This window comes from Phaeodactylibacter luteus (assembly GCF_007993045.1).
Lineage (GTDB): Bacteria > Bacteroidota > Bacteroidia > Chitinophagales > Saprospiraceae > Phaeodactylibacter > Phaeodactylibacter luteus.
In genome coordinates this window covers 1-115,343 of the sequence record NZ_VOOR01000004.1, presented here as the reverse complement: position 1 = coordinate 115,343, position 115,343 = coordinate 1, and the positions used below count along the sequence as shown (strand labels likewise).

84 protein-coding genes (1 of these 84 running past the window's edge) are annotated in these 115,343 nt (G+C 52.9%); 69 read left to right on the top strand and 15 right to left on the bottom strand.

Features of this window, described 5'->3' with window-relative positions; translation table 11 throughout:
* From FRY97_RS02975 to FRY97_RS02945, 8 genes are all read left to right on the top strand, one after another.
* On the top strand, positions 1-6,440 hold the 3' portion of the coding sequence (locus tag FRY97_RS02975; RefSeq protein WP_147165937.1) for a hypothetical protein. Its footprint begins 193 nt before the window's first position; the window shows 6,440 of its 6,633 coding nt (coding positions 194-6,633); the start codon falls outside the window, past its left edge; it ends in the stop codon at positions 6,438-6,440.
* Positions 6,441-6,443: 3 nt separating this feature from the next.
* Positions 6,444-8,525, top strand: a complete 2,082-nt coding sequence (locus FRY97_RS02970; protein WP_147165936.1) for a fibronectin type III domain-containing protein — start codon at positions 6,444-6,446, stop codon at positions 8,523-8,525.
* 13 nt (positions 8,526-8,538) lie between these two features.
* Positions 8,539-8,739 (top strand): hypothetical protein, encoded by a 201-nt coding sequence (locus tag FRY97_RS22275; RefSeq protein ID WP_170254476.1) that lies wholly within the window; start codon positions 8,539-8,541, stop codon positions 8,737-8,739.
* A 28-nt stretch (positions 8,740-8,767) separates the two neighbouring features.
* Positions 8,768-10,552, top strand: coding sequence for a sensor histidine kinase (locus FRY97_RS02965; protein WP_170254475.1), 1,785 nt, complete (start codon positions 8,768-8,770; stop codon positions 10,550-10,552).
* 6 nt (positions 10,553-10,558) lie between these two features.
* Positions 10,559-11,146, top strand: coding sequence for a response regulator transcription factor (locus FRY97_RS02960; protein ID WP_147165934.1), 588 nt, complete (start codon positions 10,559-10,561; stop codon positions 11,144-11,146).
* Positions 11,147-11,840: 694 nt separating this feature from the next.
* On the top strand, positions 11,841-12,305 hold the full coding sequence (tnpA, locus tag FRY97_RS02955; RefSeq protein WP_147165933.1) for an IS200/IS605 family transposase: 465 nt from the start codon (positions 11,841-11,843) through the stop codon (positions 12,303-12,305).
* 637 nt (positions 12,306-12,942) lie between these two features.
* Complete coding sequence (locus tag FRY97_RS02950; RefSeq protein WP_147165932.1) at positions 12,943-13,212, top strand: hypothetical protein; 270 nt, start codon at positions 12,943-12,945, stop codon at positions 13,210-13,212.
* A 91-nt stretch (positions 13,213-13,303) separates the two neighbouring features.
* Positions 13,304-13,540: a hypothetical protein gene (locus FRY97_RS02945; RefSeq protein ID WP_147165931.1), complete on the top strand. Its 237-nt coding sequence runs from the start codon at positions 13,304-13,306 to the stop codon at positions 13,538-13,540.
* 329 nt (positions 13,541-13,869) lie between these two features.
* Here FRY97_RS02945 and FRY97_RS02940 read toward each other — a convergent pair whose 3' ends face one another.
* Positions 13,870-14,073, bottom strand: coding sequence for a helix-turn-helix transcriptional regulator (locus FRY97_RS02940; RefSeq protein ID WP_147165930.1), 204 nt, complete (start codon positions 14,071-14,073; stop codon positions 13,870-13,872).
* Positions 14,074-14,147: 74 nt separating this feature from the next.
* Between FRY97_RS02940 and FRY97_RS02935 the strand changes: the two genes are divergently transcribed.
* Genes FRY97_RS02935 through FRY97_RS02925 form a run of 3 tightly spaced genes read left to right on the top strand, consistent with a single transcriptional unit; the run spans position 14,148 to position 15,640 of the window.
* Entirely contained in the window at positions 14,148-14,801 is a 654-nt protein-coding gene (locus FRY97_RS02935) for a hypothetical protein (protein WP_147165929.1), read from the top strand.
* 3 nt (positions 14,802-14,804) lie between these two features.
* Positions 14,805-15,296, top strand: a complete 492-nt coding sequence (locus FRY97_RS02930; protein WP_147165928.1) for a hypothetical protein — start codon at positions 14,805-14,807, stop codon at positions 15,294-15,296.
* On the top strand, positions 15,296-15,640 hold the full coding sequence (locus FRY97_RS02925) for a hypothetical protein (RefSeq protein ID WP_147165927.1): 345 nt from the start codon (positions 15,296-15,298) through the stop codon (positions 15,638-15,640). Before FRY97_RS02930 ends, FRY97_RS02925 begins: the two co-directional genes overlap by 1 nt.
* On the opposite strand, the gene FRY97_RS02920 is transcribed toward FRY97_RS02925, so the two are convergent.
* The gene (locus FRY97_RS02920) at positions 15,631-17,070 is read right to left on the bottom strand and encodes a sigma 54-interacting transcriptional regulator (protein WP_147165926.1); all 1,440 of its coding nucleotides are present in this window, start codon (positions 17,068-17,070) and stop codon (positions 15,631-15,633) included. The two genes, FRY97_RS02925 and FRY97_RS02920, sit on opposite strands and share 10 nt — an antisense overlap.
* Before the next feature lie 125 nt (positions 17,071-17,195).
* Between FRY97_RS02920 and FRY97_RS02915 the strand changes: the two genes are divergently transcribed.
* The 10 genes from FRY97_RS02915 (at position 17,196) to FRY97_RS02870 (ending at position 34,287) form a co-directional block, all read left to right on the top strand.
* Entirely contained in the window at positions 17,196-20,630 is a 3,435-nt protein-coding gene (locus tag FRY97_RS02915) for a hypothetical protein (RefSeq protein WP_147165925.1), read from the top strand.
* A complete protein-coding gene (locus tag FRY97_RS02910) occupies positions 20,627-22,786 on the top strand; it encodes a hypothetical protein (RefSeq protein WP_147165924.1) in 2,160 nt (719 codons plus the stop codon). Before FRY97_RS02915 ends, FRY97_RS02910 begins: the two co-directional genes overlap by 4 nt.
* Positions 22,787-22,826: 40 nt before the next feature.
* A complete protein-coding gene (locus tag FRY97_RS02905; protein ID WP_147165923.1) occupies positions 22,827-23,459 on the top strand; it encodes a DUF1819 family protein in 633 nt (210 codons plus the stop codon).
* Complete coding sequence (locus FRY97_RS02900) at positions 23,459-24,055, top strand: DUF1788 domain-containing protein (RefSeq protein ID WP_147165922.1); 597 nt, start codon at positions 23,459-23,461, stop codon at positions 24,053-24,055. Before FRY97_RS02905 ends, FRY97_RS02900 begins: the two co-directional genes overlap by 1 nt.
* A gap of 26 nt (positions 24,056-24,081) precedes the next feature.
* Positions 24,082-27,642, top strand: coding sequence for a BREX system P-loop protein BrxC (gene brxC, locus FRY97_RS02895; protein ID WP_147165921.1), 3,561 nt, complete (start codon positions 24,082-24,084; stop codon positions 27,640-27,642).
* 54 nt (positions 27,643-27,696) lie between these two features.
* Entirely contained in the window at positions 27,697-31,311 is a 3,615-nt protein-coding gene (pglX, locus tag FRY97_RS02890; RefSeq protein ID WP_147165920.1) for a BREX-1 system adenine-specific DNA-methyltransferase PglX, read from the top strand.
* A gap of 33 nt (positions 31,312-31,344) precedes the next feature.
* A complete protein-coding gene (locus tag FRY97_RS02885; RefSeq protein ID WP_147165919.1) occupies positions 31,345-32,766 on the top strand; it encodes a PD-(D/E)XK nuclease family protein in 1,422 nt (473 codons plus the stop codon).
* Between the two features lie 143 nt (positions 32,767-32,909).
* A complete protein-coding gene (locus FRY97_RS02880; protein WP_147165918.1) occupies positions 32,910-33,404 on the top strand; it encodes an uS9 family ribosomal protein in 495 nt (164 codons plus the stop codon).
* Positions 33,401-33,829: a helix-turn-helix domain-containing protein gene (locus FRY97_RS02875; RefSeq protein WP_052456593.1), complete on the top strand. Its 429-nt coding sequence runs from the start codon at positions 33,401-33,403 to the stop codon at positions 33,827-33,829. The genes FRY97_RS02880 and FRY97_RS02875 overlap by 4 nt, the downstream gene beginning before the upstream one ends.
* Entirely contained in the window at positions 33,826-34,287 is a 462-nt protein-coding gene (locus FRY97_RS02870) for a hypothetical protein (RefSeq protein ID WP_147165917.1), read from the top strand. The genes FRY97_RS02875 and FRY97_RS02870 overlap by 4 nt, the downstream gene beginning before the upstream one ends.
* A gap of 275 nt (positions 34,288-34,562) precedes the next feature.
* Here the strand turns inward: FRY97_RS02870 and FRY97_RS02865 are convergent, their stop codons facing one another.
* Entirely contained in the window at positions 34,563-34,931 is a 369-nt protein-coding gene (locus FRY97_RS02865; protein WP_147165916.1) for a putative toxin-antitoxin system toxin component, PIN family, read from the bottom strand.
* Positions 34,932-34,933: 2 nt separating this feature from the next.
* Positions 34,934-35,155, bottom strand: coding sequence for a hypothetical protein (locus FRY97_RS02860; RefSeq protein WP_147165915.1), 222 nt, complete (start codon positions 35,153-35,155; stop codon positions 34,934-34,936).
* Between the two features lie 311 nt (positions 35,156-35,466).
* Here FRY97_RS02860 and FRY97_RS02855 point away from each other — a divergent pair, with 311 nt between their 5' ends.
* Positions 35,467-35,727, top strand: a complete 261-nt coding sequence (locus FRY97_RS02855; protein ID WP_147165914.1) for a hypothetical protein — start codon at positions 35,467-35,469, stop codon at positions 35,725-35,727.
* Between the two features lie 380 nt (positions 35,728-36,107).
* Entirely contained in the window at positions 36,108-36,377 is a 270-nt protein-coding gene (locus FRY97_RS02850; protein ID WP_147165913.1) for a hypothetical protein, read from the top strand.
* 45 nt (positions 36,378-36,422) lie between these two features.
* Here FRY97_RS02850 and FRY97_RS02845 read toward each other — a convergent pair whose 3' ends face one another.
* From FRY97_RS02845 to FRY97_RS02835, 3 genes are read right to left on the bottom strand one after another with little or no spacing between them, the layout of a single operon-like run.
* Entirely contained in the window at positions 36,423-37,304 is an 882-nt protein-coding gene (locus tag FRY97_RS02845) for a DUF3226 domain-containing protein (protein ID WP_147165912.1), read from the bottom strand.
* A complete protein-coding gene (locus tag FRY97_RS02840; RefSeq protein WP_147165911.1) occupies positions 37,304-39,433 on the bottom strand; it encodes an AAA family ATPase in 2,130 nt (709 codons plus the stop codon). Before FRY97_RS02840 ends, FRY97_RS02845 begins: the two co-directional genes overlap by 1 nt.
* 23 nt (positions 39,434-39,456) lie before the next feature.
* Entirely contained in the window at positions 39,457-40,008 is a 552-nt protein-coding gene (locus FRY97_RS02835) for a hypothetical protein (protein ID WP_147165910.1), read from the bottom strand.
* A gap of 213 nt (positions 40,009-40,221) precedes the next feature.
* Here FRY97_RS02835 and pglZ point away from each other — a divergent pair, with 213 nt between their 5' ends.
* From pglZ to FRY97_RS23295, 3 genes are all read left to right on the top strand, one after another.
* Entirely contained in the window at positions 40,222-42,720 is a 2,499-nt protein-coding gene (gene pglZ / locus FRY97_RS02830; RefSeq protein ID WP_147165909.1) for a BREX-1 system phosphatase PglZ type A, read from the top strand.
* On the top strand, positions 42,720-44,753 hold the full coding sequence (gene brxL / locus FRY97_RS02825) for a BREX system Lon protease-like protein BrxL (RefSeq protein ID WP_147165999.1): 2,034 nt from the start codon (positions 42,720-42,722) through the stop codon (positions 44,751-44,753). The genes pglZ and brxL overlap by 1 nt, the downstream gene beginning before the upstream one ends.
* A gap of 586 nt (positions 44,754-45,339) precedes the next feature.
* Complete coding sequence (locus tag FRY97_RS23295; RefSeq protein ID WP_394349348.1) at positions 45,340-45,501, top strand: Fic family protein; 162 nt, start codon at positions 45,340-45,342, stop codon at positions 45,499-45,501.
* Positions 45,502-45,549: 48 nt separating this feature from the next.
* Here the strand turns inward: FRY97_RS23295 and FRY97_RS02820 are convergent, their stop codons facing one another.
* Entirely contained in the window at positions 45,550-46,707 is a 1,158-nt protein-coding gene (locus tag FRY97_RS02820; protein ID WP_147165908.1) for an RNA-binding domain-containing protein, read from the bottom strand.
* 98 nt (positions 46,708-46,805) lie between these two features.
* On the opposite strand from FRY97_RS02820, the gene FRY97_RS23290 reads away from it, so the two are divergent.
* The gene (locus FRY97_RS23290) at positions 46,806-46,907 is read left to right on the top strand and encodes a Fic family protein (protein ID WP_394349347.1); all 102 of its coding nucleotides are present in this window, start codon (positions 46,806-46,808) and stop codon (positions 46,905-46,907) included.
* Between the two features lie 337 nt (positions 46,908-47,244).
* Here the strand turns inward: FRY97_RS23290 and mnmE are convergent, their stop codons facing one another.
* Together mnmE and FRY97_RS02810 are read right to left on the bottom strand one after the other, a co-directional pair.
* The gene (gene mnmE, locus FRY97_RS02815; RefSeq protein WP_147165907.1) at positions 47,245-48,633 is read right to left on the bottom strand and encodes a tRNA uridine-5-carboxymethylaminomethyl(34) synthesis GTPase MnmE; all 1,389 of its coding nucleotides are present in this window, start codon (positions 48,631-48,633) and stop codon (positions 47,245-47,247) included.
* A gap of 594 nt (positions 48,634-49,227) precedes the next feature.
* On the bottom strand, positions 49,228-50,523 hold the full coding sequence (locus tag FRY97_RS02810) for a pyridoxal phosphate-dependent aminotransferase (protein WP_147165906.1): 1,296 nt from the start codon (positions 50,521-50,523) through the stop codon (positions 49,228-49,230).
* Positions 50,524-50,911: 388 nt separating this feature from the next.
* Here FRY97_RS02810 and FRY97_RS02805 point away from each other — a divergent pair, with 388 nt between their 5' ends.
* Entirely contained in the window at positions 50,912-51,421 is a 510-nt protein-coding gene (locus tag FRY97_RS02805; RefSeq protein ID WP_170254474.1) for an RNA polymerase sigma factor, read from the top strand.
* A 7-nt stretch (positions 51,422-51,428) separates the two neighbouring features.
* Positions 51,429-52,088: a hypothetical protein gene (locus FRY97_RS02800; RefSeq protein WP_147165904.1), complete on the top strand. Its 660-nt coding sequence runs from the start codon at positions 51,429-51,431 to the stop codon at positions 52,086-52,088.
* Between the two features lie 368 nt (positions 52,089-52,456).
* On the opposite strand, the gene FRY97_RS02795 is transcribed toward FRY97_RS02800, so the two are convergent.
* Together FRY97_RS02795 and FRY97_RS22910 are read right to left on the bottom strand one after the other, a co-directional pair.
* Entirely contained in the window at positions 52,457-53,818 is a 1,362-nt protein-coding gene (locus tag FRY97_RS02795) for a KamA family radical SAM protein (protein ID WP_147165903.1), read from the bottom strand.
* A 740-nt stretch (positions 53,819-54,558) separates the two neighbouring features.
* The gene (locus tag FRY97_RS22910; protein ID WP_211356795.1) at positions 54,559-55,251 is read right to left on the bottom strand and encodes a TraR/DksA family transcriptional regulator; all 693 of its coding nucleotides are present in this window, start codon (positions 55,249-55,251) and stop codon (positions 54,559-54,561) included.
* 359 nt (positions 55,252-55,610) lie between these two features.
* Here FRY97_RS22910 and FRY97_RS02785 point away from each other — a divergent pair, with 359 nt between their 5' ends.
* The 30 genes from FRY97_RS02785 to FRY97_RS02640 all read left to right on the top strand — a co-directional run bounded on the left by FRY97_RS02785 (position 55,611) and on the right by FRY97_RS02640 (position 94,824).
* The gene (locus FRY97_RS02785) at positions 55,611-56,213 is read left to right on the top strand and encodes a class II aldolase/adducin family protein (RefSeq protein WP_147165902.1); all 603 of its coding nucleotides are present in this window, start codon (positions 55,611-55,613) and stop codon (positions 56,211-56,213) included.
* Between the two features lie 133 nt (positions 56,214-56,346).
* Positions 56,347-56,928 carry a MarC family protein gene (locus FRY97_RS02780; protein ID WP_147165901.1) on the top strand — a complete coding sequence of 194 codons (582 nt, stop codon included), beginning with the start codon at positions 56,347-56,349 and terminating at the stop codon, positions 56,926-56,928.
* Positions 56,929-57,173: 245 nt separating this feature from the next.
* Positions 57,174-57,818, top strand: coding sequence for an O-methyltransferase (locus tag FRY97_RS02775; protein WP_147165900.1), 645 nt, complete (start codon positions 57,174-57,176; stop codon positions 57,816-57,818).
* Between the two features lie 21 nt (positions 57,819-57,839).
* Complete coding sequence (gene uvrB, locus FRY97_RS02770; protein ID WP_147165899.1) at positions 57,840-59,861, top strand: excinuclease ABC subunit UvrB; 2,022 nt, start codon at positions 57,840-57,842, stop codon at positions 59,859-59,861.
* Between the two features lie 35 nt (positions 59,862-59,896).
* Positions 59,897-60,589, top strand: a complete 693-nt coding sequence (locus FRY97_RS02765; RefSeq protein ID WP_147165898.1) for an SGNH/GDSL hydrolase family protein — start codon at positions 59,897-59,899, stop codon at positions 60,587-60,589.
* A 3-nt stretch (positions 60,590-60,592) separates the two neighbouring features.
* The gene (locus FRY97_RS02760; RefSeq protein WP_147165897.1) at positions 60,593-61,168 is read left to right on the top strand and encodes a hypothetical protein; all 576 of its coding nucleotides are present in this window, start codon (positions 60,593-60,595) and stop codon (positions 61,166-61,168) included.
* Positions 61,169-62,166: 998 nt separating this feature from the next.
* Complete coding sequence (locus FRY97_RS02755; protein ID WP_147165896.1) at positions 62,167-63,759, top strand: FHA domain-containing serine/threonine-protein kinase; 1,593 nt, start codon at positions 62,167-62,169, stop codon at positions 63,757-63,759.
* A gap of 11 nt (positions 63,760-63,770) precedes the next feature.
* The gene (locus FRY97_RS02750; protein WP_147165895.1) at positions 63,771-65,348 is read left to right on the top strand and encodes a protein kinase domain-containing protein; all 1,578 of its coding nucleotides are present in this window, start codon (positions 63,771-63,773) and stop codon (positions 65,346-65,348) included.
* 2 nt (positions 65,349-65,350) lie between these two features.
* Positions 65,351-66,961, top strand: coding sequence for a trypsin-like peptidase domain-containing protein (locus tag FRY97_RS02745; RefSeq protein ID WP_147165894.1), 1,611 nt, complete (start codon positions 65,351-65,353; stop codon positions 66,959-66,961).
* A gap of 20 nt (positions 66,962-66,981) precedes the next feature.
* Positions 66,982-67,770 carry a hypothetical protein gene (locus FRY97_RS02740; protein WP_147165893.1) on the top strand — a complete coding sequence of 263 codons (789 nt, stop codon included), beginning with the start codon at positions 66,982-66,984 and terminating at the stop codon, positions 67,768-67,770.
* A gap of 43 nt (positions 67,771-67,813) precedes the next feature.
* Positions 67,814-68,782 carry a hypothetical protein gene (locus tag FRY97_RS02735; RefSeq protein ID WP_147165892.1) on the top strand — a complete coding sequence of 323 codons (969 nt, stop codon included), beginning with the start codon at positions 67,814-67,816 and terminating at the stop codon, positions 68,780-68,782.
* A 62-nt stretch (positions 68,783-68,844) separates the two neighbouring features.
* Entirely contained in the window at positions 68,845-70,674 is a 1,830-nt protein-coding gene (locus FRY97_RS02730; protein ID WP_147165891.1) for a PP2C family protein-serine/threonine phosphatase, read from the top strand.
* A gap of 11 nt (positions 70,675-70,685) precedes the next feature.
* Positions 70,686-71,759: a hypothetical protein gene (locus tag FRY97_RS02725; protein ID WP_147165890.1), complete on the top strand. Its 1,074-nt coding sequence runs from the start codon at positions 70,686-70,688 to the stop codon at positions 71,757-71,759.
* Positions 71,760-71,772: 13 nt separating this feature from the next.
* On the top strand, positions 71,773-76,656 hold the full coding sequence (locus tag FRY97_RS02720) for a hypothetical protein (RefSeq protein ID WP_147165889.1): 4,884 nt from the start codon (positions 71,773-71,775) through the stop codon (positions 76,654-76,656).
* A 6-nt stretch (positions 76,657-76,662) separates the two neighbouring features.
* On the top strand, positions 76,663-78,174 hold the full coding sequence (locus FRY97_RS02715; protein WP_147165888.1) for a hypothetical protein: 1,512 nt from the start codon (positions 76,663-76,665) through the stop codon (positions 78,172-78,174).
* Between the two features lie 178 nt (positions 78,175-78,352).
* Positions 78,353-80,767: a type VI secretion system protein TssR domain-containing protein gene (gene tssR, locus FRY97_RS02710; RefSeq protein ID WP_147165887.1), complete on the top strand. Its 2,415-nt coding sequence runs from the start codon at positions 78,353-78,355 to the stop codon at positions 80,765-80,767.
* Positions 80,768-80,770: 3 nt separating this feature from the next.
* Positions 80,771-81,610 (top strand): ABC transporter ATP-binding protein, encoded by an 840-nt coding sequence (locus FRY97_RS02705; RefSeq protein WP_147165886.1) that lies wholly within the window; start codon positions 80,771-80,773, stop codon positions 81,608-81,610.
* 11 nt (positions 81,611-81,621) lie between these two features.
* Complete coding sequence (locus FRY97_RS02700) at positions 81,622-83,184, top strand: ABC transporter permease family protein (protein ID WP_147165885.1); 1,563 nt, start codon at positions 81,622-81,624, stop codon at positions 83,182-83,184.
* A gap of 12 nt (positions 83,185-83,196) precedes the next feature.
* Complete coding sequence (locus FRY97_RS02695; protein ID WP_147165883.1) at positions 83,197-83,661, top strand: hypothetical protein; 465 nt, start codon at positions 83,197-83,199, stop codon at positions 83,659-83,661.
* A gap of 57 nt (positions 83,662-83,718) precedes the next feature.
* On the top strand, positions 83,719-84,969 hold the full coding sequence (locus FRY97_RS02690; protein WP_147165882.1) for an alkaline phosphatase family protein: 1,251 nt from the start codon (positions 83,719-83,721) through the stop codon (positions 84,967-84,969).
* Between the two features lie 51 nt (positions 84,970-85,020).
* Positions 85,021-85,617, top strand: coding sequence for a nitroreductase family protein (locus FRY97_RS02685; protein ID WP_211356794.1), 597 nt, complete (start codon positions 85,021-85,023; stop codon positions 85,615-85,617).
* On the top strand, positions 85,614-86,456 hold the full coding sequence (locus tag FRY97_RS02680; protein ID WP_246141525.1) for a pirin family protein: 843 nt from the start codon (positions 85,614-85,616) through the stop codon (positions 86,454-86,456). The genes FRY97_RS02685 and FRY97_RS02680 overlap by 4 nt, the downstream gene beginning before the upstream one ends.
* Positions 86,457-86,459: 3 nt before the next feature.
* On the top strand, positions 86,460-87,083 hold the full coding sequence (locus tag FRY97_RS02675; RefSeq protein ID WP_147165881.1) for a HupE/UreJ family protein: 624 nt from the start codon (positions 86,460-86,462) through the stop codon (positions 87,081-87,083).
* A complete protein-coding gene (locus tag FRY97_RS02670; RefSeq protein ID WP_147165880.1) occupies positions 87,080-87,589 on the top strand; it encodes a DUF6702 family protein in 510 nt (169 codons plus the stop codon). Before FRY97_RS02675 ends, FRY97_RS02670 begins: the two co-directional genes overlap by 4 nt.
* A 1-nt stretch (position 87,590) precedes the next feature.
* Entirely contained in the window at positions 87,591-87,899 is a 309-nt protein-coding gene (locus FRY97_RS02665) for a GNAT family N-acetyltransferase (protein ID WP_170254473.1), read from the top strand.
* A gap of 526 nt (positions 87,900-88,425) precedes the next feature.
* Complete coding sequence (pheS, locus tag FRY97_RS02660; protein WP_147165877.1) at positions 88,426-89,463, top strand: phenylalanine--tRNA ligase subunit alpha; 1,038 nt, start codon at positions 88,426-88,428, stop codon at positions 89,461-89,463.
* A 22-nt stretch (positions 89,464-89,485) separates the two neighbouring features.
* The gene (hisS, locus tag FRY97_RS02655; RefSeq protein WP_147165876.1) at positions 89,486-90,856 is read left to right on the top strand and encodes a histidine--tRNA ligase; all 1,371 of its coding nucleotides are present in this window, start codon (positions 89,486-89,488) and stop codon (positions 90,854-90,856) included.
* A 2-nt stretch (positions 90,857-90,858) separates the two neighbouring features.
* Positions 90,859-91,542 (top strand): hypothetical protein, encoded by a 684-nt coding sequence (locus tag FRY97_RS02650; RefSeq protein WP_147165875.1) that lies wholly within the window; start codon positions 90,859-90,861, stop codon positions 91,540-91,542.
* 6 nt (positions 91,543-91,548) lie between these two features.
* The gene (gatA, locus tag FRY97_RS02645; RefSeq protein ID WP_147165874.1) at positions 91,549-92,976 is read left to right on the top strand and encodes an Asp-tRNA(Asn)/Glu-tRNA(Gln) amidotransferase subunit GatA; all 1,428 of its coding nucleotides are present in this window, start codon (positions 91,549-91,551) and stop codon (positions 92,974-92,976) included.
* Positions 92,977-93,012: 36 nt separating this feature from the next.
* The gene (locus FRY97_RS02640) at positions 93,013-94,824 is read left to right on the top strand and encodes a MutS family DNA mismatch repair protein (protein WP_147165872.1); all 1,812 of its coding nucleotides are present in this window, start codon (positions 93,013-93,015) and stop codon (positions 94,822-94,824) included.
* A 187-nt stretch (positions 94,825-95,011) separates the two neighbouring features.
* On the opposite strand, the gene FRY97_RS02635 is transcribed toward FRY97_RS02640, so the two are convergent.
* The 3 genes from FRY97_RS02635 to FRY97_RS02625 all read right to left on the bottom strand — a co-directional run bounded on the left by FRY97_RS02635 (position 95,012) and on the right by FRY97_RS02625 (position 99,006).
* Positions 95,012-97,669: a TonB-dependent receptor gene (locus tag FRY97_RS02635; RefSeq protein WP_147165871.1), complete on the bottom strand. Its 2,658-nt coding sequence runs from the start codon at positions 97,667-97,669 to the stop codon at positions 95,012-95,014.
* Positions 97,670-97,678: 9 nt separating this feature from the next.
* Positions 97,679-98,407: a GLPGLI family protein gene (locus FRY97_RS02630; RefSeq protein ID WP_170254472.1), complete on the bottom strand. Its 729-nt coding sequence runs from the start codon at positions 98,405-98,407 to the stop codon at positions 97,679-97,681.
* A 398-nt stretch (positions 98,408-98,805) separates the two neighbouring features.
* Complete coding sequence (locus FRY97_RS02625) at positions 98,806-99,006, bottom strand: hypothetical protein (RefSeq protein WP_147165869.1); 201 nt, start codon at positions 99,004-99,006, stop codon at positions 98,806-98,808.
* A 669-nt stretch (positions 99,007-99,675) separates the two neighbouring features.
* Between FRY97_RS02625 and FRY97_RS02620 the strand changes: the two genes are divergently transcribed.
* From FRY97_RS02620 to FRY97_RS02575, 10 genes are all read left to right on the top strand, one after another.
* A complete protein-coding gene (locus FRY97_RS02620; RefSeq protein ID WP_147165868.1) occupies positions 99,676-100,329 on the top strand; it encodes a peroxiredoxin in 654 nt (217 codons plus the stop codon).
* A 346-nt stretch (positions 100,330-100,675) separates the two neighbouring features.
* Positions 100,676-101,536: a formate dehydrogenase accessory sulfurtransferase FdhD gene (gene fdhD, locus FRY97_RS02615; RefSeq protein ID WP_147165867.1), complete on the top strand. Its 861-nt coding sequence runs from the start codon at positions 100,676-100,678 to the stop codon at positions 101,534-101,536.
* Positions 101,537-101,777: 241 nt separating this feature from the next.
* On the top strand, positions 101,778-104,723 hold the full coding sequence (dnaB, locus tag FRY97_RS02610) for a replicative DNA helicase (RefSeq protein WP_147165866.1): 2,946 nt from the start codon (positions 101,778-101,780) through the stop codon (positions 104,721-104,723).
* A 350-nt stretch (positions 104,724-105,073) separates the two neighbouring features.
* Entirely contained in the window at positions 105,074-105,895 is an 822-nt protein-coding gene (locus tag FRY97_RS02605; RefSeq protein ID WP_147165865.1) for a pseudouridine synthase, read from the top strand.
* Positions 105,895-108,039: an NAD-dependent DNA ligase LigA gene (ligA, locus tag FRY97_RS02600; RefSeq protein WP_211356793.1), complete on the top strand. Its 2,145-nt coding sequence runs from the start codon at positions 105,895-105,897 to the stop codon at positions 108,037-108,039. Before FRY97_RS02605 ends, ligA begins: the two co-directional genes overlap by 1 nt.
* Before the next feature lie 146 nt (positions 108,040-108,185).
* Positions 108,186-108,443, top strand: coding sequence for a GlsB/YeaQ/YmgE family stress response membrane protein (locus FRY97_RS02595; RefSeq protein ID WP_147165864.1), 258 nt, complete (start codon positions 108,186-108,188; stop codon positions 108,441-108,443).
* A gap of 98 nt (positions 108,444-108,541) precedes the next feature.
* Positions 108,542-111,604, top strand: a complete 3,063-nt coding sequence (locus FRY97_RS02590) for a sensor histidine kinase (RefSeq protein ID WP_170254471.1) — start codon at positions 108,542-108,544, stop codon at positions 111,602-111,604.
* Positions 111,605-111,621: 17 nt separating this feature from the next.
* The gene (locus FRY97_RS02585) at positions 111,622-112,368 is read left to right on the top strand and encodes a LytR/AlgR family response regulator transcription factor (protein ID WP_170254470.1); all 747 of its coding nucleotides are present in this window, start codon (positions 111,622-111,624) and stop codon (positions 112,366-112,368) included.
* Positions 112,369-112,738: 370 nt separating this feature from the next.
* Positions 112,739-113,893 (top strand): hypothetical protein, encoded by a 1,155-nt coding sequence (locus tag FRY97_RS02580; protein WP_147165861.1) that lies wholly within the window; start codon positions 112,739-112,741, stop codon positions 113,891-113,893.
* Between the two features lie 218 nt (positions 113,894-114,111).
* A complete protein-coding gene (locus FRY97_RS02575; RefSeq protein WP_147165860.1) occupies positions 114,112-114,786 on the top strand; it encodes a hypothetical protein in 675 nt (224 codons plus the stop codon).
* Positions 114,787-115,343 lie beyond the last annotated feature (557 nt).

Here is a 115,343-nt window from a genome sequence, read left to right as displayed (position 1 = left end):
AGGACCAAGAGTTTTACCTGCATTCCAGCATCGTGGGCGACAACGGGCTTACGGCCATGACCAACAGTGGCTACCGGCCTGCTCAGCCCCTTGTGCTCCCGGCTATGCAATCTCTTACCCTTACCGGGCAGGACCTGGCGGACACCGACCTCGGTTTCAATAGTATAGGCCAAATCGACCTGAGCGCCATCAGCCAAGAGCAGCTGGATTATATCAACTTCAACCGTGCCTTGCCAGAGGGCAACTATCAGGTGTGTATAGAGGCCAAAGACTGGGCCACTGGGGCTTCCCTTGGCTTCAGCTGCTCTGCACCGTTTGCGGTTTTTTATGGAGACATGCCGGTCATTTACCTGCCTGCCGATGGGAGCGATGTAGCCCCCAACCCCATGAGCCATGTGACCATTGCATGGGAGCCTCCGTTTACCCTTGCCCCAACACCGGGCGGCTTCCTTTACGACCTCAAGATGCTAGACGTCACCGGGCAGCCATTTGATGACCTGGAAATCCTGATGAACGACCCCGGGCAGTTCCCCCTTCTTGATGTCAGGGCTATTCCCGACCTGCTCTACAACTACGATTTCCCACCCGAGATCGAGCTGGAGGCAGGGCATCAGTATGCCCTGCGGGTCAGGGCGGTAGACCCCACCGGGCAGACCCCGGTCACCAACAATGGTTATAGCCAGATTACCACTTTCTGGTACCGGGATGGGAGCTCTGCTGTGTCAACAGCTGCTCCGCCGCCTACTGGGAGTGCAGCTCAGCAGACCGATTGCGGGTCGGAGTGCGAGTACAGCCTGGCCAGCTCCAGGCAGCCGGTGAGCGATGCCGGGAGCTTTTCAGCCCTGCAGATCGGCTACTTTGCCATAGAGGAGCTGAGCTTTACGCAAACAGCTGGGGCCGCCGCTTCCGGTACAGGCACCATACTGCTGCCCTTCCTCGATAGTGTGCGGGTAGGCGTCAGCTTTGAAGAAGTGCAAGTTGACCAGGATGGTCGCATTTTCGAAGGCCAGGCCACCGCTGTAAAGGACTACACCTACGACCCGGGGACGGACAATCCGGTGGACATTTCCACCATGGATCAAATTTTACGCACAGAGCGCCTCATCAGCACGGCCCTCGGCGGGCGGGGACGCACCCTCAATTTGCCCCTTGGCATTGTATGGGACGTACAGGGCGAGCACCTCATGCTAGGTTTTAACGATATGGCCTTTACTCCCGAACGGGCATATGGCCAGGTCATGTACAATATGCACTACCCCTCTTGGGGCGACTTTTGGGCATCCCTTTCTGCTTCTAACATTTGCTTGTTGCCCTCGGGGTTTGGCGAAGAATTCCTGCTCCACCCGGCAGTAGACATCCCTCTGCCTGTAGGGGGGAGCGTAGCCCTTTCCCTACCTGGCACTACTTCCGCCATTGCGGAAAACATACGCGAAGAGGCCGCTTACCTGGAAGTGGATTGCCACGGTATAAAAGCCCTGGGCCTGGCCCTGGATGCGGTGTTCCCAAGGTCAGCCCTCCTGCCTGACAGCGAGGACGGCACGCCTGGGCCGGGAGAAGTTGCCGGCCGGATCACCTCTACCTGGGCCCGCGCTGCCGATGAGGCTGTGATCGGCAGTGCCGAGCAGCCGCTCAAAGGGTACCTCGGCTCTTTAGAGATGGGCCCCTTCCAAATCCCCGGGCTGCCAGGTCTGGGTTTCACCCTGGAGGAAGGTTGGGCAGACGCTTCCGACCTGCTCAACCCTCCGGGTTTAGTGCTGCCAGATAACTATGAGAGCCCTGATGTGACAACCGCTGCTTCGGGCCAGCCCACCCTGAGCCCGCTTTGGGAAGGCTTCTACCTAAAACAGCTGGAAGTGCGCTCTGCTGAAGGCTGGCTTTTTGAAGGGGAGCGCCTCAACTTCTCCGTCGCCAATATGATTATAGACGAACTGGTCACCCTGCGCGCACAGGTGGCCAATATCGCTGATGGGTACGCAGGCGACTGGTACTTATCCATCGATACCCTCTACTTAGACCTCGTGCAGTGGAGCACTGCTGAAACAGGGACCTGGAGCGCGGGCCTTTCCGGAAAGGTGGGCCTGCCCATTTCCGGAGCAGGGGAATACCTGGAGTACAGCGCGCTGCTGCTGCCGCAGGACGAGGGGGGTGCCCCAGATATGGAATTCCTGGTGCAGCCAGATGAAAATGGGCTAAGCTTCCCTTTCATGCAGGCGGCATCAGCCAACATCTGCCCCAATTCATTCGTGCGCATGGTACGGGAAAGCGGGCAGGCTGTGTTTGATGCGCAACTGGCAGGCAATATGAGCGTCACCTTTACAGACCCTGTGGCCCTGACCATCCCTTGGGTGGACTTCCAGTTTGGTTACCATTCTGTGGATGGCTTCAGCAATCAAGCCTTTTCCATTCTCGGGCAAGCCGTGAGCGGGCAGGAAGTCAGCTGCAGCAATTTGCCGCCTGTTTCTTCCTCTTCAAGCGGCAGCAGCAATAGTGCCCTGCCGGCCCCGGCTGCAGCCAATAGCCCGGTCGAAGCCAATAGCTTTCCTATATCGCTGGAGGAGCTCCGCATTGTACAGCAAGGCATTGGGCAAGTCGATTTCCGCATTGACCCCCGGGTAGAGCTTGGCGGCGGCGGAGTGAACGGGCTTTCGGCGGATGCCGCCCTCGCGGTGAGGTCGCAGATGGACCCCTCTAGCCGTAAGCTGGCTTTTGACGGGATAGCGCTTGGCGCCCTCTCCATCGACATAGACGAGGTTTTTGGGCTGTCCCTCGAAGGGGAAGTCGAATTTTATCAGGAAGAAGACGACCGGGGCGCAAGGGGCAGCTTGGACATCAGCATGCCCTTGGGCTTTAGTACAGCGTTGAATGCCGACTTCGGTGTGCGTGCTGTCAGGACAGATGTAGCATTTGGAAGTACCGCTGATTACTTTGGGTACTGGTATGTGGATGGCATGATCGGTTTCCCGGGCATTCCGCTAGGCCCAGGGGTCAACCTGCATGGGCTGGGCGGGGGTGTTTACGTCAATATGCAGCGCACCGATGGTTTTGACAACAACAGTGCTGGCACAGAAGCTATGGTCGAGGACATCTTGAGCCAGCTGCCGGGGCAAGCCGGGGAGCTGCAGGAAACCCCTTCCTCTCTAAAGCCCGTGCCAGCGTTTGGCACCTATGGCCTAAAATTGGCGACCCGCCTGGCTGCGCCCACTCCACAGGCCCTCAATATGGATGTCAGCATTGCCGGCTCCTTTGCGCAAAACATTGGCATCAATAGCTTAAACATAGACGGGGAGGCCTTCCTGATGTGCCCGCTTGATCAGCGGGAAACCGGTGCCAACTTTTGGGCTTCAGCTGGATTGGGCTGGGAAAAGAGCGGCATGGACCATACCTTCAGCGGCTACATCAATTTGTACGCCAATGTAGCGGGCGGTATGATCCGGGGCACCGGGCCGGGCGACCTCGTTGCCGGGGTGAGCTTCCTGGCAGAGACGGCGTCCAACAAATGGTACTTCCATGCTGGCAGCCCCAGCGAGCGGGCAGGGCTGGAAGTAGACCTTGGCATCGTCCGCCAAGAAGTGGGCGGCTATTTTATGGTAGGCCACGGCCTGCCTGCAACCCTTCCCGTGCCTGCTAAGGTCAACAGCCTGATCGGGAACAGCAGCGGCAGTGGCAGCAACAAGCTCAACAACCCCAATCCGGTCTCCGGGGCACTGCAAAGGGAAGAAGGCGATGCCTACTATGGCCAGGCACAAGGCATTGCATTCGGGCTGGAATCTGAAGTCAGTGTAGAAGTAAGGGCCTGGGCTTTGTATGCCAGTTTGGAGACTGTGCTTGGGTTTGACATCAACCTGACGCAGCTCAATGGGGCCACCTGCTACATCCCCGGCTCAGGGCAGATCGCCCCCGGCATCAACGACTGGTACGCCACGGGGCAGGTTTATGCAGGCATGGAAGGCGCAGTTGGGCTGAAAGGCAAATTCTTGGGCAAAGAGCGGGAGTTCGAGCTGTTTCAGATGGGCGCTGCCATGCTCATCAGCGGGGGCGGGCCTAACCCGGCTTGGGCGGAGGGCCGGGCGGGCGCTTCCTACCGGGTCCTCAACGGCCTGATCAAGGGGAGCATCAATTTTGATGTGCGCGTAGGGGATCGGTGCGAGCCCGCTCCTGAAGACGAAGAGATCATCCCCGTGATTTATGAGCTCAGTCCGGAAGACGAAGCAGAGGACGTCAGCGTGTTCGCTTCAGACGACTTGCTCGCGGCTTTTTATCTGCCGGTAGGCGAACGCATAGAAGTGCCCATCCTTTGGGAGCCTGTGCCTGGAGTCCGGCAGGCTATCATGGCCGACCTGGAGATTTACGTAGACGAGTTTTCGCTCAAAAACCACGCAACCAACGTTACCGTCAACGGTGCCCAAACCTTCAGCACCGACCACAAAGCCCTGACTATGGATACCGGGCAAAAGTTGGACAGCGAAACGGACTACACCCTCAAGCTCAGGGTCAAAGCTACCGACTACACCTTCAGCAGTCAGGGGGTGCCCTTTAAGGAAGGGAATGCCGATTGGAAAGAGGAGCGGGAGCATACTTTTACGACGGGCACTACCCCTTTCCCTATCCCGGACGACGAGGTGCTCAAGACCCTCCCTATCCGCAATCAGCGTTACTTCCTGCAAGATGAGATCAACATGCTCTACCGCCTGGAGTCCCCGACCCTTCTTTTTACCATGAATATGGGCGGGGAAGACTACTTCCCGGCCAGCACCACCGCTACCGAGTACGAATACTTCTTCCGCTGGGCCAGTTACGACGGGCAGCCTCCCATCATCAAGGATGTCAGCCATTTGGCCGGCAAGCAGGAAGTGGAGCTCATCCTCAGCGATCTGCCCAGGCTGCAGAACGACACCTACTACTCCTGCCAGCTGGTGCGCAAAGCGACCGCCTACCGGGTGGTGAACGGGGTAAGGCTTGGCCCGGTGATGGATGGGCTTGCCATACGGGAAGACATCATCCGCCAAAGTGGCAGCGGGCACGCAGCGCAAGAGCTGTCGAGGGAAGATACCCTTTCTGTAGACATACAGATAGACCCCGGCCAGTACGCAGCGCCCAATGAAGAGATCATTTACCAGTTCAATTTCAAAACCAGCCGGTACAATACCCTGAGCGCCAAGCTGGCCGGGGTCAGTATTGCGGTAGAAGAGCGCACGGACGGGCTTACCCGTTATCCTGCGCTGCAGTTCAGTATGGATGAGAACTTTGATGTCTTCGATATTGAAGGGGAATACAACGAGGCTTATGGAGGCTATGTTTCTCTTCCCCGCTTGGAGTTTTCATCAACCATCAATGGGGTGGCCCCTGTATTTTACGAGGGCACCGGTTTTGACATCAATGGGGATGTGGGCATAGGCTACGATGCATGGATGCAAGACCCTTATGAGCACCAAAGCCATCAGGGGGAAGCCGGTTATGCCCAATTTCTGGCCCACAGCATTGGCGGCTTTGTCGCCCTTTACGAGCAGGAACAGCCCCTGAGCCACGATATCACGCTGACCGTCGGCAGTGAGTCCCGTACCGTTACCCGGGAGCTGCCGGAGCTCGATTGGCTGCTGGCCACCAATGGGGAGTTCCTCCGTGGGCAGTACGGCGGGCAATCGCTGACCTATTTCCTAAGAGACCGCAGGGCTAGCGGCTACGATGGCCCGCTCACCGCTGGAGAAATCAGCGGGGCATGGGACAGTTTTTTGGATGGGCAAGTGCAGCTCGGCCCCGGGGGATATGTCAACTTTTCTGAATTGACTGGCAGCGGCATGGCACAGCTCGGCTTAGCGCTGGATGAAGGGCCGGTGTTCACCCTGGAATATTATGCCCCTGTATGGACTGCCCAGGACATTATGGCCATCAGCCAAGCCGGGGCCACCCTGCTCAGCCAAACCTACCTCTGGGATGCGGGCAGTGTGGGTAATGTCGGCACGAGCCCCGGCAACAACCAAGGAGGGCTCTCCGGAGGCGGTGGCATCACAACCGGCACAGGCGGCGGTATTGTTCAGGTACAATCGGCAGACGGAGGCCTGGGGGCAGACGGCTCCTCGGGCATGATCACGGGTGGAGGCGGCTTCGGCGGAGGCGGTACAGACGCCCCGTTCGAGCCCCCGACCACCGTCAACTTCTACGCAGATTATATCGCCCGGCATTATCCCGCCCTGCTGGTGCAGCTCGACAATATGAACGCCGGGCAGCAATATTACCGGCTCGAAAAGCACAAGGGCACATACGACTTTGCGGTACAGCCCGACCGCGGCTTCCTGATCGAACAGATGCTGCCCGGGCCCAAGGCTTCCCGCACCTTCCAATACGGGGTTGTGGGCGGGGTGCACGCGGCAGGGCAGGCCCACATTATTGCGTCTGATGGCAGCTTGCTCAACTATCAAGGCCCAATTCTCTCATTCCAATAGCCTATGAAACAGTTCATTTCTTTTTGCATCGGTTTGGCGCTTTGCGCCCCGCTTTACGGGCAGCCCAGTTTGGCAGACAGCACCGGGCAGCCCCCCTCTTTGCAGCTTATTTTGCGGCGGCAAGGCAGCGATATGCTGCTGCGCTGGGCGCCAACTACTCCAGCGGCCTGGCTGAAAGGGCTCAACGGTTTTGCCCAGATCGAGCGGACGGCCTTTGACGCCTTCCAAAACTTCCCTGCAGCAAGTACAGATACCCTGGGCGGGAAAATCCGGGCGTGGAGCCTTGCCGATTTTGAGGAGGCCATAGCGCAAGCGCCCGAGAACCGCTACCTCATCATGGCCGGGCAGAGCGTGCACGGGGAGTGGGAGACCCTGCAGGCCGGGGAGCCACTGAGCATGGGCGGCATCATCAACAGGCACGAAGAGCTCCGCCACAAGTACAGCACAGCCCTGTTCATTGCCGATATGGACCCCCTTTCTGCCGAGGCGATGGGCCTGTTTTACAGGGACGAAAACGTGCCCGAGGGCAAATACCTGAACTACAGGGTGACGCTGTTCACCCCCACCGGAGAGCTGTACACGGCCACCGCTCTTTACAACCCCAACTTCGACCTGCTCGCCACCCCGCGCATAGCCGAAGCAGAAGGGCTAGACGGCTATGTCCGCCTCAGCTGGGACCGGGAAGGGCATGAAAAGTATTTCACGGCTTACTACATCGAACGCTCCCTTGACGGCGAGCGCTTTGAGCGGGTCAATGAGCTGCCCTATGTAAACGCTACGGACGAGAAAGCGGCATTTGGCAGCCCGCCCATCACCTATCTGGCTGCCGCCGAAAATGGCAAAAACTATACCTATCGGATCATTGGCATAGACCCTTTCGGGCAATTGAGCCCGCCGAGCCCGCCTGTTGTGGCACAGGCAAGGCGCCTGCCCCCCCTGCCTGCCCCTGAGGTTTTGGAAGCCGGTTTTTCAGCCAACGGTGCTATGCTGATCACTTGGCAAGCCGATAGCCTGATGGCCGGGCTTGAGGCGTTCTCCATCCGTAAAAGCCGCACCTTTGAGGGCCTTTACCGGCCCATAGGCGAAGTAAAGCCCGGGCAGGCCTACCGGTTCGAAGATACCCTGGCAAGCTTGACGGCCCCACAGTACTATCAGGTCTGTGCAGTAGGCCGGGCCGGGCAAGAGCGCTGTGCCACACCGGTCTATGGCTTCACCAATGACCGGGAGCCGCCCGGCGCGCCTTTGGGCTTGTCAGGCCATATCGACTCGCTTGGGGTCGTACGGCTGAAGTGGGAGGCGGGGCCTGAGCCCGACTTGGCAGGCTACCAAGTGTACACCTCCAACAGCGCAGCGGGCGTCTTTATGAGGCGGAACCGGCAGCTGGTGCGTGCTACTTCCTTTACAGACACCTTATCCTTGGGCACCCTTACGCCGAGGGTTTACTATCGTATCGCAGCCGTAGACCTCCGCTCGAACACCTCCAGCTATTCCAAGGCCCTAATGCTCAGCAAGCCAGACACCATTCCGCCCGCCCCCGCCCTGTTCCGGGAGTACGAGGTAAAAGACAGCAGCATCAGCCTGCAGTGGGCCAACAGCAATAGCCAGGATGTAGCCTGGCATGAGCTGAAACGGAAGCGAGAAGGCGGCGACTGGGAAGTGCTGCAGCGGTTTGTCGATATGGAAACAGCATACGAAGATACCGCTCTGCTGCCCGGGCAGCGGTACGTTTATGCCATAGTGGCCACAGACAGCGCAGGCCTTTCTGCCCCTCCTGTCCGCAGTATTGAGCTGTACTTGCCCAAGCCCTTGCCATCGGGGCTCCGCCTTAGTGCGGTGTATGCAGAAGGCCAGGCGGAGCTGTCCTTTCAATTCCCCGCCTCAGGGCGGGAAGTGGCACAGATGGTCATCTACCGGTCGGAGGGGGAAGGCCCTTTCCGCAAGTGGTCGGTCCGGCAGCAGGGCATCGCTTTTAAGACGACAGACAAAGATGTGGCCCGGGGCAATACCTATCGCTATAAATTCCGGTTGCTTTACCGCGATGGCGGCCGCTCGGGCTACTCCAACACCGCAACCCTCCAATTTTAAAAATCCTTGCCACATGCCCAAGCCACCATCTGGCCAGACACCCGAGGAGCTCCGCCCGGAAGAACGGCATCAGCTTGTCACCGCACAGCTTATTGCGGCTATGCAAGCTATAGATGCACTACTTTCATCTGAGGAAGGGCGCGCCCCTGGTTTCCCTCAAAAACCTTATCTTGGAAAAGAAGAAAAGCCGGGAGAGGACAGCCCTGAGCCTTAGCTGGCCTTCCGGCAAATGCGGACCAATCATGCGGACTAACTGTCTCATAGCCATCTGTTGTTTGTTTTTAGCCCCTCCTGCCTTCCCGCAGCCGGAGGCAGCGCTCGCTGTTGCAGAAGACAGCCTGCTGCAGCTTATTGCAAGCAGCAAAGACGACGCTATGCGCATGCAGTGGTACAATCAGCTGCGCAGGATGACCATATACAACAGCCCCGAAAAAGCTTTGGGCTACACCAGGCAGTATGGGGCTTTCGCTCTAAAGGCGGGCCTCCCCCTGGAATACGGCAAGGCAAAATTTTATGAAGCCAACAGCTACTTGCCCATGGGGCAGTACGAAGCAGCCCTGAGCGCCCTGATGGAAGCGGAGCCCTATTTTGAGGGGGAAGAGAACCTCGCTCGGAGGGGCTCTTTGTACAACTCCATCGGCGCAGTGCTGGAAGCATTGGAGCGGGACAGCCTAGCCCTTGCTTACTTTCAACGGAGCTTGGATATTGCTAAGCAAGGCGGGGACCTCCGCAGGCAGTCCATAGCGCTCAACAACCTGAGCAATGTCTACTACCGATTGGGGGAGCTGCAGCGCAGCAGGGCCCTGCTGGAAGAAGCATTGGCCATCACCCCGGAAGGGGAGGACCGGCTCCTGAGGCAAGCCAATTATGGGAACATCCTAGTGGAGCTGGGGGAGGTGGGCCAAGCGCGGCAGGTTTTCCAAAGCCTATTGGAAAAAGAAAGCCTGCTCAATGAACGGCTGCGCTATTTTGCCTATCATGGCCTGGGCAAAGCCCTCTTGGCGGAGGGCAAGCCCGCCCAAAGCCGGAGCGCGCTCCTGAAGAGCTTCACGATCGCCCAGCAAAACGGTTTCACCGAAAACCGGATGGATGCCCTCAGCGACCTCCACACCGCTTCTGCCCAATTGGGGGAGTATGCCCCGGCCTACGGACAAGCGCTGGCCTACTTCGAGCTGCGCGACAGCTTGCGCAGCGTAGAGAAAGACCGCAACCTGATGGACGCCTTAGCCCGGTATGAGATGGCCGAGAAAGAAAAGACCATTGCTCTGCTGCAAAAAAATGAAGCCGTCGCACAGCGCAGGCAGATCATCTTGGCGGCCTTATCTGCTCTGCTGCTCATCAGCATGGCGTTTGTACTGTTCTACCTGCGCAAACGCAAAAAGTACACCCGCTCCCTTGAGGCTAAGAACGACACCATTTCCAAGATGCTCCAGGAAAAAGAGTACCTGATCAAAGAAGTACACCACCGGGTGAAGAACAACCTGCAGGTGGTATCGAGCTTGCTGCGGCTGCAGTCCCGTCATGTGCAGGAGCCCTCTGCCTTGGCGGCCCTCAGCGAAGGGGAGCACCGGGTACAGTCCATGTCTATCATTCATCAGCACCTTTACCAGGAAGCGAACCTGAGCGAGGTGTCTTTAAAGGGCTACCTCAGCCACTTGTGCGACAACCTGCGGCGCTCTTACGGCAAGCCGGGCATAACGCTGGAGGAAGAGGTAGAAGACCTCCGCCTCGATGTGGGCCTGATGGTGCCCATCGGCCTCATTTTGAACGAATTGCTGACGAATGCCTTCAAATATGCTTTCCCACAGGGCGCAGGCCGCATACAGGTATTGGCTAGGCAGGACGGTGGCGCATTGAAAATTGAAGTGCGGGACGATGGCGTAGGCCTGCCCGCTGCGCCACGGCAGGGTTTTGGCAGCCGGCTGGTGCAAACCTTTGTGCGCAAGCTCGAGGCGGAGCTGTCTTACGGGGAGGGCCCGGGGGTTCAGGCCTGCCTCTCCATACCGCTGCACAACAACAAAGCTTAGGGAGCTATGGAAACACCGTTGATACTCATTGTGGAAGACGACCCCCTCATTGCTGAGGATATTGCGGACATCTGCCGGCAGCAACAGCTTGCTGTGGCGGGCATTGCTCATCGGGCGGGCCAGGCCCTTTCGCTTGTGGAGGCTGCCCGGCCCAACCTCATCCTGCTCGATATCCACCTCGGTGAGGGCGCGACAGGCATTGACCTCGCCCGGCACTTGCAGGCCCGGCATGCTATCCCTTACATTTTCATCACTTCCTATGCCGATCAGGCGACGCTACAGGAGGTGCAGGAAGTAGCCCCTGCGGGTTATATCGTAAAGCCATTCACCCCTGAGCAGTTGATCTCTACCCTACAGATCACCTGGAGCAGGCTGCACCGTCCTCCTGCCCCTTCAGTGCCATTGCTGGAAGGGCTGAGCAGCAGGGAGCAGGAGATATTGGGCTGCCTCCGCAAAGGGATGAGCAACGCCGCTACGGCCAAAGCGCTCTTCATCAGCCCCAATACGGTGAAGTTCCACTTGAAAAACCTCTATGCCAAGTTTGACGTGAACAGCCGTTCGGAGCTGATGGCCATGCTCTTGGGGCAGCCTTGATGTGGCCCTTCTTGTTTTCTAGAAAGCGTTTTATCATTTTCTGGCCGGGGAAGGGGATGTCGTTTAGGGCAGCGGTGGGGGTGAAGTGAGGCCCTTACCCATGCTCTTAACCGGGCAGGGCGTGCAGCTGGGATCAGATGTATCGGGCGACAGAGCTGGCGTGAGCCAAAATGTCGCAGGCGGCCATGCTTTCCGGGCTTCAGCTTGGCACCGGCCTAGCGCTGCGAAGGGGCGGCAGGCCCGCAGGGCCGAGCGGATAGCGAGCCCCGTAGCATAGCGGCACCTGCCCGTTGGGCAGGGGCAGGCCCCCTCTCAAAAAAAAAACGACAATCTGGTTTTCACTCGACAGCGCTGGGGCGGACGGTGCTGAACAATTGAATTTTAGCTCAACAGAAAAGATTTTTATCTTGTAAGAGGGGATTTGAGCGATATAGTAGATGCCTAGCCTTACGAGATTTTACACGCTATTACGAATGTGTGAATGAAATACCGTTCCTACGGAACTTTTGCACGCTCTTACGAACGTGCGTAATTTATGCCGTTCCTACGGAACTCAATAAATAAGCCATCCCAGAGCCAAGTCCCGGAGGGACGATAACTCTTTCCGACAATCGTCAGATTGTTGAAAAGAAAGAAAAGCAGAAATCAGTCCTGTAAGGACGGAATTATATTTCAACCCAAAACCCAAAGTACTATGCCCAATTCCTTTTCCAAACTTTACATCCACCACGTCAGCGCCGTGAAGTATCGGCAGGCATTGATATTGCCATCCTTTGAGGAAGAGCTGTACAAATACATCGTAGGCATCATCAAAAATCTTGGGCAGACACCGCTCCAAGTCAATGGCATGCCCGACCATATCCATATCGCAGCCCGCTTGCGGCCGGATATGGCCCCGGCGACGTTTGTGCAAAAGGTCAAAGCCAATTCCTCCAAGTGGATCAACGATCAAGGCTTTTTGCCCCAAAAATTCAGCTGGCAGACCGGTGGCGGCACTTTTTCGGTGAGCCGGACGCATGTAGACGCGGTGCGCTATTATATCAAGAACCAAAAGGCGCATCATGCGAAGAAGTCTTTCCGGAAGGAATATCTCGATATCCTTAAGAAGCATGAGATAGAGCCGGATGCAAAGTACTTGCCGGACTTTTTTGAGGATTGATCGCACGCTCTTGCTTACGCACGCTCTTACGAACGTGCGTAAATTATGCCGTTCCTGCGGAACTCAATGAATAAGCCATCTCAGAGCCAAGTCCCGGAGGGACGATGATTCTTTCCGGCAATCGTCAGATTGTGGAAAGGCAATAAGCGCAGTAAACAGTCCTGTAAGGACGGCAGTATCTGATGGGCCTGCCCCTGCCTCACGGCAGGTGCCGCTATGCTCCGGGGCTCGCTCTTCGCTCGGCCCTGCGGGCTTGCACCCCTCCGCAGCGCTAGGCCGATGCCAGGCTAAAGCCCGGAAAACATAAGCGCTTGGGTTTACGCCCCATTGCCGATGATGCGCCCTTGCCTGACGGAAAAGGGGAAGGCGGGCTTTCGGGAGATAAGCTTTGGTGTGGGCAAGAACGAACAACGCTAAAAAAACAATGCAGGAAAGGCAGGTAATCCACTTTATTGTTTAAATTTAGCATTGTACGCTATGATTGGTGTACGGCAAGAGCGAAGCAATCATGACAGCAGCTAACTTTTTCGAAAACCCTATCCTCAATTCACCCTACAACCGGCCTGAGCAGCATTGGGAGCTCGACCCGCTGACGGGGCATCCAAATAGATTGCAGGCAGCTGTAAAAAGTGTGTAGATGGACAGGGACAACCATAGAAAATCAAAAGCCAAGCTATTGGGCCAGCCACTGACCAATCTGCAGCTCGAGCTGCTCAAATTTTACAGCATGGAGCTGAGCGAGGAACAGCTCAAAGATGTGCAGCGTTTGCTAGCCCACTATTTTGCCAAACAGGCAAGTGATGAGATGGACCGCCTGTGGGATGAGCGCGGCTGGAATGAGGAGATGATGGAAGCCTGGCTGGCGGAAGGTGTGGTCCCCCTTGATGGGCATTGGCGAAACCTATGAAACAGAGCCCCTGCTACTGGCCAATTAGCTGCGTCCGAAGAATCTTCCGAAAGTTCAACATGATTACTCGGAAGTCAAAAAGTTATATTGGATGGCTTTCAATCAAGCGACTAGAGAGAAAGGACGTATCGATGACAATATGAAATCCGTTTTTCAAAATCTGGTAGGTTACCTAGCAGGTGACCATTCTTATGAATGGCAATTGCACAAAGGGCTCTTCTTCTTTGGTCCACCAGGCGTAGGTGGAACTTTAATGCTGGAGGTGGCAAGTAGGGTCCTCATGCACCTGGATAAAGACCGAGCATTTAAAGGTCTATTCAGCGGATAAGATTGCGCTGGATGTTGATAAAGATGGTAGAGAAGGCTTGTACAGGTTTTCCACCCAACCCGCTTTGATTGATGGCATTGGCATTGAACCGCCTATTGTGCGATGCTTTTGTACTAAGTTAGCGCTCATTGAGACAATAGTCTATCAGCGATATGTAGGCTATCGCAATTCCGGCTTGATAACTCACTTCCCGTCAAATTTAGGTCCAGAGGAAATCGAGGAGCAATACGGGACAAGAGTTTACAGCAGACTCTGCGAAATGGCGACTTTTGTTTTTTGTGACTCTACGGACAAACGTATAGAAAACGTGATTCGATCTATTACCTAACTTACTCCTCCACCAATAAAGTACAAACCCCCACTCCCAGCGTCCGCGCAATCCGGTACAGCGTCTCCAGGTCCGGCTGCTGTACATTACGGCACCAACGGGAAACCGTGACCTCAGTCTTGCCCAATTGGGCAGCTAGCCACTTGTTCGTACGGCCCTGTTCGCGCAGGACTTCCTTGATCCGGTTGAGTTTTTCCTCTGCCATGCTCAGTTAAAGTCGTCAAACGATTTTAATTATTATCTAATAACGACTATTTTTGTAGTGCCAAAACGACCGTTATGTGTTTGACTTCCGACATTTGGACTGGCGTTTACTCCTCGCATCAGCGGTGCCTGGAAGCTTTACAGCGCCTTGGTATAACGCCCCGGCAACCGCAATCAGCGATCAGTGAGGAGGAATACCTGCGCCTGCTCGAATATAGGCTAAAAACAGCGAATGGCGAAAAGCAAGCCGAAGTTGAACGCTGTATAGCGCGTTTAACAGGAGGCACAACAGCGTTAAACCCAGCAACGGCAACGTTGGAGCCCGTACAGCCTACGCCGCCCCGTTTAATTCGGGGGATACAGTTCGTAGCGCACTGGGCAACTTCGAAGGCCATCGTGTTTTGTACGCTCGTTGGAGCCATTGCTATACAGGTCCACCACGTCGTGCAGCTCGTACACCGGGTAAGCGCCGAGGATACGCTGTGGCTGGGCTACGTGTTCGGTAGCGTATCGGAAATCACCGCCCTTATGCTCACCGTACATCAGGCTAAACGCAGCGTGTTGATCGTGTTGGCGTTCATTCAGTGCTGGATTAATATCCTTTACTACTGTGAGCTGCCGGATTTAACGGTCAAGATCACGCTTTCCGCCCTGATAGCTTTCGTCATATACGCGTATTCGGATTTGTTTGCGGTGATTCAACGTAAAAAGTCCTTAGTTAAACCTTAGCCCATGGTTATTCACAAAGGGCAAACGCCTGTTAAATCCAAGCCGCCTGACCTGGCAAAAGCCGCCTTAGTAATTTTGGTCGCCTTACTTAGCCTGTACGCCGCCTACGAAATCACTAAGGGTATTCCGGGCTTATCTCCCGAACGGCAAGCCAAACTCAACCGGGAACTGGAAGAGCTCGAAAACGCCGAACAATACGTACTAAGGGCTGCCCGGGATGGCTGGTACCCCTGCTACAGTTGTCCGGGAAAAAACCGTATCTTTCTGCACAAGGACGAGGTGTGGAAATACGGCGTAACCCGCAAAGGTGAGGCTCGCCGCTACGGCCGCTGGCATATGGAGCAGGGGCTTTACTACTTAATAGAGTACGAAGGCCCGTTACAAGAGTGCCTCCGCCGCGAGAAAATCCAGATTTACAGCTACGCCCTGCTGCCGGAGAACCTTCGCCGCAAGCCGCCGCTAATACGTCCACCCGGAAATAAACGCGATACCTGATGGAAGACGTCACTACAAAGCAGTTTTATTTTGGCCTCATTGCTCATGATGAGGATCGGGCTATACCTATGGAGGTCTTATCAGCCTTGGAAGATAAACTCAATGAGGAGGTGGATTTACTAAGCCTGGATACGCCGCTGCGTAAGCTGTATATTACGGTGGACTTTACCGCTACTGAGGAGGAGCCAACTCTCCTTACTAAGAAAGAAGAGGCTGTGTTGGAAGTGGAGGTACTGCTCAACCGATCCGTGCTGACGAATGCAGCGGAGTTTGAAGGGGTGCTGCGGCGGGTGTTGCGGGATGGGCTTGAGGGGATGCCGGAAGAGGTGCTTAGTTATTTTTGAAGCCCAAGCCGTTTCCTCAGCGTATTATAAGAGATACCAAGTACCTCAGCCGTTTTCTTTTGATTGCCGGCCTGTGTTTCAAATACACGTTGCACATGCTCCTGAATAACATCCTCCAGCTTTAACGAAAAGGAAGGGTCAGGGCTCACAATCCAATTCGGTAAATCTGCCTTAGTAGGGGTACGGTCAGGGCATAGGGCATATAGCCGTTCCAGTATGTTTTCCAGCTCTCTGATATTGCCTAGGAAAGGATAGGCCATAATGAGGTCACGAATCTCCTTAGTAAGTTCCAGGGGTGTTGGTCGTCTGAATTGTGCTTGTTTTTCCTTAGTAAGGAACTGAAGTAGCTGCGCTTTCTCCTTTAGGGGGTAATCCTGAAGCTCGGGAAGGCTAAGGTCTGTAACCACTAAGCGGTAGTATAGGTCCCAGCGGAATTCCCCTGCTTTGCAAAGGGCACGAAGGTCTTTGTTAGTAGCGGAGATAAACCGGACGTCCACAGGTTTAGGGTGCCCACCAATTGGCGTAACCTCTTTTTCCTGTAATACCCGGAGTAACGATTGTTGAAGATGAGGAGAAATATCGCCAATCTCATCCAGGAAAACGGTACCGCCGCTCGCGGATTCAATGAGCCCTTTACGGTCCTCCTCTGCGCCGGTAAAGCTTCCTTTCTTATAGCCAAACAATCGGGATTCCAGCAGCTCATCACTAAGGGCTGCACAGTTGATCGGGAGGAACGGGCCTTCCCGCCTTGGAGACTCCCGGTGAATATACCGGGCAAGCAGTTCTTTACCGGTTCCGCTCTCGCCGGTTATGAAGACGGTGGTATTTGCGGCAGCAGCTATCCGCTTCGCATGGGCATACACTTTACTAAGGGTGTCCGTCATGCAAAAGCGCTCCGAAAGGGCACTCCCGGCACTTTTGGTTTGAAGTTGTTCCCTGATCACTGCGCTAGCCGTAAGGGCGTCCCGCTTTATGCGGACTTCCAACAGCTCAGGCTGTTTTTGTTCCTTAGTAAATTTTTGGGGTCTAACCTGCAATAGGCGGGTGTTCAAATTCAGGGTGAGATGGGCAAGCACCCACGCGGTTTGCATAGCCGGAGTGCCAGGGGAAATGAAAAGGTCTATTTGGTCATCGGCATGCTCAAGCAACAAGGGTTCTATCCTTGATTGAATGGCTTCCAGGCTAATCACATCAAAGGGGGCGTACCATTGGGGATAAACACGGTGCTTCGGAAAGTGCTTCCTGAGGGCGTTGAGCAGGTGCATAACACGGGTGTCCTGCTTTTCTTTGGCACTGTAAAGCAAAATATGCCGGTCGTAGTCCTCATAGAAGTGCCGGTGAAAGCTCATCGTTGTACCCTCTTCGTTAACTCCTCCGCTTTTTAGGAAGTCATTGCCAGTAGCTATCCAAGAGATTAGAATTCGGACCATGCTATTCAGAAAATGAATATTGAAATCAGAAAATGAATATCCAGAAGCTTAAAATACATTAAAAACATGTAAATGGCAATTGGCACTGTTTTTTCTACTTTATCGATATAAATCAATGATACCAGATGACGCTAAAGGATATAATCAGCCGCCACGCCACTGCCGATGACCCCAATGGGCTTTTACTTCTGACGCTCCCGACCGGCTTTGGAAAAACGTACTACGCACTCCAATACATGAAGGAGCAGATTCAATTAGCGGACGGGCCCGGGCAAAACATCTGGTTTGTGACAACCCTCAAAAAGAACTTACCCGTTGACGACCTGAAGGCGCTCGTGGGGAAAGACCTCTTCGATCAGCATGTCCTGCAGGTAAAGAGCTACGTCGATCTGGTCACGGACTACATTCAAAAAAATGGTGAGCTACCAGAGCACGCGAAGGAAATCCCCCATGCCAGCGAGATGACGAAATGGGCCATACAGTATAAAGCGTGCCCAAAGGATGCATCGCCGGATTTCAAGAGGTATCTGTACGAAAAGCTGAGCGAAGCAGAACGCCAATTCCGCAATGCGCTGAAGGCTTATCTGAAGCCTAAGCTCAAGGGACAATCTGAGGCAAAGGGCCGCCTGAATGAACTTCGTTCGGACAAGAATCTAAGGTGGGTGGAAGAGCTCTATCCGATTGTTGCCGTTTTCGAAAAGCGCGTATTCTTTTCTACAGTCCGGAAGTTCTATACACAGTTGGATACCATTATCGGGCCAGCCGTACAGATCGCGACATCCGGGATTGTAGAGAACAGCGTCGTTTTTATCGATGAGTTTGATGCCAGCAAACAGCATATTCAGGACGCGATCGTAGAACACACAGAACGGTACACTCAGGATATTTTGGGGCTGTTCGTCAGGATCGCCAGAGGGGTGGATGCCCGTAGTTTGCCAACATCCCGCTTACGGCCGATGATTACGGAACAGGAATTGAATTATTTACAGGACAGGTTTGAGCGCTTAAGGGCAGAAGCGGAGGCTATCCGTTCCGGATTCCATTTTGATTATCATTTTCTGCTCCGGTCGGCAACAGCGCAGGACCGTGCCTTCCTGTTCCACGACTATCGTTATCATACTTTTGTGGGGGACAACCGGGCTTACCTGAAAGTCGAACCCAACCAGGCAGATGCCACCAATTATATTCATACGCAGCCGGAGCCTCCGGAGACCGAGCAGGAGAATCTCTTGTTTTTGCTCAACAAGCTTAAAGGCTTCATTTGGATGTTTGCCTATTTCATAGGGGATTTGTCTAGGGTATACCAAAGCGTTCATAGTAAGCGGCCCGAAACCGAGGAGCGCATGTCGTCTGGTAACGCCATCCGTACCTGCCTGGAGGTTTTTGATATTAACGACGTGCCCACCCACCGTTTTTTTGAGGATTTCATTACGCAGAGGACTTTTTCCGCAGGGCTGAGCCGGGGAGATTTAATGGATGAATCGCCCTTGGGGCAAGGCTTTCGCTACTTCGATCTGCTCAACAGTCAGGCGCATGATGCCAACACCAAGCTCCGTTTTGCGGATACCCTAACTACACCTGAGCGCTGGATGCTGGGGCTTTGTCAGCGGGCTTTAGTGATCGGCATTTCAGCTACGGCGGGATTCGATGCCCCTCTGTCCAACTATTCGCTGGCGTTTCTGCGTGCTCACCTCCAAAACCGTTTCTATGCGCTGCGGCCTGATGAAGTCACTGCATTGGAATCGGCATTTCGGGAGCGTTATGCTCAAGCCGGCCGCCATAAGATCAGCGTAGAGGCGGTAAGCTGTCCTGTGGACCGGGCGCTTGCGCTTAAGGCGCTATTGCCCGGAGCAGGTAAAGAGGTTTATAAAACACTTGCCCATCAACTGCCGGGTGATGAGGAAGCCTACGCTACAAGCCGCTATATCAAGCTGGGGATGGCTTATGCCCGGTTTATTCAGGAAGAGGATTGTCATTCTTTTCTTTGCCTGCTCAACAAGCTGCCCCGTAAAGGGCAAAACGATGACTTCACTGAAGAAGTGCTCATAAGTGTACTGACAGAGATTCGGATATGCTACCTGAAGGAGACGGAGGAAGAGGCAAAGCAGGAAGTGTCCTCAACACTTTATATTGTCGACAGCAGTGGGTTTGAGCATAACTTTGAGCGCATTTGCGAGCACTTGAAAAAGGGGCATGACGCTTTTGTCGTATCCACCTATCAAACTATGGGGGCGGGGCAAAATATTCAGTACGAGCCGCATCCCGGGCAGAAAGTCGTAGCCGTCAACGATTTGGAGTACGGAGATGGGAAAAAAGACTACGATGGTATCTACCTGGAACAACCTACCCACCTTTTATCCTATTTCAGAAGCGGGGAGGCCATCAGTGATACCGACCTGATTCATTACCTTTTTGAAGTCGCTTATCTGGAGGCCGGGGGTGCCATAAGCCAGGAACAGAAAAGCGCAAGGGTTCGCTATATCTTCGGGCGTAAGCTGAATAAGTATGCGGTACTCAACAGCGGGTCCGTCCGGGAAAGCGAATCGGTCGTTGCTCATTATTGCCGGGTGATCATTCAGGCGGTAGGGCGCTTGTCCCGTACCCGGCTAAAGCCACCGGTTACGCATTTGCTTTACGATCAGAATCTCGCACGGTACCTCAACCAATTCAGCGCGGAGGGGCATTTGCTGGTACGGGAGTTTGAAGCACTGCAAAAACACGCGCAGGTGCACCAACAGGGCCATCCGGCTGACCCGGCTGAGAAGATCCGCAATCAGAATGTCAGCACCTCTATTCAGACAGCGACTTTGCTAAGAAAGCTGGCTAGGAGGCGTATCTGGCAAGAAAGCGAGATCGCTTTTTGGGAAGGTTTGAGGACATACGTACTGAAAAACCCCACCGCTTCAAAAGAACGGATCACGGGGAATGGTTTGATACGGTTCTACATCGCTCATCCCGGGGGTGAACGGCTCAGGATGTACAACTATCAGACCCGCAGCGATTTCAAAAACGACCTTTCCATTTCCTTTAATCAGGAATCCGGAAAATCTGCCTCTGAAGATGCTGCCCGCCTTCCGGAGCTCATGAAGATCAGGACGATCCAAATGCTATTCGAGCAGAAAGGATACGCGATGGAGTTCCAACCCAATGAGCGCATGGTGTCCCCACCTACCTTCCAAAATATTTATCTGGGCGCATTGGGAGAAGTGATTGGGGCGCACCTGTTGGAAAAACACGGCATCTCCTGCCGCCCGCTCCCTCCGGAGCACTATGAGCGCTTCGATGCGGTCACAGATAATGGAATATACCTGGACTTTAAATACTGGGGTGCAGGCACACGGGTGGATGCCCGGGTACAGAAAGAGAAAATAAGGAAAAAGCTGGAAGAGGTTGGTGGCAAAGCAGCAATCATTGTCAATATCGTCTCGCCCGCTCCGGATTATCAGCCGGTAACCGGAGAGGATGGCATCATTGAAGTCCCGGGATTGTTAGACCTGAGCCGGGGAGTTGTGCTGGAAGAACACCTGCAATTTATCCACGATAAAATTATGAAGCTATGAACCACTTGTATTTCAATGCATTCAACGTCACGCCCAACTATCGGGAAATCATGAAGAATTTCACCATTCTTCGCATGCGGCGCAGAGGGGAGCACAGACTCTCCTACAGGGTCATAGGAGATTTTCTGGACGCTCTGCCAGATCCATTTCAAGGAGTCCTGCAGTCCGCTTGCTTTATGTGGGAGAATGAAGCATTCCTGCTTTTCCGCACAAATGACCTGCCGAAGAGCGGCTATTTAGGCCGGTTGAATGAAGCAGGACAAACCATTGATTGCCTGATAGACCCTGTACAGCCTCAAAATATCAAACGAAAACACAAGCTGTTTCAGCTTTTCCTCAATGCAGCCCCCAACTCCGACCGCCACCGATACCGCTACCACAACGTCACCGGGCAGCTGTTCATCACTTCTGCAGACCGTGACTTTGTCAACAAGGCTGATCAAAGCAGGATCGCAATGGAAGTTGAGGTTAAACCAGACTTTACCATACAGTTGCATACCCGGACATTCACTTCCCTCAGCCGGCATGAGGACCTCTCTCGGGACAAATATTGCAGGCCCAGTGAAAAAGAGCGGAAAAAACTATGGAGCAAGGAACAGTTTCTGTTTGACCCCGCCACCGACCGGTTCAAACGCTACAACAAAGTACTCGATGGGGACATCCCGCTAAAAGACCGCTATGTGAATCGCCGCCCGAAATGCGCAAGGCTGATAAAGGGCAAAAAGAAAAAGAACCGGATCGATTTCTTTTCCCTCAACCCAAAGAAGTACGGCACCACCAAAATCGCCCTTTTCAACGAACTCTACTTTGAGGCTTTTCTCCCTAAATTTCGCGACTACTTTGACGTGCAGCAGGTATGCAGGCCTGAAACCGCTGTGGAGTCGGTACATTTTGAAAAATCGGCTGCCGACCGTACCGATGTGCTCCGGAATGTGCCTGTAAGGTTGATCAATAACACCATTGATACAAAAGCGGAGCAACAGTTCAAAGCTGCTTTGCGGGAACACTTCGGGCTGTCTGCCCGGTCGACCCGGCATGCTGATCCCGGGGCAATCAACTTTGTCATGAACAACGACATAGAGCACTACCAACGGCATAAAGAAGATAAAGATCGCTATGAACAATTTAAAGCCACGCCGGAATGTGCCACCCAGCAATTTACCCGGCAGGAGTTTAAAGGAGCGGGAAATAGCAAAGCATTCATCGCCAAGCTCGTCACAGAGCTGCACTTGAAATACGATATTGCCCGAAGCCAAATGACCGTGTTCGACTGGGGAAGGCTTCAGGCCTCAGGTACCTGGAGCTTTGTGCTGAAGGAAGAAGAAGATCAGCAGGAACCTGTTTTCCACTTTCTATCCATCCATCCGGATGGGCAGATGAAATTCAGCAGCCTGACCAGAGACCTGTTTACGGAAGGTTTTCATTCCAAGCTGACCGCCATTTTTGACAAGCACCCCAGAGGAGGGCAGCCTATAGAAGGCGTCATTCTTGATGATGGGGGCAACCTCAATGTCATTCAGCAAACGGGCCGGCGGGCATTTCCCAACCTGGAGGGCATCCACAAAGAGATAATGGCCGGCATCGGGATCGAAGGCGTTGAGGTGCCGACAGATGACGTGAAATCGTTTACTGCGCAGTACCTGAACAATAACGGAAGTGAAAGCGCTCTGCCGGACTTGCAGCAATACCTTGCCGGTGTTCAAACAGGTCAAACCGTTGCACTGACGGATTTGAAGCGTTGCATTCGCGGTAAATCGCCGGTAAAAAGTGACTACGCCAAAGCTTTCCATCGGGCGTTTGGCTACTGGCTGAAGCACCCTTTCAAAAGCAAAGAAGCGACAGACCGCTATTCAAAAGCACTGGTCGATTTGCATACTTACGAAGAAGGCGGGGCACTGTATTACTGGGCTAATACCCAGATGAAGGAGACGAAGGGGCAGTTTCCAAACGGGAATGTGGTGCGTAAGCTAAAGCCGGTGAACAATAGCCGTTTGCTCAGTGACTTCCTGCTGGAAACCCTGGCTGTGAACTTCGTCCGCATCAACGCTCCCACGGTTTTGCCCTTTCCGTTTAAATTGCTTCGGGAATACGCGAAGATGGCTGAAAAACCAGACAGCAGTACCCTCCCTGATTTGAGCCAAATCTCTTTTGATTAGTGGCAATTGACTATATTGGGCGGCACAAAAACAGAAGCAAATGGCTGCGTCCCGTCCGTACAGACTGTCCTTTTCCGGTGCTGCCCTGCAGGTGGAGGAAAGCATCAAAATCGCACAGTTGTACGCTGATCTAAAGGATTGGGAGGCTGTACAGGCAGAGGTGGTTGGAGAAAATGCCCTGCAAAAGAATCAGCTGAAAACGACGGTGCGGTCTTTCTATGAGGTGCGCACCCGGTTGAAAGAGATGACGCCCCTGCAAATGGAACGGCTTGCTGAAGGCACCTTCACTGAGCAACAGCAGCTGTTATGGGTGGCGGCTTGTAAGGTCTACCCATTTATCGGGGCATTTGCACTCGAGGTCCTGCTCAATAAAATTCAGGCCTTCGAGTATATCGTGCACGAGTCGGACTATACGGAGTTCCTGGAAGCGCAGACGCTCAAAGAGCCCAAGCTGCAACAGGTCAGTGATTCGACCTACCAGAAACTGCGCTCCCGGCTTTACCGCATGATGGAAGAAGCCGGCATCGTTAACAACCGGGAGGAGCGGGTCATTACACCACCGGTAGTGACCACCTACGTTGCCGAGGCGCTGATTGACGAAGACCCTAAATTGTTGCGTTATTTGCTGGTCTCCGACCGGGATATCAGGCAATTGATCAACCGAATAAAGTAATGCAAAAGGAAAATATTTCGGAAAAATTTGAACACTACTCCCGGCAAATCCAGCAGGATGCCTTCCTGAAGATGGAGGCGATTGGCAATGAAATCCCCTTCTACATCGCCCCTTATCCGGCTACGCAGGAAAATGAAGTTGTCGAAGCCATTGATGCCCTGCAAAAGCGGCTGAAGACTTTGGGTATCGATACATTAGAAATTAATCTATTTGATTTATCTTTAGAAATCATTCAGCAGGAAGACGACCTGGAAGACGTTTTTGAGGAGGAAACACAAAGCACGAAAGCCGAGTTTCTCGAAATGATGCAGTCCATTCTCGATGTGGAAACGGAGATGATCCCGGCCATAGACCGGCGGATAAAAGCGAGGGCGCATCAGGTGCTTTTTATCACCGGAGTAGGGCAGGTTTTTCCTTTCATCCGGTCGCACAATGTGCTGAATAACCTGCAGCGCATAGCGAAAACAGCCCCCACTATCATGTTTTTCCCTGGGGCCTACGTCACTTCCAGAAGTGGTTCTTACTTGCGTTTGTTTGATACCCTGAAAGACGATAACTACTACCGGGCGTTCAATCTCGATAATATCAATCTGTAATCGCTCTAACCAACTCAGCAGGAAATATGACTCATTTAAAAGACATTTTCAAGCAGGACATTACCCGCCCCATTGAGGGGGTCATCAAAGCCGACGACGACGAGCACTTGCTCCGGGAAGTCCGGGAATACGTCTTCACGGATGAAGTCCGTAAAAAGCTGACGCAAAACTTCATTGACTACTACAATGACTACGCGGGTATCAATGGCGTATGGATTAGCGGTTTCTTTGGTTCCGGTAAGTCTCACCTGCTTAAGATGCTCTCCCTGCTGCTGGAAAACCGTACCCTCGACGGGCATCAGGCAGCAGATTTGCTTTGCGAAAAAGTGGATGACGCCCTATTGAAAGCCGAACTGCAGCGAGCGGCGGGCATCCCTTCCAAAAGTATCCTGTTTAACATCGACCAGAAAGCCGACATCATCAGCAAGGACCAGGAGGATGCCGTCCTGTCGGTATTCGTGAAGGTCTTCAATGAAATGCAGGGCTATTACCCGAAGCTGGGTTATGTGGCGGAGCTGGAGCGCGACCTCGACAGCGAGGGGCTTTACGAGGGCTTTAAAGCGGCTTTCCAAAGTGCGGACCGCAAAGGAAGAAGCTGGGAGCAAAGGCGCAACCGCCTGAAAATGGCCGGTGACGAGTTCGCCCAGGCGCTGGCAAAAGTGAAAGGTATCGCAAAAGAGGAAGCCGCCCGCTACATCGACCGCTACCGGGACGATTACAAGGTCTCCATTGAGTCCTTTGCTATGATGGTCAAAGACTACATCGATCAGCAGGAGCCTGGCTTTCGCCTGAACTTTTTTGTGGACGAGGTGGGGCAGTACATCGCCGACAATACCAAGCTGATGACCAACCTGCAGACCATTGCCGAGTCATTAGCCACCCATTGCAAGGGGCAGGCCTGGATATTCGTAACTTCCCAGGAGGATATTGATGCCGTGGTAGGCGCGGTTTCTGATCAGCAAAGCAATGACTTCTCCAAAATTCAGGCTCGCTTCGCTTGCCGGGTCAACCTGACGAGCGGGAATGTGGACGAGGTCATTCAGCGCCGCCTCCTTGATAAAAACGAGGAAGGGCTAAGCCGGCTGCAGCCGGTATACGAGGCCGAACAGAACAATTTCAAAACACTCTTCCACTTTAGCGAAGGCGGAACGGCCTACCGTGGCTACGAAAGTGATACCCATTTTCTGCGCACCTACCCCTTCCTGCCTTATCAGTTCTCCCTGTTTCAGGAGTGCATAAGAGGGCTTTCCGTACAGAATGCCTTTCAGGGGAAGCATCAGTCGGTAGGGGAGCGCTCCATGCTGGGCGTTTTCCAGGATGTGGTCAAAAGTATGATTGCCAATGGCATGCCGGTGCCTCAAATTGCCAGTTTCGACCGTATGTACGATGGCATTCAGGGCTCCCTGCTTGGCGAAATACAATCGGCCGTGCAAAAAGCGGAAAAGAACCTGGTGGAGGACCCTTTTCAGGTGCGGGTGCTCAAAGCGCTGTTCCTGGTCAAGTTCGTCAAGAGTTTCCGACCAACGCTTAAGCATATTGCCATCCTGCTTATCGAGGATTTTCAGGTCGACCTGCATCAGCACGAAAAGCGCGTACAGGAAGCCCTCAACCGGCTGGAATACGAAACGTACATACAGCGCAACGGAGAGGAATATGAGTACCTGACCAATATTGAGAAGGATATAGAAAACGAGATCAAGCATACGCCCATTGATACTACCGAAGTCAACGAAATGCTGGCACAGGTGCTCTACAAAGATGTGTTCCGGGATACCAAAATCCGCTATCAGGACAATCAGCAGGATTACTCGTTTGCCCGTAAGCTCGATGGCACCCTGATTGGTCGCGATGCAGAACTCAGCCTGAATATCATCAGCCCGCAGCACGAACACTTTGGGGCACCCGCCATTCTGAAGTCCCATACTATGGCGACCCGGGAACTGCTGGCCTTACTGCCGGCCGACGACCGCCTGTTGAAAGACATCCGTATGTACAAACAGGTCGACAAGTACTTCCGTCAGAATACCTCCAATCAGCTCAAAGAGGAAGTCCATCAGATTTTGCAGCGCAAGAAAGCCAGCAATGATCAGCTGTATAAAAGCCTGATCGCCCGCGCAGAACGGATGCTGGGCAAGGCTACACTAATCCTCAACGGGGAGGAATTGCCTGCCCCGCCATCTTCCAATGCCCGCAACCGGGTGACGGAAGGTTTACAGGAACTCATCAGCTACGCTTTTCCGAACCTGCGCATGCTGAAGCAGGGCTACACGGAACAGGATCTAAAAAATATTCTGCAAAGTCAGGCGGATGACCTCTTCCGGCATACCGATGAAAGCCTGAGCGAGGCGGAACGGGAGCTGCTGGATCACACCTTGTTAAGCAACCGGCAGGGAGAGCGGCTTACCATCTCTGCCCTGCTCGACAAATTCAGCAAAGCGCCCTACGGCTGGCCGGAAATGGGCACCCTTTGCCTGACCGCCCGCCTGATGGTTCGCAATAAGCTGGAACTGAAAGAGAATGGTGAATTGCTGGATCAGCAAACAGCTTTCCAGAATATGACCAACATCCGCCTGCGCCCACAGACCATCATCGAGCCATTGCCGGAAGTGGATGCCCGCAGCCTTAAAGCCCTGAAAGACCTGCACCGGGAGCTTTTCAATGAGCCCAATGAAGGGAACGACCCCAAAGATGCTGCGCTGGCTTTTCAAAAGCGGCTGCGGCAGGAAGCCACGGCGCTGACGCAGCTGCTGCGGGAGCAGGACCGCTACCCTTTTTTACAGGTACTGCAGCCTTATGCCAGGCAGCTCGATCAGCTGGCGGCGACCAACTACAATAAGTATTTTGACCAGGTTGAGGCAATTGAGGACGAGCTGATAGACTTTAAGGAAGACACGCTGGACCCCATCAAGTCTTTTATGGCCGGGCAGCAGCGCAAGATACTCGATGACATCACCCTTTTTCTGGAAAGAGGGCAGGCCAACAATCAGTACATCGATCAGGAGGAACTGCAGGCCCTAAGAATGGTAGCCGGGGAAAGCCGACCCTACGCCGGGCAAAAAATGCAACTGGCCAAGGAGCAACTGGATACATGCAAGCGCCTGCTGCGGGATACCCTCGAAGCCGAAAAGAACAAAGCCCGGGCCGTCATTCAGGAACTCCGCGAAAAGCTCTGTCAGGTCGATCATTTTGAAAGCCTTTCGGAAAGTCAGCAGTCGGAACTGTTGCGCCCCTTTGACCTGGCTATGGGGGAGATTGACCGCAGCACACACATCGCCAACCTGCGGGATTTCGTGCGGCAGTTTGAAGAACATCAGTATGCGCAATGCCTTTCCCGGTTGTATCAGATGTCTGCTCCGGCACCTGAACCACAGGCGAACCCGCAAACTGCTGCTGCTAAAACAGGGGAAGCTGCGCCAAGCGCCACCCGCCCGGTACAGCCGCCGAGGAAGTTCATTCGGGCAGCCCACATCAAGGTACGCTTCCCACAGCCTTACCTGCGCAAGCCGGAGGATGTGGAGGCCTACCTGGAACAACTGCGGGCGGCTTATTTGGAGCAGCTGGAGAAGGACCGGGATATTATGTTGTAAATTATGCTCCTGCAAGTCAAACAATTCCTAACCCTAATCGAAGCATAACCACCCATGCAAACCACCACCCTCAAAGCCTTCGCACAAGACGCCCGCCGCAAGCTGATCGAGCAAATCAGCAACCGCCTGGAGCAGGTGCTGCGTACCGATAGCCTCGAACAGCGCGAACGCAAGCAGCAAATCGAACAGCTGAAGCGGGGGCTGGAGGAAAAAGGGAAAGCCGCCCTCGTGGAGGAAGTGGCCTACACCTGGTTCAACCGGCTGGTGGCCCTGCGCTTTATGGATGCCAACGACTACACCCGCCCGCGGGTGCTCAGCCCGGCCGATGGGGAGACCCTGCCGGAAATCCTGCAGCAGGCCAAGCGGGGGCTGATCGAGGAGGACCTGCCGGTGGACCGCAAGCGGGTGCTGCAGCTGCTCAACGGGGAGCTGCCCTCGGCCGACCCGCAGAATGAAGCCTACCAACTGCTGCTCATTGCCGCCTGCAACCAATGGCATCGCGCCATGCCCTTTATGTTTCAGCGCCTGCAGGACTATACCGAGCTGCTCGTGCCCAATGACCTGCTCAGCGCCCGGAGCATTGTGCAGGATGTACGGGAGGGCATGTCGGGCACCGATGCCCAAAATGTGGAAATCATCGGCTGGCTGTACCAGTTTTATATCTCGGAAAAGAAGGATGCGGTGTTTGCCGCCAAGGGGCGGGTGGCCCCGGCTGACCTGCCGGCCGCCACGCAGCTGTTTACGCCCCGCTGGATTGTGGAGTATATGGTGCAGAATACCCTCGGCAAGCTGTGGCTGCAAAACCGCCCCAACTCCGGGCTGCGCGCCCACATGCCGTACTACATCGACTCCCCGGCGGCACAGGCGGCCGACTTTTTGCGCATCGAGAGCGTGACCGATATCCGCTTTCTGGATCAGGCCTGCGGGAGCGGGCACATCCTGCTGTATGCCTTTGAGCTGCTGACCCTTATGTACGAGGAGGAAGGCTACGGCAAAAGCGAAATCCCGCAGCTCATCCTGCAGCACAACCTGCGTGGGTTTGAGATCGATGAGCGGGCCGCACAGCTCGCAGGCTTCGCCCTGATGATGAAAGCCCGGGGCTACTATCGCCGGATTTTCCGAAAAGAGGCCCGCCCCCACATCCTGCAGTTTCAGGATTTGCCGCTTAGCACGGAGGAAACCGCCGAAGCCCTGCAAGCCTGCGGGCTGCAACCGTCAGATGCCTTGCGCACGGACTTGGAGCACCTGCAGCAGGCTACCAACCTCGGCTCCCTGATACAGCCGCAGGCGGATGCTGCGGAAATTGGACAGGCACTACAAGCAGTAGCGCAGACCCGGGCGACCAATGATGTCTTCCTGCGTACCCGATTGCAGCACCTGCACACCGCCCTGCAGCAGCTGCAGGAGCTGGGGCAGCAAGTGCACTGCGTGGTGGACAATCCGCCGTATATGGGGGGCGGGAAGATGAACCCGGCGCTCTCAAAATGGGTTAAAGAAAATTACCCAATGTCGAAGTCTGATCTGTTTTCCTGTTTTATTCAGCGAGCGACTACAGCCACATATAGCAAAGGACTTATTGGTTTAGTCACAATGGAGAGCTGGATGTTTCTGTCCAGCTTTGAACAACTACGATTATGGCTCTTAAATAACTTGAGGTTCTGCAGCCTTACCCATTTTGGGTGGCATGTAATGAGAATTGCTTTTGGAACGACAAGCTTTATTCTTCAAAACTCGAAACCAACTTCTAGAGAAGTGGGTGTTTACTCGTATCTCTCAATCGACGATTTAGATAGAGAGAAGGAAGCACCGAAAGTCTTTCCGGTGAAAAACAATGGAAGGTATAGCTTGAAAGCTCAGCAAGACTTCCAAAAAATCCCGGGCAGCCCGATTGGGTATTGGTTGAGTGATTCGTTTATCTCCGCATTTAAATCAGATTATATCTTTGAAGAACTAGGAATTCCGAGACAAGGTTTAGGGACTACAAACAACAATAGGTTTACTCGAAACTGGAATGAAGTACAATTAGGAGCAATTAGCTTTTATAGTGCTAATTCAGAAGATGCAAAAAAGAGCAGAGCAAAATGGTTTCCTTATATAAAAGGAGGAGGTTTCAGGAGGTGGTATGGAAACTATAATGATGTAGTAAACTGGCATAATGATGGAGCCCAAATAAGAGAAGCCTTGATCGGAAAAAACCCAAATATTCCTAGATCTGAAAAGCACTATTTCCGGAAAGGAATTACTTGGGGTTTAATCTCAAGTTTTGGGTTTAGTAGTAGGGCTGTCAATTATAACTGTATCTTTGATGTAGGTGGTTCAATGGCTTTTCCCGAAGAGAGATATAAAAACTACCTTGTTGCCTTTCTTAATTCTAAACTTACTATAGAATTTCTTAAAGTATTTAGCCCAACAATTAACTTTCAGGTAGGAGATTTAAAATTATTGCCTATTAGGTATTCAATAGATAATTCGCTGTCTATAGATGAGCTAACTTTAGAAAATATCGAAATCTCCAAATCCGACTGGGACGCCCACGAAACCTCCTGGGACTTTCAGCGCCATCCCCTGCTCAGCGGTGGTGCCAGGTCCCTGTCCGAAGCCTACGCCACCTATCAGGCGCATTGGCGGGAGCAGTTCGCGCAGCTGCACGCGCAGGAGGAGGCGCTCAACCGCATCTTCATTGATCTCTACGGCTTGCAGGCGGAGCTCAGCCCGGAAGTCCCCCTCGAAGACATCACCATCCTGCAGTCGGAGCTCGACCGCAAGGCGCTGAAGGCCGCTACGGTAAAGCTGTCCAAACGGCAGGACTGCCCGGTCGGCAGCGCGGCCCGGCAGCAGTTTGTGCAGGACGCCCTCGTATTCGATGATGCCGAAGTCCTCGCCCAGTTCATCAGCTACGCCGTAGGCTGCATGATGGGGCGCTACAGTCTGGATAAAGACGGGCTCATCCTCGCCAATGCGGGGGAAGGCCTGCCCGAGTACTGGAGTAAGACCGGCACGAGCCCCGACACCGCCACCTTCCTGCCCGACGAAGACGGCATCATCCCCCTGCTGGCCGAAGACTACTTCCCGGACGATGTGGCCGGGCGCTTCCGCCGCTTTCTGGAAGCCGCCTTCGGCCCCGAGCAGTTCGAAGCCAACCTGCAGTTTGTGGAAAACGCCCTCGGGCGGGACATCCGCAGCTACTTTGTGCGGGAGTTCTACAAAGACCACCTCAAGCGCTACAAGAAGCGCCCCATCTACTGGCTCTTCAGCTCTCCCGGTAAGCACTTTCAGGCCCTCGTGTACGTGCACCGCTACCGCCCGGACACGGTCAGCCGCCTGCTCAACGACTACGTGCGCGACTTCATCCGCAAGCTCGAAGCCCAGCGCATCACCCTTGTGGAGATCACCCTCAAGGCCGACGGCAGCCCCCGCGAGCAGACGCAGGCCCAAAAAGACATCGATCAGATCGACACCATACTGGAAGACGTACGGCAGTACGAGCGCGACATCCTCTACCCCCTCGCCGCCCGCAAGCTCCCCCTCGACCTGGACGACGGCGTGCTGGTGAACTACAACAAGATGGGCCGGGCCGTCCTCACCGTCACCAGCCTCAACGATGCCAAAGCCCGCAAAAAAGTGGAAGGCTTTGACTGGGTGGATTTTGACTGGGGGGTGGTGGTGTGAGACCTCCGACAGCATTGATAAAAACAACAAGCAATGGACCTAAACTGGCTGGACAACCTCTTTGACGACCTCCCGGAAGTGCCCAAACAGCGGAAGAACCTGATTGAGATATCGGGCTTTCCCCGCTGGGAAAACGTAATCAGCAACTTCCTGAGCTTCTACTTTGACAAAGAAGAAGAGCATGGCTTTTCCACGCTGTTTCTGGAAAGCCTGCTGAATGTGTATGAGCGTAAATTGGAAGCTGATGTCAATACACTGCGGGAAAAACTCAGCCGTTCGGTTTACATCGAAGATCATGGAGTCATTAAAGGGTATAGTAGAACGGCACGCCTTGCACTATTTGAAGGAAAGTTGGAAAAAGACCACTTAGCAAAAGCTGCATTGCATAATCTGCTGCAAGTATATGGATACAAGCGGAATTTAAAAGGGAATTTCAATATCTTAAAAGAAGAAATTCAAAGTGCCGAGTACACGGTAGAGCGGGAGCAAACCACAGAAAATGGCAAACGGATTGATCTCCTCATTCAGGATGCCCCCCTTGAGACAGAAGATGAGAACGACCCGCCAACCCCGCCAAGCTGGGCGATCATTATTGAGAACAAAGTCTATGCTCCCCTCTACAATGATCTGCAGGAATACTGGAATAGCGTACAGGCTGATCAGAAACTGGGGATTGTACTTTCCATCACAGGCGCTGATTTAGCCACGAAAGCCCCCCCGGATGGCTATTACGTCAGCATACTGCATAAAGAACTGGTAGATGAGGTAGTCCAAAACCTGCACGGCAGTTTTCTGGAATCAGACGACCGCCACCTGCTCTTCCTCAAGGAATACATTGCTAACATCAATTCTTTTTATATGAGCACCGATTACACACAAAGCCGCGAGGAATTATTGGAGGTTTTTAGAGCGAAGCAAGAAGCAATAAGGGAGCTTAAGCAGAAAGATTATGAGGTTTTAGATTACGTGTGCAGGTCAGTTTTTAATGCCATGAAAGAATTTGGCTACCCACCTCGTCCCTGGCGGGCAGCACGTAAGCGCAATTTTTTCTTTGATCCGAGCGAAAGTTCATTTGAAGAAAAGTACAATAAGTTAGCAGACAAGTTCCGGTTTTGGATAGATTTAGACAGAATTGTTTTTCATTCTACTTGCGTGGTTTATTTTGAGCTAGACCATCCAACTAACACAGTGCATGGAGAAGCGGTGAAAAGGACTCTAAGACATAAGAAGCTCATTGGTGTGAATGGTTCCAGAGTCAAGGAAGCCTTCGGCGGTACTCTGGGCAAATCCTACTACCATATCTATGAGATTCAATTAGATTTAGAAAAAGCGGAGGGGGCTACTTTGCAAGAGCGGTTTACAAACGCCATGAATAGAGCTTTCTTTAAGCATGAAAGTGAGTATTTCGAGGAAGCTTTAGAGGCTTTGGAATGGGCAATGAGCAGCAAGGGCTAAGAGTGAAAGGTGTCTACTCCTGATTTTTTGCGAGTAGCACACACTGAAAAAGAAGCGTTTGTGGTAGGAATTGTGAGCAGGAGGTGTTAAATTTGACCACGTTTTTAACTTTTAAGTTAAAAACCTTGAAAATAAACTTATTGATGAATACCTTTGTTAGTATAGAACAAGCGATAGCTTTTAAAAGAGTGACCTTTTACACGGTACGCTTTGAAGAAAAGGAGCAATCGATGTTCTTTAATTTCATCAATGAGCATGCAAAATCAGAAGAACTATATATTATCCGATCGTGGCTGCGCAAACTTGGCACTGAGTTGGGCGCGCAGCCTCGGTATTTCCGGCCGGAAGGCTACGGGGGTGGAGAAGCCCGTGCCCTACCGCCCCCGCCCCGCTATCTAAATGTAGATTGCCATTTACGTTTGTATTGTATGTGGATGAGCCGTTCTGCAGTATTCCTGTTCAACGGCGGTGTAAAAACTGCGGCTACAGCCCAGGATTGCCCAAATGTACGGCCACACTTTTTTCTAGCCAACAAGCTCACAAAAGCTATAAGTCAGGCACAGATGGATGGCGATATTTCGCTTGATCCGGAGACTGATTTACTCCTTTATGACCAATCATTAGAACTCGAGATATGAATACCTACAAAGATATTGCCAGCTTCTTTAACGAGCGCGGACCAGAAGACGTGGAGCGCTTCGTGGATAAGAACCTCGATATTTCACAGCAAGTCTATGCTCTTTTGGAAGAGCGGGGCTGGTCTCAGCAGGACTTTGCGAAGGAGATGGGGAAAACCAACGCAGAAATCAGCAAATGGCTGAGCGGCAGCCACAACCTGACGCTGCGCAGTATTGCCAAAATGGAGGCAGCCTTGGGTAAGGATATTATCTTGACTCCACAAAAAGCCAGGCAGCAGTACAAGCAGATCGAGTATGTGACCTTTAAGGTGCATGCTAATGCAAATCAGCTGGTGGATAAGTCGGTTCATTACAAAAATAATTCGGTGGAGGGTAAGGTGGACAAAGGCCCCGGTGCTTATCAGCAAATGATGAAAGTAGCATGAGCAAGAAAAAACCCAGAATTATTCCGGAGAAAATCCACTTGGTTAGCACTCAAATCTTTAAAGCTAATTTGGATACAGCAGATAGCTTCCTGGAGGATCCTCAGAAGCTTTCCCGTTTCAACTTTGGTATCGCTAAAGAAATGGCCTTTGATTTGGAGCGGACCATGGCGAGGTTTCGGCTGTATTTCACCCTGGAGGCACAGGACGATAATGATGAGCCACTTGGTGTGAAAGTCGAGTATGGCATAGAGTTTCATTTCAAAGTTGAGAACTTAAGTGATTTTACGAGAGAAGATGGAGACGGCGCTTTGCAGCTTGATGCTGCGATGGGTGCTACCTTGTTAGGTATTGCTTTTTCCACTGCCAGAGGCATCATCTTTGAGCGTACACGTGGCACCTTTTTCGATGGTGTGATTTTACCCGTCGTCGATCCCTTTAAAGTGCTGGAGGCAGATTAAACGTAAACTCGGTAAGATATCAAAACCCGCCTCGCCTCTTCCGGTTTCACCGGAATGCGCATGTTTGGCGGGTTTTCTGTTTTTATGGGAGCTAAAAAAGTGAATTAGGCTATTTCAGGGCATGACCTTATTGAGAGGAGGCTAATTGCTCTAGAAATGTATCTGCATCGATAATTTCTATACGCAATACGAAGTGGTTTGCGACATCGGAGAAAGCCACTTCCCAGCGTAAATGCTGACATTGAGTAGGTTTGCTGTGGCAAACCACTTAATCGTCAGTATACAGGAGGGAATTTTACTGCTTTCAATACTTTGAAGTGATTGTCGTTGGAAACTATGTATTGAACCCCCGCAGCCACCGCGCAGTCCACGAACTTATTATCGTCAGGATCTTTTGAGATTAGATTCCATCGAAAGAAGACTTCTTTCTGTTCTACATTTTCCAGTTTCAGCAATAGCTCCGCAAGATTTTGGGCAATCTCCACAGTGGTTTTCTGACCGATCACTTCAATATATTCCTGAAGGATTTCATTGCTCAGAGCGAGGCTGAATTTTGATTGAAGGAGCGCATCAAAAATAGGGCGGTATTTTGAAATTTTAGGCAAAGACATCAAGAGCACGTTGGTGTCAAGGACAACTTTCATGATCAGTTATACTTTGTCCGCATATGTTCCTTTGACCACTCTTCAATTTTTTCAGCTCCCCATCCTTCAGCTTCAAATAACTGATCAATGTCATGGGTTACTTTTTCCGCAAAGTAATCTGCCAGAAGTGCCCTAATCTCTTTTAGTTGCGTTTCACTCAAGTCGTATTTAAAGACTTCGAGCAGTTCTATTTGGAGGTTGGTCAATTTTTTTGCTGCGCTCATGGTCTTTTTTTGTTAAAAATACGCAGAAATCGGATGTTTATCAACCCTTCTTTAGCACATGGATTAGGACAAACGCATTAAAATCCGTCTCACCTCTTCCGGTTTTGCCGGAATGCGCACGTTTGGCGGTTTTTCTGTTTTTTGCTGGTCACCACCTATACCAAGAGGTTTCCGGGCTAACGGAATGTTGCTTTAGGGGCCCGTCTATTGATTTGAAAGGCTATATCGTCTGAATGCCGGCCGTTTCACAATAAAGCGTAACGTTTCAGCGTCTTTGGATACCTGGATAAAGCCTCATATAAAACAGATTTATGCACACAGCGCGGATGTTGAAGTTTAGATGGATTCTTGTATGGATCGTGCTACTCACTACTGTTTTCCAACGTGCAAATGCCCAAATCCGGTCTGAAGCTGACGTGATCAGCCGGATCGCCCGGCATTGGAATTGCCGGGAGGAAGTGTCTGTTCAGGGCGGGCGGGCAGATCTGGTCACCGCTACGCATGCCTTTGAAGTAGAGCGGGCCAGCAAATGGAAAAACAGCATTGGCCAATCTCTTTGGTACGGGCTGTAGCTCAATAAAAAGCCAGGCATCATTCTGATTATCGAAGACCGCAGCGACTACAAATATGGGATTATGCTGGGCTCAGCCCTTCAGTACGCTGGCCTTTCTGACCAAATTGATGTATATCATTATCCGGATGATTTCAACCTGTCGGGAAGTTCCGGCACATCCGGCCGTTCATCATCGAGCTACGGATCGTCCTACAAGTCTCCCTCCACTTCCACGGGTAGTTACTGGATCAGCTCAACCGGTAAGCGCCATAACAGGGGCTGCCGCTATTATCAAAACTGTAAGGGGCGGTCAGGGAGTAGCCGGGAGGGCGCAGCCTGCAAAATTTGTGGGGGGTAGCCTCCGGGAACTGCCGAACCCTTATCGATGTTGGTCTGGGTATGGAAACTTACCCTGATATTCCCAGCTTCTTTGCAGAGCAGGGCCCGGAGCCTATCGAACGCTTTGTGAGCCTGAATCTGGACCTTTCCCAACGGATTTATACCCTTCTGCAGGAGCGGAGCTGGTCGGAAAGTGATCTTGCCCGGGCATTGAGCATAACCGAAGCAGAAGTCAGCCTTCGGCTAGGCGGTACTTATGACTGGCGGCTTCGGGAGGTGGTGGAATTGGAGGTGGTGTTGGGCGGAGCTTTGATCATGATTACGGAATAAAACGTGCTGCCTAATGCTCGTTGAGCCTACTATTCCAACAGATTGTTAGAGCCTCCGAATGAATCTAACTATTGCCTGGCAGACAACATGATTTTGCAACTTTTGCAAGTTGATGAAGTCTGTGTCTCTAATGATGGGGCCATTACCCTTGCCAGATTGCTGTAGTTGGCCAACAATCCCAATGATGGATTTATCGCGGTCATACTTTAGGCGGCGACTGGAGCGGGTTTCCTGCATGACTTGGGTTTCCGTATCCGGTCTCCACCGGAGCTTTTTGCAGCGATCGGCATTATAGTGCTCATCAAGAAAGGCCTGAGCGGCATCGAAGATCGCCTCATTTTCAAGCCGCATTAATGGGAGTAGAGCATCTTCCAGCTTCCCCGTATTCTGCTCGTTCGCTGAAAAAATAAAACCACCGACTTGTAGGCCGTTAACTTCTGCGATCAGATCTTCAGGAGATAAAAGCGGAGTGGGCTCGTCCCATAATTCAGTAAGTTCCCGATTGATTATATCAAATCGGGCTTGTATACCCGCCTCATCAGCATCAAAAAAATAAATAGCGGCCGCGTTGTGTTCTTCGCCTGGAAAAAGCGCATCAGGATCGGAAATGGCGAAGCTATCCTGTAAAAAGCGAAGAATCCTTAAACGTTCGGCGCTTCTGCTGTCTCCCCCCAGGGCATATAAGAATATCAAACGTTCAGGATCTGCTTTTCTCATAACTTCAGCAGGAAGGAGCCGCTGGGTAGCTGACTGAAGGTTAACTTCTTCGAGCGAACTGTGCGTAGCTTCGTTAACCAAAAAGTTATTGATTGGAGCTGGGTATTCTCCTAGTTTTTTATTGTGGCTGACGTACCCCTCCGATTTCAGGATTTTGTAAAGAAAAGCAACGTCGTGAGGTCCTTCACAGAATGCAAATATGAATTTCATCAGACTCGGATATCTATGTTCATGTTGTCAACGAGGCGCTCCAGGCGGGTCCCTTCAAGGTATTTGGCCTTTATGTTCCCTTCTTCACCTACACGGAGTACATAGGCTGTGATCTGGTCATTTTTGAAATCGTTTTCTACAAAGGCGTCGATACACTCTTTGCTGTGAGTGGAAAGGAATATCTGTACATTGAAGCGATTCGCCAAATCTTGTAAGAACATAGTGAAGCTGACGAGTAGGTCTTTGTGTATAGCGCTTTCAAATTCGTCTATACAGAGTACACCGTTACTGCAATAAGCGGTAAGCAGGGCGATTTCGAATATTCGTTGTACCCCTTCTCCGTATTGGGTGATATCCACGCTTTGGTCATGATTTTGAGCACTGACGTAAAAGCGGCTTTCACCCGCAATTTCCACCAATTCTATATCCTGCAGCATAGGGTCCACCTTCTCCCGCAAAAACCGGAGAATATCACCGATCACTTTTTCCCGAACAGCATGTGCATGCGCCAGGCGGAGCAAGTGATAATTATGCTGATAGGGGCTTGTAAATGCGGACCGGCAGAGGGCAAATATTTCTCTGTAGTAAAGCGTACTGTCTTTTTCCTGAAACAAGTGAGCAGTGCTTTCATACGCTTCCTGCTCAACCTGAGCTTGTAAAACAATACTATTTAAGTACTGGGTTTTATCAATGTCATCGTCTGTTTCTTCCTGGCTGAGCTCCCAGTAAACGGGCCGCTCATTGAAAACGCCACTGACTTTCATGGAGCCGCCAAGGTGCCGGACGACCCACTGTGTATTGAGCCCCTGATAAAATTTGCCCCTGTAGCGGACGATGTCCAGGTAGGCCTTAATATTATTCAGTTGAGTCAGGCTGTAGACGGCTTCCAGCAAGGAGGTTTTACCTGAATTGTTAATGCCTGCTATAATGTTAACCTGATTGATCGCTTTGAGTTTCAGGTCGAATAGTCTGTTGTAGCGTTCGATGTGTAGCGCAGAAAAGTGCTTTTCAGTAAAGCGGAACAAGTAATGAGGGCGAATATCGTCACCATATCGAACCCGGCTGCCATTTTCGGGAATGAGTCGTGCGATTTTATCTCTTACTGCAGCTACAGCATCCAAGTCGGTCTGCCCCATAAATTCACTGAAATTAAAAAGTGCCTGAGCATTGCTTTGCAGATTGCTTAGGGCGTTTTTGAACTTGGACTCGGCCACAGCTTCGCTAAATGAATACCCTTGCGTTATACTGCGGCTATGCTCCATGTGGGCCACGGCCTTTTCGTCAAGTATAAAGTTGTTAAGCTCGCGTACCTGTGTGTACTTGGTGATAATGGGTTCTTTTTTGACAATATGGATGTCGTCTCCTTCTCCTTCATTGACCTCATCATAAGAAACCCATGAAAAGAACCGCTCTTCATTACCGGCATTTTGAGGCATTAGCAATTCGTCATTCCACTGCAGCCATTCCTTCATATTACGTTTAGAAATGGCTTCTTCAAAAATGGAAAACATTCCACTGCTAAACTGATCGCCATAGTCGCTGTCTTTGTATCGGTTGATGAAAGCCAGGGTGCGTCTTGCCCGGCGTAATGCCTGTTTGGTAATTCCCAGAGAACGGCAAACTTCGTCCTCCGACTTTCCATGGATTTCGATTAAATCCTGTATCAGCTGCGCCTGATTGACCGCTTTCCATTTGCGGTTGCCGTTGATATGCTTGAGCCCCATTATCACCAGGTGGGCCGCTAAGTCTTCATCTGAATTAAGGACAACTTCTACGCTGCGGAAGCTTTTTTCGGTTAGTTTACCGACATCATTGCCTTTTTTGAATTCGTTAAACAGATATTTTAATGTAGCAATCCGCCGGTTCCCTTCCAGAACTAAGTAATTGTCAGATGAGAGGGCTTTTACTTGTATTTGGTCAACCGGAATAAAGCCGTTCTCTTTCATAGAGTCGACTAAGTCCGAAATCTGTTCATAGTTTTTACCAACAAGCAAATTGTAGGTTCGTTGTTGTATTTTGGGATCTTCCACTTTATCCTCACTGACTGGCAGGTATCCAGAGCTATCCCTAAAGCGATAATTATTGGGGTCAAGTACAAACCGGTTGATATGTCTGACAATGGTATTCATGATGAACTCGCATTTACGGGAAGTTAGATAGAAGGATTTGAACTTGTCGGATATAGTTGATCGTTATGAGCCCGAACGGACTTCAACCACGCGTCCGTATCTCCAATTGATACCCAGTGCGGCGTAGCCTCCTCTATAAGCCGGTTCAGGTAGTCGGATTCGGCTTCTTCCGGAGCATCCGCCCAAACGTTTTCTCTATTGATTGTAAGCGCGGGCTCGTCGGTGGTCGTACCAAAGGAAATATCAAATCCTTCTTTTTGCGCCAGCGTATCAAAGTAAGAGAGGGCAGCGGCCTGCTTAGGCGCTAAGATGGACTTATTAAACGTTTTTTGCACTTCGGTGAGCAATGCTTGTGTGGAAATGACAAGCATCGCTGCTGTGGTAAGCTTTAGCAATACACTGCCTTCTTCGACTTCTACAAGAATGTTAGGCCTGGATTTGCCGTCGGGAGCAACTAAATCCCGGCTATACTCCAATGCCTTGATCAGTTCATCGATATCAAGATCTTGTGGCCGCAACGACTGTTTGTTGCGCTCACCGGTAATTCGGACTTGAAGAGTTCGCAGGGCTTCCATGTGCAAAAGCGGCTTGTTTTCCTAAATTAACGATAAAATAGAGAGAAAGTGTTGCTTTAAAAGGCTTTTTTCTAAAGCCCGGTTGGATGGCAAGCTAAATGATAAAAGACAAGATAGACGTATGTAGGATACTAACCTATGATTGGGAATCCTCGATTTAGCCTAAGGTTTTCCCTATTTTCCTTAGCTTAGCACGGACTACAAAACCCGTGCATGAATAGAATAGAGCATTCCCTTAAGCAGATTTTCGATGATAAGCGTATTGTCCTTTGGTATGGCGGCAAAGAAGCCGTGGAAATGGAGTCCGAGTTCAATGCAGTCGTGCTGCCTGAGGTCAATAAAATTAAGGTAGAGCACGATGAATTCCGGATCAAATACCTGGTCCTCCGAAAAGCGCCTAAGGAAAAATTCCTGCTTTTCTTTCCTTATGCCCGCCCGGAAAATGAGCACAACTGGCTCCTGGACCTTTGTCTGGCCAACCATGTCTTCACTACGGATGCCTCGGCTATGTATCTGCAGGAGCTGGGGCTGGATATAGCATTCAAGCCATTGGTGTCTAAGCATATTGCATTCTTTCATGCCAAAGACCGGCGGGCAGCGCTGCAGCGGTTGACCCGACCGGCAGAGGAAACGCCGCAACGTTATGCTCAAAAAATCATCGCTGCTACCCTGGGTACCCCTCCTGATGCAGAAGCTATGCTGCTGGAGTTATTGTCAGAGGCCGCAGAGGGGCAGGAACAGCCCGGCTTTCAGGATTTAGAGAAATACGCATTATTGCCGCCGCTTTGGGAGGCGCTGCGCCGCCGTTTCGGATATCAGCACGAGTCGCCTTCCATATTGGATGTTGCCAAAGCCCTGTTTCAGACAGAAACAAGCCCCCTGTTGGAGCGCGAAACGCCAAGGCTGAATAATGACGCCATGGTATTCATGAAGCGCTGGAAGGACAGTGCCTCCAAAAAAGAAGCTTTCGAGTGGTTCTCCCGCCGGTTTGCGGAAGAGTGGCATGTACAGGACTGGATTATGGACAGACCTGTACAAGACCTGCTCGATTACGATACCTATGAAGCCTTCGATCAGCAGATACTCCGGCAGATAAGGGACAACCTCCTTAGGGATCAACCCGACTACAAAAAAATGCTGGGGTATATCAACCGCCGCCGCTTCACCTACTGGGCGGAAACGTATGAGGCGCACTACAAGGCGCTGGAGCATGCTATTCTGTTCCTGCAGGATCAGGATAAATTAGACCTGCATTTCGATGACGCCCCGGATGCTGCACAGCGGTACAGCAAGCAGCTGTATCAAATTGATATGCGCTACCGCAACTTCATCCTGAGCTTTCAGCAGGCGGGGGAACAGGGGCTGCTCCTGGAGTTGCAGGAAAAGATTGAGCGCTTGTACACCAATCGCTTCCTGCTCAGGCTGGGTGACCGCTGGCAGGAAGCCCTGGGCAATGCGTCCTGCTTAAAAGCGCTCGGTATTCGGCAGCAGCGGCAGTTCTGGAAAGAGGCGGTACAGCCCTTTCTGGACCGGGATAACCGAATCTTCGTCATCATCTCAGATGCCCTGCGCTACGAATCAGGGGCAGAATTAACGGACCGGCTAATGCAAGTGAGCCGGTTTGAGGCTAACCTGGAGCCCATGGTAGCGGCAGCACCGACCTATACTCAATTGGGGATGGCTGCGCTATTGCCTCATGAAAAGCTGGAGCTGAAGCCGGACGGGGTGGTGTGGGCAGATGGCGTGAGCACACAGGGCACCCGCAACCGGGATAAAATACTGAAGCAGGCAGCACAAGGGAAAGCAATTGCCATTACAGCAGCAGATTTCAAGAAAGCCGCATCCCCTTCTCACACCGGACGCAAATGGGTAGCGCCCTATCAGGTTGTGTACATTTACTCCAACACCATCGATAAGGCGGGCGAACAGGAGGAAGAAAAAGTCTTCCGCCGTACCGAGGAGGAGTTTGAGCATATCATTGAGCTGCTCACTAAAATTGCGAATATCAATGGTAATAATGTCCTGATAACGGCCGATCATGGATATCTGTATCAGTACACCCCCATCGCGGAGAGCGACTTTTCCAACGTGAAGGTACAAGGGGATATCCACAAGCAAGACCGCCGCTTTGTATTAGGGCAGGCGTTATCGGCGGAGAAAGGCGTTACGCTATCGGCTGCTGCCGAGTTAGAGCTGGACGGGAATCTCGAAGTGGCCTTTTCCAACTCCGTCAACCGCATGCGGCAGTCTGGTTCCGGCAGCCGGTACGTCCACGGAGGGCTAAGTTTACAGGAGTGCCTGGTTCCTTTGATCCATTTCAAAAAGACACGGAACAAGGCAGACGAAATCAGAGGGGTGGATGTGGAACTCATCAAAACGGTGAGCCGCATTACCACCTACCAGGTTGTACTCTCCTTCTATCAAACGCAGCCTGTAGGCGGCAAGGCCCGTCCACGCACTTTAAGGATTAGTTTTGTGGCGCCTTCCGGAAAGCTGATCTCCGATGCACAGCAAGTTGTTTTCGGCAGCACGGCCACAGAAGAGCGGCTAAGAGAGCAGAAACTGACGTTCCAGTTCACCCAGGAAGCGGAGCAGTTCCAAAATCAGGAAGTTTACCTCCGGATGGAAGACGAGTCGGGCAGCCGTTACCAGGAGTACGCCTTCACCATGCTGATCGCTTTTGACAAAGACTTTGATGAATTTGACCTATGATACCTACACTAGACGAAAAGATTAACGAGCATTTTCCCGGGCGTGTGGTACGCAAAGACCTGACCGCTAAAGTCAAAGGTAATGCTGTGGTCCCGACTTACGTATTGGAATACCTGCTGGGGCAATACTGCGCTACAGACGATGAAGCCTCCATTGAAAAGGGCGTCGAAAATGTGCGCAAGATCATCAACCGGCACTATGTGCACCGGGAGGAAGCCGAGTTGGTCAAGTCCACCATCCGGGATAAGGGCAATTACCGGATAATTGACCGCATCACCGTAGCACTCAATGACCGCCGGGATGTGCACGAGGCCTCCTTTACCAATCTGGGGCTCCGCAAAGTCGTCATATCAGACGACTGGGTGCGAAAGTTCCCAAAGCTGCTCACCGGTGGCGTATGGTGCCTGATCGATATGGCTTACTTCCCCTCCGATGAGCGGGATGCTACGCCCTGGCTGATTGAAAAAGTCAAGCCAATACAGTTGTCCAATTTTGACTTTGAGCAATACAAGCAGCAAAGAGCCCGGTTTACAACGGAAGAGTGGGCTGGTTTTCTGATGCAAAGCATTGGTTTCAACCCGGAACACTTCGGGCAACGCAATAAGCTGCTGCAGCTCACCCGGCTGATCCCTTTCTGCGAGCGCAATTACAACCTCATAGAGCTGGGGCCCAAGGGAACCGGTAAGTCCCATATTTTCTCTGAGTTTTCGCCTCACGGCATGCTGATTTCCGGAGGCGAGGTCACAGCCGCTAAGCTGTTTGTCAACAACAGCACCGGCCAGATTGGCTTGGTCGGTTACTGGGATTCCGTTGCCTTCGATGAGTTTGCCGGCCCGGACAAGCGCATCCCCAAAGGGCTGGTGGATATCATGAAAAACTATATGGCCAATCAGAGCTTTAGCCGGGGCAGGGAGTCAATGGGGGCAGAAGCTTCCATGTCTTTCATCGGTAATACCAAGCGGTCAGTGGCTTACATGCTCAAGCATTCTGATTTATTCGAACAACTTCCTCCTGCCTATTACGACACGGCCTTTCTGGATCGCCTGCACAGTTATCTGCCCGGTTGGGAAGTGGAAATTATCCGGGGAGAGATGTTTACTCAGGGCTTTGGTTTTGTAGTCGATTACCTGGCGGAGGTACTGCGGTATATGCGCACACTGGACTACTCGGATGCTTACAATGCTTACTTCAAATTAGACGACACCATCACCACCCGTGACAAGGTAGCCATCCAAAAGACCTTTAGCGGACTCATGAAAGTATTGTACCCGCACCAGTCGTGTACAAAAGAAGAGGTCAAAGAGCTGTTGGAATTTGCCATCGAGAGCCGACGCCGCGTCAAGTTGCAGCTCATGAAGATGGACGAGACCTTCCGGGAGCGGGAGGTGCGGTTTGCGTATAAGGACCTGGAGACGGGCAAGCGGGTGGAAGTATTCACCTTGGAAGAGCTTCAGTATAATTTAGTGCGCCAGATGTCCGAAGAGGAAGAAGAAACCACCACGGCTGAAGACCAGGCTGCTCCAGGCAAGGCACCCTCAGCCCCTGAGCCCGAGGAGCAGCACATCGTGATCAAGGAAAACCAGAAAGGCATCAGTTATCAGCGGCTCTTTGCACCCTATCTCAAAGGCGCCACCGAAATACACCTGATCGACCCTTACCTCCGGAAATTCCACCAGGTCAAAAACCTGATGGAGTTTTGCGAAATGCTATACCGGATCAAGCCGGTCGGTGATGAAATCCGGCTAAAGGTATTCACCAACGCCGAGTCAGGGGAGAAACAGGAAGCGGACAGCCTCCTCATACAAGTCCAGACTCATCTTCAGGGTACCGGTATCGATATGGACTACGAGATCGAACCACAAGGCACCCAACACGCCCGCTCTATAGAAACAGACACCGGTTGGAAAATCCTGCTTGACCGCGGGCTGGACATCTTCCAGCGCTACGACTACAAGGACGCTTTCAACCTGGCGAATGCACTGCAGGAGGAGCGGATGTGTAAGGGGTTTGAGGTGACTTATGTGCGGGTATAGGATTTAAGTGTAGAAATTAGGTCGTTACGCTTAACCCTTATGTGTTAGAGATAATACTTAAAAAAAACATGTATTTTGGCTATAAAACAGCACAAAGAGTCTTTTAAAAAAGTAACCCATTATTACGGCGTAGGCCAAAAAGGAGGCACTGCAAAAATAGAGCGAACAGATCAGGGCTATCCGCCAACAATTCTCAATTTGGCCGTTTAACCAGTAAAAATGGGGCCTACGAGATCACAAAAGACAAAATCTGATGCCTTTTTTAGTTCGATTTTACCCAAAATGAGGTCGGGTGTGAACCAAAATATCTCAGGTGTTTATGCTTTTGGGGCTCTAGCCTGGCACCGGCCTAGCGCTGCGAAGGGGCGGCAGGCCTGATAAGGCCGAGCGGATAGCGAGCCCCGTAGCATAGCGGCACCTGCCGTGAGGCAGGGGCAGGCCCCCTCCCCCCCCAAAAAAAAAACGACAATCTGGTTTGCGCCCATGAGGTCTAACCTTAATATCACTTCTTATTTTGACCAAATCCCGTCACTAGAAAAAGAGTTCTTCTTGGTTTAACCCCAACAAAAACGGGCTTTTCAGCCAAATTGAGAATTGCTGCGTTAAAAACCACTTTGACAACTACAAAAAATACATCCTTCCTGCCCTCGACCGCGGCTGGATAGAGATGACCGTGCCGGACAAGCCGCGCAGCCGGAATCAGAAGTACCGGGTGACGGAGGTGGGGCGTGCGGTGCTGAAAAAGTAAAACCTACCCATCCTTTCGGTTGAAAGGCGAGGAGAATACCTGAACGGCTTACCTTTTCTCTTCCGGGCGGTGGATGATTACTGTGAACTGTTCGGCTTCTACATCATTAATGAAGTCAATGTGCGGATGAGCTTGCAGGGCACGCAGAATTCCGCTGCCGGCACCGCGGTAATTGAGCAAAGATGGGGCAAAGGAATCCAGTATGTTGTTTCGTTTTTTTCGGATACCTCGTTTGATCTGCTCGGTCGTCAGGTTATTGGGCAGCTTGCCAGGGCTTTTGATTTCTATCCGGTTTTCAAACAGAAAAAGCTTGATGGTGTCTTTGATGAAGTAATCCCGGTGGATAAGGGCGTTGACTAACAATTCTTCTAAGACCACACTTGGTACTTCGGGTATGCCCAGGCTGTTGAAGGATTGCCCTGCTTGTACTTTTCTGAGCGCAGCATATATAAAGGAGTAGGCTTGCTGATACTGTTCAGCAATATTCCCTTTGAAGTTGTCACTTGATCGGTATTCGTGTTCATGGAGTTCGTTGCCCCAGAACCAAATAGCGGTGATGAAGAATCCGGTGAGTGTTTTGTCTGGTTTATCGGTAAAGAGTAATGCTGCCGCCAGATTGGGTTTACCACCTTTGCCCAGGCGGAGATTTTCAAATATTCGGTCCCGGTCTTCCCATTCACACGTTTCTTGGTAGGTGGTTTCGTAAAAACGTTTGAATTTATCCCAATTGAGGTCTTCATAAGTGCAGTGATGCAAGATTTGTTCCTCAGCATATAGATTCCCACTACCTTGAAGCAGCCGGGATAATTCTTCATTACTGGTCACCTTACGCTTGTCGGCCCCATTCTTCACAAAGATTAATCCGCTATTATCTTTATAGGGTTTGTCAACTCCTTCTGGCACACGAACAACAATAACCTGTTTATCTTTAACCGCTACAGTTTCCGTCTCGATGATAATTGGGCTTTTCACATGCTCGTTTGCAGCAGTTGTCAGTAGATTGTTGATACGTTGAATATCCTGAAAGCTGAGCCCCGTTGCTTCCCCGGTTTTATCATTAATACCAATCAGGATTTGCCCGCCTTTGCTGTTAGAAAAGGCGACCATCTCTTGAGCAATGCTTACTGCATTTGTTACATTTTCTTTGAATTGAATAAGGCTGGTCTCGCCTCCTCTTACTAAACTCAGTAGTTCCTCCGCACTCATGCCATTATTTTTAGCATTCCAAATTTAGCACTCTTTTGGTAGAATTGATAGTCAGGCTTGCATAACAACGCTCGAGGGATTCCTTTTACCCCTTCTGCATCAGGCAGGTGATACCGGACAAGCCGCGCAGCCGGAATCAGAAGTACCGGTTGACGGAGTTGGGGCAGATGGTGCTGGAGCGCATTACTAGCAAACGCTAAAAGGGGGGTATCCTTGAAAATCCGGACCTCGGCTTCGAATTTTCAAGCATAATAGGCGTTTGCTGGTGTGAGCAAGACGTGAACTTCCCCCAAATGGGTGCCGTTTGTGTCATAGTATGTCTTTTTATGCCATGCTACGCCATGATTTCTACTATTTGTGCCTATCGCTGAAATAGGTGCAAATTCTCAAATGATAGGTACAAATAGGGTACAAAAGAGGTCGAAAAGCAGGCATAGGAGGGTAATGTCAGGCAAATGAAGATATTTGCATGAATCGTTGAAAAAGCATGACTTGAATGCTAATTAGTGGTGGTGAGTGGGCGTTGATTTTCGGGTTTTACTTCCCGATACAAAACCTCGAAAAGATATTCCCCAGCAGGTCATCCGTCGATATTTCTCCGGTGATCTCCCCCAGGTGGTGCAAGGCCGCCCGGATGTCCATCGCTACAAAATCGGAGGTGATGCCAGCAGACAGCCCTTCCAGCACCCGGGCGAGGCTCTCATAGGCTTTTTGCAGGGCCTCGTAGTGGCGGGCATTGGCCACTATGGTGCTCTCCAAGTTGACCTTCTTAGTAAGCACCGCATCGTGCAGGCTATCCTTGAGGTAGTCGACGTTCATTTTGTTGAGGGCCGAAACGGGCACCCAATGATAGTGGGCAGGGCTGTCCTTGGGGAAGTAATGCTCCTGCTTGGTATACGGGTTGAGGTCCATTTTATTGGCTGCCACCAAGACGTGGATGTTCTCGTGCACCAGCTTTTCCAAGTCGGCGCGGACCTCCTCCGGCTGCGTGGCCGCCACATCGAACACATAGACGAGCAGGGCGCTCGACTGCACCTTCTGCAAGGTCTTTTCCACCCCTATGGCCTCTATGGCATCCGTAGCGTCGCGGATGCCGGCCGTATCGATGATGCGGAACTGCACGCCCTTGATGTTGAGCACTTCCTCAATGGTGTCTCGGGTAGTGCCAGCGATCTCGCTGACGATGGCCCGCTCCTCGTTGAGCAGCGCATTGAGCAGGGTAGACTTGCCGGCGTTGGGCCGGCCCGCGATGACCGTGCTCACGCCGTTTTTCAATACATTGCCGAGCTGAAAGGAGTCGAGCAGGGCTTTGATGATGCGCTGAATGCGGTGCACCAGGGCTTCCAACTTGCTGCGGTCGGCAAACTCCACGTCCTCTTCCGAAAAGTCCAGCTCCAGCTCAATGAGGCTGGCAAAGTCGATCAGCTCCTGCCGCAGTTTCTTGATCTCGTCCGAAAAGCCGCCCCGCATCTGCTGCATGGCGATGGCGTGCGAGGCGCGGGAGGAAGAGGCGATCAGGTCGGCCACAGCCTCGGCCTGGCTCAGGTCCATCCGGCCATTGAGGAACGCACGCAGGGTATACTCGCCCGGGTTGGCCAGGCGTGCCCCCAAGCGTACAAAGAGCTGTATGGCTTCCTGCAGGATGTAGTCAGAGCCATGGCAGGACACCTCCACAACGTGCTCGCCGGTATAAGATCTGGGCCCGACGAACAGGGTAGCGACCACCTCGTCCAGTATGCGCCCCTGCTCGTTGCGCAGGCTGCCGAAGTGCACCGTATGGCTGGGCTGTGCACTAAGCGATTTGCCATAGAATGCCCGGTCGGCAATGGCTATAGCCTCAGGCCCGCTCAGCCGTATGACCCCAATGGCCCCGGCCCCCGGAGGGGTAGCGAGGGCTACAATCGTATCGTTCAAGTGGTGGCTCATGCATCGTACTTTTTCTGGCGGTATCAGGCTGGGTGGGCCCGCCCGCGCTTCCTGCCTTGCAAAGGTAAACAAGCTGTGCTGCATTTACAGGCCGGCCTGCCTTTTTTGGGGCCTACCCACGCCTCACGGCGCGGGTCGCTACGATCCGGGGCTCGCTGCCCGCTCGGCCCTATCGGGCTTGCCACCCCTCCTCATCGCTAGTCCGGCGGCCCGGTGCAAGCGGGCCAGGGTTGAAGCACCAAGCCCATAGTCTGGCAGCTTAGGGGCCCCTCCGCGCAGGCGCGCAGGGCGCAATCCGTGCCCGGTGGGCTATACGCGCAGGCACAAAGCCAGTTAGTGGATTGAGCCGTAAATTTTTGACCATTAAAGGCCACGCACCAGAAAAGGCTTAATCGTGGAAATACCATCAAACAATTCGGGCTAGCCGCACTAGTGGCCTGTCAAGTGTTAATTTATAGGTTGAGTGGGAGCGAATTTTGAGGCTAATCAAGGCGGATGTTCCCGCGCATAGCAGCGCTACGTAAGGGGTTGTCCAACGAAGAGTAGCCTCAAAAGTCGCCGCAGGCAACCCCTAGTTTTAGCCTTGACAGACCACTAGCCCGCTTGCAGCCACTGTTGCACCCGGTCAAAAGCTTCGGTCATTTCCGGGCAGCAGGCTTTGACGAAGGCTTCGTCCAAGTTGCGGCCCCGGTAGCCCTCCCGGGCGGCCTCGAGCGCCCTGGCCCCGTCAAAATCTACATAAGACAGCCGTGCGGTCAGCTCTTCGCTGGGCCGGCCGAAGTCGTAGCTCGGCAGCAAGGCCACGCCGGTCTCCTCCAGCAGCCGTTCGCAGAGCTGGCCGCTGTTGGTGACGCCCCGCTGTTTGAGCACCCCTTCGTAAAAGGCGAAGTTGGGGAAGAGGTAGAAACCGCCCTGGGGCTTGGGGGCAAATACCCGCATAGCCGTGAGCCGGTTGTGGAAGTGCCGGCCTACTGCCCGCAGGATGCGCTGTGCGTCCCCAAGGTACTGCTCTATGTCTGGGTGCGGCTTGAAAGCCTCCACGGCCGCATATTGGATGGGAGCGCTGGTAGAGGTGAAGGTCTCGCTCGCCACAATGGCCATAGCGTCGAGCAGCCACCGCAGCTCTTCCGGGAAGACGAACATGCCCAGCCGCCAGCCGCCAGCCCCGCACCATTTGGAGAGGCCGCTGCTGATGATGGTGCCCTCGGGGTAATAGCGGGCAATGCTCACGTGCTGGCCGGAGTGGTGCAGCTCGCCATAAATTTCGTCGGACAAGAGGATGACCTTGTACCTGCGGGCCACCTCGGCCAGCTTTTTGAGCCGCTCGGTGGTGTAGGTCGCCCCGGTAGGGTTGGCAGGGTAGTTGAGGATGACGATGCGGGGCCGCTCGGGGTCTTGCGCGCAGAGCTGCTCCAGCTCTTCGGGCGTAAGCCGCCAATCGTTCTCCTGATGGGTCTTCACCCAGTTGACCCGCCGGCCCAGTATGATGGCCTGGGGCGAGTAGGAGACCCAGCTCGGGGTAGGGATGACAAGGTCGCCGTAGTAGGCGAGCTGAAGGATGAACAGCAGCTCCTTGGAGCCGGGCCCGATCAGCACATCCTCCGCTGTGCGGGTGATGCCTTGCCGGCGCTGGTAAAACCCAGCAATAGCTTCCCGTAGGGCTTGCAGCCCTTTCACCGGCAGGTAGTCTTTCTCGTGGGCGTGCTGCCTGAGGCGCTCTACCACAGGCTCCGGCACAGGGAAGGGCGATTGCCCAAAGCCGAGCCGGTAGACTTGGCGGCCCTGTGCGCTGAGCGCTGCCGATTGTTCGTTGATGGCCAGGGTCGCTGATTTCTTCAGCCCCCGGATATTCAGGTTGAGGTCGATGCGTACGTTCTGCCGTTTTGCCATCTTGAATGGGTGTTGTGGAGCTTGGGCTCCTGCTTAGAGATGTTGGGACTTTGGTAATCGGCCTGTCCCGCTAAGCTAGCGGGACACTTTTTCGCTTATACTTCGCCCCGGAAATCTTTCCCGCTTTTGTGCATAAAAAGCGGGGCTTGGCTAAACTCCGGTTTTCGGCTAGAAGGCCAAAATCCCAACACGCTCTCTTAGGGATTGGGCGGGGATTCGTCATCAAAGTAAAAAAATTAGGGGGCTTGTGCTAACTTTTTGGCAGCAGATGGCGGGGCTTTGCAGCCTGGGCCTGCTCCTTCCTGCCCAACTTTTTTTAAAAAAATACGCGGCTGCTGTGATTTTTCCTTCCGCCATAGCGAATATAAGAGCGAGACAACTTCCAATCATGGCTGGACAAAAGCAGAATCGTATGCCGGGCGCTCGGGAAGTCTTAGAGCAGTACGGCAGCATCATTTTCCGGGTAGCACGTTCCTACGCGCACTCCGCAGCAGATGCGGATGACCTGGCACAGGACATCAGCATTCAGGTGTGGCGCTCCCTGAGCAACTATGACCCCTCCCGCAAGCTGAGCACTTGGGTCTACCGGGTCGCCCTCAACGTCGCCCTTTCGCATCAGCGCAAGGAAGTACGCCGCAAGCAGCAGGCTGCCGGGCTCAATGACGGCTGGCCGCCAAAGCCAGACCCCGCAAGCCCTCTGCAGGCCGAGCGCGTACAACAGCTTCAGGACTGGATAAGGCGCCTGCCCCCTTTAGACCGTGCCCTTATGCTGCTGCACCTCGACGCCTTCAGCCATCAGGAAATTGCGGCTGCCCTGGGCATCAGTGCGAGCAATGCCGGCACCAAAATCAGCCGGCTGAAGGCCCGGATGGCCAAAGATTTATCACCTGCAAAATAACAACGGTATGACTTTCGAAGAATGGCAAAAAGATTGGGCCGCTTATCAGCGCCGCCTCGACCATAACCAACACATCAATGAGACTATCCTGGATAAGCTGCAGCGGCAGGAAGCCCGGTACCCGCTCAGGCGGCTTTGGGCCCTGAGGTGGCTAGAAGTGAAAATCTGGCTGCTGCTCCTGGCCGGGCTGTGGTACTGTACTGCTGCTTTTCAAGCTTGGAGCGCGCCTCAGCTCTCGGCCATAGTGCTCGCACTCTTCGCTACGGCGGGCATCATCGGCAGCACCGGGCAGCTGATCCTGCTGGCCCGCCTCGATTACAAAAAGCCTATCCTGGAATTGCAGGCAGACATCCGGCAGCTGCGGGCGCATCAGCTCCTCTTCTCCCGTTTGCTGATCAGCAGTGTGCCATTCTACATGGCGCATATCTTCTTTTGGTTCCGCTTGCTGCTGGGCATCGATTTGTACCAAGTGGCAGACCCCTTATGGCTCAATGCCCAAATTGGCTTTAGTGCCCTGCTCCTCCCGGCTACGGCATGGCTCGTCCGAGAGTTGGGCAAAACCAATCCCCGTTTTGCGTGGGTGGGCCAGCTGCGGGCACACTTGCTCGGTAAAGAAGCCCGGCAAGCCTTGAGCGAACTGGAGGACATCCGCCGTTTCTCCAACTGACCGCAGCATGCCCAAAGCATGGCTGTGCTGCCCAGCAAAGAGACCGTAAAGCCCTTGGTGGCGAGGGTGCCGGCCATGCTGGCTTCCCGGGCAGCCACACCGCGCTGTGCCCCGCTGTGATCCAATAAGCACAGCGCGCACCGGCCTGGGCGAGGGTCAAGCCCGGTTGTTCAGCCCCATGTGCAGGCGGTAAAAAAAAGAACTATTGCCGCGCCAGTGATGCGCAGCCCCTTGGCCCGCAGGGCTGAGCAGGCTTGCGAAGGGCGGAGCGTAACGCCCGGCCGGCATTGCGCTTGCCGGGCGGCCGGGGGCGCCCTGATGCAGTGAAAAAGGAAAGCCCTCCTGAGCGGAAGGCCTTCCGGGCTGCTTTAGTTCATAGCCGGGCTTTTGAGCAGGTTGGCCGCCGGCTTGGCAGTTGCTTTTGCGGGCCGGATGAGGGGGTATTCGTCTTCAAAGAAAAAGCGCTTTGCGCCGAATGCGGGCTGCAGTTCGTCGAGCCAGATGGCTTTGGGGTCGTATTTGGCGAAGAAGGGGCGGGCGACCCAGTCGGGGTTGCGCCCTTGGAGGAATTGGAGGGTGAAGACTTTTTCGCCCTGTACCTCGCTTACGCCTACGATGTGCACTTTGCCAGGCCCGGCGGACATAGAGGGGCCGCGCACGGTGCGGGCTATGCCGCTGACTTGCTGGTAGGCATTGCGGAAGATGTGCCAGGCGCGCTCCAGTGGCACGGCGAAGTAGTCTTGTGCCCCGGTATCGCGTGCGACGAAGAAGTAGTAGGGGATGCAGCCGAGCGCTACCTGTTGTTGCCACATGCTGGCCCAGGCGGCAGCAGAGTCGTTGATCTTGCGCATCACAGGCGATTGGGTGCGGATGATGGCGCCAGTATTGAGCACCCGCCCGATGGCGGTTTTCACGGCTTCGGTCTGCAGCTCTGCGGGGCTGTTGAAGTGGGCCATGAAGGCAATGTGTATGCCGGCCTTGCGGGCGTTCTCGAAAGTGCGCAGCAAGCTGTCGGCGTCGTCGTCTTGAGTGAACCGTTGCGGCCAATAGCCGAGGGCTTTGGTGCCGAAGCGTATGGTGCGCAGGTTGGGGAGCTTGGCGTCTATCAGGGCCTGTACGTAGGCATCGATGATTTTCGTCTTCATGATCAGGGGGTCGCCCCCGGTGAAGAGGATGTCCGTCACTTTGGGGTGTGCACGGAGGTATTTGATGACGAGCTCGGTGTCGCGCATGGCAAATTTGAGCTCGTTCATGCCTACAAACTGCGGCCAGCGGAAGCAAAAGGTGCAGTAGGCGTGGCAGGTCTGCCCCTGACTGGGGAAGAAGAGCATGGTCTCCCGGTATTTGTGCTGCACGCCGGTGAGCTCGGTGCCCTCTACCTGAGGTACATTTTGGGAGCGCTGCCCGGCCGGGTGGGGGTTGAGCTCCATCCGGATTTTGTTGGCGATGAGCTTGAGCTCGGGCTTGCGCGCGCCAGACCGGATGGCTTTGGCCATCTCTTCGTAATGGGCCGGCTGCAGCATATCCTTCTGCGGGAAAGTGAGGATGTAGATGGGGTCGTCCTGGTAGCTGCTCCAGTCGATGAGCTGCTCTACGACGTAGTTGTTGGCTTTGAAGGGCAATACGTTGCCGACCACTTCAATATCGAAGCGCTCTTCTTCGGTGAGGTGGCGCTGTATTTGCGGGATATCACGGAAATTGCGTAAGGTATAAGATTGGTACTTGGACATACTCCGGTATTTTTATTAGACCTGATGCATCAAGTCTATTGGTTGAGGAAAAAACAGGATGGCATCTGGCGCAATGGCTCCGGAGGTATGTAGCGGAATTTTTGGCCGCCCCAGGTGCAGGGGCAGCAGCGGGGGTATACAAAGGGGGAAAGCAAGTGCTTCATACGCTTCTGGTTTTGTGCGGTGAGAGAATGCCCCTAGCGGGGGGAACGCCCGGCTGGCCCGTGCCCCTTGCCGGATGGGGGCACAGCAGTGCGGATGCAGGGCAACACGCTCTAAGGCTGTTTTTTGCTTGCTTGTGTCGGCGCGCCTGCGCTGGCAGGCGCCCGCCGGGAGTTTTTTGCTAACTGTAGCGCAGGAGCCGGATGGCGGGCGGGGTGCGCGCAGCCCGGGGGCTGCTGTAGCAGTGCTGCAGATGTTATGGGTTGCAGCGCGATGAGCGGCTACGGCTTGTCTAGTTCAATTGCCCGCAGGATGGCACAGGGCCAGGCTCCTTTTGTGCACCCCTAAATTAGGGAAAAATAATAATTCATCCTAATTGTATTTTTATCGCCCAAGCGATATAAAATTGGGGCGCCGCTGGGATGGAGAGGAGGGTGGTAAGCTGTGGCGGTGGGGCAGGGCAAAAGAGCAAGGGCGGCTCTTGGAGGGAGAGGCTTCGGGGGAAATAAAATTGGGGCCTGCCAGCTAGCCGGCAGGCCCCAATTTAAGGCATGGGGGAGATCGGGCCGAGCAGGCGCTTAATCCTCCTCTTCGTCTTCGTCGTTGCGGATATGGCTCTCGTCAATTTCCCCGTCCTCATCTTCGGGCAGGTCTTCGAGGCTGATCATATCTTTATCGAGGTCATCAATATCATCATCGTAGAGGTCGTCCATTTTGAAGTCTTCGTCCTCGTCTTCATCGAGATCGACAGGGCGTGCAGGCTTAGGCGTGGCCGACTTCCGGATCACCCGGGTAATGACTTTGTTCTTGGCCGGCTTAGGAGGCGCTTTAGGCTTAGGGGCATCCTCATCCTCATCTTCGTCCTCAGCCGGTTTGGGCGGTGCGGGGCGCTGAGAGGTCTGGGGCTGCACTTTGGCAGCCAAGCTTTTGGTAGTGGTGGGCACGGCAAGCAGGCGTTTCTTGTCGATCAGTTCGCCGGTGACGGTGCAGATGCCATAGACCTTGTTGCGGATCCGGATGAGCGCGTTTTCAAGGTCCTGTATGTAACGGCGCTGCCGGATAGCCATGTTGTTGAGCATTTCCACATCGTTGTTGGTGCTGCTGTCGTCCATCCAATCGCCACCGTGCTCGTCCCCGGAGTTTTCAGCAATCTCTAGGATCTGCTCCTGCAGGGAGGCGAGCTGTTCTTTGGCCTTGCCAAGTTTGTTTTCAATAAGCGTTTTGAACTCGTCGAGCTCAGCGTCCGAGTATCTAACCACCGTGTTTGACATATTTCAAAAGGTTTAAAACAACAGAAAACAATATGCCTGAAAATTAGGCGGAGGTGGGGCTCGCCCACCGCTAGGCCCGTTTGCCGGGCGGTTGGTTGATGAAATTGGGGGGTTAGACTGCCGGCCAGCGAAAAGGTAACGCTCGCCTAAAGCGTTCTGGCCAGCTATATTGCCCCCATTTGCGGGTGTAATCTGAAACTTTATTTCCGGATAATCAAGCCTGAAAGGGTTATTTTAGGGCAAGGGCGCTGCTTATCCTTAGTTCTGCCCCTAGCCCGGGCCAATCTTAATGAAGGGGTAACACGGCTCTTGCCTGCTCTTGCAGGGGCAGTGGTACCTTTGCCAAAATGCAAGGAGAGATGCAAGAAGAAGGCTATATCAAGTTCCAATCGCACTGGGAGGTAGGCGAGGCGCTGCCTGCGGCGGCTATCGCACAGCTGAACGCTTGCCGGGCTGTGCTGTATCAGCAGGGGCTGATCGGCGCTTACGCCGATGGCATAGGCTATGGGAATGTGAGCGAGCGCCTGCCCGATGGGCAGTTCCTCATCACCGGTTCGGCCACCGGGAGGCTGCCGGTGCTTGATGGGCGGCACTTTTCCCGGGTCACGGCTGTAGCAGAGGAGGCCAACGCCCTGTGGTGTGTAGGCCCCGTAGCCGCGTCTTCAGAGTCGATGAGCCACGCTGCCGTTTATGCCTGCTGCCCAGAAGCCCGGATGGTCGTGCACGTGCACAGCTTAGCGCTCTGGGAACGCCTGTTGCGCCAAGTGCCGGCCACCCCGGCAACTGCTGCCTACGGCACCCCCGAAATGGCAGCGGCCATCCGCGAGCTCTTCCGTACTACCGCCGTAGCCCGCCTTCGGATTTTTGCGATGGAGGGCCACCGCGAAGGCCTTTTTACCTTTGGGGAGGACATGGCGAGTGCCCTAGCCCCTTTGGAGGCAGCCCTGGGGCACCGGTTTTGAACCTGCCGGGGGCGGTAAGCTGTAGGGCCTTGAGCAGGCACAAAAATAAGCTTTGCCGGGCCTGTTGACTCCGACAGGGCGAGGCCGTATATTTGCGGGCTTTTTCCAAAACCTCTTAAACGCTTCGGGCGCTATGATCCACATCAAAGACCTGGTTTCGGTATCCCTGGTCCTTTTCTCCGTGATCGACATCATCGGTTCCATCCCCATCATCATCGATATGAAGAAGAAGGGGGTTAAGATAGAGTCGGCCAAGGCTTCAATTATCGCCATGCTGCTCATGCTCCTATTCCTGCTCACCGGCAAGCCCCTGCTCGGGCTATTTGGGGTAGACGTGGCGTCCTTTGCAGTAGCCGGGGCGATCATCCTGTTCCTGCTCGGGCTGGAGATGGTCTTGGGCATCACCTTGTTCCGGGACGACCACCTGGAGGAGAAAACCGGCACCATCGTCCCTTTAGCTTTCCCGCTGCTGGCCGGCGCTGGCACCATGACAACGATTATCACCCTGAAGGCGAAATACGCACCTTGGGACATTGGGCTGGGCATTGTGCTCAATATCCTTATCATTTACCTGGTACTGCGCAGCAGCGACTGGATCAGCAAAAAGCTGGGCGAGAGCGGGGCCAACGTCCTCCGCAAAGTATTCGGCATCATCCTGCTGGCCATTGCCATCAAAATTTTCAAAGAGAACCTGCTGGCCGGGGGGCTACATTAGAAGCGCCCAAACCAAGATAGCCGTTGGTGAGGGGGCCTGCCCCTGCCTGGCGGCAGGTGCCGCTATGCTGCGGGGCTCGCTCTTCGCTCGGCCCTATCGGGCTTGCACCCCTCCGCAGCGCTAGGCCGGTGTGCAGCAGAAAGCCAAGCGCTGGCGATATTTTGGCTTAGGCCGCTATCCTCCGGCACGGCAAGCGCTGCCTGCCGGCAGCAACCTTCTGTGGCGCTGGGCCGTTAACGATAGATATGCAAAGACTCGATAGATCCATATATGACTACTGCGAGGCCTGGTCTGAGCCTCAGGGCAGCCTCCTTTATGAGCTGGAGCGCGAAACCCACCTGAAGACGTTGGCGCCTCAGATGATGTCTGGCGCCCTGCAAGGGCAGCTCCTGGCCATGCTGAGCCGGCTTGTCCAGCCGGAGCGGGCGCTAGAGATTGGCACATTTACCGGCTACGCGGCCATCTGCCTGGCACAGGGGCTCGCCCCCGGCGGCAAGCTGCTGACGGTGGAGGCCAACCCAGAGCTGGAGCACCTCATCCGGAAATACCTGCGCAAAGCAGCGCTCGAGGACAAAGTAGAGCTGCACATTGGGGATGCCCTTGAGCTCATCCCCGAGCTGCCAGGCAGCTTCGACTTGGTCTTCATTGATGCCGGCAAGCAGTACTACCGCGCTTATTACGACCTCATCATTGACCGGGTGCGCCCCGGCGGGCTTATTTTGGCCGACAACGTGCTCTGGAGCGGGAAAGTGGCCGACGAAGCACTGCGGGAGAAAGATGCCGACACCCGCCTGCTTCACGAGTTCAATGCCTATCTTCATGCCGACAGCCGGGTGGAAAGCCTGCTGCTGCCCATCCGCGACGGGCTTCTGGCCGCCCGCAAAGCATAACCCACAAAACCTTGTACCACTATGGCTTTCGATTTGCAGTCCCCCTTCACGCCCACTGGCGATCAGCCAAAGGCTATTGAGCAGCTGGTGCAAGGGATAGCGCAGGGCGAAAAAGCGCAGGTGCTCCTGGGGGTGACAGGCTCCGGCAAGACGTTCACCATGGCCAATGTCATCGCCCGCCTCAACCGGCCTACGCTCATCCTGACCCACAACAAGACCCTGACCGCTCAGCTGTATGGGGAGTTCCGGGACTTCTTCCCGGACAATGCCGTGGAGTACTTTGTCTCCTATTATGATTACTACCAGCCAGAAGCCTACATATCGAGCACCGATACCTTTATAGAAAAGGACCTCTCTATCAATGAAGAGGTGGACAAGCTCCGGCTGAGGGCCACTTCCTCCCTGCTCTCTGGGCGGCGCGATATCATCATCGTGGCTTCCGTCTCTTGCATCTATGGCATGGGCAACCCGGAAGATTACAAAAGCAGCATCATCCGCATCAAAGTGGGGCAGGTCATTTCCCGCAACAGCTTTTTGTACAAGCTGGTAGAGAGCCTGTACTCCCGTACAGAGACCGACTTCCGGCGCGCTACCTTCCGCGTAAGGGGGGATACTGTAGACATCAACCTGCCGTATGTCGATTACAGCTACCGAGTGACTTTTTTCGGGGACGAGATCGAGTCCATCGATCAGATAGAGACCGAAACGGGCAAGCGCATTACGGGCATGGACACAGCCGCTATCTTCCCCGCCAACCTCTACATCGCCCCTAAAGACCGGATGAACCAAATCATCCGGGAGATAGAGGATGAGCTGCATGAGCAGGAGAAGTACTTCGAAAAAGAGCTGCGCTTCCTTGAGGCCAAGCGCGTCAAAGAGCGCACTACCTTCGACCTGGAGATGATACGCGAGCTGGGCTACTGCAATGGGGTGGAGAACTATTCCCGCTTTTTTGACGGCCGGCGGCCCGGCACCCGCCCGTTCTGCCTGCTCGATTATTTCCCCGACGACTACCTGATGATCGTAGACGAGAGCCACGTGACCATCCCGCAGGTGCGCGGCATGTACGGAGGCGACCGCGCCCGAAAGCTCAGCCTGGTAGATAATGGCTTCCGCCTGCCTTCTGCAATGGACAACCGCCCCCTCAATTTCACAGAGTTTGAAAGCCTGCTCAACCAAGCCGTTTACGTAAGTGCTACCCCCGGAGACTACGAGCTGGAGCAGACCGGTGGAGAGATCGTAGAGCAGCTCATCCGCCCCACCGGCCTGTTGGACCCGCCCATAGAAGTGCGCCCCAGCCTGAATCAGATCGACGACCTCATGGAGGAGGTCCGCCAGCGTATAGAAGTGGAGGAGCGGGTGCTGGTCACCACCCTGACCAAGCGCATGGCAGAGGAGCTTACCAAGTACCTACAGCGCATGAACATTAAAGTGCGCTACATCCACAGCGAGGTAGATACCATGGAGCGGGTAGAGATCCTGCGCGACCTCCGCCTGGGAGAATTTGACGTGCTCGTGGGCGTCAACCTCCTTAGGGAGGGGCTCGATTTGCCGGAAGTGTCCCTTGTGGCCATCATCGATGCGGATAAAGAGGGCTTCCTGCGCAACAACCGCTCCCTGACGCAGACGGCCGGCCGCGCCGCCCGGAATGCCAACGGGCTGGTCATTTTCTATGCCGACAAGGTGACAGAGGCCATGCAGAACACCATTGATGAGACCAACCGCCGGCGGAGCGTTCAGATGGCTTATAACGAAGAGCACGGCATAGTGCCACAGACGGTGCGCAAGAGCCGGGACGAGATTTTGGCCAAGCGCTCCATACTGGATATCCGGGGCAAACAAGCTCAAGCCTATATAGAGCCCGAGGAGCCCTCTCTGGCTGCCGACCCCGTGCTGGAGTACATGAGCCGCGATCAGCTAGAAAAGATGTTAGAAGATACCGAGCGCAAGATGAAGGCCGCCGCCAAAGAGCTCGATTTTATTTCTGCAGCACAGTACCGGGACGAGCTGTTTGCGCTCAAGAAAAAACTGAGCCATGCATAGCCTGTTTTTTGAAAGCCGTTTGAAAACCATAAGCCATGAAAGCTAAAAAGCTCCTGTTCGTTTCCTTGTTCATCAACACCCTCTACATGCTGCCACTGCAAGCACAGGACTGGGCCAACCTGGCCTACTTCTCAGAAGCTAATGCCGCCCTTTCTGCCTCAGGGAAGACCGGCCCACGTGTCATCTTCATGGGCAACTCCATTACCAAAGGCTGGCCGGAGTTTGTGCCCGCTTTTTGGGATAACCCCGCCTACATCAACCGGGGCATTAGCGGGCAGACCACACCTCAGATGCTGGTCCGCTTCCGTGCGGATGTCCTGGCCCACCGGCCAGACGTAGTCGTCCTGCTTGCCGGTACCAACGACATCGCCGGCAATACCGGGCCGATGACACTGGAGGAGACCTTCGGGCACCTCCAATCTATGGCCGCCCTGGCCCGTTTGCAAGGGGCGGAGGTAGTGCTCAGCGCGGTCTTGCCTGTTTATGATTACGCTTGGAAGCCCGGGCTGGCGCCCGCACAGAAGATTGTCCGCCTGAACGGTATGCTGCGCTCCTTAGCAGAAAAAGAAGGGTACGGCTACATTGACTACCACAGCGCAATGGCCGACGAGCGCATGGGGCTGAAGCCTGAACTGACTTACGACGGGGTGCACCCCAATGAAGCGGGCTACCGCGTAATGGGCCCCTTGGCCGAAGCAGAGATTGTAAAAGCATTGGCAAAAAAGTAAGCGATGGCGCGTAGAAAACTTTCTGAGGAGCTGAAAAAAGCCATATCCCTCCTTCCTGCGAAGGAAAAGGACAAACTGTTGTTCCGCCTAGTGCCCAAAGATGAGAGCCTGGTCGCCCGCCTAGAGTTTGAACTGCTAGAAGGGACAGGCACTGCCGATGAGCGGCGCGAAGCACTGCGCGAAGAACTGGAAATGGCCCTGAAGCGTGCCGTAGAAACCTTCTATTCACCAGGTTACCTGCTCTTGGATCTGCGGGCCTTCAGCGGGGCGATCAACCGGCATGTCAAAGCGACAAAAGACAAATACGGCGAAGTAGCCCTCAACCTCCTGTTGCTCAATTACCCTTTGCGCCACTTAAAAGACGAGCTGTCCGGCTTTTCGCCCGGCCGGGCCCAGACCTTCAACAAGTACGTGGTCAAGCGGGCAGCAAAAATCCTGAAGCTGCTCGAACGGCAGCACGAGGATGTGCTCCTGGATTTCGAAGAAGGGCTGCACGAGCTGGGCGCCCATATCCGTCAGAGCCCGCAGCTGATGCGCATGGCAAAGGCCGAAGGGCTGGATGTGGGAGGGCTGGGGTAGGGGGAGGTACGCACCTGTAGAGTAGAATGTGCAGGGTATTAGAGGCTTGTTTGACAAGAACGGAACACTAATTGGTTTGACTTGCACTGCTCCAGCTGCCCCTATACAGCAAAAGGTTTTGTACTTCTCAGAGCACATGCACGCTAAACTAAGCCTAGCTGAACAAAAAGGCAAGTACGTACGGATTTCCCCTTGACCTGTTAAGGAACTATTGTGGGAGCTCTTATGCTGAGGCGCTATGGGCTGAGGAAGGCTTCGACCAATAGAAAGTGGTTTATGATAGACAATGTATTTATTGGAAATAAATACTTCATTTTGTAACTAATTGTGTGATTTAACAGTCGGAATTGGTTACATTTTTAAGAAGTTTTTTACAAACTATCTTCTTTTCTTAATAAAACTTATTTTTATTGGTTTTTTAAGTTTAGTTCGGCGTTTATAAAGATGTATTATCTTTTTTGCTGTCTTTTTTAGGTGTTATTTTCTTAAAAAGGCAATTAGATTAATTATTTCAACGTCACATTGTACCTATTCACAGGTTCAAAGTACTGGCAAACCGAGTTTTTGTGATATAAAAGTTCAATCAGCTATACTTTTTGAAAAAAATATTTACGCAGTGTTATTTTTCAAGAAATAATTGGCTTTTTGATTCAAAGCCATTACATTTGATTATAGTCGAAATTATAGCGTTACGAAAAGACAAGCCGGCTGCAGTCCTTATGCAGTGATTCCCTTGTCGGACCCCTCTTCTCCGGCTAAAAATATGTGTTTGTTCGGTGCAAACGCCTAATTTATAGTGCTTTGTAACTGAGTTGCTCCTTCCACAATCCCACGGACAAAAGCATACCGCAGCCTGACGAGTCATTGGACAGGCACAGCGGCAATTGTTTTTAACATGAATTTGGCAGTTTTAGGTTTCGTTTTTAGAAGCCCTGCTATTAGTATGCTCCAGTTTTTAAATGGATTAGTAACCGCAATTAAACCCCAATTTAGCTGCCATGTTTGGCAAGACCAATTCTAGGAAGAAACAGTCTCCCCAAGGGGCTCCTGAGCATAGGCGCGGGCTATTGTCCCGTAGCCTGGATTGGGCCAGGGAGTTGTTTTCCTTAGCCTCCCCTCCTGAGCCTGCCCATTCCCCTGCTCTTTCCCGCCCTGGATTTGAGGGTATACACATACCTGGCGTGGTGAATTACCGCGAAGGGGATACGGCTGTTTTCGACCCAGGGGGGACCACAGGGGAGCCCTTTCAGGTCATACGCAAACTAGGAGAAGGAGGCTGTGGCTCCGTTTATCAAGTAGAAGGGGAGGGCAGGAAGCAGTATGCCTTGAAAATACTGGACCTTTGGAAAAAGCAGCCTATGGAGTGGCATAGCCTTAAGCAGCGGTTTGAGAAAAGCTATTCGGCAGGCCGCTTGGGTTCAGATTATCTGGTCAAGTATTATCACAAGGGCTATTGTAAATCCAACCCTGCAATTCTCATGGAGTATTGTGGAGGAGGAGACCTGGAAACCCGTATGCCCGACTTTTATAAGCCGGAGCAATACGAGCCTATGATTGTAAAGCTGCTATATGGCCTGCAGACGCTGCATGCAAGCGGTTGTATCCATCGTGACATCAAGCTGAAGAACATACTCTTCGATGAGGTGGGCAATCCCAAACTGACAGACTTTGACCTCTCAGCCTTTCTTAATAACCGGACTACTGTATCGGTACGTGGCAAGGTGAAAGAAATGTGGTTCACGCCTATTTTTGCTGCGCCAGAGTCGCTGCGCGAGAAAGATGTGTACCGGCTTACGCTCCCCCCTATGGACATGTTCGCCTTTGGAGTGACGGTTTACCATTTGTTGACAAGTGGCAAATACCCTTGGGGGACATTGGACGATTTTGAGCAAGACCAAGAAGCATATTTCAACCGGCAGCGTGACGGGGAATTTCAGCCCATTAGTTTCTACCGGCCTGATATCGACCCCAATTGGGCGCACGCCATTCACAGCTGCCTAGAGCCTGATCCTGGAAAGCGCATGCCGGGGCCTTACCACTTTTTGCAGATGGTCAACCATGAGGTGGTCATGCGCCGTAGTGGAGGGGAAATGCCCACGCCAGCACCTGCTGCTGCCTGGTCAGCTTTTTCTAGTTCAGCTGCGCCATTGAAAGACCAAGAAAGTGCTGGGGCAGAAGAGAAGGCACAACGTTTTGGGCTTCAGCTCCTTTCAGGGGGCAGCGGTCAGGCTCAGATTGACTTGGGCGCGTTGCTTTCTGAAAGGGCAGTAGGTTCAGCAGGAGAGTTGATCATTGGACGGAGAGATGCTAGTGTACAGCAGGATATCGCTGTAGATGAAATCCCTAAGCCGAACGACGATTACTTCGTTTCCCGTCGTCACGCTACCATCAGGAGGGAAAAGGTAGGTTGGGCTATTCGTGATGGGGTAGCTACCTCAAATAGCTGGCAGGGCTCTACTAATGAGACTGAAATCTATAATGCTGAAAAAGGCACTTACGAGAACATCAGCGGTCAAGGCTACCGCAAGTTGGAAGCCGGTGACATCATCACTCTAGCCGGTGAAGTGAAGCTCAAATTTATTACCCTATAACCCCTTCGATTATGGCTGTAAGACAAAAAGGAGAACAAGTTGGGGGATACCGTTTAACTCGCTATATCAATAGCGGTGGGGAGTCGGAAGTGTGGGAAGCTCAGCAGGTTGCTGGAGAAGGTAGTGTTGTAGCGGTCAAGTTTTTTGTAACAGAGCAGGCAGCCTCTACTACTGAAAAAGCACTGCGCCGCAGGCAATTCGCTGCACTAGCAGATGCGGATAGCGATTACCTATGTAGACCAATAGAAATAGGGGAGTACGATAACCGGATGTACTATGTTTTGCCCCTTTGCGATGGTACGTTAGAACAGCTCTGCAGAGAGCGGGGCATTGCTGTGGTAAAAGAAAGTGGAGGAGCGCCCGGGCAGCTTCTATTCACGGAAAGAGAATTAGCTGCGATTGGGGAGTGTGTCACAGGAGGGCTGGCCTATCTGCATGCGCACAAGGGCATGGCACACCTTGATATCAAGCCTTCCAATATCATGTATATCGATGGCCTCGATGGGGATAGGCGCTACCTGCTCAGTGATTTTGATGTATCGATGGAGCTATTGCAAGAGGTACAGAGAAGGACTGCAGCTAAAGGGGCAGCAGAAACAGCGGAAAGCCTTGGTTTTTCTCCGGCCTATGCTGCGCCTGAGCAATGGGGGAAAGATTACAAGGGGGAGGCGGAAAGCGATTTGTTCGCTTTCGCTGTGACGCTTTATGAAGTTGCCTTTGGAAGGCTTCCGGTCGCCCAGGGCGGGCTAGGTCGGCATATGCACTACAATCCGGATGAAGCCGCGCCGGCTTTATTCCAGGAAGGAGGTCTGTCTCAGGGCTTTCAAGCCTATCTGCAGCCGTGCCTAAGCCGGAAACCCGAAGATCGGCCAGGCGCTAAGTACCTGCAAAGCCATTTTAAACATTTTCTAATGACGGGGTACTGGGCAGGCTATGCACCTGAATATCCCCGCCCGGCTGTATCGCCTCGAAAGGGGAGCAGCTTAGCCCGTACCAAAGTTCTTGCAGCTGGTCTAGCGCTTGTATTATGCTTTGCCAGCTGGTGGTGGGGCGCCCCCTTGGTACAGGCCCGATTCCTAGTGAGTGCTCAGCAGCATCTGGAGGAAGGGGGCAGGGGGCATCTTGAGGCAGCGAGCCGGGATATTGAGCTGGCGCTAAAGCTAGGGCCATTGCCCGAAGCGCAACAGCCTTTGGGACATGTGCCTGTGATGAGGGAGTCTTACTCAGATATCAAGCCGATGAAGGGGCACACAGCAGCTGTTCGCCATCCGCAGACCGGCAAATGGGGCTTTTTTGACCTGAGCTCAGGCGAGGAGGTCGTCCCCTGTAGGTACGATGAAGCTTTAGCGGTGGAAGATGTCGGCGTGGCCATAGACCACAAGCAACGGCGAGCGGACTTTTTCCGGGGCGGCCCAGAGCCCGTACATGCCGTTTCTGGTGTCACTTTTGCCTCTTTTGCCCCGGAAGGGGGAGTCTTGCTGAGGCGGGACACCCTGGGGCGATCGGTTACAGAAACCATCACTTTAGATAAACTTATGAAGGTACTGCCTTCCTCAACTTTATTAATCAATCCAATTAAACCCGAGTAAATATGGCGAACCCAACTCAGCGGAATAACCTGACGGGCAAAAAGAGCTTTAGCCAAACCATGCGTCAGGGCGCAAAAGTCCTTGGCGGCAGGGATGTGGCCAACTATACGCTCACGTATATAAACGCCACCAAATCGCATCGGCAGGGCGATTTTCAAACCATTGTCATCCCTTATGTCGAGCTAGGGCGTTCTTCCGATTGCGTGGTGCAGTTTGGGGATGAGTACAGCACAGTAAGCCGTAAGCACGCTGCCCTGCGTATGGACAACGGGCGTGTCATGCTCAAGCACCTGAGCGCTACTAACCCGACCATTATCCGGCGGGGTACTGCAGGCACCGTAGAGCAATTGACGATGGAAAACCAGGAAGCGGAGCTGCAGAACGGGGATACCCTTCAGCTCTCTAATGATGGGCCTTCTATCCGATTTAACGCCACAGAGACCCGTACTTCCTCTATGGGCTTTACCCAGCGTATGCAGCTGTTTAGCCAGCAGGCACTGAAGCCTTATCGCTATGCTGTGGGGGTGCTCGCCCTCCTGCTCATTGTCCTTGGAGCTGGCTCTTGGTACGTGATTTCCGAGCAGGGAGGTAAAATTAAAGAACAGGGAGATGACATAGCAGCCCTCACTATTGATTTGGACGATGCAAAAACGCAGGCGGACCAGGCCCGAACCGAACTGGAGCAGCTAGAAGCAAGCGGGCAGGCTACCGCTGCTCAGCTAAAGCAACAACGGCAGCAATTGGCTGCGGCATTGAAGAAGCAGAAAGACTTGGAAGAGCAGGTTTCGGGAGGGGCAATAGGATCTGCAACTTCCGGTGGGGGCAGTGTAGCGGGAGGGGCTACTTCTTCTACATCTATAGGGATTGGACAGTTCAAGCCAAGTGTCTACTTCTTAAAAGTAGACAAAGTAGAGGCAACTATAAACGGGGAAGCGTCTGTCTTTGATTTGTCAAACGAAGAAAAACTGAAGTGGAGCGGTACCGGTTTCTTGACCACTGATGGCAAATTTGTTACAGCTCGCCACGTAGTCCAAGGGTGGCGCTTTTCCCCTGAGTTGTGCTCTGATCTTACAGTGTTGAATGCTATGGAGGTGCAAGGTGGCTCTATCCGTATCACGTTTCGTGCTGAGTCACCTGATGGTGATGCGTTTAATTTTTCTTTTGATTACGTGAAGCTAGATGACTCTAACGATGAGCTGGCAATTGCGGATTGTAAAGGTCGTCAACTAGAGGTAAGGTATTGTGATCCTACACGGGCTTTTTCTGACTGGGCCTTCATTCAATTTAATAACCGAAAAGGCAATATCGAGTGGAGCGCGGAGGTGGCCAACAGCCTTCAACAAGGGGAACAGCTTCATGTACTTGGCTATAATCACGGAGAGTACCTCCAAACTGGAGAGATGAAGAATCTTGATCCGCTCTATAGTACTTGTATGGCGGGACAGACGAAAAACTTCCTGGGCATGATAACGGTGACGAATAAAGGCTATGAATCCGGAGCTTCAGGAGGCCCTGTTTTCGCGGTTCGCGATGGCAAGTATGTTGCAGTGGGTATTGTCTCTCTTAGCTTAGGGTCTACAGGCCGCGTTGTTGCATTGAATCAGTTGTTCTGATGATTAAAAGCCATTTCTTTTTGGAAATAGAGTCTAGGAAGGGGCTTCGGGCAATCATCTGCGCATGCTTATTACAGGTGGGGGGTATTGCCAGCCTCAACCCCTTATTGGCACAGGAAGCAGCGCAACCGGATATCTGCTTCTGTAAAAATAACGATAGTGTATTTGAGCAGGAGCTGATCCGGGCTTTAAGCATAAACCTTGTCGCCATACAGCAAGATTTTTTACCTGTTGACTCCTTTGGGATTACTTGGTCTGCAGAGAACAGGCCACATCCGCTCCCTTTTAGCTGGGGCGTTGCGGTCGGCGCGGACGTTATCGTTTTTTCGCCCGCTTTATCTCCTTGGCAACGGGACACTTTTTTCCGTTTAAACCAAGCAGAATACTATTGGGAAAAAGGGCAGCTGACGAGCGCTTACTTCTACAGCTTGAGTGAATTTGGTGCGGATACGGCTATAATTCAGCAGGATACGATACAGTTAGATACCCTTGGACAAGGGGCATTTGCTTATCAGGGGGTGGGTTGGCCAAATAGAATGAAGGTGGCTTCCCTGGAAGCGCTCAGCCAATATCTCCTTTACTTCGAGTTAGTAGAGGCGGCCGGTTATCGGCTTTGTTTGCTGCCCATCGCCCCCGGTGGAGAATTTATAATCTTGTCAAATAAGGTGCAGGGCGGGCTGGTTTTGGTTGCTGAAACTAGCCCTGGCAATGGAGAAATCAACTTTGGAATGGCTGGTTATCTGCTGCCGGTCGAGTACGGAGGAGCTCGGTATCGCTTTATGCCTTACGCTCCATCAATGCAAAAATAAATCAGTCATGCCGTCGGTGTATTGCCGGCTTAAAAAAAATACCATGCGAATCCTTATTTCAATGCTAGGGTTGTGTACGCTTGTGTTTACAGTAGCGCCTGTAAAAGGTCAGGATACGCTTCGAGCCAGTCAGCTGCTTGATCTGTTGGATAGATCTGCTGGGAAGGGCAACACAGAAAAACAAGCCCCAGAAAAATCAGTAGCTCCTTCTACTAGGCCGTCAAAGGGGCTCGGATCTCCTGATGACAGCGGTGCTTACTTCGGCCAGTTCAAGACCTTGGTTGAGCAAGCTTTGTTCAGCAACCTTCTTATTATGGAACAGGAGTACATAGTGGAAGACGAGGAAGGAGATGATGTCGTCTTGCAGGAGCGCGCGGGGGTACCTATTCTTTCGGTGGGGTTGGTGGTTGGTAATAAAGTCCTTTCTGCCATGAGTACCGTCCGCCCTTGGGCAGAGGATGCGCGCCTAGCGCAGGTAGGCGGTTGGGGGAACCGCCGGTTTGGGAATCTCCGCTACCGGCAATTGGAGGAGGGCGCCCGTTGGGGAGATGCTAAAACCTATGCGATTGACAGTATTGATGGGCAGTTTAGTCTATACAGTGGGCTTCGTTTCAACAGCCGCTTGGAGGCTGTGCCCGGAGAGGAAGTGGCAGAGGGTATACTGATGCTGATTGGCTACGACAAAGGTGTAGACCCTGCCGGTGCAAAGTGGTATACAGATTTTACCAGCGCATCACCAGATTGGGACAAAGGAGAGGCCCCTGTCCAAATCCCAGAACAGGGCAAAGTCTACATCGGCGGCTTTTTTCTCTATCCGGATATCTCGCCTGGCTCAGTGTCTTTTAGGGTAGCTGGTGTGCTTGAAATATCGGGTCAGGGCACTACCCTCAAAGCGGTGACCGAGCCCAAACTGCTGAACGACGCGGATGCCATCAAAAAGTCCTCTCGGACGGAAGAGGAAAACAAAAAAACAAAGAAGAAAAGCCGGAAACGCCGGAGCCGTCGCGGATAAACCTCAACGGGCCTTATTGTGGAATTCTTGCCAAATGCCAATTAACTCTAATCCCTATCATTATGCCATCTACGCACACCTTAGCCCTTGACCTGTTCGGGAGCACAGACGTTGGGCAGGCCCGGCCACACAATGAGGACAACTTCTTGTTGTTGCCAGATATCAGCCGCTTTCAGTCTTTTGAGGATGAGCTGGCCAAAGTCAGCCTCAGTTCTGTAGGAGCCTTCATTATGGTGGCTGATGGCATGGGCGGTGGTGCTGCCGGAGAGGTCGCCTCCGAAATGGCTAAAGCACATTGCTTGGATCGCTTGGCTAATCTTCGGCAATGGCCTGAAGATGACGAGGGGCGGCTCTCCCTGCTCTGCGAAATGATTGTTGGGGCCCACATGGATATCGCAGAACGCGCCCTTCAGAATATCCACCTCCTCGGGATGGGCACCACGGCCACTTTAGTGCTCATATTGGAAGGCAAGGCTTACTTGGCTTGGAGCGGCGATAGCCGGGTATACCGCTATAACTCAGCGGGGGTGGAGCAAGACCGGTCCTATCATCTGCCCGATATGCAAATCCTTATAGATGAGCATTCTGTGGTATGGGATATGGTCAGGCAGGGGCGCCTTAGCCCGGAAGGTGCACGGATGCACCCAGAAAGCCACATCATTACTCAAAATTTGGGTTTTGCTGATGAACCACCTTATCCGGAGAGCAAGGTAGTCAGCCTTTATCAGAATGACCGGCTGCTGGTCTGTTCTGACGGGCTCAACAGTATGCTCTCTGACCCTGAAATCCGTGGGCTGCTCACTGGCAAGGGGGAAACGGGGCAAACGGTGGCCGAGCTGATTGCTGCAGCCAATGCCGCCGGCGGTCATGACAATATTACGGTGGTCCTTGCAGATGTGCGGCAAGGTCCTCCGCCGGAATTGGCAAAGCTAGAAAAACGTGCACAGGGCCGGGTCATTACTCAACAATTGGGCAGTACGCAGGCCGCTCTTACCCCTGCTCAGTCCGAAATGGCATCTGCTCAGCCCGTAGCAGCCGTGCCGGAGCCGTCCCCTTCTGCCCCACGCTCAAAGGTGCTGTTCTTTGGGCTATTGCTAGGGCTCCTGCTCGCCGCAGGAGCAGGGGGGATAAATTGGTATTGGAACAGTGGGGAGCCTGAACCTTCTTCCCCTAGGAGAGAGGAACCCCTCGAACCTGAAGAGAAGGATTTGGACTCAAGCGGTGTTCGTGAAGGACAGGACGAGGGAGAAAAGGCTCCTCCCATTAGTGTTGCAACAGGAAAACGCCAAACTACCACAATCACTTGGGAGCAGGTACCTCCGGATACCGTGTATGTCAACGATGACTTTGATGTCAAGGTCAAGGTTGAAGGGAGAGCATCTTCAAAAAGTGGGTGGTGGAAAGTGAACGGGAACATAGAGAAAGATAAAGCTGAAGAATCAGAACGTTTTAGCTTTTCCGAGCCAGGAGAAGTGAGGCTGCAGTATGAGCACAATGGCATTGATAGTGATCCCGAGACTATTATCGTCCGCCCTAAGCCTGAAGAAGTAAGGAGTGAACTGGAAGACCTCCTTCCCCCAGATTGGGAGGAATCCCGTAACGAGCTATTGTCCGAAATTGAGAGGTTGGATTCAATTGCTGAATATAAAAAAGAAAGCTACGAGTCCGCTTTTGCTCAAGCAGAAAGAGGGGAACAAACAAAGATGTATGAAAATTATAAACTTGAATTTCACAGCTACTTACAGGACCTTGAAAGCTTGAGAAGCAAGCTAGACAATGAGCCCGAAAATACAGATGCATGGGAAAAATTGCGGGAAGACATAGAATCGATGCTCAATGCTCTTAAGCCAAGTATAGAAGACAAGCAGGTTCCCACTCTCAAAAGACAATAAAATAGAAATAAATGTTTGACTACGCCATCCTTAATCCCTCCTTGGCCCGTTGCTTGTTTTGTGCTGTTGCCTTGCTATTGTTTGCCTCCTGCAGCGAGCTCCCTTTGCCCCGGTTTGATCTGCTAATCAATAACGAAGACTATCCAGATACCCGGCAGATGACGGGGCAGCCGGATAAGCCCATCCCCGGCATTGCGCCAGAGCTGCCTTCCGCTGAGCCTATCCTGCTGCTGACCGGTCTGGAAAAAGAGGCCGGGTATGACATACAATGGTTTGTCGACGGCATGGAGTATCCAAACGCTGCAGGGGAGCCGGGCCTTAGCCTGGCGATTGGTGGAACAGGACGGCATCAGGTACGGGTTTGTATCTACCGTGGAGAGGAGTCCCGTTGCCAAGAGAAGTTCTTTTTTATTACAGCAGAGGAGTCTGTAGAAGCACCGCTCCCACCCCAAATAGCGACTGAACCTAGACCGCCTATTAATCCTGAACAGGTGAAGCCTGCCGCACAGCCTGCGGTTAGCATGGGGGATGTCGTTCCGCCTCCAGAGCCCTTAACGCAAAGGGATGAGAGGCCCGAACCGTCAGAACCCATCAAACTGGAAGAGGAGGTGCTGCCCGCCCCCCCTCCACCTCGGGAATACAATGGATTGGGGCAAGTAGGGGTACGGGCTTCCGCTTACAATGAAAGCTGTGGCGCGGCGGAACCTCGTGGCGCTGCTGTAAACCTGATGCCCGAAAAGTACCTCTTGCTGAGCCGGTTCAGCGTGCAAGCCACAGCCTGCGGCTTGCTGTCCGTTGAAATCCTTGGTGAAGGGGTGTCTTGGCGTACCACGCAGACCCTCACTCCAGGACGGAACACCATCAGCTTGATCGGCTTTGATCAAGAGCTGCGCCCCGGAAAGTCATATACCCTCAAAGCCATGCCTAAAGCTAGTGTCAAGTGTCCGGAAGGCTCTGCTGCACCTGCGCTTGGCAATGCAAAGAATTGCATTGGTGTGGGCGATGCTGGCAATGAAATATTAAAGCTGAGCTACTCAAACGGGCAGGTTGCGCTTTACGATTTGGTCTACAATTATGCAGAATAATCCAATGAATCCTATGAGTCAAAATACCCGCTTGCCCTTTGCCATCGGGCTCTTTATCATGGCTGCCGTACTCTTGAGTTTCTCCAATCCTATACAGGCACAAGATTGCACTGCGGTAGAGGTTGCGCTTAGTCCCCAAGATACGAGCGTCTGCGAAGGCAGTAATCTCATCCTTTCTGCTATGCCCACCGGATTTGGTGGTGGGCTGCAATATACTTGGAGCTCAGGTGGTAGTATGGGCCCTACACTTGAGCTTTTTCCAGCGCTAGCAGGCGAGTATAGCGTCACAGTGACAGATGAGAATGGCTGTATGGCCTCAGATACGGTTTTGGTAGCCGTCAGCCCCACTCCCGTTGGTGCCATTAACCCGATAGATGGGACAGTGTATAATTGCAATTTTCAGGAGGATGGGCTGCCGTTGAGTGCTGATGTGACAGCAGGTGACAGCCCCTCCTATATTTGGGATATCAATGGCACCATACTCCCCGGTGCTACAGGCCCTTCCCTCCAGGTTTCCGCAGCAGGGGAATATGGCCTTGTAGTGGAAAATTCGACTGGGTGCCGCAGCGACCGGGCAGGAATAGAAATTTCGGAAGACCTTACCCCTCCTTCGTTCACCATAGCACAGCTGATGGGGGGCACGCTCACTTGCGATCAGCCTGAATTGCCCGTAGAGGTGGCTTCTCCACAGCCAGGCTGGATCTACCTCTGGAATACCGGGTCGACGGAGAGTGGGATAACAGCTGATGAAATGGGAATCTACGCCGTGACCGTCACGGATACAGGCAATGGCTGCCAATCGGAACAGCAGGTCGAAGTAGATGAGGATGTCGAACTGCCTCAGATAAGCATATTGCCGCCCACAGCGACAACGCTAACTTGTACAGTGGAGGCGGTTACCTTGGTGGGCACATCGTCTACACCTGATGCGGATGTATTTTGGGGCCAGAGCATGTCGCCTACGCTGGAAGTAAGCCAGGCTGGGACTTACACCTTAACGGTCAGCGACCCCTCCAATGGCTGTGCCGTTATGGAATCTATCGTCATTACGGCGGATCAGGAGGCACCTGAGATTACAATGGCGGAATCAGAGGAAGTATGCGCGGGGCTGCCGTTGAGCCTTAGCTCGGAGATATCGGGCCAGGGGGTTTCGGGGGTACAGTACACTTGGGGTAGCAGTGGGGGTCAGCTTTCCAGCATCAACACGCCGGCAACAACATTCCAGAGCGGTATGCCTGGCAACTATGAGGTCAGTCTAACAGTCCGCCGTAATGATAATGGCTGTCAAGCAATGGCAGTGTTGGAAGTAACCGTGAATGAGAACCCCGAGGTTGTGATAACAGCCCAGGAGCCTGAGCAATCCGGCGTATCATCTGAGGATGGTATATTGTGTGAAGGAGGAAGCACTGTGCTCACCATGTTAGGCATGCAGGGGCATCCACCTTACACATACGCTTGGGGGGCAGGGCAGAATACAGCCGAGCTGTTAGTCAGCCAAGCTGGGGCTTATCCAGGCACAGTTACTGATGCTAAGGGATGTAGGAAAACAGAATCCTACATGGTGCAAGTTTTTGACAACCCGGAAATCACCATGAGCAGCACAGAAAGCTCTGGTTTAGAGCCTGATAATTTTATCATATGCCAAGGGGCTCCGATTACGCTTACGGCGAGTCCTGAGTCAGGGCTGCAGTCGCTTTCTTACACTTGGTCAGGAGGGCTAGGAACAGGTAGCGAGAAAACGGTATTTCCAGGCGAGACCCAAGCATATTCGGTTACAGCTACAGATGACAGAGGCTGTATAGACATAGCGAATATGCAGGTCACTGTACACGATCTGCCAGACGTGGGCATCGTATCTATGGATCAGTCAGGCAGCACACCTAATGATGAGCAAGTTTGCTTGGGCGATTTCGCGGGCCTACAAGCCACTGGAGCGATATCGTACGAATGGGCCCCGAATGGGCCTCAAAGCAGTATGTTCACCCCAACCATAATGGAGGAAGGTCAAAATATTTATACCGTCACAGGGGTAGATGCGAATGGATGTGAGAATACGAGCAACGTTGAGATTGCAGGCTTGCCTGTTCCTGACATTACAGAGGTGAGCGTTACCGGGGTACTGCAGGTTAGCAATCAAGGTACCTTTATCCCTACAATAAATGGCTCGGTCAGTAATTACGAGTGGACTTTTTCCGGGACAGCAGGGCCTTCCCCAACGGAATCCAACGATGTAGTGCCTAATGTTATCTTTGGTATGCCTGGTATCTTGTCAGTTGTGTTAGAGGTCCGCAATAATGACGGCTGTACAGATGAATTCCAGGAGACCTACACTATTATTGACCCCAATACTTGTAATGCTGGGTTTGCAGTGCAGCGCAATGGTAACAATCAGATTTGCGAGGGTAATGCGTTTATCATTTCTGATCAATCGACAGGTGCTGTAGGTGCTAATGGGCAAATTACAAATTGGAAGTGGCGTTTTCTTAGAAATGGGCAGCTCACTGCTGTGCAAACAAACCAAGGCAATGGCGATATGCTTTCCCTTTCGCAGGGTGGTGGGTTAAGCGGGGTCATATTTCCAAGTCCTGGCTCTTGGGAAATCCATTTAGAGATTGTTACGGGCAATAACTGTATAACCACCACATCCCAGTCTATAGATGTAGCAGAACAACCGAAAGTGGACGGGGTAACCTTTACTCCGCAGAATTCAGGCAATCAGGACTTTTGCGAAGGAGAACAGGGGACATTGATAGTCGCAAATAATATTGGGGCGGGGAATTCTTACGATATCAATTATCAGTTTGGCGCACAGGTTTTTACCAGTCCAGATAATAGTGGTGGAGTCCCATTTGTCACCACCTTCGTTCCCGTCGAGAGCGGGGTGGTCACTATCAACCGCCTTGAGAATAATCAAACGGGCTGCTTCAATGAAGAGGTCGATATTCAGGCGAGCTATACAGTGAACGAGCCGCCGGAAATATTCAACCTGAATTTACTATGTGACACAATCACTAATGCTGCCTATCAGGTTTTATTCGAAGTGGAAGCCAATGCTGTAGGGGGGTATACCGTTAATGATGTCGCCTTTGGGGCAGGTATAGGCTTTACGAGTAGCCCTATACCAAATGAAGAGGGCTATGATTTTGTCGTGGGCAATAGCAATGGCTGTTCTGTGGCATTATCTGGGCCAGGAGGCGGGCTTGATTGTGGTTGTGAAACCATGCTCGGGCAAATGGGGCAAGACACTGTAGTGATCTGTGAAACAGCAAGCTTGAGTGTCACTCCTCCGGGTATTGGCACTGTCTTAGATGGGAACGATGCCATCATGTACGTACTCCACCGGGGCGGGGGTAGCGTAATAGTGGAGCCCTTGGATACCGTCTTTGTTAGCAGCGCCTTAGAAGCGCCGGACTTTGGCTCGCCTGAGGACCTAGGCATGGAAAGTGGCATTGTGTATTATGTAAGCGCCGTTGTCGGTAATGACCTCAACGACTCAGGCATTCCGAGTGAAGGAGATGTCTGCAGGCAAGTAGCCCCTGGGCGGCCTGTTATTGCATATGGGCGTCCACAGATTACCTTTTTGCCCCCCCTAAGCTTCTGCAGTGGTGATACGGTGCAATTGGGGGTTAGTATTGCTGGCGCTATCGGACCGTTTGATGTTACATGGAGGAGGGGCGGTTTGCTACAGGATAATGCACTACTTGGGGCGGGTGAACAGATCCTATTCGAGGGCGCAGTATCAGATGCTACAGTATTCAGTATTTCAGGTATCAACGATGTAGGGGTAGATGGCGGCTGTGCAACCGCATTGATGTTGTCTGATACCTTAGCTCCTAATGCGCTGCCCGAGCCTATCATGACTAGGGCTATGGCCACCTGCAAGGGGGACACGCTCAATGTCGGTCTCGAGGAAGTGGAGGAATATGTCTCGGTGTCTTGGCAAATCGGAGGGGTAGTGTTCTCTACGGATACGTCCTTTTTAGATCCGGATTTTAGTCAGGATATCAACCTTTCTGTAGTTGTGGAAGACACAAATGGCTGTATAGGCCAAGCCAATGTTGATATTACAGCCTTGCCTGTGCCTGTACCGCAAATTGTGGCACAGGATAACCTTGATATTTGCCAGAATGAAAGCGAGTATATTTTCCGTGTGATGAACCCATCTAGTGGGCAGCCACAGTACACTTGGGAAACAAGTGCGGGTGAAATCTCCTACGCGGCCAATGAGGAAGTTGCTCTCAATATTACCCAGCCGGCAGGGAGTTATTTCATAGCGGTTGAGGAGACATTGAGTGTGGGTTGCAGTGGTACAGATAGTTTGTTTTTTGAGGTGTCTTCAGGTGTCGCACCAGATGTGGCAGCAGTAGAACGGCTGCCTGCTGGGAATATTTTGGTTTGCGTAGACTCCTTGGTTACCTGCTACCAATGGGGCTATATAAGTATCAACAATGGCAATGCATTCACCTTGCTTGGGCAAAATGCCCAAGCTTATGTAGCAGGGGCATCCTATGCACCTGATGAACGCATATATTTTGTGGATATATGGAATGGAGATTGTGAAGACGCTAGCCAGGCTTGCGCTACACGCTGCTATTTTAACCGCCCTCCAGTCACGACATCAGAAGAGATAAAGTTTCATAAGCCTCAACTAGTAGCATACCCGAACCCTAGCTCTGGGGTGTTTACCCTAGAAGTCCGTCAGGCCAAGCCCGGGGCTTATTGGCTACAAGTTTTTAATGCTGTGGGCCAGCGGTTATTGGTACAGGAGGTAGATGTCAGCAGTGATCAATCGCTCCTGCCTGTCCGTCTCCCTGCGGCTCCATCGGGTAGGGTGTATCTCATTTTAGAAAACCGGGATGGGCAGCGTTTTAGGGCGAGCGTCATCCTGCAAAAATAGCAATTAATGAACTGGCAAAAATCAATCTTAGGGTTATTAGTTTTTTTGAGTTTCAGTGCTCCCATGCTCAATGCTCAGGAAGGCACCCTACAGCTATTGGATAGCCCGAGCTTTGAAGCTGCTGATGGGGTGGAGCCCGCCGAAAGGGTGGAAGTCCGGCGCGCAGCTGAGCAGCTCTTGAGGAAGTACGGCCAATTTGGGACTTTCCTAGACGCTGATGAGGAAAAAGTTACCCTGAATGCGTCTAATGCTTTTAAACAACTGTTCAAGGCTACAGCACGGATATTCCCTGATTATCTGGAATTCCCTGCGGATTATCAGGTGGATATCTATGAGTATAAAAACGAGGTCTCTAGGTATATGGGCGAGGAAGGGTTAAAGTATAACCTATCCAATGCTGAACTTATGAGCATAGAAAAAGGGGGGCGTTATTTTAATGTGCTTGTACGTGTTCAAAAAGAAATGCTCAATTATATTGATGATGAAGGGGGCGTAGCTGCCCGGCCACCCGGGTCGGCTGTTTACGAATTGGAGTTAGAAATGGAGGTTTCTATGCTCGATTATTCTAAGGCGCAAATCCGGGATATACGGTTTAACCGAGGTTTAGGGGAAGGGCCAGTAATGCCGCCGGCAGACTGGGAAAGTTTCACAGGACTGGTACTAGGTGGTGATTTGGCGCCCCTTCCCATAGCGCCTGAAACAGGCTGGGCTATAGGAAGTACCTCGGGAAGAACTACTTTGGAAACGCCGGTTTCTTTTGCTCTGGGCTTTACCTGGATGAGCAATAGGCTAGTGAACCCCACTGTAGCTTCACGAAAGAACCTCTTTCTTTTCGCGTCAGCCTATTACCGGTACTGGCAGTTGGAACAACGGCTTGACAATTATCGGCTTGCCCCATTTCAGGTCATTTTAGGTAGCGGTAGCGGAGAGGAAACCACCTACTTAAGGCAGGTAGGGCCTATTCAGGGTTCCGAAAAAAGCACTTTGCAGACGGTGGAGTTCCCGATAGGCTTGGCTTATCGGGTCCGGGCTACCTATGGCAGCACCCTTTTCCTGCAAGCAGGCGTAGTACCTGGGCTAGTGATTTCTTCTAGCAGCCGTTTTTCGGGTACGGGTACTTTTGATGGCATCGTTGAAGCCTATAATTTCCGTTTTCTCAGAGAGGGCGCTTTGCTATTAGACAACGATGTGTTGGAGCCTTATCGGGTTGGAGAAGGCTTGACAATAGAGGCTGCACCAGAGCTCACACTAAGGCCTTCTCTCTGGTTGATGGCATCCCCCGCTTTATATCTTGATATCAACAATCAGTATCCGGTTGTTGGCCTGATGGCAGCTTTGGACCTACGCTTCAACCTGCTCAGTTATTTTGATCCAAAGCCTGCGGGGGAACCTGTGCTACGTTATGACGATGACCTGCCTCAGCCCTTACTGGAATCAGCAAATAGCCAAGTGCCGTTACATTCGTTAGGTATAAGGGTGGGGGTTTACCTGCGATTGATTAATTCACCGAACAACTAAATGACTCCTTAACATGACTTTGCGGAATTTTTACTGCCAATTAGGGGTGGCCATATTTCTTGTGCTAGGAGCATTAAGCAGCCCGTGTAACCTTAGCGCTAAAAGCGTCTTGGGAAAGCCTCTTGCGTTCGAGTTGCCCGAAGATCAATTTGGAAATGAACAAGCCTACATAAACTATTTGCGCACTGCTACCCGCGAGAAGAGCCGGGATGAGGCGTGGATCGTGTATGTTGACCGAGATGGGGTTAGAGCCCATCAGAAGCCAGATGAGCGTAGTAAAGTACAGAAGGAGTTGGGCTACCTTGAAGGGGAGTTTTTTGTCTTGGAGGAAGAAAATGACTGGTTGTTAATTATCCAAGCGGATGCTGTAGACAAACGAAGGATACGGGGGGAGTATACCGAGATTGGATGGGTAAAGAAAAAAGAGCTGCTGCTCTGGCAGCATGGCATCATTAATAAAGACTCAAAAATACACAGCAAAGTCTTTTTGCTCAACAAGGCTTCCGATGTGGAAAACGTCCTCTCTGGCGAAAAAGATCTAGTCACCCCTTATCGTGGGCCAGGAGCAAGCGCGGAGCCGCTAGGTAATCTTCGGATCTATAATTTCTTCTTTGTTTTGAAAAAAGAAAGAGGGCGCTTCCTGATCGCTAAAGAAGTCGATATTCCTATTCGTGGAATAGACCGCATCATCGTAGGCTGGGTAAAAGCAAGCAGGTGCACGGAGTGGAACACCCGCATTGTCCTTGAGCCCAATTTCTCTTCCGATGCTTTTCAGGAGCGTAAGCGCAACGAAGATTTGCTAGTTAAAGGTTTCAGCTCTGCTGAGGAGGCACAGCGCTATATCCAAAACAGTCAGGTAGGTACTGCTTCTTCTTGGGACCGTGACCCGGCTGGCTTGCCCAAAGGGAGCCTCGCGCGAGATGGTAGGCGTTTTAGAGGTGCAGTACTCCGTTTTCCGCTCTTTTCTGAAAAACGGGTGGGCGAAGATTTATTCTATAGCGGCTTAGTAGGAGATATTACCGTAAAGCTCAGAAATGGGCAGCTCTCTGTTATCGACCCCGCTCAGTGGGACGCTGTGCGTGACCGGGCCAACAAATGGCTGGCACAGCGCAGGAAGGTCAATGTGGTCTTGGCCATACAAGCTACTGGCAGTATGTCTGCACAACGGGAAAGTATCCTCTCTTTGGCTGATCAACTTCAGGAATGGTATAGCAATGTAGCAGCCGAAATCGAATTTGGGGCAATCTGCTACCGGAGCATCATCGATGATAGTGCTGAAGGGGGCAGCCAACTACTAGATATCCAAGAGCTATCTTCCTCTCACGATGCCTTTAAAAACTTTTTGGCACAAGTGCCCCTACAGGATTTTATGGGCAATGGGGATGACCGCCCAGCTTTTTACTATGCCTTGGATGAAGGCCTGAAAAGAGTGGGCTTCAATAGCAAAGAGACTAATGTGGTCATCGTATTGGGCGGGGCGCCAGATTTCTCAGAAAACCGTTTACTGGCGGGAAAGTACAAGGAGCACCCGGCAGCTCAGGTCCGTCCGGATGAAATAATCGAACGGCTGACAAACAACAATGTCCACTTCTTTGCTTTGCAGCTACAGAACAGAGGCGGTAAGGCCGCCGCAGACTTTCACGAGGAGGTCCGCTTCCTTTCCGAAGAGCCAGCAAAGAAAGCCTACTACGAAGGGTATGGCAATGTAGAGTCGGAGGGGAAGCGGATTGCAGAGCAGAATGGGATTGAAGTCCCCCCTCCTCAGTTCGAGGCAGTGCCCATCAGGCTACAGGAGCCTTTCCGGTTTGTCTTAACAGAAGGCGGCAGCTATCCCGTCGGCCTGGCTTTCCCTGCTGAAGGGCAGCAGTTTGGCGATTGGCAGGCAGAGGTGGAGCCTTTCGTGAAAGCTTCAGCCGACCGCTTAGGTTTGTACCAGCAAATGGTCGCAGGACTGATAGACGGTGGCGGGGCAGTCGATGAGTCTTTCGACAATGTGTCTGCTGGTTCCTTCGGCCCCGTTGTAGTGGGCTTTATCAACGAAATCCTCGAAGGTACGGCTATCGAGAATGAGCTGCTAGGCGAGAAACTACAGCTCTTTGAGGAAGTCTATTTCCCACGTCAGCTGATGGGAGCCGGCCACACTACTATGTCTTATGTCTTGTTCATGCCAGAAAGGGACCTGACCAATTACCTCAACATCATTCAGCGGATCGATAGCAATATTGGCACTTCTTATGACTCTAAGAGGGAAAGCTTGGTGGCCATCTATAAAGCCCTCATCCAAGAATTTACTGGCGATCGCAAGCTGAGCGATAGCCAAATGGAACAGTTTACACCCCGCGATGTCGCCCGGCTCATTCAAGGGCTCAATGCAGAGGGCGTTTCATTTGATTACCTGCCTAATGTCTCTCTAGAAAGCATCTTAGACGAGAAGAGCGTGCCCGATAGCTTAATTGACGAGCAATTGGAGCGGTTTACAAATATCCGGCTCGACTTAGAGGAAGAGGTTTTTGGCCCAGATTATGAATTCAAATTTCAGAGCAGCGATGGGGCGGCCAACTACTACTGGGTGCCCATCGAAAAAGTATTTTGACTCATGCAGCAACCCCTGTTTCGTATCGAAGAGCTGCACTGTGCTTATGGCAATGGCCCAAAAGTCCTCTATGTGCCACAGCTGCACATAGAACGAGGGGGACTGGTTTTTATCGTAGGTAGTTCCGGAGTTGGGAAAAGTACCTTGCTGGAGACCCTAGGGCTCATGAACCGGACTATTCGATCTGCTAGCCGGCTTGATTTTTTTCCGGCAGAAGGCCGGCCAAAGCCTCTGAAAGCGTGTTGGGCCCAGCCCGATCAGGCGCGCGCCAGTTTCCGTCAGCAGTACTTCAGTTTTGTTTTCCAGCAGACTAACCTCATGCCCAACTTTACCGCAGGTGAGAACATGATGGCGCCGGCACTGCTTAACGGGCAAATAGGTATACAGGATAAAATTCGGGCTTATATGGCTCAGCTGAAGTTGCCCCCGGAGTCCTTTGGCGCCAGTATTTCCGACCTCTCCGGCGGTCAGCGGCAGCGCCTTGCGTTTATAAGGGGCCTTATGGCACCTCACGAAGTCCTGTTCGGCGATGAGCCCACAGGCAATCTGGACCGGCACACTGCTCATTCCTGCATGGAGCTGTTAAAGAGAGAGTTGAGAAACGATGATAGGACTGGTATAATTGTTTCCCATGACCTCGCCCTTGCAGATGCATTTGCCGATCAGATCGTCCCCATCTTGCTTACTATGAATGATGGGCGCACCTCTGGTTTTATCGATCATCAGCAGGTGCTCCACCGAGAAGCAACAGGTAGTTTTCATTGTAACGGCGAACCAGTACCAAATGCTGAACAGTGGCTAGCTGCACGTTTGGACACGCCGTATCAGCCGGCTAAGGCATAAACGGATTACTGATGGATTGGAAAAAGTGGCTACTTCGGCCCGTAGATGAGTTTGAAAAGTTGTTCGCTTACCGCGAATACATAGCTCTAGCCCACAAAGGGCGACCAGGCAGCCTCTTTTGGCTCTGGCTCATCCTTTGGCTTACGTTAATGGCGCTTGGGTTTGCTTTTAGTAGCCTGGAAGACTTGCAACAGCGCATGGACAACCCCTATTCTACTTGGGTTAACCTGCCTATTGACACGTACATAGATCCTGTATTGACCGATGTACTGGATTCTGTATCTGCGCCGGATCGGCGTACCGCCCTCGGGCTAGATACGGTAGTCGAGTGGAACCGCTTTAGCTTTACCTTCCTACCGGCTAGGGCTTCTGTGTTTTCCAAGGGCGAAAATGGAGCCTACTATTGGGGACGTACGATTGACTTTGGTTCCGAATTGTTCGATCGCATCATCAGCGATGGCAATCTTCGCCACAGTAGCTGGCCGGAAGGCACGAGGAGTACATGGAATGAAGCCCTTAAAGGAGGGATCGTAGTCAGCCAATCTTTGCTTTACGAACTGGGCTACGAATGGGGGGCTGAGCCGCTATACATACCGGTCTATGATTCTACTTACGATGGGGTCTTTTTTGTCCCGGTATGGGGAGTAGTAGAAAAATTGCCTAGCAAAGTCGTTTTTCTGGGCAGCTACTCGCTTTACCAAACCTTTAAATCAAGGACTTATGCCCGCAATGCTATCCGCACGAATGAAGCAGGGAGCAACCGCTATTCCTTCCTCGTGGCTCTTGGGGTGGAGACTGAAGCCAAGAAGGCGTTCAAAAAACGTTTTGGGGAGGCTATTGAAGAGTTGGAGTACCGCCAATTTGGCGAAAGCTCTTCGGGGAAACTAGTACAAATAAATCTCTTTCTGAACCTTCAGGCTACCGAGGTGCAGTCCGGTCAGTTCCCAAGCCTGGCTGACAGCCTGCTCGCTGCTGCTTCTTGGGAAGGGATGCCCCTATTTCAATACGAGTGCAAGCTCGGCCGTGGTACTGCCAACAAAGCGCACTATTTGGCTTTTTCTTTTGCTGAACTCGAAAAAGTACGGTTGTTCAGCAGCTACCTAGAGAGAACTTTTGAAATTAAAGTGCCCTTGGAAACAGTAGAGGCCAAAGAGAACTTCGCCCTAGTCAGTTTATTGGGGTATGCGATCAGTCTGATGCTCTTAGGTTTCGCTGTGCTTGCTGTAGTGCTCTTTATCAATAACTTACTGTCTGCTCATATTCGAGAAATAACACCTGTTATGGGCACACTAAAGGCCTTTGGCCTTTCTGCGGGCAAAATTTCACGGATTTATTCAAAAATAGTCCTAGCTGTTTTAATCGTTGCCGGTGCCTTCGCATGGCTTTGCGCCTTCGTTGCGGGCCAAGTTCTGGGAATCTTGCTGCCAAGGGTACAGATAGAGGTTGTAGATTGGAGGATTGCAATGGCGCTGCTTATGGTGGTCCTGCTTTCCCTCTTGTTTGCTCGCCGGCTTATCCACAGGGTGCTTTCTCGAACCCCTGGAGATCTTGTATACCAAAGGGGAGGACAATAAAAAATATGACGAATGAGGTCAATTCAATTTAAAACCACAATCTTTTTGCTTGTCTTGCTGGGCTTGTCCGCGGGCTGTGAGCAAGAGGGCAACAAAGGCAAAATGGACCGTAAAATCGCTGAAGAAGTTTTGGCGAAAGCTGGGGTCGACAAGGTCTTGAGTAGCATTGATACCTCTGCTACTATGGCAGAGGGCATACCCACGCCGCCCATCTCGGAAACCGAAGCTATCCGGCAAACGGAACTGGCAGAACGCAGTGAATTGAAAGATGCTAGCTGCTGTGAAGATTGGATGCCTGGTGCCAAAGTAGCAATCTGCTGTTGCGACAGCCTAGTGGTACGCTACGCCTACGCACTAAAAACAGACCTCGGCCGGGCATTGTCCATCATGGAGGCCGACCCTTACTACACAGCTTGCAAAGAGGGCTACAAAAAGTATCAGCGAGCGATAGAACAACTGGAAAACAGCTTGGAATAGTAGGGGGAGGCACTCCGCGAATGACTACCTTTGGAGCCCACCAACCTCTTTTCTGCTATGTACCGTACGCTGCTGTTTTGCCTGGCTTTCACCGGGCTATGGGCTTCCGCTCAAGCCCAACAGAATTCCGAGGAGGCTCAGGCCAAGCCTTATGTCATCTTAATTTCCTGCGACGGCTACCGCTGGGACTATACCGCCCGGTTCCAGCCGCCCAACATTACCCGCAGGCTGGCCTCCGGGGTGCAGGCCTTTTCTATGATCCCCAGTTTCCCTTCTAAAACCTTCCCCAATCACTATGCCATCGCAACGGGCCTCATCCCTGAGCGCAACGGGCTGGTTGCCAATACCTTTTATGACCCGGAACGCCAGGAGGAGTATTACATCAGTAAGCGAAGTGCGGTGGAAGATGGCACCTGGTATGAGGGCACGCCCCTTTGGGTCAATGCTGAGCAGAACGGCATGGTCTCCGCTTCTTTCTTCTTTGTAGGCTCGGAGGCCGACATACAGGGGGTACGCCCGTCCTATTTTTTCCCCTACAAGGGGGCTACGCCTAATGAAGAGCGGGTCGATCAGGTGCTGCAGTGGCTGCGCCTGCCGGAGGGGCAGCGCCCACATCTGATCACCATGTACTTTTCCGATATGGACGACGCTGGCCACCGCTATGGCCCTTCCAACGATGAAGTCATCGGCAAGTCTCTGCTCAAATTGGATGCCGACCTCGGGCGGCTGTTCGATGGCGTGGACGCCACCGGCCTGCCGGTCAATATCGTCATGGTCTCCGACCACGGCATGGTCGATGTCGCGCCCGATAAGCTCATCAATATCGATCCCCTCAAGGACGATAGCTTGTTCAGGGTGGCCAACAACGGCGCTATGGCCATCGTCTACCTAGAGCCGGGAGCAGATCCTGCCGCAACAGAGGCCTTCCTAAATGAAAAAGCAGCAGGCCTGCCTCTAGAGGTGTATGCCTTGGAAGATTTCCCCCACTACCACAGCAAAAGCGACCCCCGCCTTGGGGACTTCATCCTCTATCCGGAATATGGTTTTTACCTTTCCGACAGCCGGCGCATCGGCTTGGTGCAGTCTGGCCGGTTCAAACAGGGCGGGGAGCATGGCTTTGACCCCGAGTACCCCGATATGCACGCCATTTTCTATGCCTTCGGGCCGGCTTTTAAGCCTGGGCTGGCCATCCCCTCCTTCCGGAATGTGCATGTGTACCCGTTGATCTGCCAGTTGCTTGGGCTGCCCGTGCCAGCGGGCATCGATGGGCGCGCAGAAGTATTGCAGGGGATTTTACAAGCCAACTGAAACCTTTTTTTATTTTCGTTGTTATAACATCGTTTAAAACAACAAAGGGATATGCAAACAACGACAAATATGGGCAAGCAGGCACAGACGCAGCGCCCGGTACATGCTCTGATCCGGCAGCGATGGAGCCCTAGGAGCTTTACAGGAGAACCGGTCAGTACTGAAGTGCTGGAACAGCTCTTTGAGGCCGCAAGCTGGGCACCTAGCGCTTTCAATGAGCAGCCTTGGTCTTACCTTTATGCACATCGGGAGGATGAAGCCGCTTTCGGCCAAATGCTGGACTGCCTTTTTGAGGGCAACCGCAGCTGGGCTGCGAATGCAGGTGTGCTCATCCTGAGCCTGGCAGCCCCTAATTTGTCCGCAAACGGAAAGCCCAACCGCCACTATATGCACGATACCGGGGCGGCCAACAACAGTCTTTTGCTGGAGGCTACAGCCAATGGGCTTTACGGCCATATGATGGGCGGTTTTGATGCCAAAGCTGCCATTTCGGCCTTTAGCCTGCCAGAAACGGTGGAGCCAGTCTGTTTCATAGCCCTGGGGCACTTGGGCAGCCCTGAACAGCTGCCGGAGCCCCTGCGCAGCCGGGAGGAAGCAGCCCGGTCCCGAAAGCCTGTCCTTTCGTTCACTCAAAATTTAGGGGCATGAAGTACCTTTTCGCCATCCTGCCCCTGCTGCTGTCGATAGGGGGCTGCCAGCCGGGGCAAAAGCCTGCAGCGGCTGCCCCCGCTGCGGCAATGGTGCAGCCGGCCGCTGCTCGTGCGCCACAGCCTTTTAAGTCGGTTTTGCACAAAGCAGAGACCCGGGGGGAGACCCGTGCCAGCTGGCTCCTCGGCAAGCATACCTTTTCCTTCAACCGCTATTATGACCCCGACCGCATGAATTTTGGCCTGCTGCGGGTGCTCAACGACGACCACATTGCCGGCGGCGGCGGGTTTCCTACCCATCCGCATGAGAATATGGAAATTGTGACCATACAGCTGGAAGGTGGGCTTGCTCATCGGGACAATACCGGGGGCTCGGGCACCATCCGCCCCAATGAAGTACAGGTTATGACCGCCGGTACAGGGGTGCAGCACTCGGAGGTCAATGCATCGGCCACAGAGGCCTCCAAGCTGTTGCAGATTTGGGTATTCCCAAATGAAATGGGGCTCACGCCGCGCTACGATCAAAAACGGTTTGACCCTGCCAAACGGCAAGGGCGCTGGCAAGCATTGGTCTCGCCCAATGACCCCGAAGCGTTGAGGATACATCAGAATGCGGTGTTCTCCCGCGGCGACTTCCCCTCAGGCACAGCCGCCCGCTACGATATGCAGTTCCCTGGCAATGGCGTTTATGCCTTTATACTTAGCGGTGCCTGCCGTATCAATGGGCAGCCTTTGCAGGCGCGTGATGGCTTTGGGGTTTGGGACACTGGCCATATTGAGGTGGAAACTGCTGCCGATACCGAAATCCTGCTCATTGAAGTGCCCATGATCAATCGTTAGCCTATGCTGCTGCACAATGCTTTCGCTCAGGAGTTCTCCACTTATCTTAGCCTTGGCTTCCGTCATATTTTAGACTTGCAAGGGTACGACCACATCCTGTTTATTGTGGCCCTGTGCGCCCTTTACCGCCTGTCTGAGTGGAAGAAAATCCTGGTCTTGGTCACTGCTTTTACCATCGGCCACAGCCTGACACTGGCTCTGGCCGCCCTTGATGTGGTGCGCGTGCCCCAAGCCTGGATTGATACCCTTATCCCGCTCACCATCTTGCTTACTGCGGTGCACAACATCAGCCAGCCTGGGCAAAGCACCACCGGGCCTGGCCGGTTGTTCGGCCGCAAGCAGCGCTTCAATTACGGGATAGCTGTCGCTTTCGGGCTAGTGCATGGGATGGGCTTCTCCAATTACTTCCGCTTTCTGCTGGGCGAAGAGAACAGTATCGTCAATCAGCTGCTGGCCTTCAATATCGGGCTGGAGCTTGGGCAGTTGATTGTGGTCGGGCTGTTCATGGCGCTGCTGCTGTTCGCGGACAAAGTGCTGCGGGCGCCCCACCGGGAATGGAACCTCGTTGTCTCTGGCGCTGCCGCAGGGATCGCCCTTTCTATTTTGCTGGAAATGTGGGCTGTATGAAAAGGGGCGCCCACTGTGCTGCCTTGCTCACCGCTGCCCTGCTCTTCAGCAGCTGGCACCCGCTGAAAATGAGCTACACCGCAGCCCGCGTAGACGAAGGCGGAAGGCTGGAAGTCAGCTTCCGCGTCTTCCAAGACGATCTGGAGGCGGCCTTCCTGGCCAATTATGGCTATGCCTGCCAAATTGTAGCACAAAGCGGGCAGCAGGAGGTGAAAGGTTTCCTGTCAGACTATTTCGATCAGGTCTTTGACCTGTACTGTGGAGCGGAGGAAGTCTGCCTGTCCTATCAGCGGATGCAGCCGGAAGCCCAAATGGGGCTCGTGCTCTATTTTTCTGCTCCCGCCCCTCCTATTGTAGGGCAAAGCGAATGGCAGGTGTATAATGATATCCTTACTTTTGCCTTCCCCCAGCAAGTCAATATGTTCGCGTTCAAGCACAATGGGGCATTGAGCTTTACCAGCCAATTTGATGCGAATGAGAAAACCGCCACCTTTAACATCCGATAGTATGTCTAACCCCTCTTCAGGCCACCCGGTAGTGCTGAACGAAGACAAGCGCCGCTTCGAGGCCAATGTAGACGGCAGCTTGGCTGTCGCAGAATTCATAAAGACTAAAGATAAGCTCATCCTCACCCATACCGAAGTGCCCCCTGCTCTTAGCGGCAAAGGCATAGCCAGCCTTTTGGCAAAAACAGCCCTGCAGTATGCCCGCAGTTCAGGGCTCAGGGTAATGCCGCTCTGCCCTTTCATGGCAGGGTATATGGCACGCCATCCTGAGTGGGAGAGCCTCTTGGTGCCCGGCATCAACGTAGCCTGAAACCAATAGGATACGGCTGCGCAAGTAGCAGCGCAATTGCTCAGGAGCGCACATTTGTATTATGGTCGCTTTGGGGCCTACCCCTGCCTGAGGGCAGGGGTCGCTATGCTGCGGGGCTCGCTGCCCGCTCGGCCCTATCGGGCTTAGAGCTTGTTCGGATTTTGCTTTTGGAGCGAACGCAGCCCGAAGGGTAAAATCCAAACAAGCTCTAATACCCCTCCGCAGCGCTAGTCCGGTGCCAACAGGAAGCTGATTTTTGGCTTACGCCCCCGGCCTTTTGCTGGGCTGTGGCTGCCGAGAGCAGGCAAAACGGCCTTTTCACATGTCGCCTGTATTGCCGCCTGCCAGGCAAACGGGATGAGAAAGAGGCGCGCTTTGAAATTTGGCAAGAGCAGCCCCAAGAGCGGAATGCATCAAATCCTAAATGCAAGAGCTAGGGCCAGGCAGGTGCGAACAGTCAGCCAAGCCTGTATATCTCTGGCACAAATTCCCTACCTTTGGGCTTCTCAAAATCAGAACTACCGCTATGTCAGCAACGACTTTCAGCAAGCTGGACGAAATGATGGCAGCCATAGAGGCTGAGCAGCCGGGCGACTTGGATGCCCTCGAGCAGTTCCGCATCAAATACTTGGGCTCCAAAAACATCATCAAGCCCCTGTTCGGAGAAATCCGCAACATCCCCAACGAAGACAAAAAAGCCTACGGGCAGCGTGTCAACGCAGTGAAAGAAGCCGCTGAGCAAAAATTCCAGCAGCTGAAGCAACAGCTGGAAATGGCCGCCGAGGATGCTGCAGTACAGGATATCGACCTGACCGCACCCGGCGAGCCCATGCCGCTCGGCTCCCGCCACCCTATCGCCCTGACCATGAACCGCATCATCCGTATCTTTGAACGCATTGGGTTTGTGGTGGCTGATGACCGGGAAATCGAAGACGACTGGCACAATTTTACGGCCATGAACACGCCAGAAGACCACCCTGCTCGTGATATGCAGGATACCTTCTACCTCCAAGATAGCACCGAAATGCTGCTGCGCACGCATACTTCTTCCGTGCAGGCCCGTGTCATGAAGCATACACAGCCGCCTATCCGCATCATTGCTCCGGGCCGTGTTTACCGCAATGAGACGGTTTCCGCTCGTTCCCACTGCCAGTTCCATCAGGTGGAAGGGTTGTACGTGGACGAAGGCGTCTCCTTTGCCGACCTCAAGCAGACGCTGCTGTACTTCGCCCGCGAAATGTTCGGGCCGGAAGCCAAAATCCGCCTTCGCCCTTCTTACTTCCCCTTCACCGAGCCTAGCGCAGAGATGGACGTCTACTTGGGCACAGATACAGAGAAGGACTACCGCCTGACCAAAGGCACCGGGTGGCTGGAGATCTTGGGCTGCGGTATGGTCGACCCTGCTGTGCTGGAAAACTGCGGTATTGATTCCACCCGCTACACCGGCTTTGCTTTCGGCATGGGCATCGAACGGCAAGCCCTGCGCTTGTATGACATTGGCGATATCCGCCTTTTCTTTGAAAACGATGTGCGCTTCCTCCGGCAGTTCGCTGCAGAGTTCTAGCGCGCCCCAACGCGATTCCGATATGAAACCTGGCATCCCTAAAGGGACAAGGGATTTCGGCCCGGCTGAAGTCCTGAAACGCAATTATATCTTCGATACCATCCGGGAGGTCTTCATCCGTTATGGCTATCAGCCTATAGAGACCCCTGCTATGGAAGACCTGGCTACCCTCACCGGGAAGTACGGGGAAGAAGGGGATAAGCTCCTCTTTAAGGTGCTCAATAATGGCGACTTCCTCCGCAAAGCAGACGAGGAGGCCCTGAGCGCGCGGGACTCCACGGCCCTTGTGCCCTCTATTTCCAAGCGGGGGCTGCGCTATGACCTCACCGTGCCCTTCGCCCGCTTCGTGGTCATGCACCAAAACGACATCCCCTTCCCTTTCAAGCGGTATCAAATCCAGCCCGTTTGGCGGGCAGACCGGCCTCAGAAAGGGAGGTACCAAGAGTTTTATCAGTGTGATGTGGACGTAGTCGGCTCGGATGCCCTCATTTACGAAGCGGAGCTCGCACAAATCTACGATGAGGTGTTTTCCCGTCTTGGGCTGAAAGTCGTGGTCAAGCTCAACAACCGGAAGATACTCGCGGGCATGGCAGAAGCTGCAGGCATCGCCCCACAATTCATGGATATGACCATGGCCATCGATAAGCTGGACAAAATTGGGCTCGATGGAGTGCGCAATGAGCTGTCTGGGCGCGGCATCGGTAGCGAAGCTGTTGATAAGGTTGTCGAAATGCTCGGCATCACCGACTTGCAGGCGCTGCGCAGCCTTTTCGCGCAAAGCGAAACTGGGCTGAAAGGCGTCGAAGAGCTATCTACAGTGATGGATTACCTCGCAATGGGCGAACTGAAGAACGAAGTCCGGTTTGACATCACCCTGGCGCGCGGGCTCAACTACTACACCGGCTGCATTTTTGAAGTAGGGGTAGACACAAGCTCCCCGGGGCAGGAGGCCATCAAAATGGGGAGCATAGGCGGCGGCGGCCGATACGATGGGCTGACTAGCGTTTTCGGCATGACCGACCGGGGCTCTGGCGTAGGCGTCTCTTTTGGCGCAGAGCGGATCTACGATGTAATGGAAGAGCTGTCCCTCTTCCCGGCAGACGGGGCCCGTACCCTTCAGCTGCTCTTTATTGCCTTTGACGAGGCGGCCCACCGGCATGCGTTCCGCCTGCTCGGCCAAGCCCGGGCTGCCGGCATCAACGCTGAGCTCTACCCTGAGCCAGCCAAGCTGAAAAAACAGATGAAGTATGCCAATGCCCGGGAGGTGCCCTTCGTGGCCCTGATCGGTGAATCGGAATTGGCTGCCGGCACCCTGACTTTCAAGAATATGGCTACGGGCGAACAGCAAAACCTGGCATGGCCAGCCATTATAGAGCAGTTAAAAGACCGCTGATTATGCTTTTGCCAAGCTCCGCTAATCTTTGGTTGCAGTGCTTGGGCTTGCCCGCACGGCTGGCCATGTATTTTTTGTGGGCAGCGGCGGCTTTTAGCCCTGCCACAGGAAGCGCACAGTCCTTTCAGTTGGAACATGCCCTGAGCGGGAAGGCCAAGCTGTTAAAGCCGGGCAGCAGCCTACAGCTCGAACTGGACATGCCGGCGTCGCAGATGATGGCCGAGTGCCGCCGCCTGCTGACGGGCGAGCTAATGGCCCCTGAAAAAGGGATGCTGCAGCTCTTGCCAGAGAGGGAGCGCAAAAGCTATCTGCTGGACAATGGGCTGTACAAGTTTGACGAAACAGCCTATGAGGGCTTTTCCTTGCGCACTGGCATGCGTGTGCCCTTGGAGGACATACATACCCTGGCTTATCAGCCCCCGCTGAAAGGCAGGCTGCACCGGGCAAGCCGCTGGGCTGCGGGGCTGGGCTTGCTGAGCACTTTGGTAGTGGCCCCTCTGGGCAGCATCAACTACACAGATGGCACCTTTAATAGCGGGCGTTACCTGCGGATAGCTGGTTACAGCCTGGCAGCCTCGGGGCTGGGCATAGCCGTACACTTAGGCACTGCCCCCCGTAAGTTTGCCATAGAGCAGCCGGGCAGCGCCCCCGAGCAAAACCAATGGCGATTGAAAATCATCAACTAAGACGATATGCCCCGTTTCTCTGCCCTTGCTGAAGTCCGCCGGGCGATGTCCGAAGAAGGGCTGACCTGCGAACAATTGGTACAGTACTACTTAGGCCAAATAGAAGCCACTGCAAGCCTGAACATCTACGTGGAGGTATACGCAGCGGAAGCATTGCAGCGTGCCCGGGAACAGGATGCCCTTTATCAGGCCGACCCCTCTGCCGTAGGCCGCTTGCACGGCATGATCCTTTCCCACAAGGATGTCATCTGCTATGCAGGGCACGGGGTGCAGGCAGGCTCTAGGATATTGGAGGGCTTCAAGTCCCTGTTTTCTGCCACAGCGGTAGAGCGCCTGCTGGCAGAAGGGGCTATTTTTATCGGGCGCGTCAATTGTGACGAATTTGCCATGGGCTCTTCCAATGAGACTTCCTGGTTTGGCCCGACCCGCAATGCCGCCGACCCCGGGCGGGTACCGGGCGGCTCTTCCGGCGGTTCGGCGGTGGCCGTACAAGCCGATACCTGCCTGGCTTCCCTGGGCTCCGACACTGGCGGCTCGGTACGTCAGCCTGCCTCTTTTTGTGGGGTGGTGGGGTTGAAGCCTACTTATGCCCGGATATCCCGCTACGGGCTGTTGGCTTATGGCTCTTCCTTCGATCAGATCGGCACCCTGACCCATAGCGTAGCTGATGCGGGCCTGTTGCTGGAGATCATGGCCGGCCCCGATGAGTACGATGCGACGGTGAGCCACGAACCGGTGGAGGCTTATGCAGACTGCCCGGCCCCCGGAAAACCTTTGCGGCTGGCTTATTATCCTGAAGCGTTGGAACACCCGAGCATACAGCCTGAGGTGAAAGCTGCCGCCCAAGGTTTTATGCAGCAGTTGGAAGCGGCGGGGCATACGGTAGACCCGGTTGCCTTTGGCCTGCTCGATTATATGATCCCAGCTTATTACGTGCTCACTACGGCAGAAGCCTCCTCCAACCTTTCGCGTTATGATGGCATCCGTTATGGCTACCGCAGCGCAGATGCAGGCGACCTGCTGAGCACTTACAAGCAGTCGCGTGCAGCAGGCTTCGGCCCTGAGGTGAAGCGCCGCATCATGCTCGGTACCTTTGTGCTCAGTGCAGGTTATTATGATGCCTATTATACCAAAGCGCAGCGGGTGCGCCGCCTCATCAAGGACCGTACCGATGAGATCTTCGCGGATTACGATTTCATCCTGATGCCGGCAGCGCCTACCACTGCCTGGCCATTCGGTGCTAAGTCGGAAGACCCGGTCGAAATGTATTTGGCCGACATTTTCACTGTGCAGGCCAATATGGTCGGTGCCCCGGCAGTTTGTATCCCAGCCGGCACGGATGCGGCGGGGCTGCCAATAGGCATGCAGCTGATGGGGCCCAAGCATTCGGAGGCGGCCCTGCTCGGGCTGGCGAAGGCCCTGCACGGGCAGTAGCCTAGGGGCAGCTCCCTCCCACAAAAAGCAATGCGAATGACTACCAACTATATGGAGCGCGCGGCGGCGTTTGAAGCAGAAGCCGCCCGCTTGCACAGCCGTTACAACCGCCTGTCTATGGCCCGCCTGCTCCTTTTTCTGGGCAGTATCGTGGGCATCGTCCTGCTATGGAATCAGGTACATTACCTGGCCGGGCTGGCGGGCACGCTGGCCTTCCTGGCAGGCTTTTACCGTTTTGTCAACTGGCATCAGGGCATCCGCCGGGCAGCCCGGCATCAGGAGCACCTGGCACAGGTGAACCGTTGGGAGGCTGCGGTGGTAGAAGCGCACGATTTCGGCCCATTTCACGATGGTGCCGGGCTGGGCAGCCTCAGCCACCCTAATGCGGTCGACTTGGACCTGTTTGGCCCTTTTTCGATGTTCCAATACCTCAACCGGGCGTCCACGGCCCTGGGGCGGCAGCAGCTGGGCAGCTGGCTGTCGGAGCCGGGCAGCCCGGAGGATATACGCGAGCGGCAGCAGGCCGCAGTAGAGATGGGCGGGCGCTTGGAATGGCGGCAGCACTTGCAGGCTTATGGTATGGAGATCGATGACGACCCACGGCAGATCGAGCTGCTCTCCCGCTGGCTGTCGGAGCCGGCATTCGTAAAGAGCACCCCTTGGCTGGTGGCTGCATTGTACATCATACCGGCCTGGTCTGTGGCAGCGGCTGTGCTCTGGGCACTGTACCTGCCCTGGTTCCTGGGCGTACTGTTGTACCTGCCTGCAGTGCTTATCCTGCGCAAGTTTGTGGAGCAGGTCAATGAGGCGCATAACAAAACGGCTCATGCCGAACGGGCCCTGGCCCGCTACGCCCGCCTGATACAGCATATGGAGGGGCAGTCGTTTGACAGCCCCTTGCTGAGCCGCCTGCACAGCGCTTTCACGGTGGGCGGGGTTAAAGCATCTTCGCAGATTGGGCGCTTGTCTTACATCATCAGTCAGCTCAATGTGCGGTACAATGCATTTGCGTTTATCTTGAATGTGGCGGGCCTTTGGGAGCTGCAGTATATGTACCGGCTAGAGCAGTGGAAGGCCAGCATGAAGGCCCACCTGCCGGGCTGGTTCGCGGCTATGTCCGCGCTTGAGGCCTTGAGCAGTTATGGCAATCTGTTGCACAACAACCCCGATTGGGCATTGCCAACAATCACTGCTGATACGATGGTGTCTGGCACGGAGCTGGGGCATCCCTTGATACACCGTAGCAAGCGGGTATGCAACGATATCGCCCTGCCCACTGATGGGCACATCAAACTGATCACGGGCTCGAATATGGCGGGCAAGAGCACCTTCTTGCGCACGGTGGGGCTGAATATGGTATTGGCTATGGCTGGAGCGCCGGTCTGTGCCCGAAGTTTCCGGCTGCCCCCGCTACGGGTGTACACGAGCATGCGCACGCAGGATGCGCTGCAGGAGAGCACCTCCTCTTTTTATGCAGAGCTCAAGCGGCTGAAGTTCATCATAGAAGATGTAGAGGATATGGCGGGCAACCGCCCTCCGGAGGTGCAGGCGTTTTTCCTTTTGGACGAGATACTGAAAGGCACCAACAGCAACGACCGGCATACCGGCTCTAAGGCGCTCATCCGGCAGCTCATCCGTAGCAAGGGCTCGGGCATCATTGCCACTCATGACCTGGAGCTCGGGCAGCTCGAAGCGGAAGCTAACGGCACTATAGAGAACCTCCGCATTGAGGTGGAGATACGGGGAGGGGAATTGCACTTCGATTACAAGCTGAAGAAGGGGGTGAGCCAATCTTTCAATGCCACGCTCCTGATGAAGCGGATGGGCATACGCATAGAGGAGGAGTAGGCGCCGGGCATGAAAATGCTGAGCTTACTGGCTTTTAGACAGGCATTGGACTAGCGATGCGGAGGGGTGGCAAGCCCGGCAGGGCCGAGCGGATAGCGAGCCCCGAAGCGTAGCGACCTGAGCCGATAGGCGAGGGTAGGCCCCACCTAAAATGTGGGTTTGGGCCAAGGCTGATTTGGCGGGTGTTTTAGCGTTGGCTTTGGCTGCCCCAATACCACTTCAGCCCGATTAGGATATGGCCGGGGAAAGCGTCAAATTCGGAGGTTTGGAAATACGCGGGCGTAACTTCGGTAGCCCCAATCGTAGCCCCTGTGAGGTTGAGCAGGTCTATCCCTTTGAAAAAGTATTCAAAACGCTCCTTCCATTGTTTCCGGCTCAGCTCGTAATCGAGGCGGTGATAGTTGTTGGCTGCCCCTTGGGTACGGTTGTGCTGTAGCTGGTACCTCAGTTGGTGGCGGAAGAGGTGGTGCTCAAAGCGCAGGGACAAACGGGGGTTGAGGAGGGTGTTTTCCACGAGGCTTTGGCCGCTGCGCCGTTGGGTATACCGGATGATGGCATCGGCGTGTACGGACCATCCTGGCATGCCGGTGAATTTGAAGCTGGGGCGCAGTTGCAGCATACGGTCGTAGACCAGCTGCCCCTGAAGGCGGACGCTTGATGTTGCGCTGTTGAGGGTAAGCCGGGCAGTCCACTGCTCTGCCGACATCCCGCACCATAGCGATGCGAGCCACTCCTGCTGCTTGTCTACCAACTGGAATGTGCTCAGCTGGTACAGCCCCTGAAAGCTGTTGACGGGCTGAAAGTCTTGCATGGCAGGTACGTAGGTCAGGTTGAGATTAAACTGCAAGCTGTTGAGCGCGATGGAGTAGTCTTTGAATATCCCCAGGTTGAAGCTTTCTCTGAGGGCCGCTGTGCCCAAGGGCGTCATCCCGGACAGAAAGCTGGTGGCGTCCCGAAAGCGGTGCAAGGCATTCGTATGCTCGAGGCGTGGCAGTTCGCTGTTGAGTGCATAACGGGCGGATACATTCCAGCCGTTGCCGATACGGTACAGGGCGAAAAAGCCAGGGCTGAGCAGGCTGTTTTTCTGGGTTTCGTGGGCGTTGGAAAGTTGGTAGCGTGCTGCCATCAGATTGGCCGACAGCCGCCATTTGCCAAGGTCGTACCGCAGCCGTATGCCTGCCAATGCATTTTGGTACCGTAGCCGGCTTTCGCCTGAAAATGGCCGCATTCCTTTGTTCCCCGTTTGATTGGAGCGCCTTTCCCGGTTGCGGTTTGCAGCGAAGTGGGCCTCTAGCAGCAGCTTATCCAATTGCTTTCTAGCCCTGATCTGATGGTTGAGCCTAGAAGCAGCGTACCCCTGGTTTTGGGTGCCTGCAAATGCCATCTGTTCCGGTTGATAAGCTGTGATGCCAGCAATACTGTCATTGCTGGAAACAGCAGTTTTATAGTGATTTTGTTCGTGTTCGTACTTGCCGGCCACAGTAAGCCGGATGTCATTTGGAAAGGTATGAGCGAATTTGTAGATGGGCTGGAGCGCGAGGGCATCTGCTGAAGCGTTCTGGGTATTTGCAGTGCTGGTGGTGCCTAGTGTCATATATTCTTCCGTATCAGCGGCCTGCAACTGTACAGTTACCGGCAGCTCCAGCTCAAAACGCATGCCGTTCTTCAGCGACGCTCGGAATACCTGATCCAGGAAGGCAGCAGAGCTGGCAAAGGCGTTAGCTTCTTCTCCAAATTGGGCGGGGACCTCAGAGCGGAACTGTCGTTCGAGGCGATAGCTTTGCCGGCCGGCCGTAAAAGGCAGCTCTAGCTTAGCCCGGTAATTTGCACGGTCGTGCAGAGAGACATCGGCTGCCCCGTGGAGCCGGTAGCTGTTGCGCTGATTAAACTGATGGCCCCAAGCTACGGATTGGGAGTATGCGCCCCGCTGCTGCACGAATATAAAGGGGTTTTGAAAAAGCTGATCGTGCTGTGCATCCCGGATGGCCTGCTCTATATTGTTGCTATACAGTTCGTGACGGGTGTTTGCCGCGTCCAAGTTCAGGCTGAAGGCACTTTTGATACTGGCCGTCAGTGCGTTGCCTGCGGCTTCGTAAAAAGCCTCATAGCCGGCTGCAAGGCTAAGGGTGCCCTGCCATTGGCTTGTATACTCCTCCTTCAGGCGGATGTCGAGGGCGAGCTGTTGGCTCGTGCTGTCTGGGCTGAAATTGACACTGCCAGGAAAGTAATTTTCGATGAGGCGTAAGCTCTGAATAGACTGATAGCTTATGCCGTCGGTGAAATCAGCATCTTTTCCAGTGGCAATTTGCCTGCCTTCCACCAAGACGTCGCCTACTTTTTTATTTTGATAGTAGATGTAGCCATTGTCAATGAAAAAACCGGGCACCCGCTCGATGATATCGGTAACCGATTGCTCCCTGCCGGTTTCCAACAGCTGGATATTGAAAATAGTGGTATCGCCCGATTTGCGCAATAGCGCTGCCTTATCGACGACCGAAATCTCTGCGAGGTCAAACGAAAGGGGGGCTAACGTCAAGGGGCCCAGGGAGAGGGTATCTGACCTGCAGTTGATGATGAGCATCGTATCTTGGTACCCGATCTGAGCCATGTAGAGGCGGCTCTCACCTTCTGGAGCGCTTAGCGCAAAATGCCCCTGTGCGTCAGTGGTGCGAAAGCCGAGTACTTTGGCTGCATCAGGACTGAGCAATTGCACGCTGATGCCACTATGCTGCTCACTGTCCGATAAGCGGGCCGCACCTTGTACCCAGCAGCCCTGCGCTACTGCTGTGCCCGGTAAGAGGAGCAGGCCTGTAAGAAGGGATAAGGCAATTGCGGTCTGCCACATGATAATTGGTTACTGCTCAAACTTCAGCCAGGTTTCAAGCGGCGTTTGTGCATCGATGATGATGAGCTTATCCTTTCCTAGCGACATGATATCATTGTAAGATAATTGAATCGTATTTTTCTTATGGGTGCGGATCCCATCAGGCAGTGCCACAGTTTGAGCGTTAAACAATACCTCTACAGCAGACCATTTGTAGTATTGGGTTTCATACTCTAGCACTAAGCCAGGCAGGCTGAATACCCCATCTTGGGGGCCGTCTAGGTAGGGGATGTCCGGTGCAAACCATGCTACATCCCCATTTTTGGCGATGGCTTGACGGCATGGGATACCGGCGATAGCTTTCTGTTCGCTAGTTAGTGCCCATTGTTGGCGAGTATTCCTTTCCCGCAGCTCGTCAAGGCCCTGTTCGTAAAGATAGCCTTCCATATAGCTGCCGCTTTTTTCAAGCCACACCCCATTGTTGTAATCCTTGTACACCTCTTTGTAGGGCCAGTATTCTTTGCTATCGCTCCGGTCGTAAATGACATATACACTGTCTCTGCAGTATTTAGATGCACCGTGGTTGATCGTCAGGCTGTAGCTGTAGATGATCTTCTGTTGTGACAGCTCAGGCAAAATTTCTTGTATGTTCTCTTTAGCGGTTGCGTGGTATACTACTTTAATGCTTTGCCCCGTAAGCGGGGCGTAGGATAAGAATAGAAGGGCGAGTATTGAGTTCAATGGGTTTTTTTTCTTCATGTTTTGTGGGATTGGCGAAGTGATAAATAAAGGGTATCTGCTACAATATGATAAACAGGATGCCTCGGGCATCAATGCATGGTTAAAATACATCTTTCCTGCCTACGCTATGCTTTTTTGGCCATTTAGCTCAGGCTAAGCCCCTAAAAATGCCAGCGCGTAGTTGAAAGAGCTCATTTTCCAAACTATACTTAAGTCGTCCTTCAAGTCTAGTGGTCTGTCAAGTGTTAATTTATGGGTTGAGTGGGAGCGGATTTTGAGGCTAAATCAAGGCGGATGTTCCCGCACATAGCAGCGCTACGTAAGGGGTTGTCCAACGAAGAGTAGCCTCAAAAGTCGCCGCAGGCAACCCCTAGTTTTAGCCTTGACAGACCACTAGTGTTAGCTGCCTGTACTTTTTAACAGCCTGGCCCACTAACGTGTATGCCACTTGGGGCACCTTGGTTATCAATAATCAAGCAATCCGCACCATCGTCGTAGACGGTTTCTGTACAGTTGAAGTTGCCATCTGGATCGTTGCCACATTGACGGACTATGGTTGCTACCTTATCTGGCGCTGCATCAATGCGGATTTGGCGTCGAGTCGGCTTTTGGGGCATTGGACAGGGCGTTTGCACTTAAAGTGGCGAACGCAGCAATGGCAAAGGATAGGAATACAAGCTTTTTCATAAGTACGAGAATTTAGGGTTAAAATAATTTTTTGTTAAATTACCATTACCATTACCATTACCATTACCAAGATTTAACACTTTTTTAACAGTGTTCAAAGACCTTGTCCTTCAAACCTAAGCCAGGTTTCAAGCGGCGTTTGTGCATTGATGATGAGGAGCATATCTTTTCCTAGTGCCTTAAGTCATAAATCTCTGATACTTAAGTTGAAGTTATTTTCCGGCTAATCAAGGCGAAGGTTCGCTCCTTTAGCCCGAGCTAAAGGAGCGGTTCTTTAACGAAGAAGAGTAGGCGGAAAAGAAAGAAACTTGGGGTGTCAAGGATTTATGGCTTGAGGCACTAGCGGTATCCACTCCTTTCTACAATGGCAGCACGGTAGCGTTTTTGTCTTTAGAGCGGGGCTGACAGGAAAAGTTGCAGCCCAGCTCGGCACTGTTGGGCCAGTCTCGCGCTCAAGCTCGGCCTGGCTTTCGCCCAACTATAGACAGCCCCTATAGCCGTATAGGCAATAACAGCCCGTAGGGGTGACTTCTGTCACATATCGCATGATAATATGGCCATATTTTTGTGTCATCATTAAAAATAAAAATACAATCATAATGGAAAACGCCACTGTTATCAACCAAATGCCCCGCATCGGCGAGCCTGCGCCCGATTTTGAAGCGGTGACCACAACTGGCCCCCTTAAGCTTTCGGAGTACAACAAAGACAGCTGGGTCATCCTCTTTTCCCACCCTGCCGACTTCACGCCGGTATGTACTACGGAAATGAGCGCTTTCGCACTCGAGAAAGACTTTTTCGAGCAGCGCAACACCAAGCTGTTGGGGCTGAGCATCGACAGCATCCACTCCCACTTGGCATGGGTGAACAATGTGAAGAACAATACCGATGTTTACTTCCACTTCCCCATCATTGCTGACTTGGACATGAGCGTGGCTAAGCTGTACGGCATGCTGCACGACAAGGAGAGCACCACAGCCGCTGTACGCGCCGTATTCTTTATCGATCCGAAAGGCATGGTGCGCCTGATGATGTACTACCCGCTCAATGTGGGCCGTAACATGGAGGAGATCAAGCGTGCCCTTGTGGCCCTGCAGACTTCAGACGAGTGCAAGTGTGCCCTGCCCATCAACTGGGTGCCGGGCGAGAAAGCCATTGTGCCTCCGCCCAAAACGCTGGACGAAATGGATGCCCGCCTCAAGAGCACTGAATATGAGCTCGTTGATTTCTACCTAGCTAAGAAGGACATCTAGCAGGCGCAAACCAGATGGTCGTTTTTTTGGGCCTGCCCCTACCGCAAGGAGGGGGCCTGCCCCTGCCCGATGGCAGGTGCCGCTATGCTACGGGGCTCGCTCTCCGCTCGGCCTTATCAGGCCTGCCGCCCCTTCGCAGCGCTAGGCCAATGCTAGGCTAGAGCCCCAAAAGTATGAGCACCTGCGACATTGGGTTCACGCCCCATCTAGCGCACAGGCAAGGGGCCTGCTCAAAGGCCGGGCCTGAAAATCTTAAGAGGGCAGCTGCATTTGCAGCTGCCCTCTGCGTGTTTGAAGGGGGGGCGGTTAAACCCCTGGCCATGCCCCGTTGTTTTCCGGGGAAAAAATGCAGGCAACTGACGGACCCAAAGGCGCTAAGCTAAAAAGTATTGTAAGCTTCCGGGACGGGGCGCAGGCCCCTGTTGAAGACCTTGTCGCCTGTGAGGAGCCACTGGAGATCAAGCTGGCCACCGGGCCGGCCGGCAACCGGGAGCACCGCAGCCTTGCGGTCACAATGCGCACCCCGGGGCAAGATGCAGAGCTGGCCATAGGCTTCCTTTTTACAGAAGGCATCATCGGGAAAGCAGCAGACGTATCTAGCTGCCGGCATGTGGGGCAGGCGCTGGCACCGGAAGCAGCGGAGAACATCCTCCTGGTGGAGCTCTCCCCGGGCACGGCAGTGGATTTTGAAAAGCTCAACCGCCACTTTTATACATCTTCCAGTTGTGGGGTCTGTGGGAAGGCCTCTATAGAGATGGTGCGCACCGTCAGCCTGCATTACCCCCGCCGGGCCTATCCGGTTTTCTCTGCGGCTGTGCTGCAAGGGTTCCCCGATCAGCTCCTGGGCCGGCAGTCCCTTTTTGCGGCAACGGGCGGCATACACGCAGCGGGGGCGTTCACCCCTGAAGGGCAGCTCTTGGCAGTACGGGAAGATGTAGGGCGACACAATGCGATGGACAAACTGATCGGTTCGCAGCTGCAAGCTGGGCGTTTCCCTATGCGTGATGTTGGCGTCATGGTGAGCGGGCGGCTCAGCTTTGAGCTGGTGCAGAAAGCCGCTACTGCAGGCGTGCCCTTGTTGGCTGCTGTGGGGGCGCCTTCTTCCCTGGCTGTCGAACTGGCAGAGGAGCACGGCATCACCTTGGCTGGCTTTTTGAGGGGCACCCGTTTCAATGTGTACTGTGGGCAGGAACGCATTCAGTGGTAAAGGTTTGGCCGCTTCTCAGGAATAAGTAGGCCGCAGCACGGGCTAGTTTTCGGATATTCCCTTAGTTTTGTGTGCTGGGGCACTCCCCGGGCAAAGGGGCGCTAGCCCGGTGGAGCCCGTGGCGGACAGTAGGTTCCCAACGTGCACGGCATGGGCCCTTTCGGGCCTCCCAAACTGCCTTCCCTTTGGGCAGTCAGCTAGGGGCATCATTTAGCAGGCAAAGCATTCAGAGCGGCAAAGTATGAGCAACGAACAGGATAATAAGGACAAGCGAAAGACTGGGGTGAAAGGGCGCTTGCGCAAGCGCAACGAAGACCTTTCTAACTATGTATTTGGCAAGGTGCAGCCCCAGGCAGTGCCCTTGGAAGAGGCAGTGCTTGGCGCTATCATGCTCGATAAAGACGCGCTTACCATCGTGCTCGATATCATTCAGCCCGACAGCTTTTACCTGGATGCACATCAGCTCATCTACAAAGCCATGCAGCGGCTTTTTGACAAATCACAGCCGATCGACCTGCTGACGGTCACTGAAGAATTGAAGAAAACGGATGACCTCGAAGCGGTGGGCGGTGCCTACTATCTGGTCGAGCTGTCCAATAAAGTAGCCTCGGCTGCCAATATTGAATTTCACGCCCGCATCATTGCTCAGAAATATGTACAGCGGGAGCTGATCTCGGTTTCCACCAAAATCATACGCGACGCCTACGAAGACTCCACAGATGTCTTCGAATTGCTGGACGATGCTGAGCAGGGGCTATTCTCCATTGCCCAGAAGAATATGAGCCGGGGGGTAGAAAGCATGTCTTCCCTAGCGGCCAAAGCGCAGAAACAGATGGAGGAGCTGCGCAAAAAGGAGGATGGCCTCACCGGTGTGCCAACTGGGTTTACCGACTTGGACCGCCTCACTTCCGGCATGCAGCGCTCAGACCTCATCATCTTGGCTGCCCGTCCGGGTATGGGCAAGTGCTTGGGAAAGGGCACTAAAGTGCTGATGTACGATGGCCGGCTGAAAAGCGTAGAAGACATTCTGCCTGGAGACTTGCTCATGGGCGACGATTCCACCCCAAGGCGTGTGCGGTCTATTGCCAGAGGCAGGGAACGGATGTACTGGGTACGGCAGGATAAGGGTATGGACTACCGGGTGAATGAAAGCCATATCCTCTCTCTGAAAAGGGGCCGGCACAAAGATGTTGTGGATATTGCGTTGAAAGACTATTTGTCGGAGCCCACAACGAGCCGGCACGATTACAAAGGGTACAAGGTCTCCGTCGACTTTCCGGAGCAGCCGCTCCCACTTCCCCCTTACTTCCTTGGGCTATGGCTCGGCAACGGGGCTACCGGAGATCAGGGGCGGCCGGAAGCAGAGATTGCGGGTTATCTGGAAGAATTGGCCCAGGCCGAAGGGCTGCAGGCAAAGTTGCAAAAACAAGGGCAAAAGCCCGAAGAATACACCATCGGCAGAATGGTGAATGGGCCTGTCGGGCACAGCGTCCGAAGGGCACTGCAAGAAATAGGAGTGCTCCAGCACCTGCATATCCCACGGGCCTACCTCATCAACAGCCGTAGCCAACGTTTGGAGCTGCTGGCCGGGCTTATCGACAGCTGTGGCCGCCACCTCTCACCGTCTAATGCATACGAGTTTGCAGTTGAAGACGAAGCCCTGGCACAGCAGATCAAGTTCCTTTGCGATAGCTTGGGCTACAGGGCTATCGTCCGGACTGAGCAGCCCGGAAGCATTGCAAATCCCGGAGCTGCCATTTGCAGGCTGCAGGTTTATGGCAACCTAGATGATGTGCCCGTCAGGATGGAGCGCAAACAGGCAGCACCAAGGCAAGAGCCTGCCAATTGGCAGGTCACGGATATTGAGGTGGCCTATGATAAAGTAGATGATTACTACGGTTTTGAAATAGACGGCAACCGGCGCTTCCTGTTGGAAGATATGACGGTGACCCACAATACGGCCTTTACCCTGTCTCTGGCCCGCAATGCCTCTATGGTTTTCAAGCGCCCGGTCGCTTTTTTCTCTTTAGAGATGTCTGCCCTTCAGCTAGCACAGCGGATCATCGCCATGGAAGCAGAGATTTCGGGCATGAAGATGAGGAGCGGGCAGTTGGAGGATTACGAGTGGGAACAGCTCAATGCTGCCCTGGAACGCGTCAGCGATGTGCCTATCTTTATTGACGATACACCGGGCATCAACGTGTTTGAGCTCCGGGCCAAATGCCGCCGCCTGAAAATGCAATACGATATAGACTTGATTGTCATCGACTATCTGCAGCTCATGAGCGGGGGGGGCGACAACCAGAAAGGCAACCGGGAGCAGGAAGTCAGTGCCATTTCCCGAGCTCTGAAAGGGCTGGCCAAGGAGCTCAATGTGCCGGTTATCGCCCTGTCTCAGCTGAGCCGTGCTGTGGAGACCCGCGGGGGCACTAAGCGCCCACAGCTGTCGGATTTGAGGGAATCGGGCTGCCTTACCGGAGACGCCCTCTTGAAGGAGGCCGATACCGGCCGCCTCATTACAATAAAAGCACTGGCTGAACGAGAAGTGCAGGCTCCTGTGAAAGTGCAGGCCATGGGCGGCAACCATGAAATTGGAGCGCATACGCTCACTAAAGCATTCTACTCGGGCAGGAAAATGACCTATGAGCTGGCTACGCGCAGCGGCAGGGCCATCAAAGCAAGCGCCAACCATCCTTTCCGTAAAGAAGAGGGCTGGGCCCCTCTGGAAGACCTGAAAGCAGGGGATCAAATTGCCGTCACGGAAGGCTATGCCGGCTTGTTTTGGGATGAGATATCAGCAATCACGCCACTTCAGGAAGAAGATGTATACGATGCTACCGTAGAAGGGGTACACAACTTTGTTGCCAATGATATCGTAGTACATAATTCTATCGAGCAGGATGCAGATATCGTAAGCTTCATCTACCGGCCAGAGTACTATGATATCCTAGAAGATGAGGAGGGGATGTCCCTGAAAGGGGTAGCAGAGCTCATTGTCGCCAAACACCGCCACGGTGCCTTAGAGACTGTCCGCCTGCGCTTTGATGCTGAGTACGCACGTTTCTCCGATCTCGACGACCCAGACTTCAGCAACTTGCCCGATGATACCTTTGGTGCAGAAGCACCCCCTACCAATATCATCACCCGCCCTTCCAAGATGAATGACGATGAGGATATTCCATTTTAGGCTGATTGTCGCTTTTGGGGCCTGGCCAACAGGGTGGGGGCTGCACCTGCCAATAGCAGGTGCCGCTATGCTGCGGGGCTCGCTGCTCGCTCGGCCCTATCGGGCTTCCACCCCTCCGCAGCGCTAGCCCGATGCCCTCATGGAGCTAGAGCCTACGGCATTTTGGTTTGCGCCCTAGCTTGTTTTGAGGGGCGTAGCAGGTTTGTAGCTCACCCTATGCGGCAGTAGCTGGCAGCCCTAGGCTGTACGGGGGCATCTGTACGGGCAAAGGTTTAAAGCTTTGCCATCGAAGCAGTATCCCCCAATTTCCGTACCTTTAGGTTTCAAACCAAAGCCAATTCAATTCATTTATGCCGCCACCCAAAAAGTATGGCCGCTATGGCAAAAAGCCGAGTCAGCCTTCTGCTGAGCCGGGCGGTCAGCCGGAGCCTGGGCCCATTCACGAAAAACCTGTTGTGGAAGGCATGCGCCTCAATAAGTACGTCGCCCACTGCGGTATCTGTTCCCGCCGGCAGGCCGCAGAGCATGTCAAAGCAGGCCTGGTGGCCGTCAATGGGGCTGTAGAGCTTTCCCCTGCCTATCAGGTCAAAGAAGGAGATGAAATCCGCTTCCGGGGCGAGCTCATCGAGCCTGAAGTCCGCAAAGTATATCTCCTGCTCAATAAGCCTAAAGGCTATCTGACTACGGTAAGCGACGACCGTGGCCGGAAGACTGTCATGGACATTGTGGGCAACCGGGTAGAAGAGCGCATTTTCCCAGTAGGCCGCCTCGACCGGGACACTACTGGGCTGCTGCTCATGACCAATGATGGAGATCTGGCCAAAAAGCTATCCCACCCGAGCCACGGCGTACGAAAGTTCTATCAGGTTACCCTCGATAAGCCTGTAGACAAAGCCCACCTTGAAGCCATACGCAAAGGGCTTGAGCTGGAAGATGGCCTGGCCCCGGTAGATGGGGTGGACTATGTCAGGGGGCGGCCCAAAAATGAGGTGGGCATTGAAATCCACATCGGCCGCAACCGCATCGTAAGGCGCATCTTTGAGCACCTGGGCTACGAAGTCAAGCTGCTCGACCGGGTATACTACGCCGGGCTGACCAAAAAAGACCTTTCCAGGGGCTTTTGCCGCCACCTGACCGAGAAAGAAATCATCATGCTCAAGCACTTCTCCTGATGTACAGCAAAGAAGAACAACAGTCCCTTTACAGCCTGTCCAAATCTTATCTGGCTGCTGAAAGCGCCATTCATCAGCAGTCTGCCGATCAGCGCCTCAATGAGCTGAGGCAGTTGCTCATCTACCATGAGTACCGCTATTACATCCTCAACGATCCTGTCGTGAGCGATTATGAATACGATCAGCTCTACAAGCTTTTGGAACGGCTAGAAGCAGAGCATCCGAGCCTGGTAACGCCTGATTCTCCCACCCAAAGGGTATCTAGCGATTTGATCGATGATTTCCCCTCTGTAGAGCACCTGACCCCTATGCTCTCCTTGGCCAACTCTTACAATGCGGAGGATCTCATCGAGTTTGACCAACAAATTAAGCGCTATGCCAACCTCCCCGAAGGAGAGCCCATAGCGTATGCAGTAGAGCCTAAATTTGACGGGGGGAGCATTGCGGTAGTTTACGAAAACGACCAATTGGTGCGGGGCGCTACCCGCGGCAATGGAAAGATGGGCGAAGAAATGACAGCCAATGCCCGGGTAATCCGTTCGGTCCCCCTGTCTGCAAAGTTTTCCCGCTTCGGCATCGCCAAAGCAGAGCTCAGAGGGGAGGTGCTTATCCGCAAAGATGTTTTTGAACAGCTCAACGCTGCCCGCCAAAAGGAAGGGCTTACCCTTTTTGCCAATGCCCGCAATACTGCTACCGGGGCCTTGCGCATGAAAGACCCACAGGAGGTCTCCCGCCGCGGGCTGGAAGCTTTTATTTACACCTTGGGCTATGCAGCCGGCCAAGCTGGCGAATCGGTACTGCCTAGCTTGGCTTCCCATAAGGAGAGCCTTGATATGCTGCATCAGCTGGGCTTTAAAGTGCCAGAAGAGGGGCGCGAGCGAAAGGTGTGCCAAAATATACAGGAAGTGGTCGCTTTCTGTGAGGCTTGGCAGGAAAAGCGGGAGGAATACCCCTATGAGATCGATGGCATGGTGGTGAAGGTCAACGACCGGGTGCTGCAAGAGCGGACAGGCTATACCAGCCATCATCCTAGATGGGCCATCGCCTATAAGTTCAAAGCCAAGCAGGCGACTTCCAAGCTGTTGAATGTAGCATATCAGGTAGGCAAAATCGGTTCCATTACCCCCGTAGCCAAAATCGAACCGGTACAGCTCGCCGGTGTGACCGTTTCTTCAGTTTCCCTCCACAATGAAGATTTTATCACCGGAAAAGACCTGCGCCTGGGCGACACGGTACTGGTGGAGCGGGCAGGGGATGTTATCCCTTACATTGTCAAAGCAATGGATGACCTGCGCGACGGCTCCGAGCAGCCTATTGTTTTCCCAAAAAACTGCCCCATCAACGATACGGAAGAGCCTGTGGAGCTGGTCCGGGCTGAAGGGGAGGCAGCTTGGCGCTGTCCTTCCTGTGTCTGCGGTGCCCAAAACCTGCAACAGATCGTATTTCATGTCTCCAAAAATGCCATGGATATCGATGGCATGGGCAAGTCCATAATCGAGCGCTTCTTCGAGCTGGGGTGGCTGCGCACTATAGCCGATGTGTACCGGTTGGATTACGGCAAAATCGCTGAGCTGGAAGGTTTCGGCCAAAAATCGGCTGACAACCTCAAAGCCGCTATCGAAAAAGCCAAACAGAACCCTATACACCGGCTGCTGCACAGTTTGGCAATCCACCACCTGGGCCGCAAGGTCTCATCGATCATCGCGGCGGAAATCAACCATGTGCTCGATCTGGCAGACTGGACGGCTGAAGATTTTACCAACATCAAAGATGTGGGGCCGGTCGTAGCCGAAAACATCGCAGCTTACTTTAAGGATGAGCACCATCTGAATATGCTTCGGGAGATGGAAAGCCTCGGCGTCAACCTACATCAGACCGAAGAGGACATCCCCAAAGCCGCCTCCGGCGATGGCCCTTTTGTCGGCAAGACCATCCTCTTCACGGGCTCCCTGCAAACCATGAGCCGCAAGGAAGCACAGGCAAAAGCGGAGGCAGCTGGCGCAAAAAACATCAGCGCAGTGAGCGGCAATCTGGACGTCCTTGTTGCGGGCGAAAAAGCTGGCTCCAAGCTTAAAAAAGCACAAGCCCTCGGTACTGTTGAGATCATGAGCGAGGAGGAGTTCTTGGCCCGTCTGGCGGGCTAGCAGCCAAACAATTCCTGTCCTTTGGCCAAGTTTCTTGTGGAAACTAGCCACTTGTGTACCCGGTTAGGGCTTAAATTCTCTATTTTGTAACATTATACAGAAGGGCAGGGCTGGTTTGACAGTTGTCCTAAAAACCTGAGAATACCATGTTATACACTTTGTTTCTTGGGCTGGCCGCTGGTGCGCTGGCCAAAATGATTACCCCTCAGCAAGAAAAAGGGGGATGGGTATCTTCCATCATTGTTGGCATTATAGGCTCTTTTGTCGGCCGATCATTGGGCGGGGTTATCGGCCTTAGCGGAAGCGGGCTTATCGGCAGCCTCCTCTTGGCCACAGGGGGAGCTGTACTGGTCTTGTTTGTTTATCACCGCTACTTGGCCGATAAACTGGACTTGCCGCTCTGAAAGCGGATAGTCCAAAGCAATCGGTTTGGCAGGAGGGGTACTTGTATGAAATGACAACCGTACGGGCAGTAGGCCGTGATAAATGGCATTCCACTTTAGTGTTGGTAGCACTGTTGCATTGTTTAGTGCCGGTGGGGGCGCTTTATGCACAGTACCTACCTTTCACTCATTACACCGTTGATGACGGCCTGCCGACTAATGCCGTTTATGGTGGGCTGCAGAGCCGCAATGGATACATCTGGTTCTGTACAGAAAAAGGCGTGTCTCGTTTCGATGGCTACACGTTCCGCAATTTCACGGTAGCTGATGGCTTGTCCCTCAACGATGTTTGGGACCTTAGGGAAGACCGCCACGGCAGGATATGGCTGTCTTCTTTCAGTGGGAAGCTGACGGTCATCGACGGGGAAGAGGTCTACCACTTGTTCGAAGCCAAGTCCCCGGCCTTTAGTGGGCTGCAGGTATTTCAGACCGGCGAAAAGGTCTGGGCGGTAGCCGAAGGGCTCAACTTTCTGCTGAAGCCACAAGGCGAGGGGTCTCCGCTCGATACGGTCCCCTTTGATGCCTCCCGGCTGAGCCGTTCCCAAAAAGGGGAGCCACTCGATATCCCTCTTTTCCTTAGCCCAGACTCCCTGATGCGCATTCAAAGCGGCCCGCCCAGAGTCACGATAGAGTCTTTGGCCAGCGGAGAGTCCAACAGTTACACTTTGCCCGGCTTTACGGCTGAAGTTGCCGAGGAGATGGCAGCCTTGGAGGGGATGGTCGCAAAATCGTGGGCAGGTGGGGGCATGATACGGTATGGCGGGGGAAGCACACTTTATTTTTTTGATATCAAAGGGTGGAAGTTGAAAAGGATAGACCTTACGTCTTATCTGGACCGTATTCCTGATTTGGTAAGGTTTCAGGAGTTGGGCCCCAACTTTCTGATACAGACTAACCTTGGCATGCTGGTGCTCAGCCCAGGCGGCACAGTACTTGATGTCATCAATTTGGATGAAAGCCAGCTGTGCAACATCCACCGCACCTTTTCTGACCGCGAAGGCAATATCTGGGTTTGCACCAAAGAGAATGGCGTAGCTTTCCTGACGGCCCAACAGCGCAACAGTCAGCTTATGCCTTCGGATGTACGGCAAGACGTCGGGGTCATGCATTTGGCACAGGGCAAGGAGGGACAGCTGTACGCAGGCACCCGGAATGGAAGGGTGTATGCCCTCAAGGGCAACCGCCTTGAGGGCATGATTGCACCGGGCAAGCGGGCATTGAACGACAATCAGGAGGTACGCGCCCTACGGGTTGCACCATGGGGGGAGCTTTGGCTGGCACGTTCGACTATGGGGGTGGAGCGCTTCCGCCTGTCTGGGGGGAAAGTGCAGAAGCATTGGCTCTCACAAGAAGGGGCGGAGGTATTTGGGGGACAGGGGCTGCACGACTTGCCAGGGACGGATTCTACGGTGATAGTGGGCAATAAAGATTTTGCATTCCACGCAAAGAACAACTGGGTGGCGATTGCCAGGGGCGGCATATCTATGGTAGGTGTGCTGGATGAAAACCATAAGGTCAAAAGCTGGCAGCGGGTTTCTGAAAAGCGGGCTTACTCCTCCGCTTTTGATGCTGAAGGCCGCCTCTGGCTCGGGCATTTAGATGGCCTATCCCGTTATTCGCCGGCTGGGGGCGGGGCTTGGAACGAGGATGCCAGCCTGTTGCCGGGGGAGTATATCCTTGATGTGCAGGTAGATGAGCAGGGCCGGGTATGGGCTGGCACAGACGGCTTCGGCCTTATGGTCTGGGACGGCCACCGGCTTAGCCAAGTAAAAGGTACAGAAGGCATGCGGGTGCAGGGGATGGCTATTGGGGGCCACCGCTTATGGCTGGCTACCAATGAGGGGGTGATACAGGTGGTTATCGGGGAGCCGGTGGCTGGAAGTAGGGTAGAGGTAGCATTTACCCGCGCCAACGGCCTGCCATCCATCGAGGTGAATGCAGTAGCCGTGGATAGTACCTACCTCTATGCAGGTACGAGCAAAGGGCTCGCCCGCCTATTGCGACGACCGGTTTATTTCAATTTTAGGCCGCCCTTGCTCACCGTAGCCCCTCCCTCAGGCCTTAATGTAGAGCCCCAGCTTGCCCATTGCGAAGCCGGGTTGTTCTGTTTCCGGGCGCCGCCTCCGGAGCTCATTTTCCGCTTTACAGGGCTGTCTTTCAAAAGTCAACAAAAAATAAAGTACTACTACCAGCTGGAAGGTGTGGATGCCGAGGTACGGCAAGCTGCCACCCGGGAAGCCCGGTATACAGATGTGCCGCCCGGCGATTACCGCTTCACGGTTTTGGCCGAGGATGTAGAGGGGCTGCGCAGCGAAGTAGCAGAGGTAAGAGTACGCATCTCTTCCAATTTTTATGAGCAGGCCCTACCATGGCTGCTCCTGATCTTGGCGCTGGGCTTTGGGGGGATTGCCCTGCACAAGCTGCGTATGCACCGCATGCGGCAGGCCAACGCAAGGGAGGCCGCTTTGAGCAAGCAGTTTGCCGAACTAGAGCTGCGCGCCCTACAGGCTCAGATGAACCCCCACTTCGTGTTCAATGCCTTCAGCGCTATCCAATACTTTATACAGATCAATGACCGGGAGCAGGCAGACCGCTATTTGTCCAAGTTCGCGCTTTTGATGCGGCAGTTCCTGGAATCCTCCAAAAGCCGCTACCTCAGTTTGGAACAGGAGGCCCGGCTTATCCGGTTGTACGTAGAGCTGGAGCAGCTGCGCTTCCCCGGCCAGCTGGCGTTCGATTTCCAGCTCCACCCATCTATCAATGCAGGCACCACTCTAATACCGGCTATGTTGCTGCAGCCTTTTGTGGAAAATGCAATCAATCATGGCCTTTTTCATAAAAAGTCAGGAGGAAAGCTTACCATTGTAGTCCGGCCAGGAGTGCAGGATGGGCTGCAATGTATCATTGAAGACAACGGTGTCGGGCGCAAGGCTGCTGCCCTGATGCAGCAGCGGGCAGGCAGGAGCCATCGCTCTCGTGCTATGCGGATGACCAGCGAGCGCTTGAACGCTATCCGGGTTATCGAAGGCTATGACGTAAAGGTGGAGACCGAAGACCTGTACGGGCCTCATGGCGAGGCCGTCGGGACAAAGGTTGTCATTGAGGTGCCGGAAATTGATTAGGGGCAAAATGTATGGCTATGATCAACGCTGTAATCATTGATGATGAGGAGCATGCTAGGCTGACGCTCAGTGCTAAGCTGGGGCAATATTGCCCGGAGGTGCAAGTCACTGGCCTTGCTGCAGACGCCGATGCCGGGCAGGAACTGATCGAGGCACATCGCCCCGACCTTGTCTTTTTGGATGTGGCCATGCCTGGCGATAGTGGATTCGACCTCCTGCAGCGGCTGGAAAGCGTGGATTTTGAAATCATCTTTGTAACGGGCTTTGACCACTATGCTATCGACGCCATCAGTGTTTGTGCCATCGGCTATCTACTTAAGCCTATTCAACAGGAAGCGCTCATACAAACGGTGCATAGGGCTGTGGAGCGCATACGGCAGCGGCAGGACCATGAGCGAAATATCCGTTTGCTGGAAAACTTGCAGCAGCCCGGGCAGCAGAGCAATAAAATAGGCATACCGGTAGAATCGGGCCTGGTGTTTATTGCCGTGGGAGAGGTGGTCCGTTGTGATGCATACCAAGGCGTCACCAAGGTCGTACGGCTAAATAAGGCTCCTGATCTGCTCAGTGCCTATCCGATAGGGGAGTTTGTACGCCTGCTCGAGCCCTATGGCTTTTTCTTGGCCCATCGTTCTCATCTTGTCAACCTTTCTCACATTGTACAATACAGCAGAGAGGGCTATGTCATTATGGAAGATGGGGCGAAAGTGCCAGTGTCTAAGCGCAAACGATCCGAGTTCTTACAACGGCTTACCAGATTGTAAATGCCCTGCCCCCCCCTGCCCGCTCAAGGCTTGAAACTGCCCGCTTAAGCTAAAATAGTGCCCGCTTACAGGATGGTGCCAACAGGCAGCAGTGGTATGCTCTATTTTTAATAAGCGTGGAAACACCTAAAACCACTTTGGCCATTGTACTATGGGGGGGAATTAGCCAGAGTTAGCGGAAATTACACGAAATGAGGGACTTATGATCGCTCATCTGACTGAGTAGGATAAAAATAAGATAGTCTTTCAATAAACTAATGTTCGCTGGCGGTCGATAATCTTTGAAACCAACCGCCTCTAATTTGGAAAACCGAGCCTTGTTAGTTAGGAAAACTAGCACTATTGTCTAATTTTTTTCAACTACTACAAAATGAGAACATTTAGAAATTCTATTACTTCGAAGGTGATGGCATGGGTAATGATTTTATCCATTTTTATTGTTAGCTGTGATGCAGAAGGGCACTTGTCCTCTAGTATAGCTATTGATAGCCAAGTACAAGAAATCGCTGATTTTTACGCAGAGCAAGGACTTGAAATAAGTTGTGTTGATATCAAATCCTACCTGACTCAAGCAAGAGAGAAAGTAAGAAGTGATTATTCACAAGGTGTTAAAACTTCTCGTGAGCAGTTAGTCAATTATTTACTTGAGAAGGCTGTAGAAAAAGGAGATATGCAACCTAGCGAAGTGTCAGATAGTAATATTGATGAATTAGCTGTTAAACTTGAAAAACTAAGATACTATACATCGGCTAATTCCATTGAGCCAATGCTAAAATATCTCGTTGATGAGAATGATATAGACGAATCGGATTTGGACTTTTTGCTGAGCTTAGAAAGACAAGTAGAATCAAACGGGCAAACTCCCGAGGCAGCTATTGATGTGTTGAACCAAAAGATTGAGGAAGTTTTTACAATATCTTCGATATCAAGTGAACATCAGGAAGCATTATCTGGTGCGATGCATATCACCAAAGCCATTCTTTGTGATGGAGAGACACAAGCTATGAATTTTGCTAGTCCTATAACTCTTTCTCAAGGTGAATCATCTCTTGAAGAGGTGAATTTTAGGTGTGAGATTATTGAGTGTTTAACAACGTATGAGTGGACTCTCGCAATTGTTTATGTTGTTGTAACAGTTTTAGTAATAATATTAGCGATTTTTACTTTTGGATTAAGCCTTCTTTTGACTTCAGTCATAGCTGTTGCTGTTTGGACACTTTCAACAGTAGTTACTTGTTGGGTTATTGATTGTGATGAACCTATCTGTCCAGACGGTCAAAGCCCATTTTGCGAAGGAAGTTTTGAATTTAATGAGGAAGATAGAGTTTGTGTGAATGAGAGTTTTCCATCTGATGCGTTTTTGTTTGATGGCTGCATTCTTTCCCCAAGACCTTCGACTGGTATATGTCCACCAGGATCAGAAGGACAAGGAAGCAATTGTAGGTGGGAGTGCTTTTTTCCAATACCTCAAAATTTAGGACAAAATGAGGACGGTTTTTTTCAATTTGACTATTCATGTCAGTAAGATGAATAATCTTAACTGACTCTTTTATTAGTTAAAAAGTATTCAGGGTAGATTTCTGCCCTGAGTGCTATTTACGCGAATCAAGAGTTGAAAAGGCAACCAGCTTGACGAGTTTATGCCGGACTTTATACCGAATTCCGCTCTCCGTTCTCCGCTTTGCTTTCAACCTTAGACTGGTAGCCTAGCCCTTAATGCGTATTATTTGTTAAGCTTTAAACATGAATTACAAAAAGAATATTTTGTTTTTTTTTCTTGGATTACCTCTAGTTATACACTCTCAAAGATCAAGTGTTGACGTACAAGTGGGAACCATAATTGGTTATTCTAATATACAAGGGGGTAAGGATTTTACGGAGTTAACATTTATTGGTAATATCCATAATCCTTCGCTGTATTTCAGTCTTAGTTACAAAATACAAAACAATTTGTATGTGAAAGGAGGAGCTTATTTACAGTCTTTTTCATATAAATATTCAATTAATTCAATTGATTTATTGAACAGGCCAGTTGTTATAAATTATTCTTACTTATCTACTAATTCTCCTGTTTTCATTAATCTTGAACTGCCGATAAATAGGACATATTCTAATATCGGAATTGGTTTATTTACTTCATTCCTGATTGATCAAAAACTTAGGATTCAGAACATAAAAGATTTTACTGTTCCATTTTTCACTCCTGCTTACAGTGATTTTAAGTTAAAAAAAACGAACTATGGCATCATGTTAAGTTTAAATCAATCTATGTACTCGTGGGAATTGAGTAATGTTGATTTAAATCTTAGATATGAAATAGGATTGAGAAATATGAATTTTAATAATGATTCAAATGAGGTATATACACGATACTTAGGTTTGAGCTTACTTTGGAATATAAATTTAACAAGGAGGTGAAGAACTTCCGCCAACAATGCGAATGTCGTCAACCCAGCCATAATGTTGATTCTTCGGTTGAAAAGTCTTAAATTACACCACGTTAAAACTTCGAGAAGAAGTTTGTAAAGGCTGAGCTGCGCATGCGCGGGACGCTATGTGCCTCTTTTTGGGCATAGTGCGCGGCGGGCTTTCCGCGAGACGGTACTTAAGGTAATGTCCGCCCAAAAGAGGGAGTATGTATTTTTTAGCCTTCTACCTCTCCAAATGTGCAAAATGAGCACAGTGGTGTCCTTGGGCAGTGGAGCAAATGCCTGTAGGTGCGTTCGCTGCTGATCTCATTGCCCGTGTGTACAGTTCAATAAACTGGATCTTATGGAATTGTGGCTTTTATGGCTTCAAACCTGCTCTGAGCTGTTTTGTACGCCTGTATACTTGCAATAGGCGTGTTCCCCTAAGCAGATGCTGCGATAACGGGGCACGATAAACAGCAAGCCATCAACCACAAATTCTGAGCTGTCGGACTATTTGTCAACGCTCTATGCGCTAATGCGCGCTTTCTTGATTGAAAGAGCTTC

Excerpts from the sequence above, each read along its gene's own strand:
- FRY97_RS02970 (WP_147165936.1), top strand. The coding sequence starts at position 6,444 with ATGAAACAGTTCATTTCTTTTTGCATCGGTTTGGCGCTTTGCGCCCCG.
- FRY97_RS22275 (WP_170254476.1), top strand. The coding sequence starts at position 8,539 with ATGCCCAAGCCACCATCTGGCCAGACACCCGAGGAGCTCCGCCCGGAA.
- FRY97_RS02965 (WP_170254475.1), top strand. The coding sequence starts at position 8,768 with ATGCGGACTAACTGTCTCATAGCCATCTGTTGTTTGTTTTTAGCCCCT.
- FRY97_RS02960 (WP_147165934.1), top strand. The coding sequence starts at position 10,559 with ATGGAAACACCGTTGATACTCATTGTGGAAGACGACCCCCTCATTGCT.
- tnpA (WP_147165933.1), top strand. The coding sequence starts at position 11,841 with ATGCCCAATTCCTTTTCCAAACTTTACATCCACCACGTCAGCGCCGTG.
- FRY97_RS02950 (WP_147165932.1), top strand. The coding sequence starts at position 12,943 with ATGGACAGGGACAACCATAGAAAATCAAAAGCCAAGCTATTGGGCCAG.
- FRY97_RS02945 (WP_147165931.1), top strand. The coding sequence starts at position 13,304 with ATGGCTTTCAATCAAGCGACTAGAGAGAAAGGACGTATCGATGACAAT.
- FRY97_RS02940 (WP_147165930.1), bottom strand. The coding sequence starts at position 14,073 with ATGGCAGAGGAAAAACTCAACCGGATCAAGGAAGTCCTGCGCGAACAG.
- FRY97_RS02935 (WP_147165929.1), top strand. The coding sequence starts at position 14,148 with ATGTGTTTGACTTCCGACATTTGGACTGGCGTTTACTCCTCGCATCAG.
- FRY97_RS02930 (WP_147165928.1), top strand. The coding sequence starts at position 14,805 with ATGGTTATTCACAAAGGGCAAACGCCTGTTAAATCCAAGCCGCCTGAC.
- FRY97_RS02925 (WP_147165927.1), top strand. The coding sequence starts at position 15,296 with ATGGAAGACGTCACTACAAAGCAGTTTTATTTTGGCCTCATTGCTCAT.
- FRY97_RS02920 (WP_147165926.1), bottom strand. The coding sequence starts at position 17,070 with ATGGTCCGAATTCTAATCTCTTGGATAGCTACTGGCAATGACTTCCTA.
- FRY97_RS02915 (WP_147165925.1), top strand. The coding sequence starts at position 17,196 with ATGACGCTAAAGGATATAATCAGCCGCCACGCCACTGCCGATGACCCC.
- FRY97_RS02910 (WP_147165924.1), top strand. The coding sequence starts at position 20,627 with ATGAACCACTTGTATTTCAATGCATTCAACGTCACGCCCAACTATCGG.
- FRY97_RS02905 (WP_147165923.1), top strand. The coding sequence starts at position 22,827 with ATGGCTGCGTCCCGTCCGTACAGACTGTCCTTTTCCGGTGCTGCCCTG.
- FRY97_RS02900 (WP_147165922.1), top strand. The coding sequence starts at position 23,459 with ATGCAAAAGGAAAATATTTCGGAAAAATTTGAACACTACTCCCGGCAA.
- brxC (WP_147165921.1), top strand. The coding sequence starts at position 24,082 with ATGACTCATTTAAAAGACATTTTCAAGCAGGACATTACCCGCCCCATT.
- pglX (WP_147165920.1), top strand. The coding sequence starts at position 27,697 with ATGCAAACCACCACCCTCAAAGCCTTCGCACAAGACGCCCGCCGCAAG.
- FRY97_RS02885 (WP_147165919.1), top strand. The coding sequence starts at position 31,345 with ATGGACCTAAACTGGCTGGACAACCTCTTTGACGACCTCCCGGAAGTG.
- FRY97_RS02880 (WP_147165918.1), top strand. The coding sequence starts at position 32,910 with ATGAATACCTTTGTTAGTATAGAACAAGCGATAGCTTTTAAAAGAGTG.
- FRY97_RS02875 (WP_052456593.1), top strand. The coding sequence starts at position 33,401 with ATGAATACCTACAAAGATATTGCCAGCTTCTTTAACGAGCGCGGACCA.
- FRY97_RS02870 (WP_147165917.1), top strand. The coding sequence starts at position 33,826 with ATGAGCAAGAAAAAACCCAGAATTATTCCGGAGAAAATCCACTTGGTT.
- FRY97_RS02865 (WP_147165916.1), bottom strand. The coding sequence starts at position 34,931 with ATGAAAGTTGTCCTTGACACCAACGTGCTCTTGATGTCTTTGCCTAAA.
- FRY97_RS02860 (WP_147165915.1), bottom strand. The coding sequence starts at position 35,155 with ATGAGCGCAGCAAAAAAATTGACCAACCTCCAAATAGAACTGCTCGAA.
- FRY97_RS02855 (WP_147165914.1), top strand. The coding sequence starts at position 35,467 with ATGCACACAGCGCGGATGTTGAAGTTTAGATGGATTCTTGTATGGATC.
- FRY97_RS02850 (WP_147165913.1), top strand. The coding sequence starts at position 36,108 with ATGGAAACTTACCCTGATATTCCCAGCTTCTTTGCAGAGCAGGGCCCG.
- FRY97_RS02845 (WP_147165912.1), bottom strand. The coding sequence starts at position 37,304 with ATGAAATTCATATTTGCATTCTGTGAAGGACCTCACGACGTTGCTTTT.
- FRY97_RS02840 (WP_147165911.1), bottom strand. The coding sequence starts at position 39,433 with ATGAATACCATTGTCAGACATATCAACCGGTTTGTACTTGACCCCAAT.
- FRY97_RS02835 (WP_147165910.1), bottom strand. The coding sequence starts at position 40,008 with ATGGAAGCCCTGCGAACTCTTCAAGTCCGAATTACCGGTGAGCGCAAC.
- pglZ (WP_147165909.1), top strand. The coding sequence starts at position 40,222 with ATGAATAGAATAGAGCATTCCCTTAAGCAGATTTTCGATGATAAGCGT.
- FRY97_RS02820 (WP_147165908.1), bottom strand. The coding sequence starts at position 46,707 with ATGAGTGCGGAGGAACTACTGAGTTTAGTAAGAGGAGGCGAGACCAGC.
- mnmE (WP_147165907.1), bottom strand. The coding sequence starts at position 48,633 with ATGAGCCACCACTTGAACGATACGATTGTAGCCCTCGCTACCCCTCCG.
- FRY97_RS02810 (WP_147165906.1), bottom strand. The coding sequence starts at position 50,523 with ATGGCAAAACGGCAGAACGTACGCATCGACCTCAACCTGAATATCCGG.
- FRY97_RS02805 (WP_170254474.1), top strand. The coding sequence starts at position 50,912 with ATGGCTGGACAAAAGCAGAATCGTATGCCGGGCGCTCGGGAAGTCTTA.
- FRY97_RS02800 (WP_147165904.1), top strand. The coding sequence starts at position 51,429 with ATGACTTTCGAAGAATGGCAAAAAGATTGGGCCGCTTATCAGCGCCGC.
- FRY97_RS02795 (WP_147165903.1), bottom strand. The coding sequence starts at position 53,818 with ATGTCCAAGTACCAATCTTATACCTTACGCAATTTCCGTGATATCCCG.
- FRY97_RS22910 (WP_211356795.1), bottom strand. The coding sequence starts at position 55,251 with ATGTCAAACACGGTGGTTAGATACTCGGACGCTGAGCTCGACGAGTTC.
- FRY97_RS02785 (WP_147165902.1), top strand. The coding sequence starts at position 55,611 with ATGCAAGAAGAAGGCTATATCAAGTTCCAATCGCACTGGGAGGTAGGC.
- FRY97_RS02780 (WP_147165901.1), top strand. The coding sequence starts at position 56,347 with ATGATCCACATCAAAGACCTGGTTTCGGTATCCCTGGTCCTTTTCTCC.
- FRY97_RS02775 (WP_147165900.1), top strand. The coding sequence starts at position 57,174 with ATGCAAAGACTCGATAGATCCATATATGACTACTGCGAGGCCTGGTCT.
- uvrB (WP_147165899.1), top strand. The coding sequence starts at position 57,840 with ATGGCTTTCGATTTGCAGTCCCCCTTCACGCCCACTGGCGATCAGCCA.
- FRY97_RS02765 (WP_147165898.1), top strand. The coding sequence starts at position 59,897 with ATGAAAGCTAAAAAGCTCCTGTTCGTTTCCTTGTTCATCAACACCCTC.
- FRY97_RS02760 (WP_147165897.1), top strand. The coding sequence starts at position 60,593 with ATGGCGCGTAGAAAACTTTCTGAGGAGCTGAAAAAAGCCATATCCCTC.
- FRY97_RS02755 (WP_147165896.1), top strand. The coding sequence starts at position 62,167 with ATGTTTGGCAAGACCAATTCTAGGAAGAAACAGTCTCCCCAAGGGGCT.
- FRY97_RS02750 (WP_147165895.1), top strand. The coding sequence starts at position 63,771 with ATGGCTGTAAGACAAAAAGGAGAACAAGTTGGGGGATACCGTTTAACT.
- FRY97_RS02745 (WP_147165894.1), top strand. The coding sequence starts at position 65,351 with ATGGCGAACCCAACTCAGCGGAATAACCTGACGGGCAAAAAGAGCTTT.
- FRY97_RS02735 (WP_147165892.1), top strand. The coding sequence starts at position 67,814 with ATGCGAATCCTTATTTCAATGCTAGGGTTGTGTACGCTTGTGTTTACA.
- FRY97_RS02730 (WP_147165891.1), top strand. The coding sequence starts at position 68,845 with ATGCCATCTACGCACACCTTAGCCCTTGACCTGTTCGGGAGCACAGAC.
- FRY97_RS02725 (WP_147165890.1), top strand. The coding sequence starts at position 70,686 with ATGTTTGACTACGCCATCCTTAATCCCTCCTTGGCCCGTTGCTTGTTT.
- FRY97_RS02720 (WP_147165889.1), top strand. The coding sequence starts at position 71,773 with ATGAGTCAAAATACCCGCTTGCCCTTTGCCATCGGGCTCTTTATCATG.
- FRY97_RS02715 (WP_147165888.1), top strand. The coding sequence starts at position 76,663 with ATGAACTGGCAAAAATCAATCTTAGGGTTATTAGTTTTTTTGAGTTTC.
- FRY97_RS02705 (WP_147165886.1), top strand. The coding sequence starts at position 80,771 with ATGCAGCAACCCCTGTTTCGTATCGAAGAGCTGCACTGTGCTTATGGC.
- FRY97_RS02700 (WP_147165885.1), top strand. The coding sequence starts at position 81,622 with ATGGATTGGAAAAAGTGGCTACTTCGGCCCGTAGATGAGTTTGAAAAG.
- FRY97_RS02695 (WP_147165883.1), top strand. The coding sequence starts at position 83,197 with ATGAGGTCAATTCAATTTAAAACCACAATCTTTTTGCTTGTCTTGCTG.
- FRY97_RS02690 (WP_147165882.1), top strand. The coding sequence starts at position 83,719 with ATGTACCGTACGCTGCTGTTTTGCCTGGCTTTCACCGGGCTATGGGCT.
- FRY97_RS02685 (WP_211356794.1), top strand. The coding sequence starts at position 85,021 with ATGCAAACAACGACAAATATGGGCAAGCAGGCACAGACGCAGCGCCCG.
- FRY97_RS02680 (WP_246141525.1), top strand. The coding sequence starts at position 85,614 with ATGAAGTACCTTTTCGCCATCCTGCCCCTGCTGCTGTCGATAGGGGGC.
- FRY97_RS02675 (WP_147165881.1), top strand. The coding sequence starts at position 86,460 with ATGCTGCTGCACAATGCTTTCGCTCAGGAGTTCTCCACTTATCTTAGC.
- FRY97_RS02670 (WP_147165880.1), top strand. The coding sequence starts at position 87,080 with ATGAAAAGGGGCGCCCACTGTGCTGCCTTGCTCACCGCTGCCCTGCTC.
- FRY97_RS02665 (WP_170254473.1), top strand. The coding sequence starts at position 87,591 with ATGTCTAACCCCTCTTCAGGCCACCCGGTAGTGCTGAACGAAGACAAG.
- pheS (WP_147165877.1), top strand. The coding sequence starts at position 88,426 with ATGTCAGCAACGACTTTCAGCAAGCTGGACGAAATGATGGCAGCCATA.
- hisS (WP_147165876.1), top strand. The coding sequence starts at position 89,486 with ATGAAACCTGGCATCCCTAAAGGGACAAGGGATTTCGGCCCGGCTGAA.
- FRY97_RS02650 (WP_147165875.1), top strand. The coding sequence starts at position 90,859 with ATGCTTTTGCCAAGCTCCGCTAATCTTTGGTTGCAGTGCTTGGGCTTG.
- gatA (WP_147165874.1), top strand. The coding sequence starts at position 91,549 with ATGCCCCGTTTCTCTGCCCTTGCTGAAGTCCGCCGGGCGATGTCCGAA.
- FRY97_RS02640 (WP_147165872.1), top strand. The coding sequence starts at position 93,013 with ATGACTACCAACTATATGGAGCGCGCGGCGGCGTTTGAAGCAGAAGCC.
- FRY97_RS02635 (WP_147165871.1), bottom strand. The coding sequence starts at position 97,669 with ATGTGGCAGACCGCAATTGCCTTATCCCTTCTTACAGGCCTGCTCCTC.
- FRY97_RS02630 (WP_170254472.1), bottom strand. The coding sequence starts at position 98,407 with ATGAAGAAAAAAAACCCATTGAACTCAATACTCGCCCTTCTATTCTTA.
- FRY97_RS02625 (WP_147165869.1), bottom strand. The coding sequence starts at position 99,006 with ATGCCCCAAAAGCCGACTCGACGCCAAATCCGCATTGATGCAGCGCCA.
- FRY97_RS02620 (WP_147165868.1), top strand. The coding sequence starts at position 99,676 with ATGGAAAACGCCACTGTTATCAACCAAATGCCCCGCATCGGCGAGCCT.
- fdhD (WP_147165867.1), top strand. The coding sequence starts at position 100,676 with ATGCAGGCAACTGACGGACCCAAAGGCGCTAAGCTAAAAAGTATTGTA.
- dnaB (WP_147165866.1), top strand. The coding sequence starts at position 101,778 with ATGAGCAACGAACAGGATAATAAGGACAAGCGAAAGACTGGGGTGAAA.
- FRY97_RS02605 (WP_147165865.1), top strand. The coding sequence starts at position 105,074 with ATGCCGCCACCCAAAAAGTATGGCCGCTATGGCAAAAAGCCGAGTCAG.
- ligA (WP_211356793.1), top strand. The coding sequence starts at position 105,895 with ATGTACAGCAAAGAAGAACAACAGTCCCTTTACAGCCTGTCCAAATCT.
- FRY97_RS02595 (WP_147165864.1), top strand. The coding sequence starts at position 108,186 with ATGTTATACACTTTGTTTCTTGGGCTGGCCGCTGGTGCGCTGGCCAAA.
- FRY97_RS02585 (WP_170254470.1), top strand. The coding sequence starts at position 111,622 with ATGATCAACGCTGTAATCATTGATGATGAGGAGCATGCTAGGCTGACG.
- FRY97_RS02580 (WP_147165861.1), top strand. The coding sequence starts at position 112,739 with ATGAGAACATTTAGAAATTCTATTACTTCGAAGGTGATGGCATGGGTA.
- FRY97_RS02575 (WP_147165860.1), top strand. The coding sequence starts at position 114,112 with ATGAATTACAAAAAGAATATTTTGTTTTTTTTTCTTGGATTACCTCTA.